This is a genomic window from Acidithrix sp. C25 (assembly GCF_904848545.2).
Window position 1 is genome coordinate 173,015 of record NZ_CAJHCI020000008.1, and the last position, 94,190, is coordinate 267,204.

The 94,190-nt window shown below is 47.4% G+C and carries 73 protein-coding genes, 1 tRNA gene, 1 other RNA gene and 2 pseudogenes (1 of these 77 cut by a window edge); 32 read left to right on the forward strand and 45 right to left on the reverse strand.

Going from position 1 to position 94,190, the window contains the following annotated elements:
• Window positions 1-204, reverse strand: the 5' portion of a protein-coding gene (locus ACIDITHRIX25_RS86065) for an aldo/keto reductase (protein WP_235347889.1). The gene continues 651 nt to the left of window position 1, outside the view; the window shows 204 of its 855 coding nt (coding positions 1-204); its start codon is at window positions 202-204; the stop codon falls past the left edge of the window.
• 529 nt (window positions 205-733) lie between these two features.
• Between ACIDITHRIX25_RS86065 and ACIDITHRIX25_RS86070 the strand changes: the two genes are divergently transcribed.
• Window positions 734-2,413 carry a sensor domain-containing diguanylate cyclase gene (locus ACIDITHRIX25_RS86070; protein WP_052605270.1) on the forward strand — a complete coding sequence of 560 codons (1,680 nt, stop codon included), beginning with the start codon at window positions 734-736 and terminating at the stop codon, window positions 2,411-2,413.
• Window positions 2,414-2,582: 169 nt separating this feature from the next.
• On the opposite strand, the gene ACIDITHRIX25_RS86075 is transcribed toward ACIDITHRIX25_RS86070, so the two are convergent.
• Window positions 2,583-2,711, reverse strand: a complete 129-nt coding sequence (locus ACIDITHRIX25_RS86075; RefSeq protein WP_283770457.1) for a hypothetical protein — start codon at window positions 2,709-2,711, stop codon at window positions 2,583-2,585.
• A 389-nt stretch (window positions 2,712-3,100) separates the two neighbouring features.
• On the opposite strand from ACIDITHRIX25_RS86075, the gene ACIDITHRIX25_RS86080 reads away from it, so the two are divergent.
• The 3 genes from ACIDITHRIX25_RS86080 (at window position 3,101) to ACIDITHRIX25_RS86090 (ending at window position 5,321) form a co-directional block, all read left to right on the forward strand.
• The gene (locus ACIDITHRIX25_RS86080; RefSeq protein ID WP_201733707.1) at window positions 3,101-4,000 is read left to right on the forward strand and encodes a heavy metal-binding domain-containing protein; all 900 of its coding nucleotides are present in this window, start codon (window positions 3,101-3,103) and stop codon (window positions 3,998-4,000) included.
• 153 nt (window positions 4,001-4,153) lie between these two features.
• Window positions 4,154-4,909 carry a heavy metal-binding domain-containing protein gene (locus ACIDITHRIX25_RS86085; RefSeq protein ID WP_349632179.1) on the forward strand — a complete coding sequence of 252 codons (756 nt, stop codon included), beginning with the start codon at window positions 4,154-4,156 and terminating at the stop codon, window positions 4,907-4,909.
• Window position 4,910: 1 nt separating this feature from the next.
• Window positions 4,911-5,321, forward strand: coding sequence for a hypothetical protein (locus ACIDITHRIX25_RS86090; protein WP_201733708.1), 411 nt, complete (start codon window positions 4,911-4,913; stop codon window positions 5,319-5,321).
• Between the two features lie 53 nt (window positions 5,322-5,374).
• Here ACIDITHRIX25_RS86090 and ACIDITHRIX25_RS86095 read toward each other — a convergent pair whose 3' ends face one another.
• On the reverse strand, window positions 5,375-6,148 hold the full coding sequence (locus ACIDITHRIX25_RS86095) for a PIG-L family deacetylase (RefSeq protein ID WP_201733709.1): 774 nt from the start codon (window positions 6,146-6,148) through the stop codon (window positions 5,375-5,377).
• Window positions 6,149-6,802: 654 nt separating this feature from the next.
• On the opposite strand from ACIDITHRIX25_RS86095, the gene ACIDITHRIX25_RS86100 reads away from it, so the two are divergent.
• On the forward strand, window positions 6,803-8,014 hold the full coding sequence (locus tag ACIDITHRIX25_RS86100; protein WP_201733710.1) for a YbfB/YjiJ family MFS transporter: 1,212 nt from the start codon (window positions 6,803-6,805) through the stop codon (window positions 8,012-8,014).
• Window positions 8,015-8,092: 78 nt separating this feature from the next.
• Here the strand turns inward: ACIDITHRIX25_RS86100 and ACIDITHRIX25_RS86105 are convergent, their stop codons facing one another.
• The 6 genes from ACIDITHRIX25_RS86105 to ACIDITHRIX25_RS86130 all read right to left on the reverse strand — a co-directional run bounded on the left by ACIDITHRIX25_RS86105 (window position 8,093) and on the right by ACIDITHRIX25_RS86130 (window position 15,358).
• Window positions 8,093-9,475 carry a UDP-glucose dehydrogenase family protein gene (locus ACIDITHRIX25_RS86105; protein WP_052605275.1) on the reverse strand — a complete coding sequence of 461 codons (1,383 nt, stop codon included), beginning with the start codon at window positions 9,473-9,475 and terminating at the stop codon, window positions 8,093-8,095.
• A 199-nt stretch (window positions 9,476-9,674) separates the two neighbouring features.
• Window positions 9,675-11,447, reverse strand: coding sequence for an ABC transporter ATP-binding protein (locus ACIDITHRIX25_RS86110; protein WP_201733711.1), 1,773 nt, complete (start codon window positions 11,445-11,447; stop codon window positions 9,675-9,677).
• Entirely contained in the window at window positions 11,447-12,673 is a 1,227-nt protein-coding gene (locus ACIDITHRIX25_RS86115) for a glycosyltransferase family 4 protein (RefSeq protein ID WP_201733712.1), read from the reverse strand. The genes ACIDITHRIX25_RS86110 and ACIDITHRIX25_RS86115 overlap by 1 nt, the downstream gene beginning before the upstream one ends.
• Complete coding sequence (locus ACIDITHRIX25_RS86120; RefSeq protein ID WP_201733713.1) at window positions 12,670-13,155, reverse strand: hypothetical protein; 486 nt, start codon at window positions 13,153-13,155, stop codon at window positions 12,670-12,672. The genes ACIDITHRIX25_RS86115 and ACIDITHRIX25_RS86120 overlap by 4 nt, the downstream gene beginning before the upstream one ends.
• Window positions 13,152-14,399, reverse strand: coding sequence for a glycosyltransferase family protein (locus tag ACIDITHRIX25_RS86125; RefSeq protein WP_201733714.1), 1,248 nt, complete (start codon window positions 14,397-14,399; stop codon window positions 13,152-13,154). The genes ACIDITHRIX25_RS86120 and ACIDITHRIX25_RS86125 overlap by 4 nt, the downstream gene beginning before the upstream one ends.
• Window positions 14,396-15,358, reverse strand: a complete 963-nt coding sequence (locus tag ACIDITHRIX25_RS86130) for an NAD-dependent epimerase/dehydratase family protein (RefSeq protein WP_201733715.1) — start codon at window positions 15,356-15,358, stop codon at window positions 14,396-14,398. The genes ACIDITHRIX25_RS86125 and ACIDITHRIX25_RS86130 overlap by 4 nt, the downstream gene beginning before the upstream one ends.
• A 1,873-nt stretch (window positions 15,359-17,231) precedes the next feature.
• On the opposite strand from ACIDITHRIX25_RS86130, the gene ACIDITHRIX25_RS86135 reads away from it, so the two are divergent.
• The 4 genes from ACIDITHRIX25_RS86135 to ACIDITHRIX25_RS86150 all read left to right on the forward strand — a co-directional run bounded on the left by ACIDITHRIX25_RS86135 (window position 17,232) and on the right by ACIDITHRIX25_RS86150 (window position 24,893).
• Window positions 17,232-18,845, forward strand: coding sequence for an MFS transporter (locus tag ACIDITHRIX25_RS86135; RefSeq protein WP_201733716.1), 1,614 nt, complete (start codon window positions 17,232-17,234; stop codon window positions 18,843-18,845).
• 897 nt (window positions 18,846-19,742) lie between these two features.
• A complete protein-coding gene (locus tag ACIDITHRIX25_RS86140; protein ID WP_201733717.1) occupies window positions 19,743-20,612 on the forward strand; it encodes a class I SAM-dependent methyltransferase in 870 nt (289 codons plus the stop codon).
• 357 nt (window positions 20,613-20,969) lie between these two features.
• A complete protein-coding gene (locus ACIDITHRIX25_RS86145) occupies window positions 20,970-24,353 on the forward strand; it encodes a pyruvate carboxylase (RefSeq protein WP_201733718.1) in 3,384 nt (1,127 codons plus the stop codon).
• Window positions 24,354-24,461: 108 nt separating this feature from the next.
• Window positions 24,462-24,893 carry an organic hydroperoxide resistance protein gene (locus tag ACIDITHRIX25_RS86150; protein ID WP_052605286.1) on the forward strand — a complete coding sequence of 144 codons (432 nt, stop codon included), beginning with the start codon at window positions 24,462-24,464 and terminating at the stop codon, window positions 24,891-24,893.
• Window positions 24,894-24,976: 83 nt separating this feature from the next.
• Here ACIDITHRIX25_RS86150 and ACIDITHRIX25_RS86155 read toward each other — a convergent pair whose 3' ends face one another.
• From ACIDITHRIX25_RS86155 to queC, 4 genes are all read right to left on the reverse strand, one after another.
• Complete coding sequence (locus ACIDITHRIX25_RS86155) at window positions 24,977-25,741, reverse strand: exonuclease domain-containing protein (protein WP_201733719.1); 765 nt, start codon at window positions 25,739-25,741, stop codon at window positions 24,977-24,979.
• Between the two features lie 285 nt (window positions 25,742-26,026).
• On the reverse strand, window positions 26,027-26,614 hold the full coding sequence (locus ACIDITHRIX25_RS86160) for a VUT family protein (RefSeq protein WP_201733720.1): 588 nt from the start codon (window positions 26,612-26,614) through the stop codon (window positions 26,027-26,029).
• Window positions 26,615-26,661: 47 nt separating this feature from the next.
• The gene (gene queF / locus ACIDITHRIX25_RS86165) at window positions 26,662-27,126 is read right to left on the reverse strand and encodes a preQ(1) synthase (protein ID WP_201733721.1); all 465 of its coding nucleotides are present in this window, start codon (window positions 27,124-27,126) and stop codon (window positions 26,662-26,664) included.
• Between the two features lie 132 nt (window positions 27,127-27,258).
• Window positions 27,259-27,948, reverse strand: a complete 690-nt coding sequence (gene queC / locus ACIDITHRIX25_RS86170) for a 7-cyano-7-deazaguanine synthase QueC (RefSeq protein ID WP_201733722.1) — start codon at window positions 27,946-27,948, stop codon at window positions 27,259-27,261.
• Between the two features lie 788 nt (window positions 27,949-28,736).
• Here queC and ACIDITHRIX25_RS86175 point away from each other — a divergent pair.
• Together ACIDITHRIX25_RS86175 and ACIDITHRIX25_RS86180 are read left to right on the forward strand one after the other, a co-directional pair.
• Window positions 28,737-29,966 (forward strand): serine hydrolase domain-containing protein, encoded by a 1,230-nt coding sequence (locus tag ACIDITHRIX25_RS86175; RefSeq protein WP_201733723.1) that lies wholly within the window; start codon window positions 28,737-28,739, stop codon window positions 29,964-29,966.
• Window positions 29,967-30,126: 160 nt separating this feature from the next.
• Window positions 30,127-31,791, forward strand: coding sequence for a class I adenylate-forming enzyme family protein (locus ACIDITHRIX25_RS86180; protein ID WP_201733724.1), 1,665 nt, complete (start codon window positions 30,127-30,129; stop codon window positions 31,789-31,791).
• A gap of 257 nt (window positions 31,792-32,048) precedes the next feature.
• On the opposite strand, the gene ACIDITHRIX25_RS86185 is transcribed toward ACIDITHRIX25_RS86180, so the two are convergent.
• Entirely contained in the window at window positions 32,049-32,588 is a 540-nt protein-coding gene (locus ACIDITHRIX25_RS86185; RefSeq protein ID WP_160291771.1) for a GNAT family N-acetyltransferase, read from the reverse strand.
• Window positions 32,589-32,785: 197 nt separating this feature from the next.
• Between ACIDITHRIX25_RS86185 and ACIDITHRIX25_RS86190 the strand changes: the two genes are divergently transcribed.
• The 4 genes from ACIDITHRIX25_RS86190 (at window position 32,786) to dprE2 (ending at window position 37,124) form a co-directional block, all read left to right on the forward strand.
• On the forward strand, window positions 32,786-33,421 hold the full coding sequence (locus ACIDITHRIX25_RS86190) for a LysE family translocator (RefSeq protein ID WP_052605295.1): 636 nt from the start codon (window positions 32,786-32,788) through the stop codon (window positions 33,419-33,421).
• A gap of 301 nt (window positions 33,422-33,722) precedes the next feature.
• Complete coding sequence (locus ACIDITHRIX25_RS86195; RefSeq protein WP_201733725.1) at window positions 33,723-34,631, forward strand: decaprenyl-phosphate phosphoribosyltransferase; 909 nt, start codon at window positions 33,723-33,725, stop codon at window positions 34,629-34,631.
• A gap of 272 nt (window positions 34,632-34,903) precedes the next feature.
• Window positions 34,904-36,253 (forward strand): FAD-binding oxidoreductase, encoded by a 1,350-nt coding sequence (gene dprE1, locus ACIDITHRIX25_RS86200; protein WP_201733726.1) that lies wholly within the window; start codon window positions 34,904-34,906, stop codon window positions 36,251-36,253.
• 100 nt (window positions 36,254-36,353) lie between these two features.
• A complete protein-coding gene (dprE2, locus tag ACIDITHRIX25_RS86205) occupies window positions 36,354-37,124 on the forward strand; it encodes a decaprenylphospho-beta-D-erythro-pentofuranosid-2-ulose 2-reductase (RefSeq protein WP_201733727.1) in 771 nt (256 codons plus the stop codon).
• A 9-nt stretch (window positions 37,125-37,133) separates the two neighbouring features.
• Here dprE2 and ACIDITHRIX25_RS86210 read toward each other — a convergent pair whose 3' ends face one another.
• On the reverse strand, window positions 37,134-39,290 hold the full coding sequence (locus ACIDITHRIX25_RS86210; RefSeq protein ID WP_201733728.1) for a SpoIID/LytB domain-containing protein: 2,157 nt from the start codon (window positions 39,288-39,290) through the stop codon (window positions 37,134-37,136).
• A 277-nt stretch (window positions 39,291-39,567) separates the two neighbouring features.
• Between ACIDITHRIX25_RS86210 and ACIDITHRIX25_RS86215 the strand changes: the two genes are divergently transcribed.
• The 3 genes from ACIDITHRIX25_RS86215 (at window position 39,568) to ACIDITHRIX25_RS86225 (ending at window position 43,406) form a co-directional block, all read left to right on the forward strand.
• Window positions 39,568-40,617: a hypothetical protein gene (locus ACIDITHRIX25_RS86215; RefSeq protein WP_052605300.1), complete on the forward strand. Its 1,050-nt coding sequence runs from the start codon at window positions 39,568-39,570 to the stop codon at window positions 40,615-40,617.
• A 359-nt stretch (window positions 40,618-40,976) separates the two neighbouring features.
• On the forward strand, window positions 40,977-42,188 hold the full coding sequence (locus ACIDITHRIX25_RS86220; protein ID WP_201733729.1) for a glycosyltransferase family 4 protein: 1,212 nt from the start codon (window positions 40,977-40,979) through the stop codon (window positions 42,186-42,188).
• Between the two features lie 945 nt (window positions 42,189-43,133).
• Window positions 43,134-43,406, forward strand: a complete 273-nt coding sequence (locus ACIDITHRIX25_RS86225) for a hypothetical protein (RefSeq protein ID WP_201733730.1) — start codon at window positions 43,134-43,136, stop codon at window positions 43,404-43,406.
• Between the two features lie 35 nt (window positions 43,407-43,441).
• Here ACIDITHRIX25_RS86225 and ACIDITHRIX25_RS86230 read toward each other — a convergent pair whose 3' ends face one another.
• The 3 genes from ACIDITHRIX25_RS86230 to ACIDITHRIX25_RS000000104375 form a co-directional block, all read right to left on the reverse strand.
• Window positions 43,442-44,764: a type II toxin-antitoxin system HipA family toxin gene (locus ACIDITHRIX25_RS86230; protein ID WP_283770459.1), complete on the reverse strand. Its 1,323-nt coding sequence runs from the start codon at window positions 44,762-44,764 to the stop codon at window positions 43,442-43,444.
• Window positions 44,764-45,102: a helix-turn-helix transcriptional regulator gene (locus tag ACIDITHRIX25_RS000000104370; RefSeq protein WP_052605433.1), complete on the reverse strand. Its 339-nt coding sequence runs from the start codon at window positions 45,100-45,102 to the stop codon at window positions 44,764-44,766. Before ACIDITHRIX25_RS000000104370 ends, ACIDITHRIX25_RS86230 begins: the two co-directional genes overlap by 1 nt.
• Before the next feature lie 671 nt (window positions 45,103-45,773).
• A complete protein-coding gene (locus tag ACIDITHRIX25_RS000000104375; RefSeq protein ID WP_201733756.1) occupies window positions 45,774-46,178 on the reverse strand; it encodes a zinc ribbon domain-containing protein in 405 nt (134 codons plus the stop codon).
• A 280-nt stretch (window positions 46,179-46,458) separates the two neighbouring features.
• Between ACIDITHRIX25_RS000000104375 and ACIDITHRIX25_RS86235 the strand changes: the two genes are divergently transcribed.
• Entirely contained in the window at window positions 46,459-46,683 is a 225-nt protein-coding gene (locus tag ACIDITHRIX25_RS86235) for a hypothetical protein (protein ID WP_201733732.1), read from the forward strand.
• Here ACIDITHRIX25_RS86235 and ACIDITHRIX25_RS86240 read toward each other — a convergent pair.
• From ACIDITHRIX25_RS86240 to ACIDITHRIX25_RS86255, 4 genes are all read right to left on the reverse strand, one after another.
• Window positions 46,664-46,957, reverse strand: a complete 294-nt coding sequence (locus ACIDITHRIX25_RS86240) for a hypothetical protein (RefSeq protein ID WP_201733733.1) — start codon at window positions 46,955-46,957, stop codon at window positions 46,664-46,666. The genes ACIDITHRIX25_RS86235 and ACIDITHRIX25_RS86240 overlap by 20 nt on opposite strands.
• Window positions 46,958-47,452: 495 nt before the next feature.
• Window positions 47,453-48,667 carry an ABC transporter ATP-binding protein gene (locus ACIDITHRIX25_RS86245; RefSeq protein WP_052605435.1) on the reverse strand — a complete coding sequence of 405 codons (1,215 nt, stop codon included), beginning with the start codon at window positions 48,665-48,667 and terminating at the stop codon, window positions 47,453-47,455.
• Between the two features lie 3 nt (window positions 48,668-48,670).
• Window positions 48,671-49,615, reverse strand: a complete 945-nt coding sequence (locus ACIDITHRIX25_RS86250; RefSeq protein ID WP_052605436.1) for an ABC transporter permease — start codon at window positions 49,613-49,615, stop codon at window positions 48,671-48,673.
• A gap of 49 nt (window positions 49,616-49,664) precedes the next feature.
• On the reverse strand, window positions 49,665-50,255 hold the full coding sequence (locus ACIDITHRIX25_RS86255) for an ATP-dependent Clp protease proteolytic subunit (protein ID WP_052605443.1): 591 nt from the start codon (window positions 50,253-50,255) through the stop codon (window positions 49,665-49,667).
• 232 nt (window positions 50,256-50,487) lie between these two features.
• On the opposite strand from ACIDITHRIX25_RS86255, the gene ACIDITHRIX25_RS86260 reads away from it, so the two are divergent.
• Window positions 50,488-50,569: transfer RNA gene (locus tag ACIDITHRIX25_RS86260), tRNA-Leu, on the forward strand.
• 711 nt (window positions 50,570-51,280) lie between these two features.
• Here the strand turns inward: ACIDITHRIX25_RS86260 and ACIDITHRIX25_RS86265 are convergent.
• From ACIDITHRIX25_RS86265 to ACIDITHRIX25_RS86275, 3 genes are all read right to left on the reverse strand, one after another.
• On the reverse strand, window positions 51,281-52,225 hold the full coding sequence (locus tag ACIDITHRIX25_RS86265) for a hypothetical protein (protein ID WP_201733734.1): 945 nt from the start codon (window positions 52,223-52,225) through the stop codon (window positions 51,281-51,283).
• Window positions 52,226-52,332: 107 nt separating this feature from the next.
• Window positions 52,333-53,799: a hypothetical protein gene (locus tag ACIDITHRIX25_RS86270; RefSeq protein WP_201733735.1), complete on the reverse strand. Its 1,467-nt coding sequence runs from the start codon at window positions 53,797-53,799 to the stop codon at window positions 52,333-52,335.
• A 278-nt stretch (window positions 53,800-54,077) separates the two neighbouring features.
• On the reverse strand, window positions 54,078-54,479 hold the full coding sequence (locus ACIDITHRIX25_RS86275; RefSeq protein WP_213333505.1) for a M67 family metallopeptidase: 402 nt from the start codon (window positions 54,477-54,479) through the stop codon (window positions 54,078-54,080).
• A gap of 41 nt (window positions 54,480-54,520) precedes the next feature.
• On the opposite strand from ACIDITHRIX25_RS86275, the gene smpB reads away from it, so the two are divergent.
• Together smpB and ssrA are read left to right on the forward strand one after the other, a co-directional pair.
• The gene (gene smpB, locus ACIDITHRIX25_RS86280) at window positions 54,521-55,024 is read left to right on the forward strand and encodes an SsrA-binding protein SmpB (RefSeq protein WP_052605440.1); all 504 of its coding nucleotides are present in this window, start codon (window positions 54,521-54,523) and stop codon (window positions 55,022-55,024) included.
• A 57-nt stretch (window positions 55,025-55,081) separates the two neighbouring features.
• Window positions 55,082-55,431, forward strand: a transfer-messenger RNA (tmRNA) gene (ssrA, locus tag ACIDITHRIX25_RS86285).
• 387 nt (window positions 55,432-55,818) lie between these two features.
• Here ssrA and ACIDITHRIX25_RS86290 read toward each other — a convergent pair.
• Window positions 55,819-56,943, reverse strand: coding sequence for a zinc ribbon domain-containing protein (locus ACIDITHRIX25_RS86290; protein WP_201732504.1), 1,125 nt, complete (start codon window positions 56,941-56,943; stop codon window positions 55,819-55,821).
• 295 nt (window positions 56,944-57,238) lie between these two features.
• On the opposite strand from ACIDITHRIX25_RS86290, the gene tnpA (ACIDITHRIX25_RS86295) reads away from it, so the two are divergent.
• From tnpA (ACIDITHRIX25_RS86295) to ACIDITHRIX25_RS86305, 3 genes are all read left to right on the forward strand, one after another.
• Window positions 57,239-57,628 carry an IS200/IS605 family transposase gene (gene tnpA, locus ACIDITHRIX25_RS86295; RefSeq protein WP_201733736.1) on the forward strand — a complete coding sequence of 130 codons (390 nt, stop codon included), beginning with the start codon at window positions 57,239-57,241 and terminating at the stop codon, window positions 57,626-57,628.
• A 743-nt stretch (window positions 57,629-58,371) separates the two neighbouring features.
• Window positions 58,372-59,511, forward strand: a complete 1,140-nt coding sequence (locus ACIDITHRIX25_RS86300; RefSeq protein WP_201733737.1) for an FAD-dependent oxidoreductase — start codon at window positions 58,372-58,374, stop codon at window positions 59,509-59,511.
• A 111-nt stretch (window positions 59,512-59,622) separates the two neighbouring features.
• Window positions 59,623-60,396, forward strand: a complete 774-nt coding sequence (locus tag ACIDITHRIX25_RS86305) for an HAD-IA family hydrolase (protein WP_201733738.1) — start codon at window positions 59,623-59,625, stop codon at window positions 60,394-60,396.
• Between the two features lie 52 nt (window positions 60,397-60,448).
• Here the strand turns inward: ACIDITHRIX25_RS86305 and rdgB are convergent, their stop codons facing one another.
• From rdgB to tnpA (ACIDITHRIX25_RS86350), 9 genes and pseudogenes are all read right to left on the reverse strand, one after another.
• Window positions 60,449-61,054, reverse strand: a complete 606-nt coding sequence (rdgB, locus tag ACIDITHRIX25_RS86310; RefSeq protein WP_201733739.1) for an RdgB/HAM1 family non-canonical purine NTP pyrophosphatase — start codon at window positions 61,052-61,054, stop codon at window positions 60,449-60,451.
• Entirely contained in the window at window positions 61,051-61,824 is a 774-nt protein-coding gene (gene rph, locus ACIDITHRIX25_RS86315) for a ribonuclease PH (protein WP_052605534.1), read from the reverse strand. The genes rdgB and rph overlap by 4 nt, the downstream gene beginning before the upstream one ends.
• A 266-nt stretch (window positions 61,825-62,090) precedes the next feature.
• Window positions 62,091-62,906, reverse strand: a complete 816-nt coding sequence (gene murI, locus ACIDITHRIX25_RS86320) for a glutamate racemase (protein WP_201733740.1) — start codon at window positions 62,904-62,906, stop codon at window positions 62,091-62,093.
• A gap of 52 nt (window positions 62,907-62,958) precedes the next feature.
• A complete protein-coding gene (locus tag ACIDITHRIX25_RS86325; RefSeq protein ID WP_201733741.1) occupies window positions 62,959-64,104 on the reverse strand; it encodes an alpha-hydroxy acid oxidase in 1,146 nt (381 codons plus the stop codon).
• Between the two features lie 316 nt (window positions 64,105-64,420).
• Window positions 64,421-65,308 (reverse strand): cell division protein FtsX, encoded by an 888-nt coding sequence (locus tag ACIDITHRIX25_RS86330; RefSeq protein WP_201733742.1) that lies wholly within the window; start codon window positions 65,306-65,308, stop codon window positions 64,421-64,423.
• A 32-nt stretch (window positions 65,309-65,340) separates the two neighbouring features.
• Window positions 65,341-66,027, reverse strand: a complete 687-nt coding sequence (gene ftsE, locus ACIDITHRIX25_RS86335; protein WP_201733743.1) for a cell division ATP-binding protein FtsE — start codon at window positions 66,025-66,027, stop codon at window positions 65,341-65,343.
• Between the two features lie 60 nt (window positions 66,028-66,087).
• Complete coding sequence (gene prfB, locus ACIDITHRIX25_RS86340; RefSeq protein ID WP_052607075.1) at window positions 66,088-67,188, reverse strand: peptide chain release factor 2; 1,101 nt, start codon at window positions 67,186-67,188, stop codon at window positions 66,088-66,090.
• Window positions 67,189-67,264: 76 nt separating this feature from the next.
• On the reverse strand, window positions 67,265-69,970 hold the full coding sequence (gene secA / locus ACIDITHRIX25_RS86345; protein WP_201733744.1) for a preprotein translocase subunit SecA: 2,706 nt from the start codon (window positions 69,968-69,970) through the stop codon (window positions 67,265-67,267).
• 168 nt (window positions 69,971-70,138) lie between these two features.
• Window positions 70,139-70,515, reverse strand: a pseudogene (gene tnpA, locus ACIDITHRIX25_RS86350) (IS200/IS605 family transposase); the annotation flags it as partial.
• 1,455 nt (window positions 70,516-71,970) lie between these two features.
• On the opposite strand from tnpA (ACIDITHRIX25_RS86350), the pseudogene ACIDITHRIX25_RS86355 reads away from it, so the two are divergent.
• The 3 genes and pseudogenes from ACIDITHRIX25_RS86355 to ACIDITHRIX25_RS86365 all read left to right on the forward strand — a co-directional run bounded on the left by ACIDITHRIX25_RS86355 (window position 71,971) and on the right by ACIDITHRIX25_RS86365 (window position 74,374).
• A pseudogene (locus ACIDITHRIX25_RS86355) lies at window positions 71,971-72,597 on the forward strand (IS607 family transposase).
• A 34-nt stretch (window positions 72,598-72,631) separates the two neighbouring features.
• Window positions 72,632-74,107 (forward strand): zinc ribbon domain-containing protein, encoded by a 1,476-nt coding sequence (locus ACIDITHRIX25_RS86360; protein ID WP_201733745.1) that lies wholly within the window; start codon window positions 72,632-72,634, stop codon window positions 74,105-74,107.
• On the forward strand, window positions 74,108-74,374 hold the full coding sequence (locus ACIDITHRIX25_RS86365; protein ID WP_201733746.1) for a hypothetical protein: 267 nt from the start codon (window positions 74,108-74,110) through the stop codon (window positions 74,372-74,374).
• A gap of 596 nt (window positions 74,375-74,970) precedes the next feature.
• On the opposite strand, the gene hpf is transcribed toward ACIDITHRIX25_RS86365, so the two are convergent.
• The 9 genes from hpf to ACIDITHRIX25_RS86410 form a co-directional block, all read right to left on the reverse strand.
• Window positions 74,971-75,537 (reverse strand): ribosome hibernation-promoting factor, HPF/YfiA family, encoded by a 567-nt coding sequence (gene hpf / locus ACIDITHRIX25_RS86370; RefSeq protein ID WP_052607203.1) that lies wholly within the window; start codon window positions 75,535-75,537, stop codon window positions 74,971-74,973.
• Window positions 75,538-75,999: 462 nt separating this feature from the next.
• Window positions 76,000-76,956 carry a pyridoxal-phosphate dependent enzyme gene (locus tag ACIDITHRIX25_RS86375; RefSeq protein ID WP_201733747.1) on the reverse strand — a complete coding sequence of 319 codons (957 nt, stop codon included), beginning with the start codon at window positions 76,954-76,956 and terminating at the stop codon, window positions 76,000-76,002.
• 512 nt (window positions 76,957-77,468) lie between these two features.
• Window positions 77,469-78,206, reverse strand: a complete 738-nt coding sequence (locus ACIDITHRIX25_RS86380; protein ID WP_201733748.1) for a class II glutamine amidotransferase — start codon at window positions 78,204-78,206, stop codon at window positions 77,469-77,471.
• Between the two features lie 756 nt (window positions 78,207-78,962).
• Window positions 78,963-80,231, reverse strand: a complete 1,269-nt coding sequence (gene ahcY / locus ACIDITHRIX25_RS86385) for an adenosylhomocysteinase (RefSeq protein WP_052605026.1) — start codon at window positions 80,229-80,231, stop codon at window positions 78,963-78,965.
• A 100-nt stretch (window positions 80,232-80,331) separates the two neighbouring features.
• Complete coding sequence (locus ACIDITHRIX25_RS86390; protein WP_052605027.1) at window positions 80,332-81,387, reverse strand: SIS domain-containing protein; 1,056 nt, start codon at window positions 81,385-81,387, stop codon at window positions 80,332-80,334.
• Window positions 81,388-81,586: 199 nt separating this feature from the next.
• Window positions 81,587-81,811, reverse strand: coding sequence for a Trm112 family protein (locus ACIDITHRIX25_RS86395; protein WP_201733749.1), 225 nt, complete (start codon window positions 81,809-81,811; stop codon window positions 81,587-81,589).
• Between the two features lies 1 nt (window position 81,812).
• On the reverse strand, window positions 81,813-83,192 hold the full coding sequence (locus ACIDITHRIX25_RS86400) for a phosphohexomutase domain-containing protein (protein WP_213333507.1): 1,380 nt from the start codon (window positions 83,190-83,192) through the stop codon (window positions 81,813-81,815).
• 227 nt (window positions 83,193-83,419) lie between these two features.
• Window positions 83,420-85,867, reverse strand: coding sequence for a putative glycosyltransferase family protein (locus ACIDITHRIX25_RS86405; protein ID WP_201733750.1), 2,448 nt, complete (start codon window positions 85,865-85,867; stop codon window positions 83,420-83,422).
• Between the two features lie 1,012 nt (window positions 85,868-86,879).
• Window positions 86,880-87,632: a CPBP family intramembrane glutamic endopeptidase gene (locus ACIDITHRIX25_RS86410; protein WP_152625904.1), complete on the reverse strand. Its 753-nt coding sequence runs from the start codon at window positions 87,630-87,632 to the stop codon at window positions 86,880-86,882.
• 242 nt (window positions 87,633-87,874) lie between these two features.
• On the opposite strand from ACIDITHRIX25_RS86410, the gene ftsH reads away from it, so the two are divergent.
• The 4 genes from ftsH (at window position 87,875) to ACIDITHRIX25_RS86430 (ending at window position 92,731) form a co-directional block, all read left to right on the forward strand.
• On the forward strand, window positions 87,875-89,830 hold the full coding sequence (ftsH, locus tag ACIDITHRIX25_RS86415) for an ATP-dependent zinc metalloprotease FtsH (protein ID WP_249685844.1): 1,956 nt from the start codon (window positions 87,875-87,877) through the stop codon (window positions 89,828-89,830).
• A 1,421-nt stretch (window positions 89,831-91,251) separates the two neighbouring features.
• Complete coding sequence (locus ACIDITHRIX25_RS86420; protein WP_201733751.1) at window positions 91,252-91,464, forward strand: hypothetical protein; 213 nt, start codon at window positions 91,252-91,254, stop codon at window positions 91,462-91,464.
• Between the two features lie 85 nt (window positions 91,465-91,549).
• Entirely contained in the window at window positions 91,550-92,422 is an 873-nt protein-coding gene (locus ACIDITHRIX25_RS86425; RefSeq protein WP_052605034.1) for a carbohydrate deacetylase, read from the forward strand.
• Between the two features lie 117 nt (window positions 92,423-92,539).
• Window positions 92,540-92,731 carry a twin-arginine translocase TatA/TatE family subunit gene (locus ACIDITHRIX25_RS86430; protein WP_200891199.1) on the forward strand — a complete coding sequence of 64 codons (192 nt, stop codon included), beginning with the start codon at window positions 92,540-92,542 and terminating at the stop codon, window positions 92,729-92,731.
• Window positions 92,732-93,759: 1,028 nt separating this feature from the next.
• On the opposite strand, the gene ACIDITHRIX25_RS86435 is transcribed toward ACIDITHRIX25_RS86430, so the two are convergent.
• Complete coding sequence (locus ACIDITHRIX25_RS86435) at window positions 93,760-94,152, reverse strand: SCP2 sterol-binding domain-containing protein (protein WP_052605037.1); 393 nt, start codon at window positions 94,150-94,152, stop codon at window positions 93,760-93,762.
• Between the last annotated feature and the right edge of the window lie 38 nt (window positions 94,153-94,190).

The following is a 94,190-nucleotide window of genomic DNA, read 5'->3' on the forward strand; positions in this document are numbered from 1 at the left end:
TTCACTTACGTAAGGACCATAACTATCTGCTGTATCTATAAAGTCGATCCCAACGTCTATCGCTTTGCGAAGAACCAAAATCGCTCCGGGACGGTCGATAGGTTCTCCCCAAATTCCAGGTCCGGTTATTCTCATAGCCCCAAAGCCAAGTCGATTGACCTCGAGCGAGCCACCTATATTGAATCTGCCACCTAGTTTTTCCAAAATGCCACCTTCCAGTGAAAGTCGTACAACGCTTTGGTTTCTTGAAAGAAGTAGACCAAAGGCTTTGCACAAAATTAATTTCTTTAACCTTTCAGTTTCAAACATGCTCTATAGATAAAACATTCCCTCGGGCGTCTCCCATCAATTCACCAATTGCACTTTCGCCTAAGCAAGTTGGGTCATCACGCTTTGATAAAAAATTCGAAAGCTACTATCCAAATCTTTCAGACCTGAAAAATAGATATGCCATGTTGGCGGTTCAAAAAATATCGAATTCAAATCTCAAGACAAATATAAATCGGCCAAAAAAGCTTTGATCTATATAATAGAGTCGATTGATTAAATAATCATAAAGTCGCCGCTAGGGTTCCACTAGACAAAATTCGTAATAGTACGTGTTCTAAAACATCAACTATGGAAATTGAATGATAAAGCATACAGAGTTTTCGTCCGACAAGAAACTATTGCAACAGATGATTTATGAACAAGTGACAGGGCCAAAGATTAACAACGCTGAGGTCTGTCCATAATGAGTGATATCCTACCTACGACCTATGCCAAACTTCGATCGGTCATAGATGCGTCCCAGCATTTAACTCAGATGGTCGACGAACATGAACTCTTTGAAACCATAGCGACAAATGTCTGTCGGGATCTTGGCTTTTCCATGTGCGTAATCTTTGTTCTCGAAGGAACCACGTCTTTTGTACCCAAGGTTATCAAAGGATACGATGACGACTTCACACCTCCTCCATCTAACTACGTTCTTCCGATGGAGGCGTTTAAGAAGATCGAGGAGCACGCAAGCAGAATTGGAAACCTATTTTGGGTGGATGGACGTTCCGATCTCATTCGTCATCCTATTATCTTCCCACACGTTGTAGCAACTAAAACAACCAACCCCGACATCGGTGAATGGCATGAAAAATCACTACTAATCGCACCACTGAGGGATCCCAGCGGGAAAGTAGTCGGATTGGTCAACCCTGACGACCCAATCGACGGCCATCTTCCATCGCTCGAAAGCACGCTGATCTTAGAGACCTATGCAAACTTCTGCTCGATCGCTCTCGAGTTAATTCGTGCCAGAACGAATGCAGCTGCAAAAATATTAATACTCGAGGCGCAAAGGTCACAGATCGTCCGGCTATTTGAAGCAAGTAACGCAATTCGCCGTGAAGCTCAGCTCGATGAGATGCTGGAAGACTTTGCAAGGTCGATGTCGCAAGTTGGCGACTTCCAAAGAATAGGCATCTTACTAATCGAGGAAGACAAAAAGACCTTGCGTTTTCAAGCCGGTTGGGGATTTGCGGCCTCGGAGAAAGCGCAACTATCCGCCACAAATATTGACATCTCTCTCTTTTCGAAACTTATGCAACCAGCTATGCTCCAAAGCAAATCTTACGTTTTTGATCACACCCGATTCAACGTGCCCAAAGAGCTAATGGACAGACTAAGCGTCCCTCTGCACACCCAGGAGGTAGAGGCTGGACATTGGCATCCTCTAGATTCTTTGAGCATACCTATGCAAGACGAAAGCGGCCGACTCATTGGCATAATCTCCGCCGACGAACCTCTATCTGGCCTCTTTCCTGAACCATCACACCTTGAGGCACTGGAGTTCTTTGCCGATCAATGTGCAATAGCGGTCTCGCAAGTACAAAAATACAAGTCACTTGAGCGGCGTGCCGAGATCGATTCACTGACCGGCCTTCCGAATCGCGCTACTTTCACTATTGCATTAAACGACGAAATTATAAAGGCATCCCAGGCGGGAGAAGAATTATCTTTGCTGTTTATGGATTTGGACCATTTCAAGGCAATCAACGACTCCTTTGGCCATCTTGGAGGTGATAGAGTCCTCAGAAATGTCGCATCTCTCATAAGAAGCCAAATCCGAAAGACAGACTTCATCTCGCGTTACGGAGGGGAAGAATTTACAGTACTGCTGCCACAGACCAAGATCGAAGAAGCAGTTCAAATTGCCGAAAAAATTCGCCAACAAATTGAAAACAATACAACAAAAATAGATGCTTTGGTCTCGATTAAAGCGACGATCTCAATTGGAGCATCATCGATCAGACCAGGTAATACTCGCTCTCATCACCTAATTGAAGAGCAAACTACTACTCTGATTTCAAGAGCTGACAAAGCATTATACGCCGCAAAAGCGTGCGGAAGAAATCAAGTTTCAACAGATTATCTCTAAACGCGATCTTCATAAATACTGACCTCGATCTACATCGCTCGCACAAGCCAGCACATCCCAAGAGCTTGGCACTTTATATTGTTGCAAAACAAGCGTCCTAAAAACTCTCCTAGCCAGATTGGATCCAGCAGCTACGGTGTCTCTCAATACAGAGATTGAGATCCCTTGATTAGCCCAAGCCCAAGCCCAAGCCCAAGCCCAAGCCCAAGCCCAAGGCCAAGGCCAAGGCCAAGGCCAAGGCCAAGGCCAAGGCCAAGGCCAAGGCCAAGCCCAAGCCCAAGGCCAAGGCCAAGGCCAAAGGTAATCCAAATGGAACAAACTAGGATCGGATCTCAAATCCGAATTGTACAAGAGTGAGAATTTATCCTCGATTCGCTCCCAAAAACCTAACAACTTTTAAAAACCATCGCCATAGGAAATAACTACGACCTTTGGATTACCGAACGAGCAATATCAATGCCAACTAACCCACTTGATCCAGGGGTATTTCCACAATATTTAGGTCAATCGAGTAATAGCCCCTCTTATTGCATTCAAAAGATAGTTAAATAGCTCGAGGCTCAAAGGGATTCGCCTCTATCAATAACTTCCCACTTGCATAAGGAGTTGAAACAATTGGCCTAATCAAGCCCGATAGTGTGGACACAAATCCAACTAAAGGCTAATCTATGATTCAAGGAGTCTCACATGACAGATTGGAATGCCAAAGGATTGCCACCTGCAGCCCAGCGGCGAATTGACAATATACGCACAACTCATCTTCGATCCTCGCTTCTGAGCGTCAACGGAGCAACAGGTGTAGAGTCAGCCGGCTTTACATTTGCTAGCGAGGTAATGGGGGCGATTGTGCTCAACACCACCGGCGCAAGGATGCCAAGTTGTGGGTTTGTAGGTAACTACTATGGCGGTGGACCGTTCGGTGGAGGAAACTTTCAAAACGCTGGAATGGGGGCGATGTTCAACACGGGCTTCAATTCGACCTACGGCAACTATTTCGATATCATCAATTCAGGTTGGAGAAAAGCCATAGAAAGGATGATTCTCGAAGCCACCGAGATTGGCGCTGACGGGGTCGTTGGAGTTCGACTAATGCAAAATTCTCTCGGCGAGGGATCGTCGGAATTTATTGCTATGGGCACTGCGATCTCGTCTAAAGGGAAATTACATTTAAAATCCCCCTTTAGCACCCATCTAAATGGAGCCGACTTTGCCAAACTCGTCCACAGCGGATATATTCCTGTTGCCATTTCAGTTGAAGTTAGTGTCGAGGTCACACACGACGACTATCGCACTCAACGGCAAAACTCGGTCTTCGCACCCAACGTCGAGATCGACACCTACACGGTCCTAGTCAAACAAGCACGGGAATCTGCCCGTCGGGCCTTGAGAAATGACGTAGCTCGAAAAGGCGCCGAAGGCGCCATAATAGAGGAAATGTCACTTCGAATATTTGAAACCGAACCATACGAAAACCACAGAGATCATGTAGCTGAGGTAAGAGTCGTCGGTACCTCATTGGTGAGATTCGACACCAAAACAAAGCCAGATCGACCGATGACGTTTATCTCACTAAAAGACAAGCGGTAAATCTCAATTAGCCAGCGCCTTGACGGCCAAAGATTAACAACCGCGAAAAAAGCAAACGAAGTAGGGAGCGCGAAAAAATTGACTAATGACAACCAAGCAATAGACCCAAGGTCAATCGGAGTACCCGAGGACGCTATTCGCCGGCTTTCTGAGATGAAACCGGGAAAAGCCACCTCTTTATTCACATCTGACCTTTCAGTCAACGAGTTCCTATTGGTGCGTGAAGCAGGATTTCGACCCCTTGGTCTAGTCTTTGGCTCCAGCATCTACCACGTAGGACTCCAAGTCGGAAAGTGGAGCGCCAATCAAGAGTTGACCAAGCTCACCGAAGCGATGTACCATGCCCGCGAGCTGGCGATGACAAGGATGGAAGCGGAAGCCGACATACTTGGTGCCGATGGTATCGTCGGGGTACGACTGGAGGTTGAATTCAAGGAATTCGGCTCAGATATAGCAGAATTCATAGCTGTTGGAACTGCGGTAGTCGCCGATGACAAGGAGATGCACTGGCGTTCGCAAGGAAAGCCGTTCACATCTGACCTTTCAGGACAAGACTTCTGGACTCTAGTTCAAGCAGGATATGCACCCCTCGGAATGGTGATGGGCACCTGTGTCTACCATATTGCCCATCAAAGGATGTTCCAATCCATGTCGAACTTTGGCCAGAACGTCGAAATTCCTCAATTCACTGAAGCGCTATATGACGCTCGCGAACTCGCCATGAGTCGCATGCAAGCCGAAGCCGAAACCCTCCATGCCGAAGGTATCGTTGGAGTCCAGCTCTTGTCACTTCCACATCGGTGGGGCGGCCACACCACGGAGTTCTTTGCAATCGGAACTGCCGTTCGTCCACTTCGCGAAAACCACGTCATAGCCAAACCACAGCTCGTATTGCCACTTGGAGACTAAGGTGACCGATGAACTAGAACCAATCTCTTCGGTAGATATGGTCGCTGCGGCACTTCGTGCCGACACCTCGGATCTTAATCTTCTGGGACAAGCCCTCTCTTCCAAGCTCGAAACTCTTCTTCCTGCAGGAATGGTCGAAGTTCGAAGGGAAAAATCGCTGTCAAACCGTTTTTCCAAACGAGAAGGCAAGGTAATTGCTCTAACGATTCGTACCAACAATCAAGTTCTGGAGCTAAATCAGGACAAACCGGGCCACATAAACCCGCAGATATCCCAGAGTGTAAAAGGAGTAGTAATTTCAAGAAGAAGTGTGGAGTTAGACGACTGGTTGCTCGCTTTAGCTAGTGAACTTACAGCTCTCGCAGCAAGCAACGCCAACGCTAGAAATGCACTTATCAATCTCCTGGGATAGCAACTTAGACGTGGATTGCATTTGAAAACAGATCGATCCACGTCTAAAAAATCCTAGAGTATTGCAGTCCTAAACTCTTTTTCTTTTGGATGACGAGATATAAACCATTCAGTGCCAAACGCTCTAGCGAAGTCTTCGTTGCCTAAGTCGAAGACAAAGGCAACTCCACCGATCTGGCTCCTATGGCGACTTAAAGCCTCTCTCTTGAGAAAGACGTACTCCGAGACGTCAACAGCCGTGTCAATTGCATCCTCGCCCATTCCAAAAGCGCTTTGGGGTTCATCGGGAACCTTCCCTGGGTTGTCAACGGAGTAATCGGCCATTAGTTCCATTAAATAGTCACGATTCATAGTGGCTTGATACACCTCCGACAAACCGGAAATTTCGCAAGCTCTAAGGCCAACCCGATTCACATTTATATGATCCGGATGGCCGTAACCACCGATTTCATCGTAGATGGTTACGACATCGGGCCTCTCAATCGCGATAATCTCCGCCAGAGCCTTGGCCGACTCGTCGATATCTGTCATCCAAAAAGATTTGGGATTGGAATTGCTTTGTGTTCCCATCATCCCTGAATCTCTATAGCCAAGGAAATAGACCTTGTCCACCCCTAGAACTTTCGCGGATTCCAATAGTTCACCGCGACGCCGATCAGGTAGTTCCGATCTATCGGATACAAATCCGGCTGGATATTCACCCTCTTCGCCACCAGTAGCTACGACTATCACTACTCGATGACCATCTGATTTAGCTTTTGCTAAGGTTCCGCCCGTCAAAAGACATTCGTCGTCGGGATGAGCATGAAATGAAAGTAAAGTCGCCATATGTACCTCGTGACAGTCGCAAGAATGAGATGTGAACGCCTATTAGCCATTAGCTCCACGAGATCATCAACGAAGATTGCGAAGATAAAATTTCCCACCAACAAAAACGGCGCCTCAAATTACAACACAATAATAAAAGCCCTTTTAGGTCTAAAAGATCGAGCTAAAAGAGCAGATAGGTCCAATAGATAGAGGTGATGAGTTTTTAGAAAATTACAAACGACCTCCAGAACCAATAAAGCTCCATCAACACATCCCCCTGGCAAATCAACCCATCACGGAGGTTACCCCGGAGGGGGGATCGCTCAGTTACTCCCACCTATCACCCCCGAGATCCAAAGCAAAACCAGAACCTCCCAAGGTAGCTCTTACCCGTCGATCTATCTGATGAGTCGATATTACAGTGACCCACAGCCGATCTGACCTTCGAATCCCACCAACTCGACCGCTATCGACATACATCAAAATAGACCTGAGTAGTTTGGATAGATAGAGTAAATGAAGCCTCAATTAAAAACGAAGATCAATTCCCATCGGTGGAATAGTGAACATAGATACATGTTGTATACAACATTAATTATCTCGTCGAAGTAAGGAACAAAAATTAGCGCGACGGTTGAAACTAAATCAAAAAGAGCTTCTGGAAATCCTTACATGAGTGCTTTCGCGATGTCGTTGGGCGTCGCAACTGCCCTAGGATTCGCACGCTTTTCTTATGGCTTAATCCTCCCCGCCATGAAGTCCAATCTTCACTGGACATACCTAGAAGCCGGCTCGCTCAATATTCTCAACGCTGTCGGATATGGGTTTGGCGCTATTATATCGGCGCCCGTAGCGAAACGATATGGAGCGAAAAAGAGCTTTAGATTCGCAATGGCCGCTATCACGATATTGACATTCGCCCCGGCTATCAATTCATCCCTCGGCTATCTTTTCATCGTTCGAGCAGCATCAGGGGTCTTTGGGGCCATGTTGCTAGTTGTCGGAGGTGCAATTGTTGCCCATTCAAACATTAGAAGTACCCATCGTGTTGCAGCCGGTTCATTAGGGATATTCTTCGGCGGAGCCGGTCTTGGAACGGCGATATCTGGAATCGGCATTCCCCCGCTACTTCACCTGGTTGGCAATAACGAATGGCAAGCTGCATGGATTTTACTTGGAGTTTTGTGCTTCATTAGCCTAATTATCACCAGCGTCGAACTCACCAAACTCACAAACCCAACCCCGCCAAAAGACATTTCCGAAAAGGCACGACTTCGAAGTTACATGCCTTCCTTTCTAGGATATGGAATCTTCGGTGCCGGATACATCTCATTCATGACCTTCATCGTGGCATTCCTTAAACAAAATGGATCGTCTTCAACCTTTGTCTCTGTCTTTTATATAGTTCTTGGAGTCGTTTCGGTCTTTTCAGGATTCTTTTGGGACCGACCTCTAGGCGCGCTTCGGGCAGGATGGGGACTTGGCGCGACCTTGACTGTAATTGCGATCGGGACGATCCTACCCCTGGTCAGCAAAGATCAGGGCGTCGTTCTCCTCTCAGCGGCCCTAATTGGCCTTGGATTGATGGCCGCCACAACAGCCATAACCCGGTTAGCCCAACGCAACTCAGCGCCCTCGCAGGTCGCTAAAATTCTTGGGACTGCCACGCTGGCCATGGCAATTGGGCAAAGCACAGGTCCGCTAGTAACCGGCTACTTCTCCGATACCTCTTCAGGGCTACGAATCGGAATGATCATTTCCAGCGCCTTCTGTTTGATAGCGATTCTGATCACTATTGTTCAAAAAGACTTCGCTCTGGAAAAACTAACTAGAAAAATACGCTGCCAATGCGATACTTCAAAAGAACCAACTACATTTTTCTAAGGTCCAATCCCTTTTTTATGATGGCCACATTGATCTGTATGGCCATCATAAAAGGTCGCGAAAGAAGGTGTTTTTATCTCAAGCGACGCTTTCGTGGCTCATTGTTGTAGTCCAAGAAAGGGGTCTCCAAATAATCGGACGAAACCTGTCTTGGTGGCCCTCTCCGACACCCATCGTTATAAACCCTGCCATCTGCCACTTTTCGATCTCTATCGAACTCGAGCCGTCAAATACTACGGTGCGAGAGTTCATGGCGGTAATCGCAATAGGATCCAGTTGGCCAAATTCTGGCCATGCTGCGCCAAAGACAATTGCATCAACGTCAACGATAGCTTCGCTAAGGGAATCAACTCGCGATGTAATTGAAAACTCTTGAAGCGAAGTCAACTTTGCCATAGGGTCGTAACCGACGACGACGCCACCCCTATTTATAAGTTCGCTGGACAATAAGAGCGCAGGCGAATCACGACAATCATCGGTTCCGGCCTTAAATGCCATTCCCAAAAGGGCGATACGCTTTCCGGATAAACCACCAACCGCCCTGTCAATGCGATCTATCGAACGCTCCCGAGCGGCTCGGTTAGCCAAAATCGCTGCCGACACCACCCCCGAATCGCACCCGAGGGAATCTGCGATAGCGACCATCCCAGAAGTATCCTTTGGAAGACAGGATCCACCCCAACCTATGCTTGGACTCAAAAAGGCAGTTCCTATCCGCGAATCCAAACCAACACCCCGAAGGACGTCGCTGGCTTTGGTTCCAAGTGACTCACATAGTGCTGCAATCTCATTCGCAAATGAAACCTTGACCGCCAAAAAGGCATTGGAGGCATACTTGATCAACTCAGCACCACGGCGGTCCATCTTGAGTAGTGGCATATAGTCGGGGTAGAGCGAAGCCACCACGTCAACCGCCCATTCTTCGCCTCCTATTACGACCCGATCCGGATTCATAAAATCGTCGATTGAGCGTCCTTCGCGTAGAAATTCGGGGTTTGAACACACAGTAGGCTCTACGCCTTCTTTGGCAGCCTCGTGGCAAATGAGCTCCAACGCCTCACATGTTCCAGGAGGTACAGTGCTCTTGACGACTATTGGGAGGCTTGTCGTGGCCGCGCCGGCAACTTCAGCGGCTGCTGCTGCAATAATTGACAGGTTGGGGTTGCCGTTAGGAGATGGTGGAGTACCTACACATAAAAATGCTACATCGACCCCAAAGCAACCATCTGCCATGGAATCACCCAAGATGATTCTTCCATCACGCAGAGATCGCGCAAAGATCTCATCCAGCTGGGGCTCGTAGATAGGTATCTTCCCACGTGAAAGACTCTCCATTCGCTCCTCGTCCTTTTCGATGAGGTAGACCCTATGACCCAATTCCGCGAAACACCCGGCAGCAGTTAAACCTACGTATCCCCCGCCAACAACTAAAATATCCCTGACAACAAAGCGACTTTCCATTTTGAAACTTTTCTCCGTTTCTAACTAAATCAAATAACTACGCCGATCAAAAAAAGACCGACCCTAACTAACAAGCCGTGCCGTCTTTTTCGTGAAAAAACCAAGCACAATCAACGACGGCCTTCCAATGAGACATTGAATACTCAAATAGACAATGACCAAAAAGAATCAAGCGCATCAAGATCTCAATGGTCACGCCTCAACCAAATGAAAGAAATTCATCGATTTGTTGACGTGGTTGACGATCCAAAGATGACAGGAAAAAATCTTCAAAGGTGCTCTTTTGCAATCGACCGTCACGAAAGCGATAGATCTCGTCACAAAAACGCAGCGTCTTTTCCTGATGGCTGATTACTATTGCAGTTCTACCTTTAGTAACCCGCTCGAAAGCACCGCATAAAACTTCCTCTAATTGCGGATCGACACCCACAGTTGGCTCATCCAAGATGATTATCCTTGCATTCTTAGCAACAGTTCGGGCGATTGCAATACACTGTCGCTGCCCTCCTGAGAGGGAGGTACCCTTTTCGGAGACGACTGTATCAATACCCATAGGAAGCACCTTGAAGACTTCCATAACTCCTGCCTCATAACAGGAGCGAACTGCGTCAAGGCGAATCGCCCCTTGAAGGCCATAGATGACGTTTTCCCAGATGGTACCCGAAAAGATAAAGGTCTCTTGAGGCAAGTAGGCGACTAATTCCCGTAGCTGAAATGAAGGAATCTCATCTAGAGAGCGACCCCCTATGGTCACTCGGCCCTCTTTGGGCTCCAAGAGCCGAGGGAGCATCTTTGCAATCGTCGACTTTCCCGATCCAGTTTCGCCTACAATTGCAATTCGCTTACCCTCCTCTACACGAAGGTTCAAATCCTCAAAGATCGAACGGCCGCCATGAGAGAAGGCGACACCTTCATAGCTAATAGAGCTCCCGCCGAGTGGAACTCGCCTCTTCGTGGTTACACCTGGCCTTGCATCATTGGCCAAAAGCAACTCTTCAACCCGCTCCTTGGCCGCTAAACCAACTCCAACGATTCCCGCTCTCTTGGTCAATTGTTGAAGCGGCTTGTATACCGATCGTGCATAGGAGGTCACAACCAAGATCATGCCAAGGCTAAGGGTGTGGGAAAAGACTGCCAATCCAGAAAAGAGGACGAAACCTGCAATAGTCAGATTCAATACCGAGGTTACAGATGAATTCATCGCAGCCTGTGCAATGTTGGAATTCAAAGAATGACGCGTACTCAATTTAACGAGCGAGGAAAACCGAAAGGATTCCATCTCTGTCGCTCCGTTAGTTTGAACTACCACCAAACCGGTAATCGCCTGCTGCGCAGCCGAATTCGCCATACCCTCGTAGTCTCGAGCCCTCCTCGACTCCCGCCGAACCCGTCGCATAAAATACGTTAGGTCAAAGACTACGAATACACCAAGTGCCAAAACCGCTACCAAAAAGACGACTCCAAGCATGGCCAAGATAATCATGATTCCAACTATGGCCAGTATCGAATTGACCAAGGTCGGAACAGACTCCACCATCGCTCGTTGTATCGACTGCACATCGGCAATCAAACGAGTAGATAGGTCACCAGCCTTTCGCTTCTCAAAGAACCCTTGTGGCTGCTTTAGGATATGGTCATAGACCCTTACCTGGAGATTATTAGAGAATATCTGTCCTGCATTTGCAAAACTCAACGCTGAAATGTAGGTACTCACACCACCAATTAGAGCAAGTGCGCCCATTGCGCCAACGGTGATATAGAGCAGTTCTAATTTTGTTCCCGTGTAACCAAAGCTAGAAGGCAAAGGTTTAGTTCCAAAAACTGAGTCAACAACGATCTTTAGTGGCCATGGGGTTATCCAAGTGATGGCTGCATTGACGAGTGAAAAAAGCAATCCGATCGCCATTCGACCGCGACTCTGTCGAAGGAAGTCACCGACCATCCTTCCTTTTGGTCGATTTCGAGCCCTCACTACTGCACCTGCCCTATCGTATCCACTGAATCAAACTGCACATCGTCTGGGCCATCTTTCTGGGAGGCCGCCACCTCAAGAATTGAACTAACCGTCTGATTCCAAGTGAAAGAGGTCTCGACCCGATCTCGTGCCTTTTTTCCTAGTTCCATGCGTCTTGTTGGATCGTCGATCAAAGTCGCAATTGCATTGGCAATCGCCTCTGGCGATGGGTCGCTCAAAAGAAATGCATCGCCTCCGACGATAGCTTCAATGGATGGAGTTCTAGTGGCAATTACAGCTATCGAAGACGCCATATACTCAAGGATCTTTAGCGGGGAGAAGTAGAAGTCTCCCCGGAGCAGATATGGAGCTACGCCTATATCCATCGAAGATAAATAAGATGGGATCTCGCTCATCTCGAGCGCTCCAACAAAATGAATACGAGCCCGTGCCTTGGAACGCTCCGACAGTTGCTTTAGGGATGTCATCTCTGGTCCATCACCAACTATCAAAAGTCGATGAAAAATACCCCTATCAAAGAGTAGATTTGAAGCTAAAATCAAATTATTAACTCCATGCCAAGTCTTCAAGGAGCCGACAAAACCTATTGTTGTTGGATCGCTTGGCCCCTTAGGGTCAGATGTCACTTTGAGCGACATACTTTGCGTATCATATCGATATTTGATAACTGATCCGAATCGCTCGGTGTCTACGCCATTGGGAAAGACCGATATCGTCTTTGCCTCATTTGTCCTAATGTAGGCGCACAACGACTCCGACACGGCGATGACGTCTGCACCATAGATAGCAGCGGCCTCTTTGGCTCTAGCTTCATCGATAAGATCGAGGTTAAAGTGCTCAATACGCTCATCCACTATCGGCGCGTTAACCTCTAACAATCTCTGGATTCCAAGTCGGATTGCAAGTTGGCGCCCCTCGCCAAAAAAGAGGCTCAGGCGCTCATAGATAAGATCTGGTTTTATCTCTCTCAATACGTCAAACGCACGTTCTGAAAATTCATTAGCAGCCTGGAACTTGGAGCCATCTGAGGCCTTAATGTAGGGTAACTCAATATGGTGCAAGATCACACTGGGAACCCCATCACCGACGACCCTGGTCGCAATCAAATGAATTTCATGGCCCAAGGCGCTGGCAGCACGGCAAAATTCACTTACGTGAATCGATGCGCCCTTTGTGCCTCCGACTGGGATACCTGGGTCAAAGAGAAGATACGCTATCCTCATTTCATACCAATTTTCCACTTGTCTTGGGAGCCATTACCACCGCTCGACAAGTCGCAATTGGATGACACCAAAGACCCATCGATGACAAATTGCAGATCTTCAACTTGAGAGCTATCGATACCCCCGATACTCAAGAGGTAATTGACCCTTTGAACCGTGCTCGCATGATTTAGGGGATCGGGCGAGCCATCAATTGGAACTTCGCTACCACCTAAGCCTCCTACGCCTTGTTTAGTTTGGGAGGTTCTATCTATTAGATACCCCAAGATAGCGTGCTCCCTTTGTGCCTGCCAATGGGTGGCTCCCTGATGAGCAGAAAATCCTATAGCATCAACGGCACCGCATTCCCCTTTATGGGATGTATCAGCCGGGCCAACAAGTACGTAATCTACGATTACGGCCGAGTCGCTCTCTTCGAAAAAGCGTACTTTGGTGGAATCGATAAATCGAGCTTGGTATCCATCAACGGTTGAGGCAATCATGGTGTGGTCTCTGCTGAGTCACAAGCGCGATCAAAATCTACTAAATCAGGAACTACAATTTGACTTGCAAATTTTGGAATCGCAGACATATTCACGCTTATCTGACTCGAAAGAATCGGTTCAGACCAAAAATGCATTACCTCTTGGGAGATCCTCTCGATCTTCCACCTAGACAGGTCGACAACGCGCCCAAATCCTAACTTCTCAAAGATCTTCGCCCTTATCAGCTGCTCTTGTCTGGGATATATCCTGGGCAGATAAAGAGCAGGAACCCTAGCTGCCGCCAGTTCAACGGTTGTATTATATCCAGCCATTGAAAGCGCAACCCTAGATTTCGATAGCAAAACCTCAATATTCAGCTCGAAATCAATTAAACTAATATTGGCAGCGTCGCCGATCAGTCGCCGGAGGTGAGCCAGTGCATCTACCTCCATCAGGGGGCCGGCGACTACTAAAGTTGGGACTTGGATAACCTTTCCAACCTCAATCCCAACCTCACAAACCTCCTGGGCATCGCCACCACCGCCGCCGGTTACTAAAAAATATCCTTGATCAGACGAGGCGTTGGCGAAAAATTCAGCTCGACACACACCCGCCTCGATGAATTCAGGCTTCCCCAAATATGAGAGGTATCGCAACTTGACACTTTCAGGAATCGAATAGTTCTTCCGCAGGTCGTAAATTGCCTCTTCTCCAAAGACAAACACCGCATGGTAATATCGAGCAATGGCATCCAATACACCATCGGTAGCCCAGCTTTGACCAAGATTAGTAGGTGAATCTATGACATCACGAAGACCAATAACTCGATGAATCTTAGGGTGTGCCAAAACCAAAAAGTCCAGGACTCCTAGGAGTTCCTTTGACATTCCAAGTGGCGAATGGTCCACGTAAAAGATATCTGGATTGAACCTAACCACTATATCTTTGATGATGGCTGCACGAGCACGCTTGATCAACGAAAGCGGAATCGAAACGCCATAACTCTCATACTCATCCGGACCAACTTTGATTACCGGTGGAAGCTCTACAAGCTCAATACCCCGAGAAGTATTAAAGCTACTCGCCACCCTCGAACCAGTCATAATGATAACTCGGACGGAGCGATTAATCCGAACTAGGGCCTCAGCAAGTGCTATATTGCGACGAAGATGACCAAGTCCATATGTATCGTGCGAATAAATTACAATACGTCTTGGCGCCATATCTGTGAGTTCATCGATCCTTGTGAAACTTTGGGTCACTGTGCCACACCTGCCGCCTGAAATGTGTGGAGATCTTTTAGCCATTCATATTCATTTCTAAATCCATTAGCAAAAGAGACCTTAGAAGAAAACCCGAGATAGTTTTTCGCTCTATCCAAATCAGCGCCGGTATGCAATACATCTCCCCGAGCAAAGTCGCCAAAGGAGACTCGCAGATCAGTACCGTGGAAACCTCGCAGCATCTCTACCACCGCCAGCAAGGTCACAGTCGAGCCACCACCGATATTTATTGCAAGTCCACTAACTTCAGCCTTGCCAGCACTCATTGTCGCATTGGCAATATCGCTCACGTAGGTAAAGTCACGACTCTGACTTCCATCGCCAAAGATCGCTATCTCCCGATCGGAAAGTGCGCTAGAGATAAATTTGCGCAAACCCATATCAGGACGCTGGGAGGGTCCATATACCGTGAAATATCTCAACGCAACCGTTTCGACCAGAGGGCTAGTTGCCTCTAAAACCACTCTTTCGGCGGCAAGCTTTGTCTTACCATATGGCGAGATGGGCGAAGGCTCATAAGACTCCAGGAATGGAGTCGGTGAATTTCCATAGATGCTAGATGAAGAGGCATACACCAAGCGTATCTTGCGATTCTGGTCGGCAATAGCTCCAACTAACTTTGTCGTAGCCAGGATATTGTCATGAACATAGCTTGGGTATTGCTCAAAACTAGATCGTACGCCCGCCCGACCCGCAAGATGAAAGACCGTATCGACACCATCGAGCAGGACATCAAGATCGGCATCGACCAAATCAGCTTTTTGAAATTCAAAACCCTCCAGCTCAGACAAAGTGAGCATTCTCTCGTATTTCTCACCCGAATCATAAGAATCGGAAAAACAGTCAACACCTACAACTTCTATTCCATCTCTAACTAGCATCGCGGATAGGTGAGATCCGATAAATCCTGCTGCCCCAGTCACTAAAACTCTCTGCATAATCAACCTTCCTATTGGACCGAGCCACAGGAAAGATGATCGCGAAGGGAGCTAAGGTACAGGTGACGAAGTAATTAGACATCCCTTATTCAAGTCATCAAGCAAATCTAAGACGAACCTAATAGATTCATGAACTAGATACTGAAAAATTAATACTAAATGATCATAGAACTTGGCCCACCTGGTGGTCAAGCCCCCATACCCACAACACATTGGCCGATAAAAGATTAGAACCACTACATCCTCTGAGTTTTTTTTGGAAACAATCTATCGCATCCAAACAGGAATAAAAGTCGATACTGCTCATCGTCTCTGACCCTAGCTAATGAATTTCAAATACGGCAGCTAAATTTCCATCCTTCGACTATCAAAGGAGTCCTAGATGGACATGAAGATCTAAATTTGAAGAGAGTTCATAGACCTAAGGCTGCAATCTTATGAATACCCTTAGAGATCACCGCGAATATTACGCCGGTTCAATGCGCCATATAGCCATTGCAAGATTCCTATAAAGCCTCGCCGACAGTTGATTCCACCGATCACGCCAAAGGCTTTAACAACAGGGGACTACCACAAGCTCCATAGAGAAGCCTCGCCGACGGACAAAAACCTCGACGACAATGGCGGCCTCACCAAATCGGATCGCCGGGGTAAATCCATAAGAGAAATAAACCTCAAACTAAAAAGCAGCCCCGCATCGACTTAGTCAAGCCCAGATAAAGCCTCAAAGGTAGCCAGCCCTAAATTCCTCTTTGAATAGCAACAGGTCGCAATTCCCCCGAGAAGCCAAGGAAAAAATAGCTGCACACGAAGTCACCGTTATTGGCCACTTCAGATTATTCCTGTTTGGAAAAAGCGCTCACCACTATCACAAACCAAGTTCCAAAATCTCGCCAAAGCAAGTTGGCTCATTAGAGGTTGAAGATTCAATAAATAAGATCGAAAATGGCCAATCACCATCCGTCGAAACTTCAGGGGCACAAACCTCTGGCATCTAACAAATATGACATAGGTACATCTAGTCAAAATACAAACGTCTTTTACTAATGTCAGATGCGGCTCTCTCGGTTCCACCGAGGACACCGACACGACTATTCACTTAGATTGAAACTTAGGAAAAATGAGATTGACCAACGACTACCTCTACCACACCAAAGCCACCAAACTACCGACTTAGATATAGCCCTGCAACAGATGAAGATCCTTCGGTTCAACAGAGAGCCGATAAGATATCTAAAAGGTGAAATGCCAACCGGATTTCCTCCGACTTGACTAGAAGCGTCCCAGCGAGCTTTAGATTTCGGAGTTCGATACCAACTCAGCCCACAGACCAATTGCCGCATCCCCTCCGATCCACCTTGATAGCACCCCTATCTCAATCCCATCTCCAAATTTCGCCCGCTGCAAAGAGCAAACGTATGGAAAGTATAAGCAAAATCATATGCAATTGAGATTTCAGATCAATCACACACGCAAATGTCGATATCGAAGCTGAGCAACAGTTAGCGGATTTAAAAGCTATTAGTCGTGATATATATATTCAAATTTATAGATATGAATACGGGCTTTAAGGCACCAATACAATTTCCAGCCAACGGTCTTCAACGGCTCCCGTTGCTGGCCAAGCCAATAGAAAGCCTGGCAATTACAATCCGCAAGACCGAGAGGCTCGATTAATATAACTTTAGCCTCTATTTCCGATCTTGGAATTATCTCATGGTCTCCAGCATTAAATAATGGGACTAGTAGCATTTAGGAGTGGTTGAAAGGCCAGAGTGTGGAACTGTCTAAAAGCCGAGATGGGATATAGCCCGAAAGCGCAATATCTCAAAGACAATCAAATCAATAGACTACTTTAGAGGTCAAGATATTCATGAATACCAAGTCAAACATTCAGAACACTTCAAATCGAAGTAGATGGTTAATGATGCCCTTCATTGCGCTTGGCGTCGCAATGATTATCGTCGATGCGACCATTGTCAATGTCGCGCTACCCACCATGATTCGCGATCTCCATTTGAACTCCAGTGACGCCGAATGGACCAACTCGATCTATTCGTTAGTATTTGGCGCACTTTTGATCTCACTGGGAAGACTCGGGGACAGATTCGGACGAAGAAAACTGTTCATTATTGGAACAATAATCTTCGTCTTGGCGAGCTTGCTAACCGCGGCCGCAAGTAACTCATCGATCCTGCTGCTTGGAAGGTTGATTCAAGGGATAGGAGGGGCAATGATTCTGCCATCCACCCTCTCTTTGGTAAATGCCAACTTCTTTGGCAAGGACCGCGGAATTGCCTTTGCCATTTGGGGTTCGACCATAGGTGGTGTAGCTGCATTGGGACCATTACTTGGGGGTTGGCTAACTCAGTCTTACTCATGGCGCTGGGCATTTTTGATCAACGTTCCCACTGGTATTGTAATCCTCGTTGGCGCCCTTCTTTTGGTTCCCGAATCGAAAGATGAAAATTCAGGGGCAATTGGAGATCTAGTTGGGAACCTACTTGTGATACTTAGCCTAGGCTCCTTAGTCTTTGGTCTTATTGAAGCCCAACGCTACGGATGGTGGAACGAGACCTCTCAATTTCAGCTCTCAAGCTTCACTTGGCCTGCTAACACGATCTCCCCAATCCCAATTGCATTGGCGATCTTTGCCATATCGGCGATCGCATTCATAGCATTAGAAAAATCAAACATCGCAAAGGGTCGACCATCTCTAATTGAATTCTCACTATTTTCAATTCGGAGCTTCAGTGCCGGCAATATTGCAGCAGCTATCGTCTCGTTGGGCGAGTTCGGAATCCTTTTTGCACTTCCGCTATTCCTTCAAGGCGCCAGAAACTATACCGCACTTGGCACCGGAACAATCCTATTGGCCTTGGCGCTAGGGAGCTTCCTTGCAGGCGGAGCAGTAACGCCCCTCTCTAAGAAGCTAGGCGCGAGAAATGTAGTTCGCATTGGCCTTGGGTTAGAGGTGATAGGGATTACCTCACTCGCCGTTGCAGTTTCCCCAACTCGATCAGTACTTTGGATGGTACCTGCATTTCTAATCTACGGCGTGGGTGTTGGCTTTGCAACGTCGCAATTGACTGGAGTAATTCTCGCGGAAGTTCCACTGGATAAAAGTGGCCTGGGATCGGGGATTCAAAGCACCTCCCGACAGATCGGATCAGCTCTCGGAATTGCCATCTTGGGCACCGTCCTTCTTAGCCAACTCGCAAGTACCATGACCAAAAACCTCAACTTGCTTCATTTGACTTCATTAGGTCCTACAGCACAGGCAGGGATCGTGAGGGAACTACGAGCTAGTGCTGGAGCGGCTATACCCACACTTTCCCACCTATACAACGGTACGCTCATCCATACCGCAGCGGTCGAAGCGATGGCAAGTGCCACCAAAACCGCAGCATTTACTGCAGCCTTATTTGTGCTTATTGGTCTCTTTGCGACATTCTTACTTCCGAAAGAGGTCGATGACCTCTCGTAGCCTCAGTCTGCTTTGAGCCCTATTTCAAGCCACTAAGAGTAGAAAGCTCGATTGGAATTTGAACTTTACCGATCGAGCTTTTTCAAACGTTAGTCCCAAAAGACGCTCCAAATAGATAACTTACTCTCAAGATATTGTTAACCCAAGGCAAGTCAACATGACAAGTCAAAAGGGCACAAATGAAGATAGTATCGCTTTATTTCTTCGGATTATCTAACCCAACCTTGATAGAGGGTGTTTTGGAGTTCGGATTGCGCCATAGAAAAGATTTCTCACCTAAAAAGACTGCCTTCAAGAGAAGTCGCAAACACAAGTGCCTATTTAGTTATCCACAATGACAAAATAGGCAGACCCTAAAAAAACAGCTAATCATTTTTCCGTCATTTTAGCCACCGAATTACAAAGAGAAGACAAGAAAGATCTGTCCAAATCCACTACCAACTACCACCACCCTCAAACGCACAACAAAGCCTAAAATTAGATAGCAATCTGCACCAGGTGCCCCACCCGCGCCAAAACCGACCCAAAAACGCGATGAAACTAAAAAGTATCAGTTGATACCAGGAAAGCCGATATCGATTCTCATTCATATTTACTTCAACTACAGCTAGTGATATGAGTAAGAGACAAAGCTCTAAACCAAGTGTCACGGCTTCAATCGGAGCGGCTCATCCGCGATAAAAATCCTAAAATTGTTAAAAATTGAGCAGCCAATTTGGGTATATGTCGTTTATGAATCGACTTTTATCGAACCAATCCGCTAACCTAACTCTTATTGGATAATCGGTACTTGGAAAGCCGACGCCAAAATGGAAAATGCGCTAGGTTTTTTTACCAAGCGGTGGAAGATTAATCCCACATTATCAATGACAATTAGGAGCAGGGATCGACTCAGAGATGCAGATGGTCAATGAAAAACTCGCAAAATTACGTACCGTAGCAGCTGGATACCTCTCGACGTTGGAAGACGGAGAGGGAAAATCCATGCTCGCATACACTTTGAACCTTGGACCGACTTGGAAGCAGATAATCGAATCACTTCCTCTTGGACCGAGCACGCGCGTACTCGATGTCGGTTGCGGCTACGGTCTACTGGCCATCGAGATCGCGATTCGAACTGGCGCTTCAATACTTGCATCAGATGTCAATCCAGAATTTGTAGCCGGTGCGAAAACCATCATTGAGCGCTCAATGGAACAAGGTATCTTGTCTAATGATATCTCTATCGAATTTCAAGTTGATGACATAATGCAACTCGACGTTCCAGAGGGAGAATTTGACGTAGTTGTAGTCCGTGAGGTCTTTAGCTACGTCTCAGATCCAGACAAGGCCGTTGGAAACCTCTTAGGGGCACTCAAGCCCGGTGGAGTGCTCTTAGTCGAAGATATAGATGACCATCTCTATATGACCTACCCAAGCCCATCTGATGCCTTCAGCCGTCTATTTGAGGCCATCCAAAAACTTCAAGGGCAACGAGGCGGGGATCGCGAAGTTGGTAGAAAGTTGTCGGTTTATTTATCGAGAGGTGGATTTGTGATCGACAGCGTAAAGCTGATGACCGAAGCGTTGCACGTTCATTCAGATCCCCAAAAAGGCGAGAAGCGCTTTATAGTCGACCAGATCGCAACACTGAAGGATCAACTCGTGGACTCGGGCCTCCTAGAGAGCGCGAGCTTCGACGAGCTTCTAGCCTCTGTAGCTCAAGAGGCTCCCCAAGAAGAATTCAGGATGAACGGTCGAGTCGTCGTACAAGCTCACCGCCCCTAATCAATAGAACTTTCAGCAATCAACTTTTGCAAAGTAACTACACCTATCATCTGTAGCTCGGTAAAAGTTGATTGCTGGCTATCTACAAAGCAATCCTTTTAATCGTCTCGAACCACTTGCAATGGCACTTTTTTAGAGACAACTACAAACTCCTTACCGCATCGATCGAAGTTCCTGGCTTTTTAATGAAGGAGGCCCTTTATTCGACATGGCTCTAAAGATATGTCGGCACGAACAAATCCGAATGGTCAATGGTCGTTCGGGTAGGCTAAGAGAGTTTCTAGAATAACAGTTTCGTATTCCATCTTTGCTCAATGGCGAATGCAAGATCCCTCGAGATATCTAAGGTAGGCGAACATGCTCAAAAAAATACTCGTAGCAAACCGTGGTGAGATTGCGATTCGTGCCTTTCGTGCCGCCTCTGAACTTCGCATTTCAACAGTTGGCATCTATGCATACGAAGATCGGTATTCCCTCCATCGTCAAAAGTCAGACGAAAGCTACCAAATTGGCGAACCAGGTCACCCTCTTCGATCCTATCTAGATGTCGATTCGATAATCGAAATCGCCCTAAAGTCACAGGCTGATGGAATCTATCCTGGATATGGCTTTCTCTCGGAGAACCCCTTACTCTCAGAGGCCTGTGTGAAGGCAGGGATCAAGTTCATAGGACCATCAACCGGCGCTCTCGAACTGGCTGGAAACAAGATGAACGCAGTGGCTGCAGCTCGTCGAGCCGGCATTCCGACCCTCAAGTCTCTAGGACCCGTCACGGCCTTGGACGACCTATCGGAGATAATCTCAACTTTTCACTTTCCACTTTTCGTAAAAGCCTCAGCCGGCGGAGGTGGCCGCGGTCTTCGAAAGGTGGACTCCCCCGATCAGCTAAGCAACGCGATTACCAGCGCAAGCACCGAAGCGCAACTTGCATTCGGTGACCCGACAATCTTTATTGAAGAGGCTGTCATTGCGCCACGCCACATTGAGGTGCAGATTCTTGCTGATGAATACGGCGAGGTGGTTCATCTCTTCGAAAGGGACTGTTCGATACAACGCCGCCATCAAAAGGTAGTTGAGATCGCACCCGCTCCAAATCTATCGCCCGACATCAGAGAGAAGATCTGCAATGACGCGGTGAAATTCGCAGCCTCAATTGGATATTCGAATGCCGGAACGGTGGAATTCCTGCTCGACTCGAAGAACCGTCATGTCTTCATTGAGATGAATCCTCGAATTCAAGTTGAACACACAGTCACCGAAGAGGTAACCGGGGTTGACATAGTCCAAGCGCAGATCAAAATCGCATCTGGACAAAGCTTAACTGACTTAGAAATTCGACAGGAAGGAATCACAACGAGGGGCAGCGCGCTCCAATGTCGCATAACCACCGAAGATCCATCTGATAACTTTAGACCAGATACCGGTAGAATCTCGGCATATCGTGCTCCAGGTGGCGCTGGCATTCGCCTTGATGAAAGCACCTATTCCGGAGCACAAGTCCTTCCCTACTTTGATTCGATGCTAGTCAAGCTCACCACCCGGGGCCACGACTATCGAGAGGCGATTCAACGTGCCGACCGAGCGTTGCGAGAGTTTCGAATACGCGGCGTGGCGACAAACATCGGCTTTCTCCAGGAGTTGCTAAAGGAGGAAGACTTCCGTCATGGTCAAATTAATACCTCTTACATAGAAAGTCACCCTGAACTCCTTAAGGCTAAGTCAGTCGCCGACCGCGGAACTAAACTCCTTACCTACATCTCTGACATCTCGGTAAATCGCCCCAATGGCTCAGCTCCGACAAACAGCATCCCAAACTCTAAATTACCTAAGATCGACTTGGCCTTGACTCCATCAAAAGGAAGTAAAAACCTTCTCAGCGAAGTTGGGCCGGCTGAGTTCGCGAGGCTGCTAAGAGAGCAAAAAGCGGTTGCCATAACAGATACAACGCTGCGAGATGCGCACCAAAGTCTCCTTGCAACTAGGTTGCGCACCAAGGACATGGTGGCAGTCGCGCCTTACATTCAAAGGCTCCTCCCCGGGTTACTGAGTATCGAGGCTTGGGGCGGGGCAACCTACGACGTTGCTCTTAGATTTTTAAAAGAAGATCCTTGGTCACGTCTAGAACAGTTGCGTGAGGAGATCCCAAACATTGCAATTCAAATGCTTCTTCGCGGCCAAAGCACCGTTGCATACACCCCCCAACCTGAGCCCGTGGCAAAATCATTTGTAAAGGCGGCGGTCAAAAGCGGTGTCGACATCTTTCGAGTCTTCGACGCCCTGAATAACGTCCAAATCATGCGACCTGAGATAGACGCGGTCTTAGAAAATAACGCCGTTGCAGAGGGAACCCTTTGCTATACAAGCGACATGACAAATCCAAAAGAGGCGCTTTACACAGTAGATTATTATCTAAGAATCGCCGAGCAACTTGTCTCTATGGGTTGCCACATTCTATGTATAAAGGATATGGCCGGCCTAGCCAAAGCACCGGCGGCGGCCAAATTGGTAAAAGCGCTTCGATCGAACTTCGATCTACCCGTACACTTTCATACCCACGATACAGCAGGAGGTCAACTCGCAACCTACCTAGCTGCAATCGAAGCCGGAGTAGATGCTGTCGATGGAGCAACGGCATCACTTGGAGGAACTACCTCCCAGCCACCTCTGTCTGCAATAATTGCCGCTTTAGAAAATACCCCCTACGATAGCGGCATTGACCTGAGCTCGGCACTTTCTCTTGAGCCATACTTTGACGCGGTAAGAAAGCTCTATCGTCCATTCGAATCTGGCCTTAGCGCCCCCACAGGACGTGTCTACCATCACGAGATTCCAGGGGGTCAGCTCTCAAACCTTCGCCAGCAAGCAATTGCACTGGGCCTTGGTGATCATTTTGAGCGAATCGAGGATATGTACGCAGCAGTAAACAAGATCCTCGGAAATATTGTAAAAGTTACACCCTCTTCAAAGGTCGTTGGTGATCTAGCACTCGGCTTAGTAGCTGCAGATGCTGACCCGACTGACTTTGAAGAAAACCCTTCGTCATATGATATTCCAGACAGTGTGATAGGTTTTCTCCAAGGTGAGTTAGGCATACCCGCTAGTGGATGGCCAGAGCCCTTTCGTACCAAAGCACTAACTAATCGCACCTCAAAATATCTAGGGCCCAAAGTGCTAGACCAAGAGAGCCTAGATGCCCTTGAAGCTCCAAATCCCAGAGCTACTTTGAGCCGTCTTTTGTTTCCTGGACCCGCAAAGGAGTACGAAGAGTCGCTTGATAAATATGGTTCGCTATCGGTATTGGATACCAAGACCTTCTTTTACGGTCTGGAGATCGGGGAAGAGACATCTGTCAAACTCGACCAAGGAGTAGACCTCTACTTGGCTCTCGACGCCATCGGCGGAGCTGATGAAAGAGGGATTAGAGACGTCTATTGTCGCCTCAACGGACAGCTTCGAGTAATTCCAATTCGCGACAACTCCATCAAGTCCACTGCACCGAAAAACGAAAGGGCTGACTCTTCTAATCCCGGTCATATCTCAGCCCCATTTTCTGGAGTTGTCACCATAGCTGTAGCTCTAAACGACACCCTGAATGCAGGTCAAACAATCGCCACTATCGAAGCAATGAAGATGGAAGCTGCCATTACCACCTCAGTGAGTGGTCGCGTGAAACGAATAGTGGCCTCGGGTCCCACAAAGATTGAGGCAGGCGATCTCCTCATAGAAGTTGAGATATCATGATCTACTTGACCCTGTGAGACCTTGATCAATATCCCAAGAGATCCCGAGACTATGAATCTAGTTGTGTTATCTTTGTCATAGTAAGGGCAATTTAATGCAAAGGTTGAAATGGCTGTTGACGTAAGGTATAAAACGAGTGCAACCGCTTGGGGAGGTCGCCAGGGCAAGGCGAAGTCTCATGATGGCAAATTAGATATATATTTGACTACTCCAGTGGAGTTGGGAGGACCCGGCGGAGATGGGACCAACCCTGAGCAACTCTTCGCACTAGGCTACGCTGGTTGTTTCCACTCTGCTCTCAAGCTTGTAGCACGATCAAAGGGGGTAGACCTCACCGATTCAGCTGTATCTGTTGAAGTAGGCATTGGTCTCGATGATTCAGACGGGGGCTTTGGACTAACAGTCGCAATTGAAGCTGAGATGCCGGGAATCAATGAAGCCTTGGCCCTAGAACTGGTCGAATTAGCACACCAAACCTGCCCCTACTCCAAAGCGACTATGGGAAATATAAAGGTGACGCTCACGGTCACATCCGAGTGACACTGTAGCTCTCCAAAAAATTTAGCGAAAGTCTCTGACAGACATGGCCGATATTGAAATCATTGTCATGTCTGTCACAACTGTCAACGACCTCGATCTAACAGTATCGGCCAGCCGTTATCGTCAATCTCGGCATTGGACTTAGCGCGCGCCCACTTATTGTAGCCTTCCACCCATTTATGATGAAAGCCTGCCAAAACATCTGAACTCGTAGAGGGCTCCAAATCGGCTATGGCCGGATAAATAGTTGCCATCTCGCGCAGTACGCGATAGGTTACCTTACAGTCTTCCAAAGCGTTATGAAGTTCACCCTTTGCGACATTATATCGAGTTCCAAGAGCATCTAGAGTTCGGCGCCCCTTCCTGTATGGATCGTAATGGCGATCTAGGACTAATGTGTCGACAACACCAGGGCTAATGCCCATCTCACCCAAGCCTACGCCCAACTCCCTCTTCAACACATTATCCAGCAGGGATAGGTCATAGCTAATATTCATCCCAACCACAAACCAGCCATTTCGATAAGCACGCATCAGCTGATCTACGATCAGACCAAGAGCATCCCCCAGTGAAAGGCCATGTCGTCTTACCGCCGCGTCTGAGATACCATGAATCTTTGCGGCCTCAATCGGTATTTGGATGCCAGGATCAACAAGCGAATAGCTCTCTAGTACGCAATTATCACCGCTCATTATCAAAAGGGCGTATGAAACAGGGAGATCAACAAAAACGTCGACACCCGTTGTCTCAAGATCAAAGACTAAAAAAGTATTGTCGCAAAGCCAACTCTGCACCTTGTCCGTCTCTAATTGGCCACCTTCGTTACCCAGATAAGATTCAACATTCACGACAGTCCTCAACCACCTTTTGCAACCACTGAGGTCCAAATCCCCAAAGAGAAAAAATCGTGTCCAAAATGAAAGCTATCTCACATTCTGAGGTGAGATAATTTGTGAACTGCCTCTAAACACTACGTCGAAAATGGAAAAAGCACTCACTGATTTACTGGTCAATTTAGGATTTTCGCAAAAAAAAACAAGAGACAGCTTCCAAAACTTATCTATAGTCGCCATCAGATATCTGTAATAGAAAATAGACCATCTGTAATTAGAGAGATACAGTCCTAAGTGTCACTACGCTCCTCGCAGAGTCCGAGCGGGAATTGAAAAAACCCGGAAACGCCTCAACCATCCGGCTATCAACGCTCCGCTCAACATCACCCAAAACTTTCCCAAAAGCTGGCCGCCCAGCGCCAGCGAAAGTGGAATCCCGGCCAACGTTAGAAATACGACCGAATCGACTACGTCGGCTACAATTCCCGAAGCCAATACAGCAAAAGGAAAGTTCTTCGACTGCAAAGGCGTATAGATCAAAAAGTCACAACTCTCAGAGAGCAAAAAGGTAGCACCTGAAGCAAAAGCAAGATGAGCTGACGAGACCAATGCAGATACTAGAGCTCCGACAATAATTGCCAAAATCCCAACTTTGGTACCTGTTACACGTTGTAAAACGTCTCTAGCGACAAAGGCCGCCCCAGCAAGATATACACCCGATGGAGCCATCAAACCAAACCCTACTGGTAGCACATGAGCTCCAGGAATAGCCTTCCCGACATGACCAATCATCCAATTTGAGCCGCCTATCACAAAGACGTAGATCAAAAACGCAATGGCTCCTATAACCAATTGACTCTTAGATCTGTCAATTTCCTCTAACGCCATCGATTGATACTTCCCCTAAATCAATTCCAAAAAATCAAACACGATCATCAGCCCCTTGGGCCACGGGCCGAGAGACGATCAAAACTTGCAAATAGCTCTGCGATCTCATCGCGCAGTTCACTAGCCATTGGAGAGTTGCGTCGAATGGTGAGTGGCTTAATGGCTATTCCGCCTCTGACGTTGAAGTCACCAAAGACTCTTAAATAAAGAGGGTTAATCTTACCCACGATGTCATCTGCAATTGAATTGACGCAGTCTTCGTGAAAGGCGCCGTGGTTCCTATAGCTGACAAGGTAAAGTTTAAGGCTCTTAGATTCAACACAGAGCTTGTCGCCAACGTAGTCAATATATATACTTCCGTAGTCGGGCTGTCCGGTCATAGGACAAAGACTAGTAAATTCCAGACAATCCAAACCTATGACAAAAGGAACTTCAGGACGCGGATTGTCAAAGACCTCTAGGAGGTCAGCCGTCGGCGAACTATATTCATAGTTAGTTGAGCCTGCTCCCAATAAACTCAGCTTCGAAGTATCGCTTACCATATAAATTTCACTCAGATTCCTTAAATACTTTTTCTTGAACTTCACGATAGAAACAGCCAAAGGCTTCGTAATGCCACAATCGCACACGGATCAACGAGGCTCCTAAAATAGCGGATCTACCATTCCTAGACTCTCAAAGGCCCCCATGCGTATCAGACACGAGTCACAGCTTCCGCAGGGTTTATTAAAGTCAACTGGGTCATAACAACTATGGGTTATGGAATAATCCACTCCCAGGGAAAGGCCAAGCTCGATTATTCCAACTTTAGTCAAAGTCAAAAGGGGGGCGTGGATCGTTGTCTTTTGGCCCTTCTCAACCGATGCCTTAGTAGCTAAATTCGCCATAGCTTCAAAGGCGGCCAAGTACTCGGGACGACAATCTGGATACCCACTATAGTCGATCGAATTCGCACCTATAAAGATGTCGCTGGCAGAGATCGTCTCCGCCAAAGCCAATGCAAATGAAAGAAAAATCGTGTTGCGTGCCGGTACGTAGGTGACAGGAATCTCCTTAGATGCCCCAAAGTCAACCGCCTCGCCGCTTTGACGGTGAGGAACATCAATGGATGCAGTGAGTGCCGAACCGCCAAACACTCTCAAATCTATGTCGCAAACTACATGGCTATGAAGACCCAGCTCTCGAGCAACGCGCCGAGCCGCATCAAGTTCAACAAGGTGGCGCTGACCGTAGTTAAAGCTCAAAGCATGAACGTCAAATCCTTGGCTCATGGCAAAGGCAGCCACGGTGCTAGAGTCAAGTCCACCACTTAGAAGCACTACACAATTGGCCATTACGACTCCTTAAATAGTAAAGAGATACTAGAACTAGGGACGATCCTCGACCGTTTTTGGGCCAAGTTCAAGATTTACTCCCAAATAGCCTATTGTCAATCCGCCCAAAGGACTTTGGGGAGGATACAAATCTTAATATTCAAAAACGAACCTCTCTTCATCAATGGATCCGCGTCAAGGCCTATCCAGAGTCCGAAAGATCCAAAAAAAGCGACCTTTATCCAATTGGTACCTTAGAAATCTGCTACTCGAAACCTTTCCATCTCGAAGAACTCAACCTCTCTCAGTCGAGCTTCGTCGACCACAAGATTCTCTTTAAAGCATTACCGGCGCCGATGATCAAAAGGGGAAAGGGGCCATCGCGGCCTCCAGTTGGATTAGGAGACAGACCCTATGAGCAAAAATGAAAAAATGCGATCGCATTTCTTATCGCCATCGCGAAAAAGATATCGGCCCCCTCCAGAAGCTATATTCAAAAATAAGGTGCTCTAAAAGATACCTTCGAGATCCACGAATGATTCCTCTTATTAGTTCACGGAGCCAAATGCAAAAAAGAAGTTAAAATCTATCAAGCGCGGCCAGAGCGATACCCCCCCCTCTTCTTTGGACAATATGCCCAAGGTAAGCAATTGAGCCAAGATCGGTCTGGCCCGTCGAGATGGTCTTGGCGAGATAGTCTTGGCCGCCCAAGAAGGCGTCAAATATCACCAAACCTGAAATTGAATCCCATAAGCGACTGCGAGGTGCAATAATTCTTATTGGAACAATTTTGGTATAAGGAATGTAACATGAAAATTAATGTAACCAAGGATCCAAAGCGAATGGGATTCGATCCCAAGAGGCTGGATCGAATCGGAGAGCACTTCCAATCCTACGTAGAACAAAAAAAACTTGCCGGATGGCTAGTCTCCATCACGCGCCACTCGGAGCCCATTTACCTTGCTAAATCAGGTTTAAGAGACATCGAGGGTGGACAGGCGATAGAAGAGGATACCTTATTTCGTATCTATTCAATGACTAAGCCGATCACCACAGTCGCAGCGATGATCCTATACGAACGAGGGCTCTTGGATATAACTGACCCAGTCTCGAAGTACATTCCATCATTTGCAAACCTCCGCGTCTTCAAGCAAGGCTCCACTCAAGCCCCCTTGACCGTTCCAGCGACTGAACCAATGCGAATTTGGCACCTCATGACCCATACATCAGGCCTCACCTACGGCTTTCACCACGCACACACCACCGATGCGATCTACCGTGCAAACGGTTACGAATGGGGTTGGCCGCCAGATGTCGATTTAGCAGGTGCGTGCGATGCATGGGCATCGATGCCCCTAGTGGCCAATCCAGGAACGGAATGGAACTACTCGGTATCGACAGACGTTCTAGGTCGCGTCGTTGAGGTTGCCTCGGGAATGGGACTTGATGAATTCATGAAGAGGGAGATCTTTGACCCACTCTCGATGGTCGATACATCATTTTATATAGAGCCAGAACGCGCATCGAGACTCGCCGCGCTCTATATGCCAGGAGTAAATGGTGAAATCACGCGCCTCGATGCCTTTGGAAATGCATGTCTATCGCCTCAGAGAGTGCTCTCTGGCGGTGGCGGACTAGTCTCAACGGCAAGCGACTATGCCGCCTTTATGGCGATGATGCTAAATCGTGGCGAGCTTGATAGGATCCGAATTCTCTCTCCTAAAACAGTAGATTACATGGTCACCAATCACCTTCCCGGAAACCAAGATATGGACCAGATCGGACGGCCAATCTTCTCCGAGTCAAATTCGGCTGGGGTTGGTTTTGGGCTGGGCTTCTCTGTTGTCATAAACCCCGCCGACACCAAATCTCTGATCTCCAAAGGAACCTATGCTTGGGGAGGGGCCGCCAGCACTGCCTTTTTCATCGATCCCAAAGAGGGTTTGGCGATCTCATTTATGACACAACTGCTCCCCTCCTCGACGTACCCAATTCGTCCAGAATTGGTTCAGTTGGTTTACAGTGCAATGGTAGATTAGCCATTCAAATTTGGCGGGATAAATCTATCCAAAAAAAAGGATCAAACGACCACTGAGAGATCGATCAGATCGTTTGGATATCGGAAGAAAAAACAACTGATGAGCTACCGGAGAGATTTTCATCTCCGGTAGCTCATCAATCTCTAATTGAGGGAGACGAATGGACTACGAAGAGGCGCTTTTAGCCATCACTGGAGCGGGACAGTTCTTTGAGATCGTAGATGCCAAAATAAATGGTATCGAAATGAAGGTCTTCAAAAATACGCCATCATGCCTCGGAGATCTCTTTGCCAACGCAGCCCAGCATGCTAACGAGATTGCTGTCGTCTACGAGGACGAGAGGGTCTCCTATGAAACCCTAATGAAGCGCGCAGATGCGTTTGCAGACCTATTGGCAAACCACTATGGCGTTCAAAAAGGTGACCGTGTCGCTATTGCCATGCGAAACTTACCTGAGTGGATCGAAGCCTACATCGCTACTTTAAATATTGGAGCAATTGCCACTTTGATAAACGGCTGGTGGCAGAGGGACGAAATCGAATACGCCCTAGGTGATGCAACACCAAAAGTTCTAATCGCAGACACAGAACGCGCCAAGCGATCTCTAGCTCCCGCAAGTGAAAGAGGGGTACCGATCGTCGTAGTTCGATCTACTCCGGCTGACGACCTTGGAGAACTAAGGCGATTTGACCCAGCCACCTGGGAGACAAAGCCGTATAAGAAACCTGTCATGGACCCCGACGACGACGCGACAATCCTCTACACCTCAGGTACGACAGGCTTTCCAAAAGGCGCTTTATCGACTCATAGGGCAATCATGAATGCAGTCTATGCAAATGGGGCTCGAGCTCAAATGAGCACCCTGCGGTACCCACCAAAGCAGCCGTCACAATGGCCAACTAGCTTTATCCTTGCGGTGCCCCTATTTCACGTAACTGGGTGCGTATCAGTACTTCTATCTTCACTAATTACGAACTCCAAATTAGTACTGATGCACCGCTGGGATCCAGATGTCGCCCTTGCAATAATCGAAGAGGAACATATAACCCACTTCATTGGTGTCCCTACAATGTCATGGGATATGCTCGAAAGTCCAAATTTCACCAAAACCGATACATCCTCGCTCTTGAGCATGGGTGGAGGGGGGTCGGCGGTTCCCCCAGAATTGATCAAGCGCATTGCAAATGGAATCAAAAACGGACGACCGGGTTTTGGCTATGGGATGACCGAAACTAATTCCTACGGACCGCAAATCGGAGATGACGAAGCACTTCAATATCCAAAATCAGCGGGGCGGTCTTTGCCTATTGTGGAGATTGCAATCCTCGACCCCATGGGTGAAAAAGTGCCCGTTGGCGAAAGAGGAGAGATCTGCTTCAAGGGCGCTACCGTCATTAAAGAGTATTGGAACAAGCCAGAGGCCAATGCTAAAACATTTGTGGATGGATTTTTGAGATCAGGCGACATCGGCCACTTGGATGAAAACGGACTCGTATACGTAGATGATCGAATCAAAGATATGGTAATTCGTGGCGGCGAAAACGTCTACTGCGCAGAGGTTGAATCTGCCATTTACGAATATCCTGCAGTCTATGAAGCCGCTGTCTTTGGACTACCACATCCCCGATTAGGGGAAGAGGTTGCAGCGTCAATCTACCTCAAGGAAGGCTCCAAAGTCTCGCCCCAAGAGATATCCTCTTTCCTTTCGAAAAAGATTGCAAGTTACAAAATCCCAACGAAACTTTACATTGAAAGTGATCCCCTCCCACGTGGTGCTACGGGAAAGATCCAAAAGCGCGAACTTCGAGATCGACACGTGGACTAATCAACAAAGCACTACGGACAATTCCTGCTTCGTATGCGCCCATGCCCGACCATAAAGAGTTCTGCCATGGGCGCATACGAAGTTGAGATAATTGATGAGAAGCTCCGTTGAATAGTCTTACCATTGAAGATGAGTGCAACGAAGTCACCGAAACCTCAACAATTTATCTCGACTTATCTCAACAATGTATCTCTAGGGTCAAAGGCTGAATCTAGCGAAAGGCGGACCGTAGATCGTATCGAGATCTCGCTCGTAGTTTATTTTGAGACATAGTCACTCGCCAGCATTGAAAAGCACAATCGATCTAGATAAAGACCATTCAGCAAAATGGCCCGCACAGCTCGCGACTCAAGCGAAAAGCCACAACGCTTCGCTACGGCAATAGAGCGCTCATTATTGTCTGCCACGAATATCTCCAACCGATTAATTCCCAGTTGCCCAAAGGCAAAAGAAGTCATCTCGGCGACGACCTTGGTAATTATGCCCCTACGTGTGAAAGGGTCACCCAGAAAATAACCGATCTCTCCGGAGTTATTTAGTGGATCCAAAGAGAGCGAAGCTCCACCCGCCATCAAACCGTTAAACCAAATTCCAAAGTGATACTCCAGACCTGAAGAATAAAGTTCAAGGGCGCGACGCAAAAAATCTGCCTCGTCATCTGGAGACTTTGTCGAATCAACCCAAGGCAAAAATCTCCTCAAAGAATTCCTCGAAGAATTTACGAGCGCAAAGATCTCATCGGCATCCCGAGGACTTAAAATACCAACCTCGATAGAGTCGTCTAGTCTAGAACGCAAAAAGTGCATAACATTAATATGCTATACGACGACGACTAGTGATTACGATCGCTAAAGTTTGACCATTAACCGCTCTAAAAATGGATCCCCAGGCGTGCTAATAGACAGTTAGGGAAAGTCTTTCGATTTACAATTTGTGGATGGTCCTATCTAAAAAGATAAATTACTCCCTATTAGGCCGCTAATATAAAGATTAAATGAGGCCCTATTTCTTATCCTTCCTGCTAACAGCGATCCTGATCGTCCTTCTTCCTGGACCAGACACCATGGTGGTCGTAAAAAACATAATCAGAGGCGGTAAAAAGGGTGGACTTCTAGCTGGCCTCGGCGTCCTAGTAGGGCTTATGATATGGGTAGCAGCGGCCAGTTTTGGTGTTTCGGAGATCCTTGCTGCTTCAAGATATGGATACATGGCACTAAGGGTCTGCGGTGCTATCTATTTAACCTGGATGGGAATATCAACAATTCGAAGTAGGAGAAAGGATATCGAGGGCATTGATGAGAAATACTCTATTGGAGGAGCTAAAGATAGGGCGGGTCACCTAAAAAGATCTTTTAGCGACGGCCTCATGAGCGATCTCCTAAATCCAAAGATTGGAATCTTTTTCATAACCTTTTTACCCAGCTTCGTGCCCTCTGGATATCAGATCGGAACTACTACCGCACTCTTGGGAATCGTCTTTACCATCCTCACCGCGATCTATTTTTCAATATTGATTGCCATCTCGATGAAATTGACAAAATGGATGTCAAAGGGGTCGATTAGGTCACGGCTGTCAATCGGGACTGGACTGGTTCTAATTGGATTCGCGATACGGCTAGCTACCGAATAGAACCTAAAATTGAGGATAGATAGCCATTAAGTCTCTCTATTACCACCACCACGGGACAAAACTCTCTCCATTACCGCGCACGTTCCTCAAAGCGCCTGATCCAATCAAATCACCAAACCAAACACACCGCCTTGGGGACTCGCCTAAAATATAGCTGTATTCGTGGCCGTCACCTTATGACATTGCCACGACCTAGGTGGCTGGAGTCCAAGGCATCGGCATAAACTCTATTCGGTCTGGTTTTAGCAGAACTCCTACCACCATCGTCGAACTAACTTCCAAAAGATTGAAAGACTAAAGCGTGCCCAAACACTCCTATCAAAAGCGTTCCACACTCGCTCAGTTCATCTCTCTGGCTCGGCCAAAACAATGGCTCAAAAATAGCCTTTTGCTTGCCGCTCCAGCTGCGGCGGGGAAGATAACCGAGATCCACTATCTTTCACTCGCCGTTCTTGCCACCATAACATTCTCGCTTGGTGCCTCTGGCCTATATATGATCAACGACGCAAAGGACGTCGAGAGCGACCGTCGTCACCCAACAAAGAAGAACCGACCTATCGCAGCCGGAGCAATAGCCCCAAAGACTGCGATATTTGTTGGTACCGCTATAATTTTCATCTCCTTGGCAATCTCACTTGCCATTAACGGCCCATTCTTTCTGGCGATTTTGACCTACATTGTCATCACGATCAGCTACACCTACTGGCTAAAGAATGAACCGGTCCTAGATATCTCCATTGTTTCATTTGGCTTCTTGCTTCGCGCAATAGCTGGCGGACTTGCAACCAACCTACCTCTTTCAGTCTGGTTTCTCACAGTGGCAGCGTTTGGCTCTCTCTTTATGGTCTCGGGAAAACGCTACGCGGAGGTAAAGACAATGGGTGATGACGCAATCGACCACAAGAAAGTCTTGGGAGAATATAGCTCTGAGTACTTAAACTACGTACGATCCATGGCATCAGCCGTTGCAATTGCGGGCTATGGCCTGTGGACCTTTGAGGGATTCGCCTCACGGCCAGGCCAGATATTTGTACAACTCTCAGGCATTCCATTTGTAATCGCAATTTTGATCTACGCACTTGAAGCCGATCGTGGATTAGCAGGAAGCCCCGAAGAAGTCGTTCTCGGCGATCGACGCCTTCAAATATTTGGTGCGATCTGGGCTCTCCTGGTCGCCATTGGTATCTATTATCCAAGACTCATCCATTGATTACAAAAGATCCAAACTAAAGATCGCTTTGTCCAAGATAAGCGACTCACACCTCGTCGTTATGTCTTCGAGCTCCCAAAACTCCATTTCTAAAAAGACAAAACCACCTATCAGGATGAAATAGAGATACCGTAGGCTAAATTATTCACCAGAAGGATTCGCTCTTTGGTATGCAATGCAAACTAATGATTTGCAATTTGAGCATCTTGGCCAAAGATCGTTTGCTTCTAGCGTCGCCTCGTACAACGAGGTAGATCTACCAGGGAGCAGCCATGAAGACACAAAGACAACTCCTAAACGGTTGGGGAAGAACTCAAAAGGTGACCTCTGAAGTAGTCGACCTCAAGCAGATAACTGATATAGAAAATATCTTTTCCGAAGCAAATGGAGCCGGCGTAATCGCAAGAGGAATGGGACGTGCGTACGGAGATGCCGCTCAAATCGCAGGGGGACGCGTCGTCATTCAAGAGGACCGAATTGACGATTCGCAGCTCTCGGGGAACCACCTCACCGTACATGGTGGCGTCTCTCTCAATTCTATCCTCAATAGTTATGTTCCAAAAGGATACTTTGTACCGGTCACACCGGGAACGAGGTATGTGAGCGTCGGAGGCGCCATAGCTGCAGATATCCATGGAAAAAATCACCACTTGGATGGCACATTCACCAATCACGTCTCTCAATTCGAACTAATAACACCTACTGGAACGCACCAGATAGATAAAGATTTGGACGAAGATATCTTTTGGGCAACCGCCGGAGGAATGGGACTGACAGGGATTATCGTAAAGGCGACTTTCGAGATGATTCCTATTGAGTCGGCATACATAAAGATGGAAACCCGAAGATGTACAAACTTGGATGAGTTGATGGCTGTCATGCTGGGAAGCGACGACAAATTTCGCTATAGCGTCGCTTGGATAGACCTGATGGCCAAAGGTGGCGACATCGGAAGATCGGTCCTTACTCGGGGCGACCATGCTATTTTGGATGAACTACATGGAAAACGTGCCGAACAACCCCTCAAATACGTTGCAAACACAAAATTAGAGGCACCCAAATGGATCCCCACCGGAACGCTAAACACAGTTTCAATAAAAGCCTTTAACGAACTTTGGTATCGCAAGGCACCCAAACTTCGACAAGACCAAATAGCAACACTGGCCTCATTTTTTCACCCACTCGACGGAGTTGGGAGCTGGAATCGCATCTACGGAAACTCTGGCTTCCTGCAATACCAATTTGTCGTTCCAAATGGTCAAGAAGAGACGCTCCGCAAAATAGTTGAGAGACTCTCAGCTGCCGGAGTGGCCTCATTTCTAGCAGTCCTGAAGCGCTTTGGTGCTGAAAATAAGGGGCTACTTTCCTTTCCACGACCTGGATGGACATTGGCCCTGGATATACCAATTGGCCAAGAAAATCTTTCTTCGCTTCTAAATGAACTAGACGATGAGGTACTTGGGGTCGGAGGCAGGATATATCTTGCCAAAGATTCAAGGGCGTCAGGGCCAACAATTCATAAGATGTACCCCGAAATCGACAAATTCGCGATGATAAAATCAAAGCTGGATCCAAATGGCCTTATAAAATCCGACCTTTCACGGCGGCTTGGCCTGATTTAGAAGATCGTCAGCTAATTTGAATGTTCATAGTCGTCATTCAATACATATGAATTAAATTTACTATCCGAGTTTAAAACTTGGAATTTTCGAGAGGTACCTAGTGTTCGACGCAATGCATACCCCAGACAACGTCCTTTTGGTTGGAGGATCTTCGGATATTGGAGTTGAGATAGCCAAATCATTAGCTCGCCGGGGAACTACTCGTTTTGTATTAGCTGGTCGGGACTTAGAGGCAATGCAACGCTCTGCAAATGCTATCTCCTCTGTCGCAACAGGTGAAGGGGTATCGGTTTCGGTAATCTTTTACGACGTCGTAGCAGAAAAGTCATACCAAGCGTTACTCGAAGTTGCAAGTACCGAACTTGAAACGATAGATTATGCAATCTTTGCCACGGGCGCGATGGGCGACCAGGATGAAGATGAAAACTCACCTGCGTCAACACTGGAAATTCTAGAGATCAACTTCTCTAAATTAGCACCAGCAATTTTGAATGTTGCTAACCATATGTCCAAACAAGGCTTCGGACAGATCGTGGTACTCTCCTCTGTAGCTGGCATAAGAGTTCGTCGCTCTAACTTTATTTACGGCTCTGCCAAAGCGGGACTAGATGGATTTGCTATGGCCCTTGGCGAATCCCTCATCGACAAGGGCGTCAAAGTCACAGTCGTTCGACCAGGCTTTGTAAAAACCAAGATGACTTCCCACCTAAAGGCCGCACCCCTATCCACAACGCCCGAAGAGGTTGCCAAAGCCACGCTTGCGGCGACAGATCACCAAAATGCGTCCGTCTATGTCCCGTCCGCCATTGGATTGGTCATCGGCGTCTATCGACATCTTCCTCGAGCGCTCGCTCGAAAAATCCCCTTCTAACCTAGATCATCAAATTGCTGCAATGCCGACGATAGAACCAGGAATGGTTCCTATATTCACGTAGGCGTTCTGAATAATTGGAGCTGGGCCAAAGGCGTAGATCTTGCCGCTCGAACTCAAAATGTAATAGCCACCTTGAGGGGCAGCTGCCATTGAGACAGCACTTCCCCCATAGCCATTACTTGCGATAGAACCCATGTTGGCTGCATCTCCAAAGCAATAGATAGATCCATTTGATGAGACCAACCAATAGCCTTTACCATCTGGAGTCGAGGCCATGCCGACTATTGGAGAGGTTATATTCATTGCTCCAGTCGAGCCATAGAAAGCTGCATCGCCGAAGGTAAAGATACCACCATCAGATGCTACCAACCAATAGCCTTTACCATCTGGAGTCGAGGCCATGCCGACTATTGGCTTATTGAGCTTCATTGCTCCAGTTGAGCCATAGAAAGCTGCGTCGCCAAAGGTAAAGATGCCACCATCAGATGCTACCAACCAATAGCCTTTACCATCTGGAGTCGAGGACATGCCGACTATTGGCTTATTGAGCTTTATTGCTCCAGTTGAGCCATAGAAAGCTGCATCGCCGAAGCTAAAGATGCCACCGTCGGCTGCAACCATCCAGTAGCCTTTACCGTCTGGCGTTGCCGCCATACCAACTACTGGCTTATTGAGCTTAGTTCCAACCATAGATCCAAAGACCGAAGCAGAACCCAATGCCACAACCCCACCTTGAGATGAATCTACATAGTAACCAGGTGTAGCAGGTGGTTGAGGAATTGTGGTTGGGGTTGTCGTTGTGGTTGCGAGGCTACCATTAGTCGAAAGGGCAATCCCCGATCCCGAAAAGGTAAACCAATCACTCCTCAATCCTGTGTCCCATGAAAACTGTTCGCCCGACATTGTTTGACTACCGCTTGATCCAGTAACTGTAATGTTGACGACTCGCCCACCATAATCGCCATATCCGTTGCGCTGGTCAACTGTAATAGCACTCAAGGTCCCAAGGGTGGGAAAATCGCTCTGAAGTTGCGAAATAGTCAAATTGGCATTCCAAGAATGATTCGTGTTACAGGCACTAGATGTACAAATCCCATCGTAGGTATCTACCACTGCTGGAAATGTTCCACCTGCCGTATAGCCACCTGTAGATGAAGAAAATTCCGTACGAGCGATTGCTCCGTTCAACATCAACACTTGACCCGCAGTCGCTGAAACCGCAGTGTCTGTATAGCTGCTCTCGCCTGCCATCCCACGGTAGACCTGGCAATATGTGTTATCACATATATCTGCGTAGCCAAACTCATTAGGGCTCGAAAGCGCATATGAACGCGCCTCAATGGCTTGGGCCATTAGTGCATACATTCCAGTAGGTTGGCTTCCCGCTGGAGTATTCGTATTGACAACATTTCCCAAAGTTCCCCAATAAGCCGGAGACTCTGAACCGACCACACCCCTTAGGTAATCTTCCACATCGACGACGTTGATCGTTCGCTCCGAGCCATTGTAACTAGCCCCATCTATCGTTCCTCGATAGTTATAAGGGACCCCACCAATACAAAGCGCCAAGGCATTTTGAGTGGTCTCGGTTGCATAATTCGTAGTGTTTGGAGACGCGACCGCTTGAGCCTGCGGAGTCGAGCTCGAGAGTGCTGTCCATGAGGTAGTTGGCGAACACGACGTAGCAGTGGTCGAATCGATCTCCCAAGTTCCATTGGCATTTAAATGCATCCGGGCTTGTGCGTTGGCCGCAAAGGCGAACCCCCCAACCGTAAAAGGAGATGAATCTGTTACAACAATGTCATTGCCTGAATTCGCAGTAATTATTACCCGAATGGGAGTGTTCTGGACAACAGATGGAGTGGTATTTGAGTAGTAGTGTGCAAGTATCTGATTGGCATTCAAACCGCCTTGAAGCGCGTATCCAAGTTGGCCCCACTGACCCGCACCCCTGCCGTGACCCCAGCCATGGCCAGAGAATGTAATAATAGAGGAACCACTGGAAGGTGGCGTTGACGCACCAGCGGCAATCGGAGTTAAAAAAAATACCGATCCCGGTGACAATCCGGCAACCGCCGCCGTAGCAATTACAGTCGGCCGTCTCATCATAGCTAGACGTGAGGGCTTTTTGTAATATCTTAAACTTCCTCCTTGGTAATTCATTTGCGCCATGCCTCCTGCATTCTGTCGCTCGGAACATTAAATCCCCTAAAGCATTTGCTTTATACGTCAACTTTCGTCACAAAATCCGCAAAGCTTAACACTTCTAGTGATTATCAAGAAGATAATATGCATAAAAATTCATGCATCTCACAATTCGACAACAAATACAGAGGGCATAGCCACCTAAGGTGGGCTACAAATCGTCGGATAAAACGGCTAGAATTATCCATGTAAAGTCCAAGGTACTTGGACCTATTCGAAGCGAAACAACAACTGGATGGCTGCCATTTTTGAGGACAATGATAGATCGAAATTTGAATTAGCAGCTAAGAGCTACAGCGACGTAGATATCGCACACCTATACGACCAAATCACAAAAGATATTGACTCCCTGATTTCCGAAAAACGAAATCTAGGTCATTATGACCCGTCAATGTTGATTAGACTCAGACCCTCGTTCGAGACGATTTCAGGTCAAAAACTACCTGATAATAACGACGAAACCGATGCGTTGTTGATAATCCGCAGCTACGCCAATGTAAATGCCGACCCTCAAACTGCATCTGGAAGCTGGCTCGCCACAAAGGCTAAGCGTCTTATTCGAAAATCCATGGCATGGTACATTCTCTACCTAGTGGATCAATTCAAAAACTTCACAAAAATGATAACGGAGCTACTCGTTAGCCTCATCGCACGGTTGAACAACCTCTCGAGCCTATTCAACTCGGAAACGATCCCCAACGAGAAATTAGTCAGATACTCCGGTGCTATCAAAGCTCACGAGCTTCCAATCGATCTAGACACACAATTGGAAATCGAAATCTCAAGGGCCCATGGTCGGATCTTACTTGCATCGCCTACGACCTGTCTCTTGCCATTTGCAGAGAGAACCAATGGCGCTCTAGATCTATACCTGTTGATAGACGACGCAGAAAAAGATATTGAAGGATTGGAAACCTCCATCTATATTCGCAATCAGCCCTTAGCTACTCATTTAGCTTCTATCGCCGACGGCTCGTTGTCATTACTGATCATAGATAGCCTATTATGGCGTAGCCATCCTAAAAAAATCGTCGGGCTCATTGAATTAATTAGCCGGAAAATATCAAACGACGGAAACGTCATTCTACTAGCCATAGATTTATCCGAAAAAAACGAATTCGACATTCAGGTTGAACAACGTTATTCATATCACCCAGATACAATCGTAAAATTGATGAACTATTATGGTCTAACTCAAATCGATGAGCCAGCAAAGAATTCGCAAAATTGGACATTATCCCGCTTCCAAAAGCGGGATCCACTTCCCCAAAGCTCCACAATCTGACTGCCCCGCAACTAAAAATGGTCATCGGCGAGCACAAGATCCTCAACAAAGCCATAACAACAGATGTCGCACGAGTTTCCAGATTTCCTCATCAAATTGAGCCCTAGCAATTTAAGGCCTCAAAATTGCTCAAGCCCCAAGCAATCAAAACGAAGTCGACCTAATGCTCGCTGCTATTCATCCTGGCCAAAAAGGCCAGATGGCATTTAGAAGCTAAGGTGAAATATTCACAGACGTAAGCCGAATTCTCTTCGCTGATAAAGTATCAATTACGGGTTATCTACCTAGGTTCCAGGTTGGCCACTCTAGTAATAGGATGGCTTAGTAATCAATTCGACCTCTCCCCTAAGGTGACTAATTTGCGCATTGGATTCGTAATACCGCGATACGGAAGCGAAATAATTGGTGGTGCGGAAAACGCCACGCGTCTATTAGCAGAAGCATTAGTAAGACACCAAGGTTATAAGGTAGATATACTGACAACAACCGCAATAGAAATCGAAGCCTGGAATAACCACTTCCCTTCTGGCGATTGCGAATTGAATGGGGTAAGAGTCCACCGCTATAAGGTAGAAGGGCGAAGACTACCAAACTTCTACCAAGCAACTAAACGAGCGCTGAACGCGCCCAAAAGCATGTCGCTTGCAGAATCTCTTGAGGTCATCCGTCTCCAAGGCCCTGTATCCCCGAAACTAAATGATGCCATTTCGACTTACAACGGAGACCTAATCGCCTTCTATACATATTTATATCACCCGATAGTCACCGGTGTCACCCTAACCAACCTTCCCAAAATCTTCCACCCTACCGCACATAACGAACCAATGTTAGATCTTCCTATCTTCAAAGAAGTATTCAATAGTATTGACGCGCTGGTATATCACACACCTTCCGAACGTCAAATAGTTGAAGATAGATTCGCTGTGGCACAAAAACCGGCAATGATACTTGGGATGGGGTACGAAAATACAAGTCAGAATAGAGACGACAGGTCATTGCTTCCCTCAAGTATCATCAATTCCAAGTACCTTCTTTGCTTAGGAAGGGTTGACACGCAAAAAGGAGCCACCTTGCTGGCCGACCTATTCAAAGAGTACAAGACTCGAAATCCATCCGATCTAAAGCTTGTCTTCGCCGGACCTATTTCAATTCTCCCAAATCCACATCCAGACATTGAAGTCCTAGGTTCCGTGGACGAGCCCACCAAACATACTCTTTTAGCCAACATGGAACTCCTGATATCACCGTCGCCATTTGAATCATTCTCAATCGTATTGATTGAAGCTTGGGCGCACCAAAAAGCAGTTATGGTAAATCGAAGCTGTGGACCCACAACAAACCAAGCAAGAGCGAGCGGCGGAGGTCTCTCATTCGACTCATATGAGAACTTCGAGGCAACTCTTTCGCTGCTCCTAACGAATACTCCACTGCGGAACCAACTAGCTAATAATGGCACTCAATATGTGGCTAAAAAATACCAATGGCCAAACCTGACCGCGCGATATAACGAATTCCTCACATCGGTAAGGAAAGGCAAGTCAGCACTCGATTCGTCACTACCTAATAACTAAGTTCAGCCGAACCCAGAGCAAAAAGAAGGGTTAACAGGTTTCCGACAATCCAAAAAATAGAAATCTGGTTAACTGTCGACCAGAAAATCCAAGGTTCTACTTTACCCCTAAGTGTAGGGGGAGACAGCGCCGCCTTACACAGAATATCAACCATGTAGAGCGAGAACCTAGACCGAAGAATGAAGACCTACCCTAAAGATCAAAAAAAGGCTGTCGGCAAGAAACTGAGAAGTTGGAGCTAAGTGTTGGCCATTTCTTTTAGTTTCTAGCTGGCAGTCGGCAGCTAGAAGGGCACTTCCGATTTAGCGGAGACTAGGGGTTGAAGTTCCATTTTTATGAAATCTCTTTAGAAGCAGTACAGCGGTTCTACCAGAATAGGATTTGAAGCAACTCACAATAGATTTCCCCCATTTTAGAAAAAGGTTCTAAAGCAATTGCTGAGATCCGTCTTGGCATCGACGATATTAAATTAATTCACGTCGCCCCAAGATCTCCGGAGAGGTAGCGCTCCTTAGGACAACTTTACCTCCCCGAATGTTGAGATCCTAGCCTAACTATCTTGCCATGTCACCCATGGACCCAATGAAGCTATGGACATTTGGTCAAGGTGACACACTTTGTCGCTTTTTTCATGACTAACTTCTATAACTGTTACCAGCAACATTAAATTGACCCAGGATCGCCAATATTAAATTGACCCACCCCCGCCAGTAAGACTTGTCTGTGGAACATTCAAAACCACCCAGGTGCAATCAAATGCTTCAAGGGCAGGACATTAATGAATTTAATTGAATTAAGATCACAAGGACACAGCTATCACGAAATATCTAAACTTGCCGGTGTATCTAGGAATACTGTAGCTAAGTACGTTCGTGATGGAGCAATGTGCGAAACTAAACCACCTAGAGCCCCTTGGGGATCAAAACTTAGGTCCTCTATAAGGAGATGATTGATGGTTTTGTCAAAGACGGATTGATCAGTGCTCCAGCGATACTCTCTCGAATAGAACCTTTGGGCTATAGCTCTAAAGAAACGACGATCCGTAATTACGTAAAATCTATCAAACCAAATATTAAACCTCACGCCAAGGCGACCATTCGCTATGAAAGCAAACCGGGAGCTCAGATTCAACTTGATTGGGGACTCTTTGTTTATGACGATCACCGAGGAACAAGGAGAAACATCGCTGGACTTATGGTGACAATGGGTTATAGCTAAAGGGTCTATCTAGAGTTTGCCCTAACAGCTGACATCTATGGCTTTTCTACCTGTTTGCGCAGCGGCGACGACCAGACCTCAATGTCGCGGGAGATGTGGTCAGCAGTCGCCGCGGGCACTCCGGCTTGGTCCGCGAAGGTCGACCACTTGGAGACCGCTTCGAGGACCTGCTCGATGATATCAAAGGCACCGGGGACGGCGAAGCGATCGCCAACATCGCGGACGTCCGACCGCGTGATTCCAGTCGTACGACCGTTCACAGCCATCAAGTGCTGTCGGGTCCACTGGCTGTCCGGAGCGTGCGCGTAAGTGATGTCGTAGGCTGGGGACAGACGCCACCTACCGCCTTGGGGCAGCAGGAACGAGAAGTTCTTGGTGTGGTCATCGCAATTGGCAACGGCGACGTTGAAGACCATTCTGCGGAAAGCCTCTGCACGCGCCTCTGGTCCAAGTCTCAATTGCTCGATGTGCAAAAACAACTGAGCGTAATCGTGGGCGCCAATTTGCCGGAAATCCAGGTGCGCCATTGCGCAGAGGGTTTGCACATGCACCTTCTCGCCTCCCGGAACGCGGTCGAAACGACGCGTCATGAAATGCGCCCGTCCGCCCTCTTCCAGCAGGCGGCATTCCATCATTTCAATACCAGCTACAGTAGCCATGAGGTAATAGCCGTATTCGATCCGGCCGAAGTGGCCGGATGCGCCTAGGTCAAGATCGGCACCGACGCCGTCCAGCTTCAAGATCCACTGCTCGAAGCCGGGATCGGCAGGAACCTGACCCGACCTCAACTCTCCCGTCTCGGAATTGAGCGCCACGACAGCCTTAGCCCTCGCACCGCCGGCAGAGGTGCCGACCGCGATTAGGTGCGAGATCGCATCCGTCAACCCGTCCTTGGACGTGATCCGCTCAGAGAGTGCGATGCGAGCGGCCACGACCAGTTCAGACAATTCTATCGCTGTCGCCTTGCGAGTGCGTGGACCCCGCAAGGGACGGAACTCCAGGGCACCGATCCCACGCGTTCCAAGGTACGCCAGCCGGTCCAGCGCGGTGATCTGCCCGGCCGTCAAACCCTCATTCGCCAGGTAGGCGGTCGTCAGAGCGTTGCCGAAGTCGTCCGGTAACGAGTCGGCTACCATCGATGGAAGTCGATGGTAAGTGTTGGGAGACAGCGTCGGGAAGAGGAAAAACTGCGCCGGCCCCGTGGTCGGCATCGTCATAGGTGCCAGCTCAACACCGCTGTTCGCCCAAGCTCGCTCGTACTCGAAAACGTAGAACCCCGACCGTTCGTCCAGCGCCACTGCGCCAACACGGGAGCCCCAGCACCGGACCTCTATTACGTCGACCGGCTGGTACGGCATCAGGGGACCCAACTCGGTTGCGGATCGGTCGAGCGCGCCCGGACACGCGTCCGCGGCGAATTCCGCTTGGCCCGCAGCATCTGGATCGGGGATACGGTCACGGGCGGAACCAGTGCTTCGATCCAATCTGTGCGATCCAGGGCCCGAACCACGGCCACCACCGTCTTAAGCGACGACCCTTTGCCACGCTCCAAATTAGAGAGCGCGCCCACCGAGACGTTCGCCAACTCCGCTAGGCGCGTCTGATCGAGGTCGTTCGCGATCCGCATGGCCCTGACCTGCTCGCCGACAAGGGTCTCCCACTCCTCGATCGTACGATAACTACGATTAACTACCATAATCCTCCATATTAGTGATGATCTAGCTCTTTATACATAGAATAGTACATGTTATACAGTTATCTAAAGGTAGTACTAACCACCAGAAACATATGTGTTAGAGCGAAATCAAAATAACACACATAGATTTATCTGTGTTACAAGGGTACAATCTGCAAAGAAGTAGTGATCGTTCCGATAGTCCTGAACCCCCACCTAGTTCGTCCTACTCTTCGAATCCTTTTGAGTTGTACAAAACACCTTGAACAGCGCTCCCGCGCGTTTAGCCCCGTGTCCAAGGTACAACTTTATCGGATAATCTTCTCCGAACTACATCAACTCTAGAAGACAATTTCACAACTCAGGAATCAACTATTTCGCCTGGTATTTTCGGGCCCAGACTGCAGCTACTTTGCCTTACTTGGCATTAAGTGCGGAACTTAAAATCCAAAAGGGACAAAGATCCAATTATACAATTGCCTCTTAAATCGGCTTGCGCATAAAGGCTGTGCGCGGTGAAACAGGGCGCGTGAGAAGCACTTTCGAGACAGTGACAGTCAAGCCACTTCACGTATTTCCTCAGAATGTCTTTGCTTTGCCGCCATTGCGTGGCTAACCCTGAACCTCCCCGCCCTCACGGACGGGGCTTCTGGCCTCGTCTGTTTGGTTGGGGTTCCCTGACATCGCTCCCATCACGCCACCGGGACCGACTGGTCTGGTGCTAATGAATTGGTACTGGTAGATGAGTTCGCTAGTTTCGGCTTGCCTGTCTGAGATATCTCAGACAAGGCCCGGTTCTGGGCACTACTTCGGGCTCTGGCCTTAGGGCACTGCACCTTTTGGTGTGTCTTGCGTTGATTGAGTGACCAATGTTTTTCAGCTCGAAGATACGTGACTAAGATTGTTGTATCTAGTCCAATTGGAGAGCACTCTGCGTATATCGCCTTCTGGAGAATGTTTATTGCTCCTAGGGCGTCTCGATGACAGCTGAACCCACAGATAGGGCTCTCGCATCGGTAGTGCCGACCTGATGGTCGCTTGCGTCTTAAGCACGCAGGGCAAGTTTGGCTAGAGTATGACTCGTTTAGGGGTTGTATCTCTAAGTTAGTTTTCTAATTGAGGTATTGCTCTTGAGGGCCTCTTGACCACTGGGATAGTTGCTGGCGACCGTGGCGACCCATGGATCGTTTGGCTTTACTATGTTTTTCTATCCCTCTTACGTCACCAACTATGAGTGTGGCGGTGTTGTGGTTAATGACGTGATTGGCCGGCTTTTTGGACACCTGATGGTCAAAGTCACAAAGTGATGATTTTGTCTTCCCTAGGTGTCAAGGGAGTTGACTTTCCTCTTCGCAGTTACCAGTCTTATATACTTCTTTGATCCAGGGCAGGTTTGCACCGGCTGATCTTGTGTTGGCTGATCTTGCGCTGGCTGATCTTATGTTGGCTGATCTTGTGCTGGCTGATCTTGCGCTGGCTGATCTTGCGCTGGCTGATCTTGCGCTGGCTGATCTTGTGCTGGCTGATCTTGCGCTGGCTGATCTTGTGCTGGCTGATCTTGTGGTGGAGCTTGCCTATGACCTTAGTTTCTTTGGCGCTTGATAGCTCGGGCTTCGCGACCATTAATGATTGTCACATCGATGGTTTTGTCATCTACCCAAGTGACTAGTGCCATAGGGTTGATGATTTTCTCGTCTATAGCGGTGGTGGCATCTCCACTAGAGGCTTCACGCACCGTCTCATAAGGGATATGGAGTCCGAAATGCTTTGTGGGGGAACCACTTTTGGTCACCCTCATAGTCTGTAGTGTCTTGTGGTGGAGCACCATTAGAGAAAGTGAAGTAGTACGGTGAGAAAGTACGGTGAGAAAGTACATAGAAAACCAGAAACTCCCAAGAGGTAAATCAGGGAGACCAAGAAAGGATGGGGTCGCTTGACCCCTCCCTTACCGGAAGGGGTACGGAAGGGGATTGCGCTCCCGTTAGTTCAATCGTCACTGAAGGCAAATGAGAAAGATTGACCAAGATCTCATCACGGACCTAGCCATCTTCGCGAATAGAACCTTCAACGGACATGAGTCTCGCAACCTTGTCCATAAAAGTTTCCAAAGGGTTATATGCGCCCTTACCCTGCTTCTACCACGCACCATGTCAAACAATACGTTAAGTTTCAATTGGGGAGATTTAAATGGAGGTTGCCAAGTCAATGAGAGTCTTGGTATGTAACAAAAAACCAGAACCTACCCATATAGACGTTGGAATTTGGGCGAGAATCGGACCTTACTTCAGATAATTCAACTTACTCAATACCGCTTGATTGCTAAGCCATTTGTCCGGTCTGTACATCGAAATACTTAAAGCTAACGTTCGGCCTAAGAAGAACTAGTTACCCTAAATGTTAGAGCAACTAGACCAGAGACTTTTGAAGGATTCATAACCTGGAATGCAGCTTTTTCCTCAATCCATGAGACCAAAGTGCCGCTTGCATCTATAATCATGGCGACAATTCCATATACACCATCCAACAGCGGAAGGCTTTCAAAATACAGTTCAAAGACTCCGTCGCCGTCAATGTCATATCCCGGCAAATCCAAATCCTTGGTATTGCCAGCAAAGATGGTCTCTCCTTGAGGGGACAAAAATTGAATTGTCAGACTCACATCTCCTATTGGTCTCTGTGTGTGATACGCAACATGAACGTTCAGCGAGTCGTGGGGGGAGATGTGATCATTCTCTTGGCCTACACCGCTAAAGCACTTAAGTGCGGTAACTGTGACCGCCTGTTCGACCACCAATGCAGTAGGATCAATTTGGGCAGTTGAAGATTCGTCACCAATTAATGATCCTCCTACTCCACCACGGCCCAGAGAGTCTCTAAGGGCGGCAATTGCTTCGCTAGGCTCTCCTCGACCAATCAATGATCCGTGGTCCAGGACGTATGCCGATTGACAAACAGTTCGAACCAAATCAGGAGAGTGTGAAACAAAAACAATCGTTCGCCCCTCTCGCTGAAAAAGCTTTATTCTTTCGATACACTTTCTCTGGAAATTCTCATCGCCAACTGCTAAAACCTCGTCGACTAAAAGCACATCGGGATCCACATTCACTGCAACGGCAAACCCCAAGCGGGCGTACATTCCAGAAGAATAGTGCTTCACCTGATTGTCAATAAATTTGCCCAACTCCGAGAATTCGACAATCTCATCAAAACGTCCTTCGACCTCTTTGACCGGAAGGCCTAACAAGGTAGCCGAGAGGAAAATATTGTCACGCCCTGTAAGTTCTTGATGAAAGCCAGCTCCAATCTCTAACATCGCTGAGACCCGACCCTTAATCCTGATCTCACCCTTGGTGGGCTGCAAGATGCCAGCCATAGTCTTGAGTAGGGTTGACTTTCCGGAACCATTGTGCCCTAGCAGGCCAACTGTCGAACCTTCCTCGATATTGAAGGTGACATCCCTAAGTGCGTAAAACTCCTGATATGGATTTTTACCGGCGTGAATTACTCGCTCCTTCAGCGATGTGTACTTCTCCGAATAAAGTCGAAAGATCTTAGTCACACCATCGATCTCAATAGCATTAGCCAAGAGTTACAACTCCTCTGCGAAATTACCTTCCATGCGCCCAAAAACTCGAAGCGCAAGGAAGAATAGGACTACTGAGACTGCGACAACTATTCCAAGTTGTCCGGCATACCAAAGTTCAGAATTAGCGGGCAAGATTGGCACCGGGAGATGATTTGCTCCAAGAGGCGATATCTGTGCATATAGAGTTCGCTGGAAGGTCAATATTATCGCAGTCATTGGATTGACAAAAAACGCCCAAAGTATATTGTGTCGGCCAAGAAGCGTTGCTACCAGATGGTAGGGATACACAATTGGAGTAGCCCAAAACCAAGCCATAAGTACAATCTCCATTAGGTGCTGGGTATCACGATAATAGACATTCAATGCCGACAAAAAGATGGCAATTGCGCTAGTCAAAATAACCAATGCGACAATAGCCACCAAGAGCAACGGCAGAAAGCTTATTGCTGGAGCATCTCTAGCAATCACAAGGGCGATGATCAAAACAATCGATTGCAAAAAGAAAAACACTAGCGCAGAACCAACCGATGCTAGCGGCAATACCTCGCGAGGAAATGAAACTTTTTTGACAATTCCAGCATTGCCAACCACCGATGTGGTCGCACCCATGAGTGCGGCTTGAAAGAAGTTCCAAACCACCAATCCACACAGCAAAAAGATTGCAAATTGTGGAATTCCGCTACCAAGGACTAACTGGAAAACCACATAATAGATAATCAAGGTCAAAGCTGGATTGAGCATTGACCACACAAAGCCAAGAACGCTATTTTTATACTTGACTGAAAGCTCTTTGCGAATCAACGATAACAGCAATGGCCGATATTCCCAAAGGTTTATCAGGCGCTGTCCAATGCCAACATCAGGAGAAACCACATGGAGTTTCTCACGCCCCATGCGGATCGCCACACCATCAGGTTTCTCATCGTGTGAGCTAAATTGTTCGATCAATGCCCTCTCCTAGATTGCGCCTACTTTTGGACGCGCTCGAGTCTGGATACTACTTTGTTGTAAATTTCGCCGACGATGACCGAGTGATTACCTGATCAATAAAGCCGTATTCCTTGGCCGCATCTGCTGTAAACCAACGATCCCGCTCAGAATCCCTTTGAATCGTCTCAAGGGTCTGACCCGTATGCATCGCAATTCTTTCTGCCAACATCTTCTTCATGTATCCGATTTGCTCTGCCTGAATCGCGATATCAGCCGCTTGGCCTTGCATCTGCGCTGAAGGCTGATGCATCATAATTCGCGAATGAGGAAGTGCATAACGCTTGCCTGGAGTTCCCGCGCAAAGCAAAAACTGCCCCATGGAAGCCGCCAGTCCGACACATATTGTAGCTACATCACAATTGATGTACTGCATAGTGTCGTAGATACCTAGACCATCGGTAACCGAACCGCCCGGTGAATTGATATAAAGGGCAATATCCTTCTCGGGATCCTCCGCTTCAAGTAATAAAAGTTGCGCACAAATCGCATTTGCCATTGCTTGATCTACAACACTGCCAAGAAAGATAATTCTTTCTCCCAACAACCGCTGGAAAATATCTGAACCCGACTCCAGTCGTGTTGGATCGCCTGCCATCATAAAACCGCTCACTCCACCACCAAGACCTTGAATGTAATCTGCCATAGCATCCACGCTAATAGTTTGTAAAAGATTTAAACCGAATTTCATGTAACCTGTTCTATCAATAAGCGGTTGATGGATTTTAAATAACAAGATTAAACCCTTCAATCAAAATAGGGATCACGAAATGCTCGATGGCGCTATTGTATAATATCGGTCATTAATTACAAAGTGATCGCAACTTAGCAATGCGGGCGTGGCGAAATAGGCAGACGCGCTAGATTTAGGTTCTAGTGCCGAGAGGCGTGGGAGTTCGAGTCTCCCCGCCCGCACACTGATAATTGATATAAAAATGGTCAATATATAAATCTCCCTAACGCCTATCGTTTCAAATATCAGCCCTACAAGCTAGACCACCCTCCCCAACATATCGACGCTTCACCCCCAAGGTAGTTAGACTTCGGCTACGCTACGAAACAAGCTCGCAGCCAAAACTCTCCTAAATTACAATATCCAACTAAAATTTCATGTGGCCATGAAAGCAAAGACAACCGATCTGCAATTTATCAAAGTAACCACAAACGCCTAAAGTAAGCAGTCAAAACGTCGGTTCCAATCAACATCAGTTCAAAACCAAAACTGCTGTTGAGACTCCTACGTCATCCGAGTCTGTAGCCCCTCGTATTCAATCGCCCGATAGGGTGAGCCTAAATCTTACTAAATCAGACCACCCAAATAAACCATTCAAACCCTACTCATGAGAACAGGGGCTCATGGGAACAGGGGCTCATGGGAACTAATAACAGAGCTAGCAGGAGGAACTGAGCCACACCCAAATTCTGGCCTATGAGAACGAAGTCGAGACCGTACCTTCTACGATATAACGCCTCACCAAAGCCCATAAAGCACAAATAGGAGTCTCTCTAACTTTCACTGACCACTCTCTCAGAAGACGTCGGCGCCCATTTGGGTAATATTTTGAGTGTGGCCGAAAGAGCGTCATTTCAAAGATACAGGCAAAAAGCTATTGCCTTAGACAAACATCAAGTGGTGGCTACATTCCCAGAGGATACGAACGGTCCACTATTTTGAGCCCCCGTGCTGTTAGAGGAACCTTTACCAGAACTGCCAACGCCAAAATGGACACTACCCTTTCCACCTAACACTAAAACTTCCCTAGCCATACCGTTTTGCGAAATAACAGTAGCGTAGGTCTTAGTCTTACCAACCAGAGAAGTTGAAACTTGGGATTCGCTTGAAGATCCAAATCCGGTCGAAGAAGAGATTGCTAAGGTAACCGTCGTTGAATCACGATGCTGAATCGTTATCGACGAAGATGAAATCTTCGTAACGCGGCCACGATCAACCTCGGTAGTAACAACCCCCGTTCCGCTCCTGTATCTCTCCAGCGACGCATGTTCAAGACCCAACAACAGGGAAACCTTTGAAGTTTGCGACGTTGCTTGGCCAGAAGCAGAAGATAAACCTGGCTTTGTCTTGGGTCCTGTGATACGTTCTACGATGCCATTGCTTGAAATCACCGCGACATGCACAGTAATTGAGCCAGAAAGATCTAGGGCCAGCTGACTTTGTGACGTATTTACAAAGGCGGTCGACGAAGTCAAAGTCAAAGTCAATTTCGTCGAATCCGCACGTGTCAGAGTAAGAGAAGTCGGGCTGATCACATTTAGCACCCCTTTATCGAAAGCGTAATTCACCACACCAGCGCCTTTTGGGTCCACCGTAAAGTCAGCATGATCCACCCCTCGAAGCAGCGCCACATTAGCCTGTCCCCTCGCTATTGGTTTCGCACCTCCGGTCGCTCCCGCTCCATTCGAAGTTCCAACTTTCAACTTATTCGAAGGCGGGACCGAAATTGCTACCTCAGCCGAACTATTGGACGTACTTAGTAGAAAAGAACCGCCAGCCACCGCCCCCGCAGCACCCAATGCCGCCAAAAGCCAAGCAACTTTAACTTTTACCTTCATCAAATCCTCCTCTAAAAAGACCCCTCGAAATCACAAGGCTAAATTTCGTTACCTAATGAGAAGATCTTCATAGGAAGTTGTTAGGAAGTTATTAGGAACAAGATCTATTAAAATTGAAAAGAGACTACGTGGTTAGGAATCCACTTATACAACGATATTGAGCCAGTCTGGTAAATCAATTTGGCACCCAGCGTCTGAACCACGGAAAACTTGGTTGGCGAAGACACACCGAGAGTTAGAGAGTTAGGGCTCCCAGATGTAAATACAAAAAAGACGATGGGTGCTTTTATCAATATGGGTGCTGTTGAAAGATCTGAATTGAGATATTGGTGGTCAGCCAAACGACCCAGTAACATTGGATCTCCAATGACCTGAGCGCGGTATGGAATCCTCAGGACCACCTGATCCATCGCCGCTCGATCGATCCCTGACAATGGAAATGCCGGACTCGATAAGGTCGTAAGTATAAAATAGCCAAAAGAAACGACGATTGAAACTGCAACTACGATCATCACCAGCGACTGTAACCGCCTATTTACTTTAGAAATTGCCCGAACAGCTCTTACGGTCGAGGCGCAAAATAAGATTGTGGCGCTATAACCTATTGCTGGCTCAATGGCCACGCTGGTATTGGTGAACACCATGGCTCCAACCACGGTAAAGATCAGAGATATCGGCCCTAAAAACCCTAAAATACCTAACATGCCACCCGCAGAGGCGACGTACAAGATTTGAGTAAGATTAGCTCTAAAGATTGAGGCTATACCAGACCAACTAGAAAGCAGCCTTCCAATGCCAGGGACTAATCCCGAATTTCCAAGTACCGCCAAAGAGGGTGCATAGGTCGTAAGAAAATGTGAATAGTTGATTCCAGCGTCAAATCCTCCCATCGTCAGGATCACTAGCCATCCAACGCCAACAGCTCCTTCTACGACTCCCTCAATACGATTTGAGATTCCTAGGGTAAGTGCCCGCGAGACACCAACAACGGCCAAAACAATCGCTCCGAATATACCCGTCAAGCAGCTACCTAGAATGGCTATGGATCGAAGCGGAAGTTTTGTAGCCGATGCTGGGCGAAGCAGAATAATGGCAAAGAAGATTGCGAATACCCATTCGAAGTTGAAGTCACCCAGAATTGCCAGGTAATAAAACGGGTTCATCAAAACGAGCATTAAAACGATGGCTTCGTTTCTAAGCGAAATCTCCTCAGACTTTGACGAGGTGCGAAGAAAATCAACCGAATAGCTCAACGTCAAAAAATTCGTCCCAAAAAGCAAAAGGACATATAAGCCACCAAGTACGAGTGGGCTACGAAAAAACACTCCAATTGCCGAAAGGCCAAAGAATGTAAAGTCGCCGGTCAGTCGCAAAAAGGGCGCGCCACCATAACTAGGACCCAAGTTAAAATGGCCCTGGGCAAAGTAAGAAAATGCTTGATAATAAGTTGGGAAAGAAACCCCCAGAGAAGAGGCGCTCACCCGCCTAGAGATGACATAATAAGCCAAGACGCCCTGTAATACCAGGAGTACGCGTCCTAAAACGATCAGACTATCGTTTGACTTTTTGCTCATCTTTTGATTCACTAAAAAGACACTACCTAGCCTCGCTAGCATAAACGACGAATAACTAAATATCTACTCTTATCCGTGACCCATATCTGAGTAAGAGACCTCGATTCTCATAGATAATTTACCGAGAGCGCCAAAAACAGAAAAGAAATTAAACACCGACCAATGACAAGTCAGATCAGAAACCTTTGGCCACTCCATTAAGCCCCGGAAATCGCATTGGATTTAGACCATCAATCACCGAGCCTATAGCTCCTCCTGGCCACATCAAAATGACAATCCTACATAATGGAAGAAAGCACATCTTCTTCAATGATAGCCCCGTCCACCATCCTGAATGAACGCACCTGGGGAGGTTGCATCTTTAGAGATACGATGAGGTAGTGCCAATTCGGATCTGGTGCCAGACGGAGATCGGTAGGCGACGGGAAAGCCTCGGAACTTGTATGAGAGTGATACACTCCGATGATCTCGAACCCCTTAGTTTGCGCATCCCGATCCGCCTTTAAATAGTCGAGTGGATTCAGTTGATATAGGACTTCGGAATTTGCATCATTTCTCGTCCGATAAACTTCATAGACATCATCGTCGACCCCAGATATCAGTCCACATACCTCAATTGGAAAGTGAACCTCCGCATGGTCAATTATGCCATTTATAAGGCCAGATGAAATTTTCAGCACACCAAAAAGGCTAAGCTCTTTTTGATAAAGAAGGTGTCCCAATGAGCAAAAAGAAGTCCTCTGCTGTAGATCGAATATCAGCTGGCACTCGCAATATCGCACAAAACAAACGTGCTCGCCATGAATATGAGATACTCGAGGAGCTTGAGTGCGGGATCGAGCTCAAAGGTTCAGAGGTAAAGTCACTCAGGGAGGGCAAAGCGCAACTCCAGGATGCCTTCGGACGGATCATCACTGGTGAACTTTGGATCTTCCAGATGAATATCGCCAAATATGACTATTCAAATGGGTTCGGTCAATTCGACCCAACTAGACCAAGGAAGTTACTCGCTCATCGAGATGAGATCGATGAGCTCACAGGAAAGTTGCAACAAAAGTCCCTGACGTTAATTCCACTTTCGATGTACTTTCACGGTGGTCACGTAAAATTAAAGATTGGATTAGCTAAGGGTAAAAAGCTCTACGACAAGCGACGAGACCTTGCAGCAAAGGATGCAAAAAGAGATGCGGCGCGAGAGATGGTCTCACTTAGAAAAGGACGCTGACGCACCCTGTGGCCACAAAGTGACTAGCATCTAATTTGTAGTTAATCTACCAATCATGGGGGTGTCAGGCTTCGACTTTGGTGTTTGCGGTATGGGAAGCGAGTCGTGGTCTCCGGAGCCACGTTAAAGAGCCGGAAAAATAAATAAACGCCGAGCCTCAGCTCGCTCTCGCTGCCTAAATAAGCCAGCGACGTCCGACCATTTCGAACTCTTAGGGATGGTATCGGGCGAGATCAAATAGAGGTAAGCTGGTGATCATTCTGGAATCACCGGACAAAAATCAACAGAATAAGGATCAAGTGATACGCATCCGGTAACTTGATTTCGAACAAATACAGGGTGCTGCACTCGGAGAAGTCATACTAAGGAACTGAAGGACGCGGGTTCAATTCCCGCCACCTCCACTATCGGTTGCACCACTAGTTGCAGGAAAATATAACCTGAAACTAGTGGTGACACCAAGACAAAGACGGACAAAACGACAATCGGCGGCAAACCGCAGAGCGCAGAGCGCAGATGCATTTTGCATTCGAAATCCACTAAAATAGATCTCCGATCGCAACAATAAAAACCTATTAGGACCATTTGAAGCGAAAATGCCAATTCGATCTAGGTACACGACGTCCTTCCACACAAAAGCACTAACCGACCAGACTCTAAACCTACGGATCGCTGGGACTAATACAATTGATCCCACGCAACTGCTAACCTTAGCTACACTGTGAACCTCCCCGCCCTTACGGACGGGGCTTCTGGCTCCGCCGTTTGGTTGGGGTTACCAAGCATCGCTCCCGTCACGCCACCACGACCAACTGGTCTGGTACCGATGAATCGGTACTGGTGGATGAGTTTGCTAGCTTCGGCTTGCTAATCTGAGTTGCCTCAGACAAGGCCCGGTTCTGGGCACTACTTCGGGCTCTGGCCTTGCGGCACTGCACCTTGGGGTGTGCTTCACGTTGATCAAGTGACCAGCGCTCGACAGCCCGGAGATACGTGACTCGGACTTTTATGTCCGGTCCAATTGGAGTGTATTCCCCGCATAACGCCTTCTGGAGGATATTGATCGCTCCTACAGCGTCTCGATGACAAGTAAAACCACAAATAGGGTTCTTGCATCGGTAGGGCCGACCTGATGGTCGATTGCGTGTCAAGCACGCTGGACAGGTCTTGGTTGAACCTGATTCGTTCAGGAAATCTAGGTCTAATCCGGTCTTGTCTTTGAGGTAGCGTTCCTGTCGACCCCTTGACCACTGGGAGAGTTGTTGACGACCGTGGCGGCCCATGCGCCGCTTGGACTTGGTCTCCTTCTCAATACCCCTCACGTCACCAACTATAACTCTGGCGGTGTTGTGGCTAATGACGTGATTGGCCGCCTTGTTGGAAACCTGATGATCAAAGTCACGAAGCGATAGCTTTGCTTTGGAGTTGATCTTCTTCTTCGCAGTTACCAGCCTTTTATGCTTCTTAGATCCATTCTTGCACTTGCTGATCTTGTGCTGTAGTTGACCGACGGCCTTGTTTCTTTGTCGTTTGATAGCTGGAGCTTCGCGTCCATTGATAATCGTTACGTCTATGGTCTTGTCATCTACCCAAGTAGCTAGCGCCATAGAGTTGATGATTCCTTCGTCGATGGCACTCAAAGCATCACCCACCGAGACTTCTCGGAGAGTCTCATAAGGGATATGCAGACTGAATCGTCTTTTATCTCGATCCCAGCACAGTTGAATCTCACCCCATAGCCCAGGGTCAACCTCTTCGCCAGTTGCAGAATCTAAAACGGTGGGAATAGAAAGATCTATACGCGGACGGCCCCTACCTAGTGACAGGTGGAGTTGACCTTTGGAGATACGCCAGCCAGAGTTCTTCGAGAACGATAGAGGCCGGTAGTTCTTCTTACGCCAAGGAGATCGGATCTTCATACCCTGCATGCGGTTTACCCTAGCTGTGGTTATGGCCTCTGAGAGATCGTGAGCGATTGTCTAAAGTGGTATGGGCGTGTAATGGACGGTCTTGGCGAGGTATCGAGTTGAGGAAGGCTTGAATGTCGTACTTATTAGGAGAGCGCTTGGCTTTCCATTCGCCATGGACACAATTGACCGCTTGGTTCCATAACAGTGCTGCCCTATGGCACGAGTCATGGGCTAGACGATAAGAGGCCCCTGTCAGAGTAACGGGCACGATAGCTGTTGTATACTCTGCGCTTTTACTAGCCATTTGATAACTAATATAGCATTATCTACTAAGGACTATATTTCACTACATGACGATGATTGGCGCAATGGAAGGCATGTGGTATATCAATTACATGCACACATCGTCTTGGTACCTAAATATCGACGTAATGTCATGACCGAGAGAGTTAGTGACGAGATCAGATCTGCGATTCTTGAGGTGTGTACTCGTTTCGATTCCACCTTCGATGCTTTCGAAACAGACGGCGATCATGCCCACCTACTGATCACCAACGCAGCTAAAGTTGCCCTGTCGAGACTGGTGATGTCCATGAAGACACTTATCGCCATGAGAGTAAGGGCAAAGAACTGGCCGGAAGTCCGAGAGGCTTTGTGGGGGGGGAGCACTTTTGGTCGCCCTCCTAGTCGATAGTGTCTTGTGGTGGAGCCCCATTAGAGGAAGTGAAGAAGTACATAGAAGACCAGAAACTCCCAAGAGGTAAATCAGGTAGACCGAGAAAGAATTAGGTCGCTTGACCCCTCCCTCACGGAAACCGATTGCGCTCCCGTTGGTTCAAAAGGCAAATTTCACTCAATTGAAGCCAAAATTCAAAATAGCCTATTTGCCTATTTAAAGGCAGTCTTCCAAGGTACCGCTTCGCGAATTGCACTTTCGGCCCCATCCTAAGATCGAGGCAAGCTTGCACTTCTCGATGGCCATTAACGGCAACATTGCAATCTTTACATGGGCCTCATCGTTCATTTGTGCCATCTGGTCACTGGTCTACTTCATTGGTTCACATTAATAGTCATCGATCAAAGATGGTTAACAATCTCACCGTCACATCAAAAGGATCCATCGATTCAATACCTCATTGGAGGTATTGCCCACACCCAATCGCCTACCCAAACGCCCAGGCAACAAAGGATCGTGACGCAGATTATCGAAGGTGAAAAATTGCCTTGGACGACAAATATAAAAAAAAGAGGCTGGTGCTTTGCTGAGCGATTGTTGACACGGCGGAAACGAAAATGGAGCATGTGGAACTTCCAAATTTACCAAGTATTCAATCTTGAGAAAGATGGCGTTGGCCATATAGGAAATTTGGCACTCTAATCTTCATGTGCCAACAAGGTGAGGAACTGTTCCCAGAACACTAAAGGTAACGTACGACTTTGAAAAAAACGACCCAAAGGCAAAAGGTAGCAATTATCGGTGCTGGAATCATCGGTTGCACACTAGTGATGAAGTCTCTAAAAGTTGGTTATGGCGTTACCCTGTTCGAACGTGATGCGACTTCCAAAGGTGCCTCAGCAAGCAATTTCGGCCTAATTATGGTAAGTGAACTTACCAAAGGAGAAGATCTTCGACTTAGGCTCGCCTCAAGCGCGCAAGGGCAAGAACTATCGGTGAAAATATCAGAAATCGACTTTAGAGCGGGGAGGTCTTTGGAGTTGTTCACAAGCCAAACCGAACTGCAATGGACTCAACGAACAATCGACCGTGGCTCAAATAATCAACGCAAACTAAAGATAATAGACCAGTGGGATCTAAAACACTTTGGGCTCGTCGTGTTGAATTCGAATGTCTTAGGTCGTCTCTTGAGTGATTCATACCCCTCAGTCGAACCCGGGACCGCTTTAGCCGAAATAATTAAATACTTAAACTCCTCCTTGAACTGCAACCTGAGATTTTGGGTCAAACCTATAGAGGTAGATGACAACGCCGTAGAGACTCCAGATGGTATCCAAGAAGAGTTTCACATCGTAAGCGCAACACCAAGAGAAAACTACGGCAGCTTTCTAGCTCGCCATACGGCTCCAAAAAAAACGAGCCTTCGGATCAGTCGGGCGGTTGGACTAAAGCGACAGCGCATCAAAGCGACAGTTGGAGCAGTAATAATCGACAGAGAAGCCCTGGCACATCATATTACCCATTCTTCGAACACCTGCCCCGTGAAGGACCCTCCCCAGGACGCCTCATCCGAAATGAGATACGATCTACAACTTTCATCAAGACGACCCGCCGATAGTTCCGTCTTTCTAAGAACGACCGACAACAAAGATCCTCAAGATGAATTCAGAATCGACGTCACTATGACAGAGTACATTAGTGGTAGCTTGTCCCCCTTGATCACCGCGGGAAAACTCTATAGCGGAGCTATTTGGGAGGGCGTCTATTCGTGTACCCAAGATCCCCTGCGAGACTGCGTCGCATTGGCACGTCAGAGCATTCCTATCGGTTTCAGGGGTTTGCCGAGAAGAACTAACCTTTCTCTAGCGATTGCCGACGAGATCGTCTCATGGATCAAATGACGCACCGAGAGAAAATGAGCTAAAGAATCGGTGTCATTATCACCTACCTAAAAACAATACAAAATAGCAAAATCTAATAATTTATCCACCATAACCAGGAAAGGTAACTCAATGGTGACACCATCTGAAGTTCGATCCTACCCAAAGATGATATTTGGAAACGATATAAATCTCCGAACACTAGAAGAACGAATCTTCGAAGCTGAACTAGTCGTCTCCGACATGGCCGGCACCACGATATGCGATGGAGGTCTTGTCCTTGGGGCGTTTAGAAACACCGCGGTTGAAATGGGCATTCCAACCGGATCTGAGGCATTCGACTCTACCATGCAGCAGGTGCGTGACACCATGGGTCAATCCAAAATAATCGCCTTTCGTCAGATATTTAATGATGAATCACTCGCGCTATTAGCCAATAACAAATTCGAAGATAACTACAAACAAATGATCGCTGAAAAAGGGGCCAAAGAGGTCCCAGGGGCAAGTGAGCTATTTTCAACATTGCGAGCAAGAATGATTAAAATCGCATTGACCACGGGTTTCGATAAATCAATTCAGGATCTACTGATCGATGGACTAGGTTGGACCAACAAGATAGATGCTGCTATTTGTCCCACGCAAGAGGTAAAAGGTCGGCCCGAACCCGATATGATCGAGCTAGCCATGAAAACCACAGGCGTATCGAGCTCACAAAATATCCTTGTTGTGGGAGATACGGCAAGCGACATTAAATCCGGTCGGGCAGCCGGTGTAGGACTGACGATCGGCGTGCTCTCTGGCGCGCACTCCTCTGGCGACCTCCTAAGTGCGGGAGCGGACCTAGTTCTCGAGAGTATCTTAGAGCTAACGACTCTAATCTATGCCTTCGGACGACCTATCAATTGATCCAATGAGGCCAATAACAACCTGGGAGTATCCGTCAAAGGAAGTAATTCAATCAGATAGAGTTCAGCTTTGAAATCACCCCATAGAGCTCCGACAAAGCTCGGCCCCTGTGTGAGATCGCATTTTTTTCCAAATGAGCCATCTCTGCGAATGTTCTGCCATCACCCTCGCTGGGAATGAATATTGGATCGTAACCAAATCCGTCATGGCCTTTAACGAAATTGGTTACGTACCCCTCCACTTTGCCTAGACAAACAATTGGCTCATCGATCGAGTCCACACCAACCAACGCCATTGCGCACATGAAATAGGCAGGAGAGCGATCAATCCCCATGGAGGCAAGCTCACCTAACAATTTCATCCTATTTGTCTCATCGTTAGCAAATTCGCCCGAATATCGAGCCGAAAATATCCCTGGTTCACCATTTAGCGCTTCAACAAAGAGGCCCGAATCGTCGCCTAAAGACGGCAAACCAGAGACTTCCTTTCCAAAACGAGCTTTTATAATAGCATTTTCACTTAATGTGGTACCGGTTTCTTCCGGCATCTCCAATGCACCATCAATCGTCTCGACGAAGATACCTAAAGGACTTAATATCTCACTAATCTCCCTCTGTTTTCCTTGGTTTCCAGAGGCTAAAATTATCCGATCGATCATTTAGATCTCGGCTTGGGAGGATCAGATAATACTGCATTCTGCAGATCCATCAAATACGAGATACCATGCTCAGCTAAGGACAACATGTCATCCAACTGACTCTTGGAGTAGGTAGTTCGCTCGCCGGTCCCTTGAACTTCAACAAATTTACCGTCGCTGGTCATAACCACATTCATATCGACATCAGCCCTAACATCTTCTGAGTAGTCCAGATCAAGCATCGCAATTTCATCAACGATTCCAACCGATACGGCAGCGCATTGACCAATCAATGCACGCTTTGAAATCCTATTCATGTCAATGAGTCGATTTATCGCATCCGAGAGTGCCACAAAGCCGCCAACGATCGATGCCGTTCGAGTGCCACCGTCCGCCTGAAGCACATCGCAATCAACAACAAGCTGAATCTCCGGAATAGCACTCATGTCAACCACCGATCGCAAACTCCGCCCAATTAGTCGTTGGATCTCCAGCGTTCTTCCAGATTGCTTTCCTTTTGAGGCCTCACGGCCACTTCGTTCAGGAGTCGAACCGGGCAATAGCGAATATTCCGCCGTGACCCAACCCTTTCCACTTCCTCGAAGCCATGCGGGAGCTCGATCCTCCATTGAAGCAGTACATAAAACTTTGGTCTTTCCGACAGAGATCAGGGCTGACCCTAAAGCCATCTGCGTAAAGTCACGCTCGATCAATGACGGTCTTAGCTCATCCAAAGCGCGGTCTTGAAAGCGGGGCACTGATTCTCCTTGTGGGCAACTGCTAAATTCCATCCATCATCAAATGGTTATTGATGAGATGGACAATCTCATACTCAACCATAATAACGATCCCATCGTAACTATGCAGAAATCTCTCCGTGGCCGCCGAGGTTAGCGGACTTAATTTAATAGCTTCCTATAGCCACTCCGTCCAAAAGCAAAAATCATTTGCCGCCCACGCTATCTTGCCCCGACCTAAGCCATAGATTGCCATCACGTCAGGGCCTTCGGCCTAGAATAGAGCTGAGGTCGTACCCATGACTCACCAGAAAGCAAAGTCAAGGATTGTCACTCTCAAATGAATGTGAAATAATGTCTTCAAAATCTATGTCCAAAAGTAATTTGCCAATACGACGAAAGTCTTGAGCGTCGCCTGAAGTAATGCATCTGATCAGACCGAAACTATCGTCTTTTTCGTCTATGCCTCCATCGATCAGATCACGGCGTACCTGAAAAGCCGTCTCTTCCGAAGAGGAAACCAATATGGTCTCCTCTCCAACTACCTGAGAAATTACTCGAGCTATAAAGGGATAGTGGGTACATCCAAGGAGAAGCGACTCGACCTTTCGATCAATGATCGGTCGCAGGAGTCGCTCAGCCAAAACAACTAGTTGCTCTGAATTGACTTCGCCTCGCTCTACGAACTCTACAAAACCAGGAGTCGCAGCACACGTCAAATGCTTTTGCGGAGCTAATTGAGCAATACGCTCCTGATAGGCCCCCGAGGAGATGGTGCCAAGGGTACCAATTACTCCAATCGAATCTCCGTCTGCAGAGGAAACCAACGACCTAGCACCCGGTTCGATCATACCAACGATAGGACCATCGAAGGCTCTCTCTAACTCCGCAAGTGCAAACGCGCTAGCGGTATTGCAAGCGACCACTACCATCTTTACGTCGTAGAGATCTTTGAGGTACTTAACTATTTGAAGCGAGAAAGAAGTCACCTCACCCTTGGATTTTGGACCATATGGATACCTAGCGCTATCGCCAAAATAAACAATATCCTCATATGGCATAAGGTCGACGATAGCCTTGAGTACCGTTAGTCCCCCAAATCCGCTATCAAAAATTCCAACTGGTCTCTTCTGCACTGGAATTAAAGCTTATCCCAAATCAACCTGGGTCCAAGTTGGGTCATTATCTCTAAAAGTCGACAGGTACCACAAAGGCGTCAGAATCTATCTTATCGATCGAGGCCGCACCCAGAAGAGCCATGGAGATTTTCGTCTCTTCAATCAAAGTATTAACTGCCGCCTTCAAACCGGCATCACCTCCGCCAAAGAGTCCTCTTGCGAAATAGCGTCCAACCATCACAGATGCCCCTCCTAAACCAAGCGACCTCAATACGTCAGCACCGGAATCCACCCCGCCATCGACTATCAAGTTACCCTGGAACTTTGTTCCTCCCTTAGAGATACGGTACAGGGCTTGAATAGCCGTTATTGAGCCATCCAACTGGCGACCGCCATGGTTAGAAAGTATTACGTCATCACAATGGGTAAGCGCCCTAGCGACATCCCTAGGATCCAAAACACCCTTCATCGCAAATGGAAGACCACCGGCCATGGATGAAAATTCGCCTAAATCGTCCCAACTAAAAGTGGGATCCTGCACTAGCGCCTCATAGTTCGTTCCAGAGACGCCTCGTCCAAAGTCGCTAGGAGTAAACACTTTGGCAGAAGTCGAAAGTTCTTGGATGAAGTTAGCATTTTGCCACTTGAGAGGTACCTCGAAATGATTGCTTCTATCACCTCGGCGTAGACCAATTACGGGAGAATCTACCGTGAGGACAAAGCCATCAAAACCATTTTCAACCGCGCGATTCATCAATGAATAGGTAATAGCGCGATCCTTCATAACATATACTTGCAATAAAAGAAGCGGCCGAGGTGCACTTGCCTGTGTGGTTGGGAGATTCGCATGAAAGATCGAAGCTACTTCTTCAAGGGGCATTGCACTGCGGGTGGACAAGACAAACGATACGCCAGACTTAGCAGCCCTACGAGCAAAGATCGCCTCGCCTTCCAATTCTAAGAGTGAGAGATATGCCATGGGCGCTATAAAGATCGGCAGTGGTGCCCTCTTTCCAAAGACCTCTACGCTCAAGTCTGGTGCCTCTAGGTGGTTGAGTACACGCGGAACCATTGTGATCTTTTCAAAAGCTCTAATATTCTTGCGCAGCGTCTCCTGGCTTCCTGCACCGCCAAAGTAATAATCCTTGACGCCAGAGATCGTCCTTTGGCTTGAAGATAGTTTGGACAAATATACCTCCGGCTCAAATGGGGCCATCTACCCCAAATCGATCGCTTGCAGTGCAAATATATCAGTTCCAGCGAGACGACGCTAATATCTCCAGAGCCCTCTTCGATCAAAGCAACCAAACGCTACCTCTACTCTTTACGAGGTCGCCACAGTGATCACGATATAGATCTCTTCCCAAATTGGCAAAATTAACCCACCTGGCCCAGGGCGAATCAAAAAAGCAACGTCCTTGTCTTAGGTCACCTGTGGTGAACGCGTTTGTCACCACAATTAGGGTCATTGGATCGACAGCGGATTTAGTGAATCTTAGTGAAAAATAGCAGATCGAACTGCAATAAAAGTACTAAATATCTAGATAGCGTCGAACAGCGAGCAACGAACCGAGGGCTCCAACCACCGTTCCAATTGCCAATACGAATAATTCGGTGAATAGCACATCATGATTGGAAAGTACAAACGAAGACAACAACTGGGCTTTAAAGTGGTGAATGATATAGCCAAAGAGGCTTCTAACTCCCAAAACAGCCAATCCCGCGACTATCGCACCTGCTAAGCCCTGAATCAGGCCTTCGAGCATAAATGGAATTCGAATAAACATATTCGTAGCCCCTACCAATTTCATGACCGTGACTTCACGTCTACGTGAAAAGATAGCAACGCGTATGACATTTAAGATAAGTACTGATGCCGAAAGCAACAAGATGGTAGCCAAGCCCAGAATTACAACTTGTGCAATCGATGAGATCTTCAACATAGTGTTGATCGCCGCTCGATTGTACTGAACTTTCATTACACCTGCTTGGGCATTGAAGATACCACCAACGGCAGCAGCCTCCGCTGGATCCTTTAGTGCCACCCTAAAAGACGGCGGAATATCCTTTTGTGTCACTGAGGATAAGAAGTCAGGCTGATTCGCCTCAAGTCGCTTGAACTCCACATACGAAGCCGCTTGATTGACATAAAAATAACTCTTCACGGCGGAACTAGCTTTTAGTTGGTCATTGATCGCCGAAGTTTGTGCCTTGGTGGCATTTGGCTCAAGAAAGATTAGCAACTGTGTACCACCTTGCCACTGGCTCGTGGCTACACTTACCCCCTGCTTTATCAATAGCGCCGACCCTACGAGAGCCAACGAAACCGCAATGGTGAGCACGGCGGCAAGACTCATAAGTCTGTTTCGCCATAGATTTGATGCGGTCTCTCTGACCACATAGTCCACTGAATATGCCAACTCAACTACCTCTTCATCTCTAGCTAAAGCAGCTAGGAACCAATTCCATAGACACCACGAACCTGATCGCGGGTGATAACTCCGTGGTCTAACTCAATAACCCGACGTCTCATCGAATCAACGATTCCGACGTCGTGAGTCGCCATTAAGACAGTTGTGCCTGTTCGGTTAATCCGTTCTAGTAGCCGCATTACGCCCCACGAGGTGTCAGGATCGAGATTACCTGTTGGCTCGTCAGCTAACAATATTAGAGGCTTATTGATAAACGCGCGGGCAATGGCAACTCGCTGCTGCTCCCCGCCTGAAAGTTCATTAGGAAGGCGCGTTCCCTTGTCGTCAAGGCCGACCAACTCAAGCATTTGAGGTACCTGCGTCGCGATCGCCTTCTTTGGCTTTCCTGTTACTTCGAGAGCAAACGCGACATTTTCAAAGACCGTCTTATTTGGGAGAAGGCGAAAGTCCTGAAAGATAGCACCTATGTTGCGCCTAAAAAATGGCACCTTCCAATCGGGCATCAAAGCAAGGTCCTTACCTGCCACAAAAATATGGCCGGAATCTGGACGCTCTTCACGCAGCATCAGACGCAACAAAGAAGATTTTCCCGACCCTGATGGTCCGACTAAAAAGACAAACTCCCCACGCTGCACCTCTAAAGAGCAGTCACGCAGAGCAAATTGCCCAGTCTGATAAGACTTCATAACTCTGTCAACTTTGATCATTTGAACCGCTCACTTACGTCTTTGGTATTCAATTGTTAAAAACATAGAGGATACGTTGAATCAAGATCTAGCCTTGCTCCAACGAAGATAAGATTCCATAAAGAAAGATATCTCTCCATTCATAACGGAATCCACATTTCCGGTCTCGGTAAGAGTCCGAAGATCCTTTACCAGTTGATATGGGGCCATAAAATAAGATCGAATTTGATTGCCCCAGCCCATCTCACTCGTTGAGCCAGCCAATACCTCGCGGGCAACCCGTTGCTCTTCCTTTTCACGATCGATAAGCTTTGCGGCTAGAACCTGAAGGGCTTTCGCCTTGTTTTGCAACTGCGACCGTTCATTTTGACATGAGACGACGATATTCGTTGGTAAGTGGGTAATTCTCACTGCAGAATCCGTAACGTTGACGTGCTGACCACCGGCACCCGATGATCTAAATGTATCGATTCGCAGGTCTTTGTCGTCGATTTTGACGTCAATGGCCGCATCTGTAAGCGGAAAGACTTGAACTAATGCAAACGAAGTCTCCCTCGAATGCTTGGAATTGAAGGGCGACATTCTTACCAATCTGTGCACGCCCCGCTCGCTCTGGAGCATTCCATGTGCATAACGCCCTTTGACCAATAGAGTAGCCGATTGAATTCCCGCCTCTTGTCCTGGGGATATATCTTCGACTTCAACTTCGAATCCACTTTGGTCGGCCCAGCGTTGATACATCCTAAGTAGCATCTCTGCCCAGTCTTGGGCGTCAGTTCCTCCAGCCCTTGGCTTTATCTCTAATATCGCATCGCTCTCGTCGTCCTCACCTGAGAACAGAGCCCGTAGCTCTAATTCACTAAGCAAACTTATGAGTGAATCCAAGGTGGATCGTCGCTCTTGCGCAAGATTTTGATCATCCTCGTCGCCCAAAAGTTCCTCTATGGCTCGAACTTCTAAGACCATATCCCACAATCTATCGACCTGAGCTATGTCCTCTCGAAGTGCGTTATATTCTCCGGTAAGTTTTCTAGCCATAGCTAGATCATCCCAAAGATCTGGCGCAGAAATCTGAGGCTCAATCTCTGCAGTTCGGGCAATTGCCGAATCGAGCTTCAGGTAGCCTTTGGCATCCTCCACCCTTTTAGTTACAGCTTCAAGTTCGTCTGAATAAGATCGCAACTCTCAAAACCACCCAGGTAGACGATAGAACTTTCCTTCCTCCCTAAATATTTAGGAGAAGGTCCAATACAACAACTTAGTCGCTATTTTGACCATGGCAGTGCTTGAACTTGCGGCCACTACCGCACCAACACTTGTCATTTCGACCTATTGCTGTCGGTTCGTCTTGAGCAATCTCAGAATTTCCCGGTACCGCAAAGGCGTCCATAGCAGATCTTTGACCGTTAGAACCCAGGTCAGCGATGTCGCCTTGTGGGCTCTGGTAAAATGCTGCGGCCAGATCGGTACCAACTGGCAATCCAATCGAAGGAGCCATCACCTCTACATGCATCACAAAGGTCAAATAGTCGGAATCCATCTGTGACATCAGCTTTCCAAAGAGTTCAAAGCCCTCTCGTTGCCAGGCCACCAATGGGTCTTGTTGTCCCATGGCACGGAGATTGATTCCCTCACGAAGGTAGTCCATCTCCGCCAAGTGCTCTCGCCACTTGGTGTCGATGACGCTGAGCATTACCTCTCGTTCAACTGCCCGCATGGTCTCCGAGCCGCCGGGGATCCTTTGTTCGCGATCTTCATAATATTCTTCAGCTTCAGTCAAAAGACTCTCTATGATCTGATCCTTTGAAATCGCCTCTTTCAAATCCTCTGAGTGAAAACCAGTTGGGTAGATCGCGGTCGCATCCAATATCAGATGGTCTAAGTCCCAATTCTCTATGAAGTCGCTAACACAGTTTGCATTTACGATTCGATCCAGATTGTCTTCTAGAATCTCCATTGTGCTCTCTTTGAGGTCGCGGCCGTTTAAGACATCATAGCGCCTCTCGTATACGACCTTACGTTGCTCGTTTAGGACCTCGTCGTACTTGAGGACTTCTTTCCTAATCTCAGCATTGCGACCTTCAACGGTTGTCTGAGCCTTCTCGATCGCACGTGAGACCATGCGGTTCTCAATTGGAAGATCATCAGGGAAAGTTCTCTCTAAAATCGCCGAAACCGCACCTGTCGCGAAAAGACGCATCAAGTCATCTTCTAAAGAGAGAAAGAATCGACTCTCGCCAGGATCGCCCTGCCGTCCAGATCGACCTCGAAGCTGATTATCTATGCGTCGAGACTCGTGTCGCTCAGAGCCAAGTACGTATAATCCGCCTAACTCGCGAACGCGTTCACCTTCACTACGACATAGGTCTTTATACTTCTCCAACAACTCGACTCGAACGCTAGAGTAGTCAGGATCTTGGACGCTGAGACCTCGCGAAGTCAACTCAGAATTCGTCAAAAGCTCCGGGTTCCCGCCCAAAAGAATATCTACGCCTCGACCAGCCATATTTGTCGCGACTGTAACTGCGCCCAAGCGGCCCGCTTGAGCTACAATCTCAGCTTCTTGCTCATGAGCCTTAGCGTTTAGAACTTTGTGAGGGATACCTTTTCGCTCTAGATACTTGGACAAAATCTCTGATTTTGCAACCGACGCCGTACCGACCAATATGGGCTGTCCAAGTTCGAAGCGCACAGCAATATCTTCGACCACCGCCTGAAACTTGGCATCTTCACTCTTGTAGACCAAGTCGGCGTTATCCATCCTCACAAGGGGCTGATTTGTCGGAATCGGAACTACTGGAAGGCCATAGGTGGAGGCGAATTCGGCAGCCTCAGTCTCTGCCGTACCTGTCATTCCAGAGAGTTTCTCATACATCCTGAAATAGTTCTGCAAGGTAACTGTCGCCCAGGTGTGGTTCTCTTCTTTGATCTTCACCCGCTCTTTTGCCTCTACTGCTTGATGAAGTCCCTCAGACCAACGTCGACCTTCTAGAATTCGCCCAGTGAATTCATCGACAATCTTGACTTCACCCGTGTCAACGATGTAATCGCGATCACGTTTAAATAGTTCTTTAGCCCTTAGGGCTTGATTGAGCTGATGTAGAAAGGCAGTTGCAGTGGGATCATAGAGATTTTCAATCGCCAAGGCTCTTTCAACCTTGTCAATACCGGCCTCGGTAGGAAAGACGATCTTTTTCTCCTCGTCAACTTCATAGTCGATAGAAGATCTCAAGGTACGAACTATTGACGCAAATTCATAGTAAATCTTTGCGGGCTGCCCGGTTGGGCCAGCGATAATGAGTGGTGTTCTGGCCTCATCTATCAAAATCGAGTCAACCTCGTCGATGATCGCATAGGAATGGCCTCGCTGAACCATTTCATCGACCGACTTGGCCATATTATCTCTCAGATAATCGAAGCCAAATTCGGTATTGGTGCCGTAGGTAATATCGCGCTGATATGCATTTTTGCGAACACTTGGATTGTCCATAGTCGGCAGAATGAGCCCGACACTGAGCCCAAGAAAGTTATAGACCCTCGACATCCACTCGGAGTCGCGCTGGGCCAAATAATCGTTAACTGTAACGACATGGACCCCTTCGCCAGCAAGTGCATTCAAATAAACTGGCAAAGTCGAGACTAAAGTCTTGCCCTCTCCAGTTCGCATCTCGGCGATCCAACCAAAGTGCAGTGCCATGCCACCCATCAATTGCACGTCGTAATGACGTTGACCAATTGTTCGCATTGCAGCTTCGCGCACTACAGCAAAGGCTTCAACCATCATGTCGTCTAGGCCTTCGCCTTCGGCAAAGCGGGCCTTGAATTGGTCCGTCTTACCCATCAGCTCACTATCACTGAGTTTCGATATCTCAGCTTCAAAGTCGTTTACGTAGGGAACGATCTCGGCTAGTCTCTTGACCTTTTTGCCTTCACCCGCGCGCAATACTTTAGAAAATACACTCATCTCTATCAATCGTAGTAACGATTGACCAATTGTTTCACCTTTGTACCTCGCAAAACAGCATTACTATGCAAAATCACTGTTTACCGGAATGGGGTGTGGGGCAGAATGCCCCTGGCTTTGGCTCTGGGTATGTAGAGCCCTACTAGGGCGAAGCCCTGAGACCCCCACTCAAACGTTACGCTGATTAGCCAAATATTGCTTGATGATTTCTAGCGGAGCACCGCCGACTGTAGCGACGAAGTATGAGTTTGTCCACAGTGTCGGGAGTTTGTAGTCAAGACGTGGAAACTCATCACGCGACATCCGAGACGACCGACCCTTAACCTTCTTTGACGATACGAGAGATGCCATATTGGGGATCGATACCTACGATAAGGTGGACGTGATCGGAAATGATCTCAACTTCAATCAACTCGGCCCCTCGCGGGAGGCACACCTGGGTAATGATTTCCTTGAGCCGAGTGTCGATGGAGCCGTACTTTGGATCGTCGGTGATAACCGATCTTTAAGTACTTGGGACACCATGCAACTTGACAGGTACAGCGCTAGACAATTTTGTGATTGGATTGTTATTGGGTGTTATTGGATTTGATCTCCATGTGAGAAAAGGATACAGCCATGTGCTATCTCACAAACATGAGTTCGTTCACGCTTGGTTACAACTACCGCTTACCCGTGCTGTTGAGGCTGAGTAGAGATTGCGAGCGACATGGGACTCATGTCCGATTGCGTCTGGAATCGTAGTGTTGAAGAGTCCAAAGCATCCTTTAGGCAATCTACTCCCGAAAACAACACTGCCTGCGGGCCAGCTAAATTAGCTAACGACCTCACCCAGTGGCCTAACGATAATGAGTGGCTGGCAAATACTTCCTCGGTTACACAACAACAGACCATCTGAGGCTTAGCAAGTGCTAGGTCAAAGGCACTCAGAGACATCTAGGATCCTCTACCGATCAAACAACGCCGGGGAATGCCCAAGTTCAAGTCTCGTCACCACTTCCTCACATCGCTCAACTATATAAAAAGTGGATTCTTCCTCCTTGAGCAGAACAAATTGAGTAGAACAAACCCGACCACCAGATAAACAACAAAGATGTGTCACAAGAAAAGAGTTTCTTGGCGACTCTAGCTAGCTAGCGGTATTAATGTCCACCCAGTTTGATCGTATCCCTTGTCATCTGAGCCGTCTTCGGTACGGATCTTTTCAAGACGCAATCGGTGATTGGTGGACGAGCTTCGTTGTCTCGGTGAAACGCGAGCCACTCCCCAAGAACGGAGCGGTCATCGGGATTGACTAGGGAGTGAAGGAGATAGCCACCACAACCGACGACACCTACGACTTTTCCCGCCCTGAAAGAGGCAAATCAGCCTAAGTCCGTCTCACTCGCTATCAACGCCAGATGACTCAACGCAAACCCGGCCGAGGACAACAAGCTTTTAACGACTACCGACAGGCCACGAGGGATGCCGCCAAGACTTATCGCAGCGCTACTCGACAACAACAAGATGACTCACGCAACTGCGCCTAGTCGGTTGTGATGGATCAAGACCGACTTGGCTTGGAAGACATCAAAGCGAAATTCCTCGCTAAGACAACCATGGCTGAGAAGGCAGCGGATGCTGCCATAGGCTCGGCTAAGAGTGTACTTGTGTTTATGACTAAGAAAGACTGTCGAGATCTTCAACCCGTCGAACCAAGATGGACGATGATGGATTGCTCCAGGTACGGTTCGAGAACCATGCACTTACTTACCTGCCAATGTCCCAAAGAACCTATTCCTACGACGTCTGCGGGTTGGTCACTTCAAGGGACAAGAATCCTGCGGCTGTGATGGTCGTCCGGGCTGGTTTCAACCCGGCTGGTGTTGATGACATAAGACCTTGGGTGTCCGCTGGGTACTCAGGCTGCCTGAGCCAGGAATCCCGCGATTTATCCGTGGGGCTCGCTACTGCTACTCTCCAGCTGAGCACTCTTAAACGAAGTTTACTATAATGCCTATATGACGAGGTTAGTGCCTATTGGGGTGCCAGCACAGGAGCTTGGGGTACACCCCATGACGCTACGGAGATGACAAGCAGAAGGACGTATCGATCCTCCTATACGCACACAAGGAGGCAGAAGGCGTTATGACCTATCTAAGCTTCGTGCTATTGTTCCTCATAAAGCTCCATCCACCAGAGCTACCATCGCCTATGCCCGCGTGTCAACCAACGCTCAAAAAGACGACTTGGTTCGCCAGGTGGCTCTCCTAGAGAGCTATTGCGCCGCAAACGGGTGGAGCTATGAGGTCATCTCCGATGTAGGGTCAGGACTCAACTACCATAAGCGTGGACTAAAAGTGCTTATCTCTTGGATTTGCTCCGGCGAGGTTGGGCGGCTGGTGCTCAGTCACAAGGACAGACTGCTTCGTTTTGGGTCAGAGCTTGTTTTGTCTCTTTGTGAGCATTTTGGAGTCGAAGTAATCATTATCAACGCTAGCGAGGATTCAACCTTTGAAGAAGATCTGACAAACGATGTCATTGAAATCGTAACCGTCTTCTCGGGCTGGCTATATGGATCGCGTAACCATAAAAACAAAAAGGTTATGGAACGGCTTCAAGAGGTGGCCAAAGAGGTAACTCCATGATCCGATCTCCGAGCCTCACTCTATGGTTAGCATTATGAAGCGCACGGTACGTCTAGCCACGTTGCCACTGAACAAGAACAAGTATGACGAGACGCGCTCTGTGATTGGGCACTATAGCGACGCAAAGCGCGTCTTTGTAGCTCATCTGCGCCAGACTAGCCTATGGAGGCTGCTTGATAGAAGCAAAAGCTTTCGTGACTATGCAAAGGCACAGGGCTTATACCCAGAGGGCATCAACGTCCATTTGGTAGACCAAGCTGCCTTTGACGCCGTGGATACCTGTATTCGCCACATCGAGTCCTGCTTTGTAAGAGCTAACGTCAAGGCAAGGGTGTGGAGACGCTTCACAGACGAAGATGAGAGGCATTATGCCTATGCTTGTCTAACGAGATACTCGGCTATTGGCCAAATCATGGGTGGCGGCGTGCCAGAGATCTCCACTGTGACTACCTCCCCCGAAACGGGTGCAAAGATAGCCTCGTACTTACATCGCGTCATTCGAGATGCACTCGATGGTAGCTGGCCAACCGTTATCAAGTCTCACTCTATGTCTTTGGACTCTACCTTGTATTCAGTGGTCGACAACGACACAGCTAAAGGCAAGACCAGACGCTATGTCAAAGTTGTCAGCTCAACTCGCAACAAACGCATCTCGCTACCCCTGTCTGGCATTTCTCGTGTGTCGGGGAATGTCAGGGTCGTACTTGATGAAGAGAACAAGCGGGCCTTCATTCACGTTAGCTACGACGTTGCAGCTCTAGCCAAGGCCACCGGCCCCGCTGTATCGCTCGACTGGGGAATCACCGAGGTCTGCACTGATGACTCGGGAGTTCATCATGGCGACGAGTATGGCCGAGCGCTTAGTTCCATGACTAAGCGCAGGCATAAGACCGCCAAGGCAAGGAACAAACTTCACGCTCTATCAAAGAGAGATGCTGGCTCCAGAAGAACCAAGCACATCTCACGAAATAACCTAGGGACCAAGAAACAAAAAGCTCGACTCAGGCGTGCAAAGGCACAACTACAGACAATTTCGGGCGCTGCAATCAAAGAAGTGGTCTACGGAGAGGGCAATCGCACCAGAGCTAATGGACGAGCTCCCCAACATCCATCACAACGGCCAAAAGAAATCATCACCGAAGATCTGTCTCACCTAGGGGGTAAGGCTAAGTCTAAGAAGATATCTCGACTCTGCTCATCGTGGGCAAGGGACGAGAACCAAGAACGCATTATGGTACATGCGCATGTCGGAGGTTCCGGCATTAAAACGGTCAACGCGGCCTACACCAGCCAAACATCTCCTAATCCAACGTGTGGGTATGTCTCTTTCGACAACCGAAGCGGGGATGTGTTTCACTGTCGTAACCCTTATTGGGATTGCAATTGGCAGGGCGATGCAGATCACGTAGCCTCCATGAACATCAAATCAAGGATCCAAGATCACCAGATCGACCGGTTCACTCCCTACACGGAAGTGAGAAAGATTCTTGACGCGAGGTTCCTACGCTAAATGGAAAGCCGGAACATCCTCGAAGATGCCAAGGCTAGCGCTCACGGCAGGACTCCAAGGATACCACGACAACGCGAGTTGGACGTGGGAGGTGTGCAACCACCGACTCGCCCTAGTTCTGTCCCCGTGGATGGGGCAGAACACGCAAAGGCGTCTGGAGAGCGAAAACAAAAGAGGTGCATATTAATGTATATGTATTTCGGAGCGGAGGTTTCAATACATGCAAAATCATCCGGTAATGGCATCTCGATAGATTTCCAAACTTAAAGATTCCTCGCCTTTATCCACCATCAGTTCAATTGAGGTCAAATCGCTAAATCCGATCTCCAAACCATTTCGACTTCACCTCAAAGCTCAACCGGTAAAACAATACAAAAAATGTGATGGGTCGTAGTTGGCCACGAAAGCCTTCAGGCATTGCCCCAACTTGTGGATCAGAGGCATTCTATGGAGATTCTGCATCCTCCTCAGCGGACCGCTACTACAAAAGTCAGGAGGATCACCGCGTTGGGATTTTGAGGTGGTGAAACCTAATTCCGTCAAAAAGTTGGCAAAGCGTTAGGTTTTAGTGAATATCTCCTGACTCCAAAAGATAAGGAGATGAACCACGACCAGACTTCACTGGCAATGTATTCATCTCCCGTCAAAAATCACAAGAATCAAAGTTGGATCAAAATCACCGAGTTCGAATTAATCATGAAAATCATACCGAAATGACCCTGTAATCCTAAAGCGACTCTCGCCAAATAATGGTTTCCGACGCAACGCTTAGCCGACAATAACTGGGGCGCTATTCTTGCAACAGGTTCCCCTCCCTAAAGAGCTCAATGCCTATTTAGAGGTATCAACGGCCAATCATCACATCAGGAGCCTTTAGCATCTATCAAACCGACATGGCCATCTTCGCGCTGATAGACGATAGCGGGTCGGCCAGTCTCGTCATTGGTAAAGAAATAAAAGTCGTGCGAGAGCAGCTGCATTTGAAGTGCTGCATCTTCTGGTCGCATTGGAGGAATGCTAAACGACTTCTCTTTGACGATTCGAGCACCCCCTAAAAGCGCTATCTCCTCTTCGCCGTCACCATCGAATACAACTCCAGTGCTCTTGATTGCTCGGTGGTGAGGATGAGATCTTACAATGGTCTTGCCTTTGAGTTTCTCAATTCGATGTTCTAGTTTTTCAACCACTTTGTCGGCGGCTTCCATAAGTCCAGTTCCTGAACCTTTAGCACGTATTACTGCCCACCTTGTGTGCATCGTGACTTCGCAAATATCTCGCTCAGCTATTCTCGGATTTTTCTCTTCATAGAAACTTACCTCTACTCGACTTGCACCGTCTGCAAGGTGACTTAGATGATCAAGCTTTTGTTCTATGAGATCGCGATCCGTCTCACTAAGTAAAGCGTTCTTGGTTCGAAATGAAGTCTCCAACTTTCCTCCTTTAATTGGCACTCAACAGTTTCATCGTCAAGAAGTGAAGAACACTCCAATGTATAAATGCCAATATTCTCAACTTAGGTCAAAAGTAAACAAATGGCAAATAATTTTCCAACAACAATATTTTATTGTGTTGTTCGAAAACCATAGAGAGAGAACCAGTAGGCCGACTGGCCAATAATTCTGGCTCACCATGGGATATATCATGAGCTAATCGCTCCATCGCTTTTGCGCTCGAGTCAAGTTGGCTAAGGCCCCTCTATGTCTATGGCGCTATGGCGGGTCTATGGCGGTGAGAGATGAGGTTCTCTATAAAGACTGAGATCAGACAATCAAATCGCAATCTTTATAGAGCACAACACATTCATTCAACGAACCAGGTTAAAAGGATCAAACAAATCATAAGGAGTAACTGTTATCCGGTGTAGCTATTGGAAGGTTCCCAAAGCACTCTATTCAATCGGATTTCAAACCAGCACCGGTCAATGCGATGGCTGCCCCACCTTCAATTGGAGTCACAGAAAAATATTTAATCGAACCCGCATATGCCACTGCACCTGTAGGTTCAACGTCTATTCCACGTCTACCAAGAGCCGCTCTAGCTTCTTGAATCTCGCTATTATCAACTGTCACGAAAGATCCGCCGCTTTCTATGACAGCAGTCACTATTTGGTCGATACGAGGCGGATTGGTAATCGCAATTCCACTGGCAATGCTTGAGCCAGCGCTCTCCCCGCAAAGATAAGATGACGACTCTGTCAAGCTTTCTTCCCTCCACTTTTTGGCAATTGGCGAACACTCTGATGCCTGTACTGCAATGATTCTAGGGGAGCTATCGATCAAACCTAGGGACCTTAGCTCACGAAGTCCTAACGAAACCCCAAGTAGCAAGGTGCCATTGCCTAGGGGGATAAAGATATTCTCGCAGAGTCTTCCCCCAAGCTGTTCGAACAATTCATAGAGATAGGTCTTGGTTCCGTGGAAAAAAAGTGGATTGTAGATGTGGCTTGCATAAAAGATCTTATGGCTCTCCACGTGGTCGATAGCGGCTTCTGATGCCGCCGAGCGATCACCCTGAATTACATGAACTTTCGCCCCAAAAGCATCCAATTGCTTTATTTTACGCTTTGTGGTTCCCTCTGGAAGGAATATGTCCAACTCGATACCTGCCACTGCACAGTAGGCGGCTAGTGAGACTCCGGCATTACCACTGCTATCTGCGGCCGCACGATGAACATTGATGGCCTTAGCATGGCTCACAAGCACCGTAGAACCCCGATCCTTAAAGGACAAGGTTGGCATCAAATAATCAAGCTTCAAAACCGATCCTACGGATTCCTTGATAATCGGCGTCATGCCTTCACCGAGAGTTATTGCAGCGCCAAGCGACGCGCTGGACGTATAGGGAGACAAAAAATCATATCGCCACAAAGACCAATCGTTTGCATCCCTAAAAATTCCTCGGCCAACATCGCTCTTTCTCAGATCGAATAATCCGCCACACTCACAACGCCAGGCCTAGGTTGAAATGTCATAGCTCTTGGCACAGTCTCTACAAGAATAAGAAAGCAACTCTAAACACCTACATCTCAATGGCTAACAAAACTTCAAAATCTTAACTACACGACTTATCTTTGTTAGCGCGAGTAGAAAAAAATGACGGATCCATACCTCAAAGCTAGAGAAGATTTAAAGTCGTGCCCACAACAAAAGGGTGCACCACCAACCCGCTAAGTCATAGGCAACTCCGCAGTTATCACCTTGCATAGCGTCAAAGAGCTATCTGGGGAGTTCAAAAGAAAAAGATCACGGATCGATCATGCTACAAAGGTCAATCAAATAAAATACACCCATTACTCTTTGACAAAACAGGCTCAATTATAAAAATAACCTAGCCAATAAACCGCGTCGTGTAAAGCAAATTCCTAAAGAGGAATAGATCTAAAGGCCATGGTGCTACGCTCGACAATCATCAATCTACGATTGTCAATCGCCTTGGCGTTCTCTCTAACCCAACCACTCGAAGCCACCACTAGCGCATCTTGCAAAACCTGGTAGGAAAGCTGATAGTAATCGTCCGGGAGATCATTCATAATTTGGCTTGTATCGTAATACGAGAGTACGTAAAGAAAATCTGGTGTGACTAACATCGAATTCAAACTGGAATACGACAAAGATTGAGAGATTCCTTCGGCAGCACGACAGATTGCCTGTTCTAGTGGGAACGCCTTGGCATAGGTCATAATCAATCGAAAAAAGAGTTCGCTGTCTGTAGCTCCTTCGATCAAATTCATCTGATCACTATCGATCCAATCTTTTATCTTCTCAGATTCAAAAATTGATCCATTATGACAAAATGCCACCTTGCCATCGATGAATGGATGGCTGTTTGAAGGCGAAATCTCTAGATCTAGCGTCGCCCATCTCAAATGCACGATTCCAATATCTGCTTTCGAATGACGTGTCATTGAAAAAAATTCATCATCGCGAAATGCTGAATTCGGCGACTTCACAAAGGTCAATTCGTTATTAAAAAACTGGGCTATCCCCCAACCGTCGCCATGTTGCAGAAAAGACAGCTTCTCAAAATCCTCGAACCCTACCCCAGCAAGTTTGCCTATCGGTGTAGGACTCTCGCATACAAATCCAAGAAGTCGGCACATTAGTTCAACCCATCTTTCCAGAGATCAATAAAAAGAATAACCCTGCGCACTTCTTCTTTTAGTCTTTGACAGTCAAATCAATCTCGCTCATCTATATCGTTTAGCAATCTGATTAGCAAGAGAATTTAGGAAATCTTCGACGACATATAGAATATACCCAAGGAAAATAGCCGAGGAACCTGGACCGAATTACAAGACCCCAAATGGCTGGACCTTTCAAATCGCGACAAACAAGTTGCTGTGTAAAATACCACGGTCTCAATCGCTGTAGATCTTCAACCGTAGTAGTCGAAGATAAAATTCATCGGAATCGCCCAACTACCTTTACCTAGTTGGTGACCGATTTCAAAATATTTCAAAAAATCCTATGGCCAAGTAGAGCTCTTTTATAAAAGGGTCGAACGCGTAAACGATCTCTACTCTTTTAGCTGCAATAGTTGCAAATTTCACTGGCAAGTCACTGCACAAATTCGAGTTATGACAAATCGGGAAACATATAAAAGGCCAAACCCTTTCAGAGTGTAACCGACTAGCTGACCTGGTCTTTGACCCCACACTTGCCCTAGGTGATCAATCAAAAGAATGATCACCAACTTTGACTAACGAAGATCCCCTGTGGATCAAACGAAGCTGGGACTTACTCCTAAGCCGCACCATGATCACCAACCAATAGTTGGCTTACGTGGATCGTTTCGCCTACGACTGGCATCGACTTTCAACCACAGACCTAGCCGGCCACAACTCTATTAGATGATATTATGCATGATTCCACGAAGTGAGGTATTCCTGCTGAATATCGGTCAGGATATCGATGCTAATTCCCATCGAAGCCAGCTTTAGCTTTGCAACTTCATCGTCTATCTCACGAGGAACATCGTAAACCTTAGACTTAAGCGTCTGTGAGTTTTTCACAACCCACTCAGCAGCCAGGGCTTGATTAGCAAAGCTCATATCCATCACTGCAGCAGGATGGCCCTCTGCTGCTCCCAAGTTGACGAGGCGTCCTTCAGCGAGAACCCGAATCTTTATCGGACCAGAGTCCCCATCGATCAAAAACTCCTCAACCATCGGCCTAACCATGCGACGTCTCTCGCCACTAGCCAAACGCTCTAGCGCCTTTAGGTCGATCTCAATATCAAAGTGGCCAGAATTGGCCAAGATGGCCCCATCTTTCATTACCCTAAAATGATCCTCAACTATAACGTCTCTGTTGCCTGTAACTGTTATAAAGATATCGCCCTCTTTTGCCGCGATAGCCATCGGCTCTACCCTAAAGCCATCCATTACGGCTTCTAGTGCCTTGATAGGATCGATCTCCGTTACCACAACTTGAGCGCCCATGCCTCGTGCTCTGGATGCCACACCCTTACCGCAATAACCATAACCCGCAACGACAACGACCTGGCCTGCTAACAAAACGTTTGTCGCCCTAATAACACCATCCAGTGTGGACTGGCCTGTACCGTATCGATTGTCAAACATGTGCTTTGTATCCGCATCATTCACGGCAACTATCGGAAATTCAAGTGCTCCATCAACTTCCATAGCTCGAAGGCGAATCACACCCGTTGTCGTCTCTTCCGTTCCACCGATAACCTGTGAAATATTCGTTTTTCGAACGGTATGCAGACGAGTCACAAGATCGCAACCATCGTCCATTGTGATTGTAGGCACCTCATCCAAGACAGAATCGATATGAGAGACATAGACTTCTTGACTTTCGCCGCGGATCGCAAAAATAGAGATCTCATCATGCTTTACCAGGCTTGCTGCCACGTCATCCTGGGTGGAAAGTGGATTCGATGCACATGCTACGACCTTTGCACCACCCGCTTTTAGAGCTCGAAGAAGATTTGCCGTCTCGGTTGTAATGTGCATACATGCTGCAACCGTTTGGCCAGAAAACGGTTGCTCTTTGGCAAAACGCTCTCTGATGGATGCCAAAACAGGCATCTCCGAGTCGGCCCAATTGATCCGCTGCTTTCCTGCATCGGCAAGCTTAATGTCGGATATATCAAAATTCACTGGATTCACTTTCTACAAAAACATCTATTTAGAACGACAATGCTATATCAAAATCTCAAAGACAAGAACCTTATAAAGATACAAAGATCGACCCCTTATACTAGAGTCTGGGGTCCTTGAGCCTTTCTTTTAGCTCGTTGAGCACTGCTATGGGGCCTGGATCGACTCCGTAGGCACCCGCTAGGTGAAGCGAGACAAAATCTCCTATAATGGCCAAGTCAAAAAATTGAGCCAATTCACCCTCACCTTGGGCGTTTACTTCAAACGAATCAGATACGTTGGGATCGATAAATTCGCTGGTGATTTCATAGCGCCTCGAAACCTGCGGATGCTCGTTATCGTGGCGCAACCGAACGACTACCAAATCTGATTTCGTCATAGGCCTAAGGGATTCCCACCCGGCTAACTCATTGTGGCAATTTTCTGGGTATAACGAACTGAAAGCCATTGCCTTGGCATTTTCATTGATCTGCGCGCGCCAGCGTGTTGATGCAGCCGACCCAACCGATCCAGAAGAGTGCAAGAGAGTCAGCTTAGAGGTGAGTCTCTCCGCAATCTCTTCAGCCAGAGACTTCCTACCTATCAATTGATCTCTTCGACGAGAGAGTTGGGAGATTGTCTGATCAATCCAATAACTTCCGCCGGGGAAGAGACCAATCGCATCTAAAACCGCCAATGGTGGAATCGACAGAGCACCAAGAGCAGCTCGTGGTTGAGGTATCGAATCAGGAACAGAGATATAGGTGGAGTTGGTATCCATTGCCAGATCTGCCAGCTCCCCGCCGGTCGAAACAACTACGACTTGTGCGCCCATCTCAACAGCCATACCCACTGCTTCTTGAGTCTCCTCCGTCTCTCCGGAAAAAGACATTGCAAAGACCAAAGTGCTAGGAGAAATGTATGCCGGGGTGGTATAAGACTTCACGACGGAAGCTGGCACTGGAAGAACGGGCCCAGCAGCCGCGACTAGTACATCGCCTGCGATTCCGCTTCCGCCCATTCCAAAGACTACAATATTCTCGACTTTGGACTTGTCGGGAAGGTTCGAAATTTCGGCCACTCTTGCAGCCGCAGCGCTAACTTGTTCGGGCAGTGATGAGGTCACGTCCCACATCGACAATGAGTCGGCAACCTTATAAGGCCATTCTGTGCTCATCGATCAGCGCTCACTTTCATAAATTCTCTTAAATTAAGACACACTCTAAAGCTGCTGCGTCAAAAACTAATTCGACGCGAGACAAATTTATCTCAAAATTGGATAAACAAAAAGCCCATGGAGATTGAACTGAAAAAATTCGATCAATCGCCCTGGGAATGGGCTCCAAGACTCGCATATAAAGTCCCAATGGGAGATTTCAGCCTTTACCGGTGACTACATGATCAAGTGATCCAAGGCGAGCGGCTTCTTTATCATCAACTATCTCAGATTCATCGACCAGCAAAATCGGGATATCGCTTTCTATCCTAAATTTGCGTTGCGACCTTGGGTTGTAGAGAATATTTTCACTCTCGATATACCAAAGCTCACCTTTGTCGACCGGGCAAACAACCAGAGATACCAACGTCTGTGAGATACTCATCTCAACTCCTCACTGAATCAGCCTTGGAAATTACCGCCAAGACTTCCGCTAACTTTGAAGCAACCTCTTCTTGAGTTCGCGCCTCAAGATTCAACCGCAATAGCGGTTCGGTATTAGATGGTCGCACGTTAAACCACCAATCGCCAAAATCAAGTGTCAAGCCGTCTATCTCAGTGGCACGAGCACGCTTATCATAGGCGTTTTTGATAAAAGCAATAACCGCATGGGCATCGCTTACCCGTGTATTTACCTCACCAGAGTCACAATATCGCTCAAATGGCTTTCGAAGCTCAGATAGCGGCGTCTGAGATATAGAGATCTGCTCCAAGATAATCAAAGCCGCAATCATTCCAGAATCAGCTCGATAGTTATCCCGAAAATAATAGTGGCCAGAGTGTTCGCCACCAAAGACAGCTCCCGTCTCAGCCATTACATCCTTAATAAAGGAGTGGCCTACTCGAGTCATAACCGGGACTCCACCTGATTCAATAATCACTTCCGGTACAGCCTTTGAACAGATCAGATTGTACAAGACGGTCGAACCCGGCGACCTCTCGAGCATCGCCTTTGCAACCAAGGCAGTGGTCAGTGAGCCAGATAACGGGGCGGCATTATTATCGACCAAAAAGACACGATCCGCATCACCATCAAAAGCCAGGCCAACATCTGCGTTCAAAGAGACAACCGCATTCTTCAAGTCAGCGATGTTCTCGGGCTGTATTGGGTCTGCCGGATGATTTGGAAAGTTACCGTCTAATTCACCGTAGAGAATCGTCAAGTCGAATGGTAGTGAACCAAATACCGAAGGCACGACATAGCCACCCATACCATTTGCGGTATCAGCCACGATGCGCAGAGGAGCTAGCTTGCTAACGTCAACGAACGAACGAATGTGATTGCTAAATTCCTCCAAAAGATCAACTTTGTTATTGATCGAGGCGTTGACACCTGAGTCGGCGACCTCTTTGAACTCTCCATTCAAATATCTTCGAGCATTCTCTTTTATTTCGCCAAGGCCTGTAGCTTCCCCAACTGGCTTAGCCCCAGCTAAACACATCTTTATCCCGTTGTAGGCTGCTGGATTATGCGATGCCGTAAAGGTAACTCCGGGCTCATTCAGTCGACCAGAAGCAAAATAAAGCATATCCGTAGAGCAAAGACCAATCTCATCCACACCAACGCCAGCTCGATTAGCACCGCTAATAAATGACTCGCTTAGAGCAATACCACTTGGACGCATATCTCGTCCCACTACGATTCGCTCAGATGCAGCAAATTGACCAAATGCGTAACCGATGGCCTCTGCCACCTCAGGAGTCAACTCTTCAGGAGCCAACCCGCGAACATCGTACGCTTTAAAAATCTTGTCAAGCGAATCCACCAGAAAACCTCGCTAGCTAAAAAAACGCAGTCAAAAAGACTTGCGATCCATTCCACATTATGAATTTGTGGACACACGAAAGTATGAATCTAGTTGATAATCTCCGTTTATGAGCGATAACCAGCATGCAAATTCGTAACGGGGGTGCCATTATTCGTAATAGTAAAATTCATGACTTTGAGATGAACTTTATATCAACATTAAATTAAAGGAGGTAAACAGCCGAACTATGAGCGAAAGATTGCAAGGATCCTTTTACGCTCAACAGCAATAAGAGCCAGCACTAGGGTAATCAAAGATATAATCGTTCCGAGATTATCAGCGGCACTGTTTTGGTAAGAGACTGTGACATGAGATGAAGTTGGATAGACGACCATTTCATTGGGAGCAGCCCTATATGGCCCTAGTCCCCCGGAAACCTTAAAATTAGGAAAATAAGATTCCTTGATAATTACAGGCACGCCAGTTCTACTTACATTAAAGGAAACCGTGGAGTTGGTCACTTTTAAGTTGGAAACCACTACTGACGGTAGCGGCGAAGTCTTGGTGACGGTCTTGTTGGCAGGTACTCGCAAAAGACCAGCTGGGCCGCTGGCAAGTCTCACAACAGAATATTCACTTGGATTTTGGTAATACAATAAAGCTGGGGGTAGCCAAGAACTCTGCGCATTTGTGACTCCTGTCATAACCACTGGAGCCTGCGTGAGCGGAGTGACAATCTGGGAGTGACTCACCTCATAGATGTTCCAGGTCTCAGTGAGAACAGGCGTCGTAGAGGTAGGGCTTATCGCAGGGAGTGTGGCGATTAGTTTCAAATTCGGATTTTCATTGGCCGCTATCTTCAGGGCCGGCGAAAACGCCATATAGTATCGCACGCCTAGCAACTGGAGGTGCTGCACTCCAAGGCCAACATTTATACCAGAATATGGTAGACCTGCCATCGCCTCCGAAGGTGCAGCGGAAAGTTCAGACTGATTTAGAAAGTGATAGGGAGTCGTTGCCGAAGATTCAAAAAATAGGCCCTCCATCGAATCAATACAATTATTCGTCCAATAAGGCAAGAGCATTAGAGCCATTGGAGTACCGAAATCGTTTTGGTTCGAATTATATTCCCACATAGCGCGCCCGCAACCATACTTAGCACCGACGCTCTTCATCTCGAGCATCAATGCTCTATATTCGCTAAAACCAACCTTTGCTTCGTATCCCGTGTAGTTCCATTTGATCCAGCTCGGAACAAAGCTAGGGGTCACTTTGATCGGAAACCAGGGGGGACTTCCCACAAGTTGGAGTAAAACCACAGCCAAAATTGATACCGACGAAAGTACATACAGCGCTCTTCGAATTGAGGCTACTTGAGCTTTAGCAGTCGCCCTTGCCATGCTCTGAGCCGGAGCTATATAGTCCGACAAAATACCGCCGGAGCTATCCTGGGATCCAGTGGGGGCCCCATAGCGAGCAGCCGTGGGGATCTGCAACCCTATCGAACTTCCAATCGAAGAACGAACTCCCGGAAGAAGCTGGAGAAAGATGGTTTTGCGCCATCCAAATAATGCCGCTAACAACTCGACAATGACATAGACGCCAATAGCCGCCAAGATATATATCGCTAGGACATAAAACGGAAGGACACGTCCGTTGTAAACGGCTTTTAGCGGGAAAAAGACGAAAGCAATAGCAGAGGTGACCGCAACAGTCCCAAAGAGGCCACCTATTTCAATCTTTAGAAAAAGAGAAGCGACAAATCCAATTACAGCCAGAGCAATGTAGACGCGCAACTCTGAAGGGAAAAGGCTCACGGCATAAGTGGTAATACGTGACCAACCCATTGACGTTGAAAAAGAATAGTTCACGATGAGCGGAATTTCCCAGATGGCCGACAATCCGATCATTATCAAGATTGAAATGGTTGCCCCTAAGACTAAATTTCGCTTTCTCCTAATTACTGCCAAAAAAATCAAGATTGCGACAGCAAAAGCGGCTGGAATGATATGAGCCAGCAAGGTCGCCGAAAGCAAGATTCCGCTAGCCACTCTCCGCTTCGTGGAACCGGGATCAACAAGCAAGACGGCAACGGCGAAAAAACACAGAGATAAAGAGATAGCAAACGAATACTCACCAGCTAATGTTGATGCGATATTTCCGCCATCGATTGTGAATGATCGATCAAATAGGTAGGCGACAGCCATTATTGATGTCAGCCCCGACAGCAGATAGCCAACCTTCATAGAGCGAGCAAAATAATAGATTGCAATCGGAAGGGTGAGAGGGCCAATTGCTGTAGTCAATTTGAATGCAACGCCGTAGGGGAGTATAAAACTCAAAATGGCTGTAATTATCCCTGGCAAGGGGAAATAAAAGACATAAAGTGGATATCCTGCATACCACGAAGAGCTCCAACCGGTAAGGCGAAAATGGTTGAGAATGTGATGGATGTAAAAATACGGAACTGAAAAATGAGCTCCCGTATCGCCACCGGTAGTTGTGGTATTGGAGAACAAAAGGCTTGGATGATACTGCCAAATCAAAAAGACGACTGTACTAGCAACTATGAAATAAGTCAATATTCGTTCGAATGAAGAACTTCTTCCCTCCGAAGGCGGCTCAGCACTGTTCTGGGGTGAAACGTCGGTTCCGTCAGTACCATCGGCGTTCAAATCGGTCTCAACGAACATGCCGAATCTCCCTATGTCCCTTCACTCTCAGGATGCCCCAACATAAAGCGAATCGCGTCCGCCAAAAACATCCTTCAAGTTAACTTAGTTCGGCTTGCCACAAATATTGAGACAAGGACGTCAAAGTCACGCCCTATTCAGGGATTTCTAACCCCAACACTAAAGACCGGCGGCTGGATCTGAAGATGAAGATCGACCCTAGAAGTCGAAGGCGTTGATCTAGCGACATTTGTCTGACCCCTATTCGACCAGATTATCAAAAGTGCCCACCGATAAAAGGACATCTCAATAACCAGAGCTTTAAAGTAAAGCCAATGCCTGCGCCCCAAAACTTTGTCGGAAACTAAACACTGCAGCTCTATGGTGGACTTAGGCACAAGATTATCAACAGAAGTTCTGCCTAACCAAAAACGCATTCTTGATCTCGATTCATAGTTAGCCCAAAGGATAAAAGTCGCTATTTAGTCATTAATTAAGATCGACTATCGAATGGGAATCCCTTGACTTACCATCATTTAGGGATTGGAAGTCATCCGAAGGTCAATCGATTACCCAACTATCGACGAAGTGCCGTTGCCAAAGTAAGGACCTCAGAGACCTCGACACTATCGCCATCAGCATTCCAGATTCTCTTTTCACAATGCGAACAAGAACGCAGCGTGACATTATGGCCACCGATGTTGAGAGAGATTTCGACGGTTGTGCCTAAACGGCAGTTTTCACAGAGCACAGGAGCCTCCAATGGTAACATTATGGCGGTAGGGCGATCAGATCCTGAAAGCTTTCAAAATTAATCGTCACCTTGTGATCAGACCTTTAGAAAAAATTCAACGATTAACTAAAAAATTCAAAAGACAAAGAAGTCCGCCTACGCCCTATTGCAAATTTGAATGAATTTTCAAACAAGCTAAAAGATAGAGACGATCAAGTTGGCTATCATAAGGTGGAAATCAATCTGAGAATAGCGCATAGATTTTCTCTAGATCGCCATGTTAGGCAGCCCCAACGGGATTCAACGGTGAACCAAGGCGATGAAGGTGACCAAATTGAAAGAGGCATGGGTCACTATTCCCGCGCCTAAGCGCTTTAACTTGATTCTGTAGACCGCTAGCACTATTCCCACGGCGAACAATCCCAAGGTTTGCAGAGGCTCCACGTGTGCGAGTGCGAAAATAATCGCAGAAGAGACAACCGTAATCAAGTTGCCAACAAAAACCGTCATCTTCCTTGTTTTATAGCCGATGCTACCCAAAAGTAGCCCGCGGAAAAAGATTTCCTCAGCAAACGGAGCACCGACAACAATTATCAGTCCAACAACAATCGTGTCTATCGAGAGGCCATGAGCTGATGAAGTGATTTGATTGGCCGGCCCGGAGAGCTGATTTTGCAAATTTGGAATCACTGACTCTAACGGCAGGTATAGCAAAGGTATGACAACCAATTGCAATAAAACCCCGGACAAGATCCCAATGGGAAGGTCGATCTTCAAATTGAATTTAAGACCGTAATCCCTTCTAAGCGATCCGGTTCCACGCCTCTTGGCAACGAAATAGGCACCACCTAAAAAGCCGCTCCAGGTTCCAATAGAGCTAGTTATCAAATCCCCAACCGAAAGGCCAGCTAAAGATGTCTTTTCATGAGTTGCAACTATATAGATGAGAACTAACAGGTTCGCCAAGAAGATGGCCAATGCTAAAAACCCAAGGGCGCCCCAAAGACCATCGATCACAAACTCGCCGTTATCTTGACTACTGGCTTCGCGCATTCCATCAAATCCTAACAAGAACTCTTTTGGCCCTTTAGTCTCGTGGCCCTTCAGAGGGTTCTAAGCGATCCAAAATTGAATCCCTAAGGTCAAGATGCTAAAGGTCAAACATGAAAAATAATGACAAAAAGAATGGAATCAGGGGACAAAAGCCATTGAATCACCCCTTTTTAATAGCTCGCCGAGATCCAAGGGCAATATAATTTTCTCACTCGCCTAGATTGTTAGTAATGAGCAGACAAATGCCTGATATGAGGCCACAGGGTCAAAACCCTCTAAAGAAAGTTCCCGGAGGCCAGGAGCAAACATGGAAGTGGCTCGTTGGAGTTTCCGTCGCCGTAATCCTAATCTTGGTACTTACGTTGAACGTATTCAAAACAACGCCCGCAACCACGCTGTCGTATTCCACATTCCTACAAGATGCAGGATCCAAGCAAGTTGCAACGGCGCTGATTGATAACTCCACCGGCAAAATTACTGGGCAATTCAAAGACGGTACAACTTTTAGCGTCTATGGACCATCGCCCTCGGTCCCCAACGACCTCACGACGCTTCGAGGCGAGGGAGTATCGCTCAGCTTCGCCACGTCGCAATCTAGCCTTATTGGCCTTCTGATTAGTTGGCTAGGACCAGTGCTATTACTAATTGCTCTCTTCGTATTTCTAAATCGACGGGCTCAAGGGCAAATGAGCGGCATAATGTCAATTGGACGCTCACGGGCAAAGGTTTACTCTTCTGAAAGACCCAAGACAACCTTCGATGATGTCGCTGGCTATACCGGGGTCAAACAAGAGATCACTGAGGTTGTTGACTTTTTAAAGAATGCCTCTCGTTTTAAAGAGATAGGAGCACGCGTACCCAAGGGAATACTCTTGGTAGGCCCTCCTGGAACGGGTAAGACCCTTTTAGCTCGAGCGGTAGCAGGAGAAGCAGGTGTACCTTTTCTTTCGGTTACAGGCTCAGACTTTATGGAGATGTTCGTTGGAGTCGGAGCATCGCGAGTTCGAGACCTCTTCCAGACTGCTCGCAAGCAGGCCCCTGCGATCATCTTTATAGATGAGATCGATTCGATTGGACGCAAGCGAGGCGCAGGTCTTGGAGGCGGCCACGACGAACGCGAGCAGACATTAAACCAGATGCTCTCTGAGATGGACGGTTTTGATACGACCGAGGGCATCGTAATGATGGCAGCGACAAACCGACCGGACATACTGGATTCAGCTCTACTGCGCCCCGGAAGATTCGATCGACAGATAGTCGTACCTTTACCAGACTTGGAAGAAAGACGTCCAATCCTTGCTGTTCACTGCGTCGGCAAGAGAATAGCTGATGACGTAGACCTCGAAGTAGTCGCACGCGGTACACCCGGTATGAGCGGAGCTGATCTAGCAAACCTAGTGAACGAAGCGGCACTACACGCCGTTCGACGCGGCGACAACCAGATCCATATGGAAGATTTCGAAGCGGCGAGAGATCGCGTACTCATGGGTCAACGTAGAGATTCGGTTGTACTTTCTGATGCAGAAAAAGAGAGAGTTGCCTTTCATGAAGGAGGTCATGCCGTCCTCGCATACCTCTTACCACATGCCGACCCTGTTCATAAAGTCACGATTATCCCAACAGGAATGGCTCTTGGAGTCACACAGCAGCTTCCACTTGAGGAAAAGCACATCAACTCAAAAGAATATATTGAAGATTCTCTAGCAGTTCGAATGGGCGGACGGGTCGCAGAGATGATAATCTACGGCGACCTTTCTACCGGTGCATCAAACGACCTAGTTCGAAATACCGAATTAGCGCGCAAAATGGTTCGGGAATGGGGAATGAGTGCCCAGGTTGGACCAATGGCTTGGGGAAGTCAAGAGATGGTTTTTCTTGGCGAAGATCTAATGCATACACGCGACTACTCGGAGCAGACATCGCGAGTCATCGACGAAGAGGTTGAAAAAATCCTTCGCGACCAAGAAGAACGAGCCATGGTTCTGCTCTCAAAACACAGGTCCGGTCTCGAAGCGGTGGCAAAGTCTCTCTTAGAGATTGAAACTGTTGCCGGAGAAGACGTCGGTCGGCTGGTTGATGAAGCCAACGGTGGACCGGTCCACGCCGTCGACAAGAACAAGTGGATTCCTCGAATCTCATACACCTCTGAAATCGACCAAACAACAAACTCAAACAACAATGGACTGCAATCCACTTAATTAATGGCTGAATAAAAATAACCATAGGTTTTACACGGCGATAGAGCAGCTTCTATTACCATCTGGAGCCACTGGATTTAACTAAAGAAACCCCCACTTAGAAATTGCTAAGTGGGGGTTTTCGTCTATATTCGCACTATTTGAAGTCAAGACCAATGGCTCGAGGCGAGCTTTGCTCGAGCCAAATAAAAATCATCACATGAAGTTCCGTGAGCAAGACAAGTTTCAATTGACAATTGCTGACATGCCAAGTTTCCGCACCTCCAAATACACAGGCCCATTGAAAGTAATCCAAATACCACATTGCGAGAAGAAATGATCCTCCATCCGCGTCAAAGCTAAACAAGTGAAAGCCACCACACCGATTCAATCCATAGTCCTATAGAAACTCTCAGAACGGCATAGGTCCTTGGAAGCTATCGATAAAGTAGCGCTTTGATAAATTGTTACAAAATCTTAGAGTTAGGCAAAGATAACACTTTACGCCCAGACTCTAATAATGCTTTCGCTATAACCCACGCCCTATTTTGGACCACTGCTCCATCGGCAGCTGTCACTAACCAATAGAGGCCCTCACCACTAGGAACGTTAAACACCTATACCACGCAGATCCTCGACGTTACAAATAAAACGAGGGTCGCGCACCTTTTGTGTAAATTTGAACCTTATAATTTCCTGCCTTTAAATCCCTTCACCAGATAGATCTCTTGAGTTAGGCTAGCTTTCCCAACGATCAATAACTAGCGGTAGCGTTTTGTGGACAGATCATAAGATCTTGGCAATATCCACAGAGCACTGGCTTTTGACCTGTAAATCCACCTTGGACACCTAAAAATACATGGGCAGGCAACAAGCTAAACAATGACACCACTATTGGATACGAGAACCCTGAGGGGACCTGCGAGCTTAGCAAGCAGAACGCTCTTGGGCAAGAGATTTCCTATGGTTTTACCATCTCACTCCAAGGATCAACAGACAACTTGCCTAGGCTCGATAGGATTTGGTCCAATTTGCAAAGGTTAAGTAAATGTCATGTTCACAAGACAATCAACCCACGGGTTAGCACTGTGCACCTAGACAATTGAACAAGTGAGCCCATAACGTAACTCCTTTGAAATTCACGGTTCGCATCTACTGTCGCATAGACCATAGCCAACCGCAATCTCTGTCAAACAAGAATTCCAAAAAACTGATTTACGAACTGTTCGATTGCCCCTTAGTAAGAGATCAAACTCAACAGGTTAGATACAATGGCAAAGACGCACCTAGTACCAGTAGATCCCAGTGCTAATCAATCCCAGGGGCGAGCCTCGATAACTTGAAACGGCCATCGTACTCACCGAGGCTTCGAGGATCTTAGAAAAAGTATATCGAACATTTGTTCGTAGCAACTGTCACAGTGGTATGAGATGATTCTTTCCATGAGAGGACAGATTCTACTTATTGAAGATAACGATACCAAGACTAAAACCATAGCGCAGGAATATGACCATTTGGCCCCTGACTGGAAGCTTGATGAAAGAACACGTAAGCTAGGACTTTGGCAGATCGAGCAAGCACGGCGCCTTTTAATTTCTCAAAGCAATAATGAATCAAAGAGCGGATTCAAAGAGCGATGCGCTCGAGTTCGCTGAGAATAAGGGAGCTACCCTAACCCAGGACTAGGAGTTCACGACTAACGTAAAAGGGTAAGGTGTAGCGAATGTGGAGTAACGGCCAATGGAAACAGATGAGCTCCTAGAGCGCCTCGGCTTCAACCCTGAAGCCAAGCTTTCAATCTTCTCTTGTGACTACCTAGGTTTCTCGCACTCATTCAACGAAGGAATCTTCGAGTCTCTACGTGAAGGAATTGCCACAACGGCACGGTTAATCGTTGGTGCCCCATGGTCAAAAGAGGTAACCTCCCTCTATCGTGGAGAAGATATTGGGGTCTCGCTGGTCTTTACCTCAAGTCACTCCATCTTCTCGATGACACCGCTAACTCAGTCCCCCACTCTTCTCAATGGCTCGGGAGAATTTCCAAGTTCAAGGGTGGAACTATGGGAACATGCCGACACCGACGAAGTAAGGCGTGAGTGTAGAGCGCAGATTGAAAGAGCCATTTTTATGGGCTTCGACCCTTCTCATTTAGCATCAGAAGAACAGGCACTAATCCTTCGACCGGAATTCTTCGACGTTCTATTAGATATCGCAATCGAATTTAAGTTACCACTTCGAATTCCATTCGAAAGCGAGACAATCCACTTAGGCTTTCCCGCTGGCGCATTAGCAGCCGACGAAGGTATCGTCTCCCCGACGCACCAGGTCTGCAACTTCGACCAAGATGGCAACTATCAAGAGCCTGGGATAGATACTTTCACAAAGGCAATTTCCGCTCTTACTCCGGGAATTACAGAGATTTCATTTCGACCTTCGGCACAAGGGAGCGAGCTCGAGGCGCTGATGGGCCCGCAATCTAGCCATTACGATTCATCAAGAGCTTTTCTGACCTCCAAAGTTGCCTTGGAAATTATAAACGACTTCAAGATAACGCCCATTGGCTACCGAGAGCTCAAGAAAGTTCAATCCGACCTCCGTCGAACGATCAAATAGTGTACGATGGGAGAATATTAAGCTCCGTGTTGAGTCAATTGCAGATTCAACCATCAATTAAGGGCTAAAATGGCTTCTAAGGCGATCTCTATATAAGCTGAGATCCCAAACATAAGGATGGTTAACTTGCTAGCCGAGCTATTGGGACAAGACGCACTAATTGTAGTGCTAGTAATCGTTGTAATCTTCGGGGCCTCAAGGCTACCCAAGATGGCCCGTTCATTGGGTCAAGCAAAAGGCGAATTCGAAAAAGGACTAAAAGAGTCCGACCAGAGCAAATCAGCCACTGAGTCCAAGGACCAAGCTTAATTATTTTTAGGGTTCGACTCTAAATTGAACCCTAAAAATAGTATTCGTACATATCTTAAGATAGGGTCGCGCCTAGCTATGACCAAGGTCGTATAGATCATAAACTCATAGAACCTAATGACCCAGGACCTAACAGTGGCGAAACACGGCCCAAAACAGTTGAATGCAAACGTCCATCGTAAGGCAAAGCACTCCTGAGAAATTCGCTATCGAGTTTGTGCTCCACTTTGGAGTTTACGACAATCAAGCTACTAGTATCTACGATCTCCTTCTCGACCGTAGCGGCGAGCAACCAATGACGGTGCCAATCTTTCTATTGATCGAGCTATCGAACAAGAAATGCACTCAACGTCGTACGAAGCATTAATCGTATCTAACATGATTATCCACAAGTCAAAACACCAACAGATGACAATTATAAGCGAGGTTACAATCGTCAAATTTGGCTATGGGTCCTGAAGCTTGAGGCCGAGGGAGGCCTAGTTACCACCGTCACGGTTAGCACTAAACTCGGCATCTCTGAAATCGACTTGCACGTTCATGGAACCCAAGAACCTATATTTCGCCTCATGCTCTAAAGCGTTAGCTATAGTAAGACAATTTTTTGGGTGCGGCAAGAACCAAACCGGCACTCTGCATCGATCGGCATCTTCAAAGGCAAAATGCCTTTGCGTCTTGAACCAACCAGCAAAATCAGCATCCACTGCAGGTAGCATAAGCACCGGCACCATCTCCTTTGGCCACGATCAAGGCCAGACCCGCTCCAGAGCACCTCTAAAAGATATATAGGGTTGGACTTGATAGAACAAAAATTAATGGCCAAACTTCCCTGATTCAAGTCATCAGGAAGAGTTTATTACTTAATGGACGAACCGCATGAAAACAAATATGACCAAAAATAAAGTTAGGCAACCCATATAGGCTGCCTAACATCTCTGCGACAAAACCCATCAAGGGGCTGAATCCGATTCAAAATAGTAATGCCAAAGACACACCGTCTTTTTGGCCGAACAGGCCGACCCAAAAGCTTAGAACTGCGTAATCTCTAGGATATCTTTTTGTAGTTGACGATATTCCGGAGAATTCGTAACTGGCAAGAGTGACATCAACTTGCCAATGTTGCCTTCTACTTTCATCCTACCCTGCATAAAAGCGGCGTTGGCATCTAGCTGAAGCTTCTGAATTTTGACTGCATCGTCGTAATTTTGGACGAGGGTAATCTCAGATCCGTCGAGCTCTCCGAGGTCACTCTCGATGAGCTTACCATTTTCAATGATCCAGTAGTAAAGAATATTGCCATCGGGACCACCCTCAATTCGATACTGAATACGAGCAGTAGCACCTTGACGCTCTGGCTGACCCTCGGCCAACTTGGCGCTCTCGTCTATCCATTCCTTGCTCAACCATAAATATTTAGACACCCAATAACCTCATCTTACAATACTAAAAATTAACAAAA

What these genes read in the sequence shown, in the direction of transcription:
- ACIDITHRIX25_RS86070 (WP_052605270.1), top strand. Translation starts at nt 734, where the DNA reads ATGAGTGATATCCTACCTACGACCTATGCCAAACTTCGATCGGTCATA.
- ACIDITHRIX25_RS86080 (WP_201733707.1), top strand. Translation starts at nt 3,101, where the DNA reads ATGACAGATTGGAATGCCAAAGGATTGCCACCTGCAGCCCAGCGGCGA.
- ACIDITHRIX25_RS86085 (WP_349632179.1), top strand. Translation starts at nt 4,154, where the DNA reads ATGAAACCGGGAAAAGCCACCTCTTTATTCACATCTGACCTTTCAGTC.
- ACIDITHRIX25_RS86095 (WP_201733709.1), bottom strand. Translation starts at nt 6,148, where the DNA reads ATGGCGACTTTACTTTCATTTCATGCTCATCCCGACGACGAATGTCTT.
- ACIDITHRIX25_RS86100 (WP_201733710.1), top strand. Translation starts at nt 6,803, where the DNA reads ATGAGTGCTTTCGCGATGTCGTTGGGCGTCGCAACTGCCCTAGGATTC.
- ACIDITHRIX25_RS86105 (WP_052605275.1), bottom strand. Translation starts at nt 9,475, where the DNA reads ATGGAAAGTCGCTTTGTTGTCAGGGATATTTTAGTTGTTGGCGGGGGA.
- ACIDITHRIX25_RS86115 (WP_201733712.1), bottom strand. Translation starts at nt 12,673, where the DNA reads ATGAGGATAGCGTATCTTCTCTTTGACCCAGGTATCCCAGTCGGAGGC.
- ACIDITHRIX25_RS86120 (WP_201733713.1), bottom strand. Translation starts at nt 13,155, where the DNA reads ATGATTGCCTCAACCGTTGATGGATACCAAGCTCGATTTATCGATTCC.
- ACIDITHRIX25_RS86130 (WP_201733715.1), bottom strand. Translation starts at nt 15,358, where the DNA reads ATGCAGAGAGTTTTAGTGACTGGGGCAGCAGGATTTATCGGATCTCAC.
- ACIDITHRIX25_RS86135 (WP_201733716.1), top strand. Translation starts at nt 17,232, where the DNA reads ATGAATACCAAGTCAAACATTCAGAACACTTCAAATCGAAGTAGATGG.
- ACIDITHRIX25_RS86140 (WP_201733717.1), top strand. Translation starts at nt 19,743, where the DNA reads ATGCAGATGGTCAATGAAAAACTCGCAAAATTACGTACCGTAGCAGCT.
- ACIDITHRIX25_RS86145 (WP_201733718.1), top strand. Translation starts at nt 20,970, where the DNA reads ATGCTCAAAAAAATACTCGTAGCAAACCGTGGTGAGATTGCGATTCGT.
- ACIDITHRIX25_RS86150 (WP_052605286.1), top strand. Translation starts at nt 24,462, where the DNA reads ATGGCTGTTGACGTAAGGTATAAAACGAGTGCAACCGCTTGGGGAGGT.
- ACIDITHRIX25_RS86160 (WP_201733720.1), bottom strand. Translation starts at nt 26,614, where the DNA reads ATGGCGTTAGAGGAAATTGACAGATCTAAGAGTCAATTGGTTATAGGA.
- queC (WP_201733722.1), bottom strand. Translation starts at nt 27,948, where the DNA reads ATGGCCAATTGTGTAGTGCTTCTAAGTGGTGGACTTGACTCTAGCACC.
- ACIDITHRIX25_RS86175 (WP_201733723.1), top strand. Translation starts at nt 28,737, where the DNA reads ATGAAAATTAATGTAACCAAGGATCCAAAGCGAATGGGATTCGATCCC.
- ACIDITHRIX25_RS86180 (WP_201733724.1), top strand. Translation starts at nt 30,127, where the DNA reads ATGGACTACGAAGAGGCGCTTTTAGCCATCACTGGAGCGGGACAGTTC.
- ACIDITHRIX25_RS86190 (WP_052605295.1), top strand. Translation starts at nt 32,786, where the DNA reads ATGAGGCCCTATTTCTTATCCTTCCTGCTAACAGCGATCCTGATCGTC.
- dprE1 (WP_201733726.1), top strand. Translation starts at nt 34,904, where the DNA reads ATGAAGACACAAAGACAACTCCTAAACGGTTGGGGAAGAACTCAAAAG.
- ACIDITHRIX25_RS86210 (WP_201733728.1), bottom strand. Translation starts at nt 39,290, where the DNA reads ATGAATTACCAAGGAGGAAGTTTAAGATATTACAAAAAGCCCTCACGT.
- ACIDITHRIX25_RS86215 (WP_052605300.1), top strand. Translation starts at nt 39,568, where the DNA reads ATGGCTGCCATTTTTGAGGACAATGATAGATCGAAATTTGAATTAGCA.
- ACIDITHRIX25_RS86225 (WP_201733730.1), top strand. Translation starts at nt 43,134, where the DNA reads ATGATTGATGGTTTTGTCAAAGACGGATTGATCAGTGCTCCAGCGATA.
- ACIDITHRIX25_RS86230 (WP_283770459.1), bottom strand. Translation starts at nt 44,764, where the DNA reads ATGCCGTACCAGCCGGTCGACGTAATAGAGGTCCGGTGCTGGGGCTCC.
- ACIDITHRIX25_RS000000104370 (WP_052605433.1), bottom strand. Translation starts at nt 45,102, where the DNA reads ATGGTAGTTAATCGTAGTTATCGTACGATCGAGGAGTGGGAGACCCTT.
- ACIDITHRIX25_RS86240 (WP_201733733.1), bottom strand. Translation starts at nt 46,957, where the DNA reads ATGTACTTTCTCACCGTACTTTCTCACCGTACTACTTCACTTTCTCTA.
- ACIDITHRIX25_RS86255 (WP_052605443.1), bottom strand. Translation starts at nt 50,255, where the DNA reads ATGATGGCAGGCGATCCAACACGACTGGAGTCGGGTTCAGATATTTTC.
- ACIDITHRIX25_RS86265 (WP_201733734.1), bottom strand. Translation starts at nt 52,225, where the DNA reads ATGAAGGTAAAAGTTAAAGTTGCTTGGCTTTTGGCGGCATTGGGTGCT.
- ACIDITHRIX25_RS86270 (WP_201733735.1), bottom strand. Translation starts at nt 53,799, where the DNA reads ATGAGCAAAAAGTCAAACGATAGTCTGATCGTTTTAGGACGCGTACTC.
- smpB (WP_052605440.1), top strand. Translation starts at nt 54,521, where the DNA reads ATGAGCAAAAAGAAGTCCTCTGCTGTAGATCGAATATCAGCTGGCACT.
- ACIDITHRIX25_RS86290 (WP_201732504.1), bottom strand. Translation starts at nt 56,943, where the DNA reads ATGAAGATCCGATCTCCTTGGCGTAAGAAGAACTACCGGCCTCTATCG.
- ACIDITHRIX25_RS86305 (WP_201733738.1), top strand. Translation starts at nt 59,623, where the DNA reads ATGGTGACACCATCTGAAGTTCGATCCTACCCAAAGATGATATTTGGA.
- rdgB (WP_201733739.1), bottom strand. Translation starts at nt 61,054, where the DNA reads ATGATCGATCGGATAATTTTAGCCTCTGGAAACCAAGGAAAACAGAGG.
- rph (WP_052605534.1), bottom strand. Translation starts at nt 61,824, where the DNA reads ATGGAATTTAGCAGTTGCCCACAAGGAGAATCAGTGCCCCGCTTTCAA.
- ACIDITHRIX25_RS86325 (WP_201733741.1), bottom strand. Translation starts at nt 64,104, where the DNA reads ATGGCCCCATTTGAGCCGGAGGTATATTTGTCCAAACTATCTTCAAGC.
- ftsE (WP_201733743.1), bottom strand. Translation starts at nt 66,027, where the DNA reads ATGATCAAAGTTGACAGAGTTATGAAGTCTTATCAGACTGGGCAATTT.
- secA (WP_201733744.1), bottom strand. Translation starts at nt 69,970, where the DNA reads ATGAGTGTATTTTCTAAAGTATTGCGCGCGGGTGAAGGCAAAAAGGTC.
- ACIDITHRIX25_RS86360 (WP_201733745.1), top strand. Translation starts at nt 72,632, where the DNA reads ATGAAGCGCACGGTACGTCTAGCCACGTTGCCACTGAACAAGAACAAG.
- ACIDITHRIX25_RS86365 (WP_201733746.1), top strand. Translation starts at nt 74,108, where the DNA reads ATGGAAAGCCGGAACATCCTCGAAGATGCCAAGGCTAGCGCTCACGGC.
- ACIDITHRIX25_RS86380 (WP_201733748.1), bottom strand. Translation starts at nt 78,206, where the DNA reads ATGTGCCGACTTCTTGGATTTGTATGCGAGAGTCCTACACCGATAGGC.
- ACIDITHRIX25_RS86390 (WP_052605027.1), bottom strand. Translation starts at nt 81,387, where the DNA reads ATGAGCACAGAATGGCCTTATAAGGTTGCCGACTCATTGTCGATGTGG.
- ACIDITHRIX25_RS86395 (WP_201733749.1), bottom strand. Translation starts at nt 81,811, where the DNA reads ATGAGTATCTCACAGACGTTGGTATCTCTGGTTGTTTGCCCGGTCGAC.
- ACIDITHRIX25_RS86405 (WP_201733750.1), bottom strand. Translation starts at nt 85,867, where the DNA reads ATGTTCGTTGAGACCGATTTGAACGCCGATGGTACTGACGGAACCGAC.
- ACIDITHRIX25_RS86410 (WP_152625904.1), bottom strand. Translation starts at nt 87,632, where the DNA reads ATGCGCGAAGCCAGTAGTCAAGATAACGGCGAGTTTGTGATCGATGGT.
- ftsH (WP_249685844.1), top strand. Translation starts at nt 87,875, where the DNA reads ATGCCTGATATGAGGCCACAGGGTCAAAACCCTCTAAAGAAAGTTCCC.
- ACIDITHRIX25_RS86420 (WP_201733751.1), top strand. Translation starts at nt 91,252, where the DNA reads ATGAGAGGACAGATTCTACTTATTGAAGATAACGATACCAAGACTAAA.
- ACIDITHRIX25_RS86425 (WP_052605034.1), top strand. Translation starts at nt 91,550, where the DNA reads ATGGAAACAGATGAGCTCCTAGAGCGCCTCGGCTTCAACCCTGAAGCC.
- ACIDITHRIX25_RS86430 (WP_200891199.1), top strand. Translation starts at nt 92,540, where the DNA reads ATGGTTAACTTGCTAGCCGAGCTATTGGGACAAGACGCACTAATTGTA.